This window comes from Dyella thiooxydans (genome assembly GCF_001641285.1).
GTDB classification, from domain to species: domain Bacteria; phylum Pseudomonadota; class Gammaproteobacteria; order Xanthomonadales; family Rhodanobacteraceae; genus Dyella_A; species Dyella_A thiooxydans.
In genome coordinates this window covers 3,711,100-3,823,880 of the sequence record NZ_CP014841.1, presented here as the reverse complement: position 1 = coordinate 3,823,880, position 112,781 = coordinate 3,711,100, and the positions used below count along the sequence as shown (strand labels likewise).

At 67.3% G+C, this 112,781-nt stretch carries 105 protein-coding genes, 2 tRNA genes and 3 rRNA genes (2 of these 110 only partly in view); 37 read left to right on the top strand and 73 right to left on the bottom strand.

Annotation, left to right across the window (positions count from 1 at the left end; all coding sequences use genetic code 11):
• Positions 1-510, bottom strand: partial view of a Vi polysaccharide biosynthesis UDP-N-acetylglucosamine C-6 dehydrogenase TviB gene (tviB, locus tag ATSB10_RS17205; protein WP_063673949.1) — the 5' end (the start) only. The gene continues 768 nt to the left of window position 1, outside the view; 510 of the gene's 1,278 nt are visible here — the first part of the coding sequence; it begins with the start codon at positions 508-510; the stop codon falls past the left edge of the window.
• 186 nt (positions 511-696) lie between these two features.
• Here tviB and ATSB10_RS17200 point away from each other — a divergent pair, with 186 nt between their 5' ends.
• On the top strand, positions 697-1,473 hold the full coding sequence (locus ATSB10_RS17200) for a ferredoxin--NADP reductase (protein ID WP_063673948.1): 777 nt from the start codon (positions 697-699) through the stop codon (positions 1,471-1,473).
• A 107-nt stretch (positions 1,474-1,580) separates the two neighbouring features.
• Entirely contained in the window at positions 1,581-2,027 is a 447-nt protein-coding gene (locus ATSB10_RS17195; RefSeq protein WP_063674556.1) for a DUF456 domain-containing protein, read from the top strand.
• A 3-nt stretch (positions 2,028-2,030) separates the two neighbouring features.
• Here the strand turns inward: ATSB10_RS17195 and trhA are convergent, their stop codons facing one another.
• Positions 2,031-2,702, bottom strand: coding sequence for a PAQR family membrane homeostasis protein TrhA (trhA, locus tag ATSB10_RS17190; RefSeq protein ID WP_063673947.1), 672 nt, complete (start codon positions 2,700-2,702; stop codon positions 2,031-2,033).
• Positions 2,703-2,817: 115 nt separating this feature from the next.
• Positions 2,818-3,252: a hypothetical protein gene (locus ATSB10_RS17185; RefSeq protein WP_083966279.1), complete on the bottom strand. Its 435-nt coding sequence runs from the start codon at positions 3,250-3,252 to the stop codon at positions 2,818-2,820.
• Between the two features lie 288 nt (positions 3,253-3,540).
• On the opposite strand from ATSB10_RS17185, the gene ATSB10_RS17180 reads away from it, so the two are divergent.
• On the top strand, positions 3,541-4,209 hold the full coding sequence (locus ATSB10_RS17180; protein WP_063673946.1) for an energy transducer TonB: 669 nt from the start codon (positions 3,541-3,543) through the stop codon (positions 4,207-4,209).
• Between the two features lie 43 nt (positions 4,210-4,252).
• On the opposite strand, the gene ATSB10_RS17175 is transcribed toward ATSB10_RS17180, so the two are convergent.
• Together ATSB10_RS17175 and ATSB10_RS17170 are read right to left on the bottom strand one after the other, a co-directional pair.
• Positions 4,253-4,543 carry a hypothetical protein gene (locus ATSB10_RS17175; protein ID WP_063673945.1) on the bottom strand — a complete coding sequence of 97 codons (291 nt, stop codon included), beginning with the start codon at positions 4,541-4,543 and terminating at the stop codon, positions 4,253-4,255.
• A gap of 76 nt (positions 4,544-4,619) precedes the next feature.
• Complete coding sequence (locus tag ATSB10_RS17170; RefSeq protein ID WP_063673944.1) at positions 4,620-5,636, bottom strand: zinc-binding alcohol dehydrogenase family protein; 1,017 nt, start codon at positions 5,634-5,636, stop codon at positions 4,620-4,622.
• Positions 5,637-5,919: 283 nt separating this feature from the next.
• On the opposite strand from ATSB10_RS17170, the gene cls reads away from it, so the two are divergent.
• Complete coding sequence (gene cls, locus ATSB10_RS17165) at positions 5,920-7,299, top strand: cardiolipin synthase (RefSeq protein WP_063673943.1); 1,380 nt, start codon at positions 5,920-5,922, stop codon at positions 7,297-7,299.
• Here the strand turns inward: cls and ATSB10_RS17160 are convergent.
• Together ATSB10_RS17160 and ATSB10_RS17155 are read right to left on the bottom strand one after the other, a co-directional pair.
• Positions 7,296-7,682, bottom strand: a complete 387-nt coding sequence (locus tag ATSB10_RS17160) for a hypothetical protein (RefSeq protein ID WP_063673942.1) — start codon at positions 7,680-7,682, stop codon at positions 7,296-7,298. The two genes, cls and ATSB10_RS17160, sit on opposite strands and share 4 nt — an antisense overlap.
• Positions 7,683-7,711: 29 nt before the next feature.
• Entirely contained in the window at positions 7,712-7,900 is a 189-nt protein-coding gene (locus tag ATSB10_RS17155) for a CPXCG motif-containing cysteine-rich protein (RefSeq protein ID WP_063673941.1), read from the bottom strand.
• Positions 7,901-8,049: 149 nt separating this feature from the next.
• On the opposite strand from ATSB10_RS17155, the gene ATSB10_RS17150 reads away from it, so the two are divergent.
• Positions 8,050-8,994 carry a sulfotransferase family protein gene (locus ATSB10_RS17150; protein WP_063673940.1) on the top strand — a complete coding sequence of 315 codons (945 nt, stop codon included), beginning with the start codon at positions 8,050-8,052 and terminating at the stop codon, positions 8,992-8,994.
• Here the strand turns inward: ATSB10_RS17150 and ATSB10_RS17145 are convergent.
• The 3 genes from ATSB10_RS17145 to ATSB10_RS17135 form a co-directional block, all read right to left on the bottom strand.
• The gene (locus ATSB10_RS17145) at positions 8,933-9,418 is read right to left on the bottom strand and encodes a putative toxin-antitoxin system toxin component, PIN family (RefSeq protein WP_063673939.1); all 486 of its coding nucleotides are present in this window, start codon (positions 9,416-9,418) and stop codon (positions 8,933-8,935) included. The genes ATSB10_RS17150 and ATSB10_RS17145 overlap by 62 nt on opposite strands.
• Before the next feature lie 57 nt (positions 9,419-9,475).
• Positions 9,476-9,931, bottom strand: a complete 456-nt coding sequence (locus ATSB10_RS17140; protein WP_063673936.1) for a PA2169 family four-helix-bundle protein — start codon at positions 9,929-9,931, stop codon at positions 9,476-9,478.
• A 122-nt stretch (positions 9,932-10,053) separates the two neighbouring features.
• Complete coding sequence (locus ATSB10_RS17135; RefSeq protein ID WP_063673934.1) at positions 10,054-10,770, bottom strand: HAD family hydrolase; 717 nt, start codon at positions 10,768-10,770, stop codon at positions 10,054-10,056.
• A gap of 147 nt (positions 10,771-10,917) precedes the next feature.
• On the opposite strand from ATSB10_RS17135, the gene pncA reads away from it, so the two are divergent.
• Entirely contained in the window at positions 10,918-11,568 is a 651-nt protein-coding gene (pncA, locus tag ATSB10_RS17130; protein ID WP_063673932.1) for a bifunctional nicotinamidase/pyrazinamidase, read from the top strand.
• A 24-nt stretch (positions 11,569-11,592) separates the two neighbouring features.
• Positions 11,593-12,438 (top strand): endonuclease/exonuclease/phosphatase family protein, encoded by an 846-nt coding sequence (locus tag ATSB10_RS17125; RefSeq protein ID WP_063673929.1) that lies wholly within the window; start codon positions 11,593-11,595, stop codon positions 12,436-12,438.
• Positions 12,439-12,582: 144 nt separating this feature from the next.
• On the opposite strand, the gene ATSB10_RS17120 is transcribed toward ATSB10_RS17125, so the two are convergent.
• The 3 genes from ATSB10_RS17120 to ATSB10_RS17110 form a co-directional block, all read right to left on the bottom strand.
• Positions 12,583-12,957, bottom strand: a complete 375-nt coding sequence (locus tag ATSB10_RS17120; RefSeq protein WP_017460505.1) for a YciI family protein — start codon at positions 12,955-12,957, stop codon at positions 12,583-12,585.
• An 84-nt stretch (positions 12,958-13,041) separates the two neighbouring features.
• Positions 13,042-14,427, bottom strand: a complete 1,386-nt coding sequence (locus ATSB10_RS17115) for a cytochrome C (RefSeq protein ID WP_236886450.1) — start codon at positions 14,425-14,427, stop codon at positions 13,042-13,044.
• 163 nt (positions 14,428-14,590) lie between these two features.
• Positions 14,591-15,925 carry a Xaa-Pro dipeptidase gene (locus ATSB10_RS17110; protein ID WP_063673927.1) on the bottom strand — a complete coding sequence of 445 codons (1,335 nt, stop codon included), beginning with the start codon at positions 15,923-15,925 and terminating at the stop codon, positions 14,591-14,593.
• Between the two features lie 115 nt (positions 15,926-16,040).
• Here ATSB10_RS17110 and ATSB10_RS17105 point away from each other — a divergent pair, with 115 nt between their 5' ends.
• Complete coding sequence (locus ATSB10_RS17105) at positions 16,041-16,313, top strand: hypothetical protein (protein WP_063673925.1); 273 nt, start codon at positions 16,041-16,043, stop codon at positions 16,311-16,313.
• 4 nt (positions 16,314-16,317) lie between these two features.
• On the opposite strand, the gene ATSB10_RS17100 is transcribed toward ATSB10_RS17105, so the two are convergent.
• The 4 genes from ATSB10_RS17100 to ATSB10_RS17085 form a co-directional block, all read right to left on the bottom strand.
• On the bottom strand, positions 16,318-16,824 hold the full coding sequence (locus ATSB10_RS17100; protein ID WP_063673923.1) for a DUF6630 family protein: 507 nt from the start codon (positions 16,822-16,824) through the stop codon (positions 16,318-16,320).
• Positions 16,825-16,897: 73 nt separating this feature from the next.
• The gene (locus ATSB10_RS17095; RefSeq protein WP_063673922.1) at positions 16,898-18,574 is read right to left on the bottom strand and encodes a sensor domain-containing diguanylate cyclase; all 1,677 of its coding nucleotides are present in this window, start codon (positions 18,572-18,574) and stop codon (positions 16,898-16,900) included.
• Between the two features lie 80 nt (positions 18,575-18,654).
• Complete coding sequence (locus ATSB10_RS17090) at positions 18,655-20,289, bottom strand: carboxylesterase/lipase family protein (protein ID WP_063673921.1); 1,635 nt, start codon at positions 20,287-20,289, stop codon at positions 18,655-18,657.
• 108 nt (positions 20,290-20,397) lie between these two features.
• The gene (locus ATSB10_RS17085; protein ID WP_063673920.1) at positions 20,398-21,090 is read right to left on the bottom strand and encodes an aspartate/glutamate racemase family protein; all 693 of its coding nucleotides are present in this window, start codon (positions 21,088-21,090) and stop codon (positions 20,398-20,400) included.
• Between the two features lie 188 nt (positions 21,091-21,278).
• Here ATSB10_RS17085 and ATSB10_RS17080 point away from each other — a divergent pair, with 188 nt between their 5' ends.
• Positions 21,279-23,384, top strand: a complete 2,106-nt coding sequence (locus ATSB10_RS17080) for a hybrid sensor histidine kinase/response regulator (protein WP_063673919.1) — start codon at positions 21,279-21,281, stop codon at positions 23,382-23,384.
• Here ATSB10_RS17080 and ATSB10_RS17075 read toward each other — a convergent pair.
• Positions 23,374-24,138, bottom strand: a complete 765-nt coding sequence (locus tag ATSB10_RS17075; protein ID WP_236886449.1) for a UDP-2,3-diacylglucosamine diphosphatase — start codon at positions 24,136-24,138, stop codon at positions 23,374-23,376. The two genes, ATSB10_RS17080 and ATSB10_RS17075, sit on opposite strands and share 11 nt — an antisense overlap.
• Positions 24,139-24,216: 78 nt before the next feature.
• Entirely contained in the window at positions 24,217-24,396 is a 180-nt protein-coding gene (locus ATSB10_RS17070) for a hypothetical protein (RefSeq protein ID WP_017460495.1), read from the bottom strand.
• 390 nt (positions 24,397-24,786) lie between these two features.
• On the opposite strand from ATSB10_RS17070, the gene ATSB10_RS17065 reads away from it, so the two are divergent.
• Complete coding sequence (locus ATSB10_RS17065; protein WP_063673917.1) at positions 24,787-25,758, top strand: GGDEF domain-containing protein; 972 nt, start codon at positions 24,787-24,789, stop codon at positions 25,756-25,758.
• 11 nt (positions 25,759-25,769) lie between these two features.
• On the opposite strand, the gene ATSB10_RS17060 is transcribed toward ATSB10_RS17065, so the two are convergent.
• The 4 genes from ATSB10_RS17060 to ATSB10_RS17045 all read right to left on the bottom strand — a co-directional run bounded on the left by ATSB10_RS17060 (position 25,770) and on the right by ATSB10_RS17045 (position 28,941).
• Positions 25,770-26,279, bottom strand: coding sequence for a GNAT family N-acetyltransferase (locus ATSB10_RS17060; RefSeq protein ID WP_063673916.1), 510 nt, complete (start codon positions 26,277-26,279; stop codon positions 25,770-25,772).
• Positions 26,280-26,374: 95 nt separating this feature from the next.
• Positions 26,375-26,911, bottom strand: a complete 537-nt coding sequence (locus ATSB10_RS17055) for a DUF924 family protein (protein ID WP_063673915.1) — start codon at positions 26,909-26,911, stop codon at positions 26,375-26,377.
• Positions 26,912-26,959: 48 nt separating this feature from the next.
• A complete protein-coding gene (locus ATSB10_RS17050) occupies positions 26,960-27,856 on the bottom strand; it encodes a c-type cytochrome (RefSeq protein ID WP_083966276.1) in 897 nt (298 codons plus the stop codon).
• A 158-nt stretch (positions 27,857-28,014) separates the two neighbouring features.
• Complete coding sequence (locus tag ATSB10_RS17045; protein ID WP_205631069.1) at positions 28,015-28,941, bottom strand: M14 family metallopeptidase; 927 nt, start codon at positions 28,939-28,941, stop codon at positions 28,015-28,017.
• A gap of 146 nt (positions 28,942-29,087) precedes the next feature.
• Between ATSB10_RS17045 and ATSB10_RS17040 the strand changes: the two genes are divergently transcribed.
• The 3 genes from ATSB10_RS17040 (at position 29,088) to ATSB10_RS17030 (ending at position 31,911) form a co-directional block, all read left to right on the top strand.
• The gene (locus ATSB10_RS17040) at positions 29,088-29,606 is read left to right on the top strand and encodes a DUF4405 domain-containing protein (RefSeq protein WP_236886448.1); all 519 of its coding nucleotides are present in this window, start codon (positions 29,088-29,090) and stop codon (positions 29,604-29,606) included.
• Between the two features lie 68 nt (positions 29,607-29,674).
• Positions 29,675-31,207, top strand: a complete 1,533-nt coding sequence (locus ATSB10_RS17035) for a tryptophan halogenase family protein (protein ID WP_063673913.1) — start codon at positions 29,675-29,677, stop codon at positions 31,205-31,207.
• Entirely contained in the window at positions 31,204-31,911 is a 708-nt protein-coding gene (locus ATSB10_RS17030) for a hypothetical protein (protein WP_063673912.1), read from the top strand. The genes ATSB10_RS17035 and ATSB10_RS17030 overlap by 4 nt, the downstream gene beginning before the upstream one ends.
• A 66-nt stretch (positions 31,912-31,977) precedes the next feature.
• Here the strand turns inward: ATSB10_RS17030 and ATSB10_RS17025 are convergent, their stop codons facing one another.
• The 5 genes from ATSB10_RS17025 to ATSB10_RS17010 form a co-directional block, all read right to left on the bottom strand.
• Positions 31,978-32,580 (bottom strand): OmpH/Skp family outer membrane protein, encoded by a 603-nt coding sequence (locus tag ATSB10_RS17025; protein ID WP_063674551.1) that lies wholly within the window; start codon positions 32,578-32,580, stop codon positions 31,978-31,980.
• Positions 32,581-32,673: 93 nt separating this feature from the next.
• The gene (locus tag ATSB10_RS19100) at positions 32,674-32,949 is read right to left on the bottom strand and encodes a hypothetical protein (protein ID WP_083966275.1); all 276 of its coding nucleotides are present in this window, start codon (positions 32,947-32,949) and stop codon (positions 32,674-32,676) included.
• 105 nt (positions 32,950-33,054) lie between these two features.
• Positions 33,055-34,716, bottom strand: coding sequence for an EAL domain-containing protein (locus ATSB10_RS17020; RefSeq protein WP_063673911.1), 1,662 nt, complete (start codon positions 34,714-34,716; stop codon positions 33,055-33,057).
• Positions 34,713-35,102, bottom strand: coding sequence for a response regulator (locus ATSB10_RS17015; RefSeq protein WP_063673910.1), 390 nt, complete (start codon positions 35,100-35,102; stop codon positions 34,713-34,715). The genes ATSB10_RS17020 and ATSB10_RS17015 overlap by 4 nt, the downstream gene beginning before the upstream one ends.
• On the bottom strand, positions 35,099-38,062 hold the full coding sequence (locus ATSB10_RS17010) for a response regulator (protein ID WP_169816728.1): 2,964 nt from the start codon (positions 38,060-38,062) through the stop codon (positions 35,099-35,101). Before ATSB10_RS17010 ends, ATSB10_RS17015 begins: the two co-directional genes overlap by 4 nt.
• Before the next feature lie 391 nt (positions 38,063-38,453).
• On the opposite strand from ATSB10_RS17010, the gene ATSB10_RS17005 reads away from it, so the two are divergent.
• The gene (locus tag ATSB10_RS17005; RefSeq protein WP_063673908.1) at positions 38,454-39,053 is read left to right on the top strand and encodes an OmpA family protein; all 600 of its coding nucleotides are present in this window, start codon (positions 38,454-38,456) and stop codon (positions 39,051-39,053) included.
• A gap of 114 nt (positions 39,054-39,167) precedes the next feature.
• On the opposite strand, the gene ATSB10_RS17000 is transcribed toward ATSB10_RS17005, so the two are convergent.
• From ATSB10_RS17000 to ATSB10_RS16985, 4 genes are all read right to left on the bottom strand, one after another.
• On the bottom strand, positions 39,168-39,767 hold the full coding sequence (locus tag ATSB10_RS17000) for a transglycosylase SLT domain-containing protein (RefSeq protein WP_063673907.1): 600 nt from the start codon (positions 39,765-39,767) through the stop codon (positions 39,168-39,170).
• A 62-nt stretch (positions 39,768-39,829) separates the two neighbouring features.
• Complete coding sequence (locus tag ATSB10_RS16995) at positions 39,830-41,248, bottom strand: cytochrome-c peroxidase (RefSeq protein ID WP_063673906.1); 1,419 nt, start codon at positions 41,246-41,248, stop codon at positions 39,830-39,832.
• Between the two features lie 123 nt (positions 41,249-41,371).
• The gene (locus ATSB10_RS16990; RefSeq protein ID WP_063673905.1) at positions 41,372-43,111 is read right to left on the bottom strand and encodes a phospholipase C; all 1,740 of its coding nucleotides are present in this window, start codon (positions 43,109-43,111) and stop codon (positions 41,372-41,374) included.
• A gap of 358 nt (positions 43,112-43,469) precedes the next feature.
• On the bottom strand, positions 43,470-44,129 hold the full coding sequence (locus ATSB10_RS16985; protein WP_063674550.1) for a thiopurine S-methyltransferase: 660 nt from the start codon (positions 44,127-44,129) through the stop codon (positions 43,470-43,472).
• A gap of 222 nt (positions 44,130-44,351) precedes the next feature.
• On the opposite strand from ATSB10_RS16985, the gene ATSB10_RS16980 reads away from it, so the two are divergent.
• Positions 44,352-45,041, top strand: coding sequence for a death domain-containing protein (locus tag ATSB10_RS16980; RefSeq protein WP_063673904.1), 690 nt, complete (start codon positions 44,352-44,354; stop codon positions 45,039-45,041).
• Between the two features lie 75 nt (positions 45,042-45,116).
• Here the strand turns inward: ATSB10_RS16980 and ATSB10_RS16975 are convergent, their stop codons facing one another.
• From ATSB10_RS16975 to ATSB10_RS16965, 3 genes are all read right to left on the bottom strand, one after another.
• Positions 45,117-45,305: a CsbD family protein gene (locus tag ATSB10_RS16975; RefSeq protein ID WP_063673903.1), complete on the bottom strand. Its 189-nt coding sequence runs from the start codon at positions 45,303-45,305 to the stop codon at positions 45,117-45,119.
• A gap of 196 nt (positions 45,306-45,501) precedes the next feature.
• On the bottom strand, positions 45,502-45,906 hold the full coding sequence (locus ATSB10_RS16970) for a VOC family protein (RefSeq protein ID WP_063673902.1): 405 nt from the start codon (positions 45,904-45,906) through the stop codon (positions 45,502-45,504).
• 116 nt (positions 45,907-46,022) lie between these two features.
• A complete protein-coding gene (locus ATSB10_RS16965) occupies positions 46,023-46,763 on the bottom strand; it encodes an SDR family oxidoreductase (RefSeq protein WP_063673901.1) in 741 nt (246 codons plus the stop codon).
• A gap of 105 nt (positions 46,764-46,868) precedes the next feature.
• Here ATSB10_RS16965 and ATSB10_RS16960 point away from each other — a divergent pair, with 105 nt between their 5' ends.
• Positions 46,869-47,789 (top strand): AraC family transcriptional regulator, encoded by a 921-nt coding sequence (locus ATSB10_RS16960; protein WP_063673900.1) that lies wholly within the window; start codon positions 46,869-46,871, stop codon positions 47,787-47,789.
• A gap of 20 nt (positions 47,790-47,809) precedes the next feature.
• Here ATSB10_RS16960 and ATSB10_RS16955 read toward each other — a convergent pair whose 3' ends face one another.
• Positions 47,810-49,378: a glycoside hydrolase family 30 protein gene (locus tag ATSB10_RS16955; protein WP_063673899.1), complete on the bottom strand. Its 1,569-nt coding sequence runs from the start codon at positions 49,376-49,378 to the stop codon at positions 47,810-47,812.
• Positions 49,379-49,760: 382 nt separating this feature from the next.
• Between ATSB10_RS16955 and ATSB10_RS16950 the strand changes: the two genes are divergently transcribed.
• Both ATSB10_RS16950 and ATSB10_RS16945 read left to right on the top strand, forming a co-directional pair.
• Positions 49,761-50,273 (top strand): hypothetical protein, encoded by a 513-nt coding sequence (locus ATSB10_RS16950; protein ID WP_157469341.1) that lies wholly within the window; start codon positions 49,761-49,763, stop codon positions 50,271-50,273.
• 89 nt (positions 50,274-50,362) lie between these two features.
• Positions 50,363-51,637 carry a peptidoglycan-binding domain-containing protein gene (locus tag ATSB10_RS16945; protein ID WP_063673897.1) on the top strand — a complete coding sequence of 425 codons (1,275 nt, stop codon included), beginning with the start codon at positions 50,363-50,365 and terminating at the stop codon, positions 51,635-51,637.
• Between the two features lie 61 nt (positions 51,638-51,698).
• Here ATSB10_RS16945 and ATSB10_RS16940 read toward each other — a convergent pair whose 3' ends face one another.
• The 3 genes from ATSB10_RS16940 to ATSB10_RS16930 form a co-directional block, all read right to left on the bottom strand.
• On the bottom strand, positions 51,699-52,217 hold the full coding sequence (locus tag ATSB10_RS16940) for a PH domain-containing protein (protein ID WP_063673896.1): 519 nt from the start codon (positions 52,215-52,217) through the stop codon (positions 51,699-51,701).
• 84 nt (positions 52,218-52,301) lie between these two features.
• Entirely contained in the window at positions 52,302-53,063 is a 762-nt protein-coding gene (locus tag ATSB10_RS16935; RefSeq protein WP_063673895.1) for an ABC transporter permease, read from the bottom strand.
• Positions 53,063-54,019: an ABC transporter ATP-binding protein gene (locus ATSB10_RS16930; protein WP_063673894.1), complete on the bottom strand. Its 957-nt coding sequence runs from the start codon at positions 54,017-54,019 to the stop codon at positions 53,063-53,065. The genes ATSB10_RS16935 and ATSB10_RS16930 overlap by 1 nt, the downstream gene beginning before the upstream one ends.
• Before the next feature lie 116 nt (positions 54,020-54,135).
• On the opposite strand from ATSB10_RS16930, the gene ATSB10_RS16925 reads away from it, so the two are divergent.
• A complete protein-coding gene (locus ATSB10_RS16925) occupies positions 54,136-54,456 on the top strand; it encodes a hypothetical protein (RefSeq protein ID WP_157469339.1) in 321 nt (106 codons plus the stop codon).
• Between the two features lie 73 nt (positions 54,457-54,529).
• Here the strand turns inward: ATSB10_RS16925 and ATSB10_RS16920 are convergent, their stop codons facing one another.
• Entirely contained in the window at positions 54,530-55,429 is a 900-nt protein-coding gene (locus ATSB10_RS16920; protein WP_063673892.1) for an SDR family oxidoreductase, read from the bottom strand.
• Positions 55,430-55,534: 105 nt separating this feature from the next.
• On the opposite strand from ATSB10_RS16920, the gene ATSB10_RS16915 reads away from it, so the two are divergent.
• Both ATSB10_RS16915 and ATSB10_RS16910 read left to right on the top strand, forming a co-directional pair.
• Entirely contained in the window at positions 55,535-56,356 is an 822-nt protein-coding gene (locus tag ATSB10_RS16915; protein ID WP_063673891.1) for a helix-turn-helix transcriptional regulator, read from the top strand.
• A gap of 92 nt (positions 56,357-56,448) precedes the next feature.
• Positions 56,449-57,120 carry a CPBP family intramembrane glutamic endopeptidase gene (locus ATSB10_RS16910; RefSeq protein WP_063673890.1) on the top strand — a complete coding sequence of 224 codons (672 nt, stop codon included), beginning with the start codon at positions 56,449-56,451 and terminating at the stop codon, positions 57,118-57,120.
• 54 nt (positions 57,121-57,174) lie between these two features.
• Here ATSB10_RS16910 and ATSB10_RS16905 read toward each other — a convergent pair whose 3' ends face one another.
• Positions 57,175-57,723: a hypothetical protein gene (locus tag ATSB10_RS16905; protein WP_063673889.1), complete on the bottom strand. Its 549-nt coding sequence runs from the start codon at positions 57,721-57,723 to the stop codon at positions 57,175-57,177.
• A gap of 547 nt (positions 57,724-58,270) precedes the next feature.
• Here ATSB10_RS16905 and ATSB10_RS16900 point away from each other — a divergent pair.
• Positions 58,271-58,654, top strand: coding sequence for a hypothetical protein (locus tag ATSB10_RS16900; RefSeq protein ID WP_063673888.1), 384 nt, complete (start codon positions 58,271-58,273; stop codon positions 58,652-58,654).
• 95 nt (positions 58,655-58,749) lie between these two features.
• Here the strand turns inward: ATSB10_RS16900 and ATSB10_RS19500 are convergent, their stop codons facing one another.
• The 8 genes from ATSB10_RS19500 to ATSB10_RS16860 all read right to left on the bottom strand — a co-directional run bounded on the left by ATSB10_RS19500 (position 58,750) and on the right by ATSB10_RS16860 (position 67,121).
• Positions 58,750-59,064 (bottom strand): hypothetical protein, encoded by a 315-nt coding sequence (locus ATSB10_RS19500; RefSeq protein WP_157469337.1) that lies wholly within the window; start codon positions 59,062-59,064, stop codon positions 58,750-58,752.
• Positions 59,065-59,371: 307 nt separating this feature from the next.
• Positions 59,372-59,857, bottom strand: coding sequence for a hypothetical protein (locus tag ATSB10_RS16890; RefSeq protein WP_063673886.1), 486 nt, complete (start codon positions 59,855-59,857; stop codon positions 59,372-59,374).
• Between the two features lie 81 nt (positions 59,858-59,938).
• Positions 59,939-60,676, bottom strand: a complete 738-nt coding sequence (locus ATSB10_RS16885; protein ID WP_063673885.1) for a hypothetical protein — start codon at positions 60,674-60,676, stop codon at positions 59,939-59,941.
• Positions 60,677-60,742: 66 nt separating this feature from the next.
• Positions 60,743-61,969, bottom strand: a complete 1,227-nt coding sequence (locus tag ATSB10_RS16880; protein ID WP_063670059.1) for an IS256 family transposase — start codon at positions 61,967-61,969, stop codon at positions 60,743-60,745.
• 53 nt (positions 61,970-62,022) lie between these two features.
• Positions 62,023-63,300, bottom strand: coding sequence for an AAA family ATPase (locus ATSB10_RS19095; RefSeq protein WP_083966273.1), 1,278 nt, complete (start codon positions 63,298-63,300; stop codon positions 62,023-62,025).
• Positions 63,301-63,320: 20 nt separating this feature from the next.
• Positions 63,321-64,076, bottom strand: coding sequence for a TSCPD domain-containing protein (locus tag ATSB10_RS16870; RefSeq protein WP_063673883.1), 756 nt, complete (start codon positions 64,074-64,076; stop codon positions 63,321-63,323).
• A 225-nt stretch (positions 64,077-64,301) separates the two neighbouring features.
• The gene (locus tag ATSB10_RS19495; protein ID WP_063673882.1) at positions 64,302-64,871 is read right to left on the bottom strand and encodes a hypothetical protein; all 570 of its coding nucleotides are present in this window, start codon (positions 64,869-64,871) and stop codon (positions 64,302-64,304) included.
• A 102-nt stretch (positions 64,872-64,973) separates the two neighbouring features.
• Positions 64,974-67,121 carry an adenosylcobalamin-dependent ribonucleoside-diphosphate reductase gene (locus ATSB10_RS16860; RefSeq protein ID WP_063673881.1) on the bottom strand — a complete coding sequence of 716 codons (2,148 nt, stop codon included), beginning with the start codon at positions 67,119-67,121 and terminating at the stop codon, positions 64,974-64,976.
• A gap of 486 nt (positions 67,122-67,607) precedes the next feature.
• Between ATSB10_RS16860 and ATSB10_RS16855 the strand changes: the two genes are divergently transcribed.
• The 8 genes from ATSB10_RS16855 (at position 67,608) to ATSB10_RS16820 (ending at position 81,031) form a co-directional block, all read left to right on the top strand.
• Complete coding sequence (locus tag ATSB10_RS16855) at positions 67,608-68,987, top strand: DegQ family serine endoprotease (protein WP_063673880.1); 1,380 nt, start codon at positions 67,608-67,610, stop codon at positions 68,985-68,987.
• A gap of 234 nt (positions 68,988-69,221) precedes the next feature.
• Positions 69,222-70,562 carry a LysM peptidoglycan-binding domain-containing protein gene (locus tag ATSB10_RS16850; RefSeq protein ID WP_063673879.1) on the top strand — a complete coding sequence of 447 codons (1,341 nt, stop codon included), beginning with the start codon at positions 69,222-69,224 and terminating at the stop codon, positions 70,560-70,562.
• An 11-nt stretch (positions 70,563-70,573) separates the two neighbouring features.
• Positions 70,574-71,266, top strand: a complete 693-nt coding sequence (locus ATSB10_RS16845) for an HAD family hydrolase (RefSeq protein WP_083966355.1) — start codon at positions 70,574-70,576, stop codon at positions 71,264-71,266.
• 129 nt (positions 71,267-71,395) lie between these two features.
• Complete coding sequence (locus ATSB10_RS16840) at positions 71,396-72,775, top strand: leucyl aminopeptidase family protein (RefSeq protein WP_063673877.1); 1,380 nt, start codon at positions 71,396-71,398, stop codon at positions 72,773-72,775.
• Positions 72,776-72,822: 47 nt separating this feature from the next.
• A complete protein-coding gene (locus ATSB10_RS16835) occupies positions 72,823-74,145 on the top strand; it encodes an aspartyl/asparaginyl beta-hydroxylase domain-containing protein (protein WP_236886447.1) in 1,323 nt (440 codons plus the stop codon).
• Between the two features lie 193 nt (positions 74,146-74,338).
• Complete coding sequence (locus tag ATSB10_RS16830; RefSeq protein ID WP_063673875.1) at positions 74,339-77,218, top strand: TonB-dependent receptor domain-containing protein; 2,880 nt, start codon at positions 74,339-74,341, stop codon at positions 77,216-77,218.
• Between the two features lie 113 nt (positions 77,219-77,331).
• Positions 77,332-79,182: a tetratricopeptide repeat-containing sulfotransferase family protein gene (locus ATSB10_RS16825; RefSeq protein WP_063673874.1), complete on the top strand. Its 1,851-nt coding sequence runs from the start codon at positions 77,332-77,334 to the stop codon at positions 79,180-79,182.
• 97 nt (positions 79,183-79,279) lie between these two features.
• Complete coding sequence (locus ATSB10_RS16820) at positions 79,280-81,031, top strand: M1 family metallopeptidase (RefSeq protein ID WP_063673873.1); 1,752 nt, start codon at positions 79,280-79,282, stop codon at positions 81,029-81,031.
• 151 nt (positions 81,032-81,182) lie between these two features.
• On the opposite strand, the gene ATSB10_RS16815 is transcribed toward ATSB10_RS16820, so the two are convergent.
• The 12 genes from ATSB10_RS16815 to ATSB10_RS16760 all read right to left on the bottom strand — a co-directional run bounded on the left by ATSB10_RS16815 (position 81,183) and on the right by ATSB10_RS16760 (position 94,694).
• Positions 81,183-83,453 (bottom strand): carboxy terminal-processing peptidase, encoded by a 2,271-nt coding sequence (locus tag ATSB10_RS16815; RefSeq protein ID WP_063673872.1) that lies wholly within the window; start codon positions 83,451-83,453, stop codon positions 81,183-81,185.
• A gap of 10 nt (positions 83,454-83,463) precedes the next feature.
• Complete coding sequence (gene lipA / locus ATSB10_RS16810; protein WP_063673871.1) at positions 83,464-84,471, bottom strand: lipoyl synthase; 1,008 nt, start codon at positions 84,469-84,471, stop codon at positions 83,464-83,466.
• 10 nt (positions 84,472-84,481) lie between these two features.
• The gene (lipB, locus tag ATSB10_RS16805) at positions 84,482-85,150 is read right to left on the bottom strand and encodes a lipoyl(octanoyl) transferase LipB (RefSeq protein ID WP_063673870.1); all 669 of its coding nucleotides are present in this window, start codon (positions 85,148-85,150) and stop codon (positions 84,482-84,484) included.
• A gap of 140 nt (positions 85,151-85,290) precedes the next feature.
• On the bottom strand, positions 85,291-85,581 hold the full coding sequence (locus ATSB10_RS16800; protein WP_017463933.1) for a DUF493 family protein: 291 nt from the start codon (positions 85,579-85,581) through the stop codon (positions 85,291-85,293).
• A complete protein-coding gene (locus ATSB10_RS16795; RefSeq protein WP_063673869.1) occupies positions 85,581-86,819 on the bottom strand; it encodes a D-alanyl-D-alanine carboxypeptidase family protein in 1,239 nt (412 codons plus the stop codon). The genes ATSB10_RS16800 and ATSB10_RS16795 overlap by 1 nt, the downstream gene beginning before the upstream one ends.
• 64 nt (positions 86,820-86,883) lie before the next feature.
• Positions 86,884-87,888: a septal ring lytic transglycosylase RlpA family protein gene (locus ATSB10_RS16790; RefSeq protein ID WP_083966272.1), complete on the bottom strand. Its 1,005-nt coding sequence runs from the start codon at positions 87,886-87,888 to the stop codon at positions 86,884-86,886.
• Positions 87,885-88,895 carry a lytic murein transglycosylase B gene (mltB, locus tag ATSB10_RS16785; RefSeq protein WP_063673868.1) on the bottom strand — a complete coding sequence of 337 codons (1,011 nt, stop codon included), beginning with the start codon at positions 88,893-88,895 and terminating at the stop codon, positions 87,885-87,887. The genes ATSB10_RS16790 and mltB overlap by 4 nt, the downstream gene beginning before the upstream one ends.
• Positions 88,896-88,987: 92 nt before the next feature.
• Entirely contained in the window at positions 88,988-90,103 is a 1,116-nt protein-coding gene (rodA, locus tag ATSB10_RS16780) for a rod shape-determining protein RodA (RefSeq protein ID WP_063673867.1), read from the bottom strand.
• On the bottom strand, positions 90,100-92,073 hold the full coding sequence (mrdA, locus tag ATSB10_RS16775) for a penicillin-binding protein 2 (protein WP_063673866.1): 1,974 nt from the start codon (positions 92,071-92,073) through the stop codon (positions 90,100-90,102). Before mrdA ends, rodA begins: the two co-directional genes overlap by 4 nt.
• Before the next feature lie 11 nt (positions 92,074-92,084).
• Positions 92,085-92,570 carry a rod shape-determining protein MreD gene (mreD, locus tag ATSB10_RS16770; RefSeq protein WP_063673865.1) on the bottom strand — a complete coding sequence of 162 codons (486 nt, stop codon included), beginning with the start codon at positions 92,568-92,570 and terminating at the stop codon, positions 92,085-92,087.
• Positions 92,567-93,520, bottom strand: coding sequence for a rod shape-determining protein MreC (mreC, locus tag ATSB10_RS16765; RefSeq protein ID WP_063673864.1), 954 nt, complete (start codon positions 93,518-93,520; stop codon positions 92,567-92,569). Before mreC ends, mreD begins: the two co-directional genes overlap by 4 nt.
• Before the next feature lie 127 nt (positions 93,521-93,647).
• On the bottom strand, positions 93,648-94,694 hold the full coding sequence (locus tag ATSB10_RS16760) for a rod shape-determining protein (protein ID WP_063673863.1): 1,047 nt from the start codon (positions 94,692-94,694) through the stop codon (positions 93,648-93,650).
• Between the two features lie 275 nt (positions 94,695-94,969).
• On the opposite strand from ATSB10_RS16760, the gene ATSB10_RS16755 reads away from it, so the two are divergent.
• The gene (locus tag ATSB10_RS16755; protein ID WP_063673862.1) at positions 94,970-95,905 is read left to right on the top strand and encodes a carbohydrate kinase family protein; all 936 of its coding nucleotides are present in this window, start codon (positions 94,970-94,972) and stop codon (positions 95,903-95,905) included.
• Between the two features lie 134 nt (positions 95,906-96,039).
• Positions 96,040-97,154, top strand: a protein-coding gene (locus ATSB10_RS19085) for an IS3 family transposase (protein WP_169816727.1) whose coding sequence is annotated in 2 segments (ribosomal slippage) — positions 96,040-96,292 and positions 96,292-97,154 — 1,116 coding nt in all. Because the reading frame shifts where the segments join, the coding sequence is not laid out codon by codon here.
• 387 nt (positions 97,155-97,541) lie between these two features.
• On the opposite strand, the gene rrf is transcribed toward ATSB10_RS19085, so the two are convergent.
• From rrf to ATSB10_RS16710, 7 genes are all read right to left on the bottom strand, one after another.
• Positions 97,542-97,654 (bottom strand): 5S ribosomal RNA (gene rrf, locus ATSB10_RS16740).
• A gap of 117 nt (positions 97,655-97,771) precedes the next feature.
• Positions 97,772-100,650 (bottom strand): 23S ribosomal RNA (locus tag ATSB10_RS16735).
• Between the two features lie 226 nt (positions 100,651-100,876).
• Positions 100,877-100,952 (bottom strand) — tRNA-Ala (locus ATSB10_RS16730).
• Positions 100,953-100,962: 10 nt separating this feature from the next.
• Positions 100,963-101,039: transfer RNA gene (locus ATSB10_RS16725), tRNA-Ile, on the bottom strand.
• Positions 101,040-101,139: 100 nt separating this feature from the next.
• Positions 101,140-102,684, bottom strand: a 16S ribosomal RNA gene (locus tag ATSB10_RS16720).
• The 16S, 23S and 5S rRNA genes sit together here with 2 tRNA genes alongside, the layout of an rRNA operon.
• A gap of 326 nt (positions 102,685-103,010) precedes the next feature.
• On the bottom strand, positions 103,011-103,208 hold the full coding sequence (locus tag ATSB10_RS16715; RefSeq protein ID WP_063673859.1) for a hypothetical protein: 198 nt from the start codon (positions 103,206-103,208) through the stop codon (positions 103,011-103,013).
• A 109-nt stretch (positions 103,209-103,317) separates the two neighbouring features.
• Positions 103,318-103,509 carry a rubredoxin gene (locus ATSB10_RS16710; protein ID WP_063673858.1) on the bottom strand — a complete coding sequence of 64 codons (192 nt, stop codon included), beginning with the start codon at positions 103,507-103,509 and terminating at the stop codon, positions 103,318-103,320.
• A gap of 97 nt (positions 103,510-103,606) precedes the next feature.
• Here ATSB10_RS16710 and thiE point away from each other — a divergent pair, with 97 nt between their 5' ends.
• Genes thiE through ATSB10_RS16695 form a run of 3 tightly spaced genes read left to right on the top strand, consistent with a single transcriptional unit; the run spans position 103,607 to position 106,443 of the window.
• Entirely contained in the window at positions 103,607-104,227 is a 621-nt protein-coding gene (gene thiE, locus ATSB10_RS16705) for a thiamine phosphate synthase (RefSeq protein ID WP_063673857.1), read from the top strand.
• A gap of 12 nt (positions 104,228-104,239) precedes the next feature.
• Positions 104,240-105,523, top strand: a complete 1,284-nt coding sequence (gene hemL, locus ATSB10_RS16700; protein ID WP_063673856.1) for a glutamate-1-semialdehyde 2,1-aminomutase — start codon at positions 104,240-104,242, stop codon at positions 105,521-105,523.
• 17 nt (positions 105,524-105,540) lie between these two features.
• Entirely contained in the window at positions 105,541-106,443 is a 903-nt protein-coding gene (locus tag ATSB10_RS16695) for an ion transporter (RefSeq protein WP_063673855.1), read from the top strand.
• Here the strand turns inward: ATSB10_RS16695 and ATSB10_RS16690 are convergent.
• The 5 genes from ATSB10_RS16690 to ATSB10_RS16670 form a co-directional block, all read right to left on the bottom strand.
• Positions 106,417-106,839, bottom strand: coding sequence for a VOC family protein (locus ATSB10_RS16690; RefSeq protein ID WP_063673854.1), 423 nt, complete (start codon positions 106,837-106,839; stop codon positions 106,417-106,419). The genes ATSB10_RS16695 and ATSB10_RS16690 overlap by 27 nt on opposite strands.
• Entirely contained in the window at positions 106,836-108,077 is a 1,242-nt protein-coding gene (locus ATSB10_RS16685) for an acetylornithine/succinylornithine family transaminase (protein WP_063673853.1), read from the bottom strand. The genes ATSB10_RS16690 and ATSB10_RS16685 overlap by 4 nt, the downstream gene beginning before the upstream one ends.
• Positions 108,078-108,400: 323 nt before the next feature.
• Positions 108,401-109,747, bottom strand: a complete 1,347-nt coding sequence (locus ATSB10_RS16680; RefSeq protein ID WP_063673852.1) for a sigma-54 dependent transcriptional regulator — start codon at positions 109,745-109,747, stop codon at positions 108,401-108,403.
• 217 nt (positions 109,748-109,964) lie between these two features.
• The gene (locus ATSB10_RS16675) at positions 109,965-110,780 is read right to left on the bottom strand and encodes an SDR family oxidoreductase (RefSeq protein WP_063673851.1); all 816 of its coding nucleotides are present in this window, start codon (positions 110,778-110,780) and stop codon (positions 109,965-109,967) included.
• Between the two features lie 48 nt (positions 110,781-110,828).
• A complete protein-coding gene (locus ATSB10_RS16670) occupies positions 110,829-111,431 on the bottom strand; it encodes an LON peptidase substrate-binding domain-containing protein (RefSeq protein WP_063673850.1) in 603 nt (200 codons plus the stop codon).
• A 101-nt stretch (positions 111,432-111,532) separates the two neighbouring features.
• On the opposite strand from ATSB10_RS16670, the gene ATSB10_RS16665 reads away from it, so the two are divergent.
• Entirely contained in the window at positions 111,533-112,462 is a 930-nt protein-coding gene (locus tag ATSB10_RS16665; RefSeq protein WP_063673849.1) for an ABC transporter ATP-binding protein, read from the top strand.
• On the top strand, positions 112,459-112,781 hold the beginning of the coding sequence (locus tag ATSB10_RS16660) for a hypothetical protein (protein ID WP_063673848.1). The gene runs 1,090 nt beyond the window's last position; 323 of the gene's 1,413 nt are visible here — the first part of the coding sequence; it begins with the start codon at positions 112,459-112,461; its stop codon lies beyond the right edge, outside the window. Before ATSB10_RS16665 ends, ATSB10_RS16660 begins: the two co-directional genes overlap by 4 nt.

Here is a 112,781-nt window from a genome sequence, read left to right as displayed (position 1 = left end):
CTTGAGGATGGTGGTGACGCGATGCTGCTTGTCGCCCGGGTTGATCCGCTCCGGGCTGTAGCCGGCGAAGAAGTCCTGGTTGAACTTCAGCCCCGACACCCGCTCCAGGATCGGCACGCAGACCTCTTCCGTGCAGCCCGGGTAGACGGTGGACTCGTACACCACGATGTCGCCGGCCTTGATCACCTTGCCGAGCATCTCGCTGGCTTTGACCAGCGGTGTCAGGTCCGGGCGACGGGCGGCGTCGATCGGTGTCGGCACCGTGACGATGTAGAAGTTGCAGCCCTCCAGGTCGGACAGCTGGGCACTGAAAGCGAGCCGGGTCGCCTGGGCCAGCTCGGCCTCGTCCACCTCGAGGGTGGAGTCGCGACCGGCGCGAAGCTCCTCGATGCGCGAAGCATTGATGTCGAAACCGACGGTGGGATAGTGCCTGCCGAACTCGACCGCAAGCGGCAGGCCGACATAGCCCAACCCCACGATCGCGATCCTTGCCTGGTCGATCTGCCGCATGCCGCCCCCTGAACCCATGAAATTCGCCGAATGATACCGGTCCCTGCCCCACCGCTGTCACCGGGCATCGGACAGTGTGACGCAGGTATCTGACGGTTTTGCGCTGCAATGCGATAATGAGCGGCTGCCTGCGCCGCTTCGGAAGCGCGCCGGCCCCATCTACTGCGACGGACAACGGTACTCCCCATGGTGGCTCTCGCAACCGAGCGCGTCATCGACGTGCACCACTGGAACGATTCGCTCTTCAGCTTCCGCACGACCCGCGACCCGGGCTTCCGCTTCGACAGCGGCCAGTTCGTGATGATCGGCCTGGAGGTGGACGGGCGTCCGCTGATGCGCGCCTATTCGATCGCCAGCGCCAACTGGGAGGAGCACCTGGAGTTCTTCTCGATCAAGGTGCCGAACGGCCCGCTGACCTCGCGCCTGCAGCACCTCAAGCCCGGCGACGAGGTCATCGTCAGCCGCAAGCCCACCGGCACCCTGGTGCTGAACGACCTCAAGCCCGGCAAGCGGCTGTACCTGCTCAGCACCGGCACCGGCCTGGCGCCGTTCATGAGCCTGGTGCGCGATCCGGAGACCTACGAGCGCTTCGACAAGGTGGTGGTCGCCCACGGCGTGCGCGAGATCAGCGACCTGGCCTACGGCGACTACCTGCAGAACGAGCTGCCGCAGCACGAGTACCTGGGCGAGATGGTGCGCGAGAAGCTCATCTACTACCCCAGCGTGTCGCGCGAACCGTTCCGCCACCAGGGCCGCATCACGGACGCCATCGTCGACGGCCGCATGGCCCAGGCGATCGGCCTGCCGCCGCTGGATCCGGCGATGGACCGCGCCATGCTGTGCGGCAGTCAGCACATGCTCGACGACACTGCGGCGATTCTCGACGCGCGCGGCTTCCAGGTCTCTCCGCGCACCCGCGAGCCGGGCGACTACGTGATCGAACGGGCCTTCGTCGAGAAGTGACCTGACGCCAGCCGCCCGCCGCGTTACCGTGGCCAGGCGGCGACTGGCCGCGCCGTCCCGGGCTCGCCGTGTTCGACATCGCCCTGTATGTCTTCGCCGCCCTGCTGATGCTCGGCGGCCTGGCCGGTGCCGTGCTGCCGGCGCTGCCCGGTATCCCGATGATCTTCGCCGGCATCTGGCTGGCCGCTGCGGTGGACGGCTACCGCCACCTCGGCCTGTGGTGGCTCATCGGACTCGGCGTGCTCGGCACCTTCGGCGTAGCCGTGGACTTCATCGCCGGCGCGCTCGGTGCCAGGCGGGTGGGCGCCAGCCGTCAGGCCATATGGGGCGCCACGCTGGGTACGTTCGCCGGCCTGTTCTTCGGTATTCCCGGATTGCTGCTGGGCCCTTTCGCCGGGGCGCTCGCCGGCGAGCTGCTGGCCGGCCAGAGCGTGCTGCGGTCCACCCACGTCGGCGTCGGCACCTGGCTCGGCCTGCTGTTCGGCACCCTGGTCAAGCTGGTGGTGTCGTTCGCGATGCTCGGGCTGTTCGCGCTGGGAATGCTGCTGGGCTGACGCTCAGCCCGCGGCCGGGATCACGTAGAGCAGGATCGCCAGGTAGTGCAGCACGCTGCCGGCCAGGACGAAACAGTGCCACACCGAATGGTGGTACGGGAGCCGCCGCCAGAGGTAGAACGGCACGCCGGCGGTGTAGGCGACGCCGCCGGCGATCAGCAGCGCCATGCCGCCGCCCTGCAGATGCGCCGCCAGCGGCCGGAAGGCGACCATGCCGATCCAGCCCATCGCCACGTAGAGCAGCACCGACAGCTTGCGGTAGCGGCGGAACATGCCGAACTCCAGCACGCTGCCGATCGCCGCCAGCGTCCACACTGCGGCGAACAGGCTCCACCCCCAGCGGCCCGGCAGGGCGATCAGGGTGAAGGGCGTGTAGGTGCCGGCGATCAGCAGGTAGATCGCAATGTGATCGAGCGTACGCAGCACCGGCTTGGCCGATGGCACGGGCACCGCGTGATAGAGCGTGGATGCGGTGTACAGCAGCACCAGGGTCGTGCCGTACACCGCACTGGCGATCACGTCGCGAGCCTCGCCGTAGCGCGAGGACACCACCACCAGCGCCGCCAGGCCGGCGATCGCCAGCAGCACGCCGATGCCATGCACGATGCTGCTGGCCAGCTCGTCGCCAAAGCTGTATCGCGGCACTGCGACGAAGGGTTGTGCGGTCACGACCATCTCTCCACCGGCCGCCTCGCGGCCTCTAGTGCGCCGCACCATAGCGCGGATGACCGCGCCTGCATACGCCTGCGCACGGAAATCGGCGTCAGCGCACGCTGCGCGGTCGCCCGGCTCACTCGATGATGAAGGCACCGAAGGCGATACCCAGGTTCCAGCCCTTGCCCTTGCCGCTGAGCGCCAGCGACACGCTGCCCTTGGTGACCACCTGTGCGTCGGCCGATCGTTCGGCGCCGGCGTGGGCCTCTGCGTTGGCGTAGTGCCCCTTGATGTCGGCGATGCTGTCGACGCCGGTGAACTTGCCGATGCCGTGGTCGATCCGGGTCTTGCCGAAGGTGAGGCCGCCGCCCTTGGCCCGCAGCTTCACATGCATGCTCTGGCCGTTGCTGCAGGTGACGGTGCCGCTGCCGGTGGCGGTCTTGTAGAACACCGACCAGCCGGACAGCTGGAAGGTCATGCTGCAGGAAATATCCCCTGCCCGCGCGAGGGATGGCAGGAATGCCAGCCCGGCCAGCAGGGCCGCGGCAGCCGGGAGGGTTCGCATCGTCATGGGTCTGCTCCGTCGGGTTGGCCGGCGCCTGGCCGGTCGTGCTGCATTGTGGCGCATCGGCCTGAGCGGAAGCGCCTCGTCGTCCCGGCGACGACGAGCAGCCGTTGCTCGCGGCGGCAGTCACGGCCTATCTGGTTGCAGATGAAACGATTGGACGTCCAGACGTCCACTTGCCCGGACCATGACTTCCGGCATAGGCTCGGGTCGCGTCTCCGCGGTCCCCACTGCCATCCCCGGCAGCGCGGCGGCGCCACACAACCCGCATCGATGATCGTCAGGAGGTCGCCCATGTCGTCCGCAAGCCTGGCTGTTGCCCGTCGCTCCCGTCCGGACCAGTTGCGCGTCGCCGCACTGAGTGCCGCCATCGCCCTCAACCTCGCCGTGCTGGTCAACGCCATGCGGCCGCTGGCCCCGCAATTGAGCCCCCCGGCGTCCGAACCGCGCACGCTTACCATCCGCTGGCACGAGCCGCCTCCGCCGATCCCGCCGCAGCCACCGGTGCTGGACGTCAAGCCATTGCCGGTCCCGGTACCACCGGCCCCGGTCACCCGGGTCAAGCCGGCACCCGTGACTCCGCCCGTGGTGGCGCCGATCGAGAGCGGCAATGTGCAGGCTCCGCCGGTCTCCGTGCCGACGCTGTCACCGCCGACCCATGAAGTCACTGCGGCACCCGCACCGATCGAAGCCAGTCTGGCTTATCGGCGCGCGCCGTTGAGCTTCCCCGTTCAGGCGGTGCGCCAGCGCATGCACGGCACTGTGCTGCTGCGCGTGCTGGTGGACGAGCAGGGAAAGCCGATCGACGTGGAGATCGAGCGGAGCAGCGGCTACACGCTGCTCGACCGCAGCGCACGCTCGCAGGTGCTGGGTGGCTGGGCATTCCAGCCCGCCATGGTCGATGGCAAGCCGGTGCGCGCGTGGGCGCGGGTACCGGTGAATTTCGACCTGCGCGGCGAGTAGCGGCAGGCATGAAGCCCCCGGCGACTGCCGGGGGCTTCGCGTATCAGCGACCGGCGTTGACCGGCACCGGCGTCGGACGGCGCGAGGCCCGCACCACCAGCCACACCAGGCCGCCCAGCGCCAGCACCGGCAGCATCACCGGCAACAGCGCCAGCAGCACCACGGGCGCCACCAGCAACAGCGCCAGCGCGCCCACCAGCAGGCCCAGCAGACCGGCCATCAGGCCGATCACGCCGCCCACTACGGCGAACGCCAGCTTGAACACGAACCCGACCAGCGACGCCGCCAGCCACAGGAAACCCACCACCATCACCAGCACGGCCAGGGTGACCATCGTCCTGCTCCTTCGATCGGCGCCGACCGGGCGCCCGCATCCTTCAGATGCGGACGGCGAGGAAAGGGTTGCAGGCTCAGCCGCCAAATCCTTCCAGGACGATCTTGCCGATGGTGCTGCCGCTCTCCAGCTGGGCGTGCGCGCGGCGCAGGTTGGCCGCATTGATGGTGCCGAAGTGCTCGCGCATCGTGCCCCGCAACGCGCCGGCATCGACCAGGTCGGCCACTTCCTGCAGCAACCTGTGCTGGGCCGCCATGTCCGCGGTGTGGAACAGCGAGCGCGTGTACATGAATTCCCAATGCAGCGAGATGCTCTTGCGCTTCATCGCGCGGATGTCGATCGGCGTGGCCGGGTCGTCGATCAGTCCCAGCTTCCCCTGCGGCCTGAGCAGTTCGACCAGCGCCTCGTAGTGCTGCTCGGTGTGGGTCAGGCTCATCACGTAGTCGACGCCCTCCGGCGCCACCGCACGCACCGGTTCAAGCAGGCCATGGCGATGATCGACCACATGATGGGCGCCCAGCTCGCGCACCCAGGCCTGGGTTTCCGGCCGCGACGCCGAGCCGATCACGGTCAGCCCGGTGAGCTTGCGCGCCATCTGCACCGCCATCGAACCCACGCCGCCCGCCGCACCGACCACCAGCAGCGTCCCGCTGGCCTCGCCGCGCGCCACGCCGAGCCGGTCGAACAGCAGCTCCCAGGCGGTCACCGAAGTCAGCGGCAGCGCCGCCGCCTGGGCGAAATCCAGCGAGGACGGCTTGCGTCCGACGATGCGCTCATCGACCCGTTGCAGCTCGGCATTGCTGCCGGCGCGGTCGATGGCGCCGGCGTAGATGACCTCGTCGCCGGGCTTGAACAGCGAGGCCTCGGGACCAACCGCCACCACCACGCCGGCCGCGTCCCAGCCCAGCACCTTGTCGGCACCGGCCGGGTCCACGTTGCGGCGGATCTTGGTATCCACCGGATTGACCGACACCGCATGCACCCGCACCAGCAGATCCCGGCCGGTGGGTGCCGGTGGATCCGGCAGTTCGACGTCGATCAGGCTGCGGACATCGTCGATCGGCAGCGAATGGCGATAGGCAACGGCTTTCATGGCGTTTCTCGAGGGAGGCGGGGGCGCGGGGGACCAAGGCTAACCGCGACCCTGCGACGCGTCATGCCCGACCAAAGCCGGAGGACCGGGGTCCCGGCGGCAGGCAGGGACGCGGGGCCGCTTGCCGCGGGGGCCACCGACTGGCCAGACTGCAGCCGCCCTTCCCGCGAGATCCCGACCCGCATGGACCACGGCACGCGCGCATGGCATCGGCACCGCGCCGGCACCGGACCAGGTGCGGCGATCGGCGCGGCCGTGCTTCCGCGGCGCGGAGGGCGCTGACATGCTCACCGACCTCATCGCCCTGTCGGCACTCTGCCTGCACGTGTTGGGCGCGATCGTGGCGATGCACGCGGTGGTGCATGCGCGCACGCCGCAGGGAGCGATGGCATGGGCACTCGGCCTGGTACTGCTGCCGTACGTGACGCTGGTGCCCTACCTCTACCTCGGCTCGAGCCAGGTGCATGGTTACCTGGAAACGCCGCGGCGACTGCCCGGCGCTCCGCCGGTGGAAGCCGGCACGCATCCGGCCTGCCTGCGCCTGGATGCGCTCGCCACGCTGGCCGGGCGCCCGTTCCGGCGCGGCCACGCGCTCGAGCTGCTGGTGAACGGCGAGGCGGCGTTCGATGCGATGTTCGCCGCGATCGCCTCCGCTCGCCACGAGGTGTTGGCGCAGTTCTTCATCGTCCACGACGACACCCTGGGCAAGCGCTTCGCCCGGGCCCTGCTGGACCGGGCGGCCGCGGGCGTGCGCGTGCACCTGCTGTACGACGGCATCGGCAGCCATGAGCTGCCGGAGTCGTACGTCGACGCGTTGCGTAGCGGCGGCGTCGAGGTACACGCCTTCGCCGGACGGCGCTGGCGCAACCGCTTCCAGCTCAACTTCCGCAACCACCGCAAGCTGCTGGTGATCGACGGAGCGCAGGGCTTCGTCGGCGGGCTCAACGTGGGTGACGAATACCTCGGCGCACGCCCGCCCCTGTCGCCGTGGCGCGACACCCACCTGGGCTTTGCCGGGCCGGCCGTGACCGACCTGCGCCAGGCGTTCGCCGACGACTGGCGCTGGACCACCGGCATGCGGCTCCCCGACGGCACCCCCACGCCACCGCAAGGGGATGCCAGCCTGCTGGTGGTGACCAGCGGCCCCGCCGATCCGCAGGAAACCGGCTCACTCTGCTTCACCGCGCTGATCCATGCCGCACGCGAGCGGCTGTGGCTGAGCACGCCCTATTTCGTGCCCGACGCAGCGGTGATGGCCGCGCTGCAGCTGGCGGTGCTGCGGGGCGTCGACGTGCGCGTGCTGATCCCCTCGCGCCCCGATCACCGCGGCGTGTTTCTCGCCTCCACCCTGCACGCACACGAGGCGGTACAGCGCGGCATCGGCATCTATCGCTACCAGCCGGGCTTCCTGCACCAGAAAGCCCTGCTGGTCGACGGCCACACCGCCGCCATCGGCAGCATGAACCTGGACAGCCGGTCGTTCCGGCTGAACTTCGAGCTGAGCGCGATCGCCGTCGACGATGGCTTCGCGCGCGCGGTGGAAGCCATGCTGCAAAAAGATCTGGCGTTATGCCGTCCGGTCACCGAGGCCGAATACCGCCAGGCCCCCTACCTGCGCCGTGTGGCCATGCACGTGGCGCGGCTGTTCGACCCGATTCTCTAGCGGGCGGGCCCGCGGCCGCGCCGCCTGCGCCAGTCGATCGCCAGCCAGGCCAGCCAGATCCCCACGCCGACCCCGACCAGTTCGCAGAACACCCGCGTGCCCAGGTTGTCCGGGTCGTGCACCTCGGCCAGCTTGGCGCGCAACAGGGCCAGCGACTGCAGCCGGCCGTAGTTGAAATAGAACAGGTTGCCGATGTCCGCACCGGCGCTCAGCACCACGCCGAGCAGGTACGACCAGCCGATCTTCCTCGCCTCGCTCCAGCCACCACGGCGGCCAATGGCGTGGAACAGCGCGAACAGCAGGGCCCCGGCGACGGCACTGATGGCGCCGGCCTCCAGCCCTCCAACGAAGCCGTAACCCATCCAGGACTGGTCATACGGCATGGGGCGCTCCAGGGCAGGCGGAAAGGTACTCAGACATCGTCCTGCGACCCCACGCTCACCGCGATTCCACCCGCAGGATCCACCTGCACCGAGACGTCGATGGGGCGGCAGCACACGTGGCAATCCTCGACGTAGCTGTATGAAGCCTCCGCCGGCTCGATCAGAAGTTCGATCGGCTCGCCGCAGTAAGGACAATCGATGATCACGGCATCCAGCATGCAGGCCTCGGCACTTCGGGGGAGCTGCGATTGAACCATATCGCCTGCGACGCGCCGACCGTCGGGCCGGCCGCCGGATGCGTCAACCCGATCCCCGCGGGAACGTTCGGACAGGGCCGATCCACGCCGCTGCCACACCGGAGCCGCCCATGCGCCGCACCTTCATCGTCGGATGCCCCCGCTCGGGCACGACCATCGTCCAGGCCATGCTGGCGCGCCACCCCGAGGTCGCCACCCTGCCGGAGACGGCGTTCTTCGAGCACCTGTACGGCGAGCTGCACTGGCGCTGGCGGGACCATGGCGTCCCGCACCGGCGGCGGCGCGCGGTCGAGATGGGCTTCGCCCGCAGGCACGGCCGGCACGTGCTGCAGCAGTTGCAGGGACGGCTGGGCGGCGGCGACGTGGCGGTGCCATTGCGGCTGGCCGGATGCATCGAACGCTTCGTCGGGCTGCTCGACGATTACGCCGCGGCGGGCGGGCACTCGATGTGGATCGAGAAGACGCCGAACCACCTGCTGTACATCCCCGAGATCGAGCGGCACGTGCCGGATGCCCGTTTCGTCCATGTGATCCGCGATGGTCTGGACGTGGTCGCGTCGATCGCCGACGCCAACCTCCACTACGACGACAACCATGGCTTCGGCGGCGGCGCGAAGCTGTGGGCGCAACGCTGGAACCGCGCGACCAACCTGCATGGTCGGCAGGTCGGCAAGCCGAATCACCATTTCGTGTTCCTCGACGATTTCGTCGCCGATACCCCGCGCGAATGGCGACGGCTCTGCGAGGCGCTGGCGCTGGATCCCGGTGCCCCGCTGGCCGAGGCCTGCGCCCGGCCGATCGCCGACCTGGCCGACGAGCCGTGGAAGCGCCACGCCATCCAGGGCAACCTGCGCGCCCCGCAGAGCAAGGCGCACACGCTGTTCGGCCCGGGCTTGCTCGACTGGCTGTCGCAGCGGCTGGTGTCGATCGAGCCGCTCCGGCAGCGGTGCCGCGAGGCCGACAACGACGATGCGCCGGCCAGCCCCGGGGGCTTCAGCCCGCCTCGCGCAAAAGCGTCCGTCCGAGCAGCGCCTCGGACCACTGGTCCGGTCTGAGAATCAGGAACTGGCCCGCCTTGCGGGTACGTCGCGCCAGCTTGAGCAGGTGGCGATCCTTGCTGAGCAGCCATTGCGCCCCGCTCGCCAGGGCCAGCTCGAGAAACTTCTGATCGTCGGGGTCGCGACACACCGGCAATGGCCCGAGGCCAGCCGGATCGGGAAGCCCGACGAGCTGCTCCAGCGTGGCATCGAAACGCTCGCGCAGGCCGTCGCGCTGCTCCGGGCGGATCGGCACGCTGGGATACTCCAGCACGCGCAGCCACTCGTCGCGGCAGGCGGCATCGGCCACCGCGCGGACCCGGCCCGCGGTCAGCGCGCCCGCCAGCGGTGCGCAGGCGGGATCCCGGAACAGGAACAGGTCCAGGCAGACGTTGGTATCGAGCACGATGCGCGGCACGGCATCGCGGGACTCGTGGGACATGGCGGATGGGCTGGCATGCGGAGGCGGCCGCACTTTAGCCCAAGCGACCTCGCCGGGTCAGGCGCCGTTCTGCAGCGAGCGATGCAGGTCGCGCATCTGGTCGCCCCCTGTACGCACGGCAACGTAGGCCTTGAGCACGACCATCCGCGCCTGCGGCGACAGCGCATCGTCGTCGAGCGCCGACTCGAACGCTGCCTGCAGCTCCTCATCGTCGCGTCCCGCCATTTCGACCACCCTGGCATCGGCCGGCGCGACACCGCGCCGGGCCTCGAACCTGGGAGCAACCGGGGCGGGGGATGAGATCGACGAAGGCGCCTCCCCGGAGCCGTCCTGCTGGAGGCAGCCCCGCAGATGCGCGGCGACTGCCCGGCGCTCCTGCGCGCGATGCGTCAGCGACGCGGCGACGCGGAATCCCTCCGCGTCGTTCGCCGCCTCGAAGCAGGCGTCGGCATTGGCGCTGGCATAGGCGATCAGGGTGGTCAGTCGATCGACATCGTGCTGGCTGGCTGGCATGGGACGCTCCTCGATGGGCGGGGCAATACGCCCTTTGTCCGCATGCTGGCTGCGATGCCTGCGCTTGCGGGTGAAGCCCGCGCCAGCGGAACCTTCACCTGTGTGCAGGGAGCGTGGCGCGTTCAGCCGCCGGCCAGTTCGCCCAGTGCCCGCACCGCCGCGGGAATACCCGCCGGGGACTCCACCGTGAGCATCCGTTCGTGCGAGTCGCCCAGCCCGTGATCGAGCTCGTGGCTCCAGGTCACGTGGTAGGGCACGTGTACGCCCCAGCCGCCCAGGCGCACCACCGGCTCGATGTCCGAGCGCAGCGAGTTGCCGACCATCGCGAACTGCGCCGGGGTCACGGCGAATTCCTCGAACAGCCGGCGGTAGGTGTCGGCATTCTTTTCCGACACGATCTCGATGCGGCGGAACAGGTCGGCCAGGCCCGACCGGGCGACCTTCTTCTCCTGGTGGAACAGGTCGCCCTTGGTGATCAGCACCAGCGCGTGCTCGTCCGCCACCGCCTCCACTGCCTCGCGGATGCCCGGCAGCAGCTCGACCGGATGCTGCAGCACGCCCTTGCCGATCTCCACCAGCCGGTGGATGTCCTTCGCCGAGATGCGCGCGTCGGTGAGTGCGATCGCGGTCTCGACCATCGACAGCGTCATGCCCTTGGCGCCGTAGCCGAACAGCGCCAGGTTGCGCCGCTCGGTCAGCAGCATGTCGTCGTGCAGGCCGCGGTCGCCCAGGTCCACGTAGTGCCCGAGGATTTCCGAGAAAGCTGCATGGGCGGCCTGGTAATAGCCCTCGCTGTGCCAGAGGGTGTCGTCGCCGTCGAAGCCGACCATCTTGATCATGGATGCGCCTGTCCCTGGGTGTATGGCAGTACTGCCCGCCGCCGGCGGGGACATGGATTGTCGCAGAAGCCTCCGGCGGCGTCGCCGACTCGCCGCCGGGGCCGTTGAACAGGCATCATCGGGGCTGGTCTCTCCCGGGCTGCCGCCATGGCCACCACCCATCTCTCCCGTGCCGCGCTTCTCGTCATCGACCTGCAGCGGGATTTCATGCCCGGCGGCGCGCTGGCCTGCCACGAGGGCGACACGATCGTGCCGGGCATCGACGCGCTGCTGCGCACGCGCTGCTTCGGCCATGTGGTCGCCACCCAGGACTGGCATCCGCCCGGCCACGTCTCGTTCGCCAGTTCGCACCCCGACCGCGCACCGTTCGAGAGCATCGACCTCTACGACCACCCGCAGACGCTGTGGCCGGACCACTGCGTGCAGGGCACGCCGGGGGCGGCGCTGCACCCCGGGGTGGACTGGTCCGGCGTAGGCATGGTGATCCGCAAGGGCAACGACCCGCGCGTGGACTCCTACAGCGCGTTCCGCGAGAACCATGGACCGGGCGGCGCACGTCCCTCGACCGGCCTGGCGGGCTGGCTGCGCGAACGCGGCGTGGACACCGTCTACCTGTGCGGCCTGGCACGCGACGTCTGCGTGCTGTGGAGCGCGCAGGATGCCGCCCGCCTGGGTTTCCGCACGCGGGTATTGTGGGACCTGTGCCGACCGGTGACGCCGGCCGGCGACGAACCCACCCGCGCCGCACTCGCCCGCGACGGCATCGCGGTGGCCGATGCCGCCGCCCTGGCCGGCTGATCCCCCGCTCAGATGGAGCTTCCCATGCATCGTTCCCTCACCTGGTTGCTCGCCGTCCTGCTGCTCGCCCTCGCCGGATCGGCGGGGGCGGCGACCGTCGCACCGCTGCGCGTGATGACCTTCAACGTGCGCACGCCCTCGCCCGACGGGGTGAACGTGTGGGAGAACCGGCGCGATTTGTTCGTACGCACCGTCCGCGACGCCGACCCGGACGTGTTCGGCACGCAGGAGCTGCACAAGGAACAGGGCGACTACGTGGTGGCGAAGCTGCCGCACTACGCCTGGTTCGGCGAGGGTCGTCGCGGCGGCGATGGCGACGAGCACATGGGCGTGTTCTACCGCACCGATCGTCTGGAGGTGCTGAAGTCCGGCAATTTCTGGCTGTCCGACACCCCGGACGTGCCGGGCAGTGTTTCCTGGGGCCACCCGTTCCCGCGCATGGTCACCTGGGCGCTGTTCGAACGGAAAGCCGACGGCCGCCGCTTCTACTTCTTCGATACCCACCTGCCCTACCGCGACGAGGACGAAGCGGCGCGCACCAAGGGCGCGAAGGAGATCCTCGCGCGCATCGAGGCCCTGCCGAAGACCGTGCCGGTGGTGCTGGTGGGCGACTTCAACACCACCCCGACCAGCCAGGCCCACGCCCTGCTCGCCACGATGCTCACCGATGCGCGCGCCACCGCGCCGGAGCACGCCGGCCCGGACAAGACCTTCCATGCCTTCACCGGCCAGCCGACCGAGCAGATCGACTGGATCCTCACCCGCGGCTTCACCGCGCGGAGCGCCGACACGATCACGGCGCATGACGGCAAGGTGTACCCGTCGGACCACTTCCCGGTGGTCGCGGTACTGGACTGGAAACAGCCCTGAGCGCCCGTCGCGGCATCTGAGACACCCGCTCCCGATACTGCGTGGGCCGCTGCGGATCCCCCTCCGGCAACGGCTCCGTCCATGGCAGTGGTCGGTTCAAACCCCTTGGCCGCGCCGGCCGACCCGGCGCGGCCTTTTTTGTGCTCAGGCGCCGACGCGCTGGCGCACGGCATCCATGTCGCGGATCGGCCGCACCTCGATCGCGCCGGTGCGCGACCACGGGAAGCTCTGTGCGATACGCACCGCCTCGTCCATGTCCGCGGCCTCGATCAGGTTGAAGCCGGCCAGGTACTCGCGGGTCTCGGCGAACGGGCCGTCGAACACCGCCGTCTTGCCGTCGCGCACGCGCACCGTACGCGCGGTGACCGGATGCTCGAGCTGCTGCGAGCCGAGCAGGCTGCCCTCGGCCGCCAGCTCGTCGGCGTGACGGAAACACCCCTGCATCATCTGGTCGAACTGGCCCGAGGGCAGTTCGCCGAGCAGCTGGTCGTCGCTGTAGATCATCACCAGGAACTTCATGCCGACCTCACCGTCCGTGCACCGGAAATGGAAAGGGGAACACCTTAGCCGGTGTCCCCCTCGTCCTGCACGCTGCGGTGGCGGTCAGATCGCCAGCCAGACGTACAGGTAGGTCGTGTTGTTGTCGCTGGCGCTGCGGCCAGCGCCATCCACGTTGTGCACGCGCCCGGCGAAGCGGGTGTAGAAGGTGTACTCCAGGCCGACGCGCACATTGGCCCACGGCTGCTCCCACGAGTCGGACTCGCCGAACGGATTCCAGTCGGCCTCGATCGTTCCGCCGCGGGTGTCCGGCTTGCCGGCATCCCCGTAGAGGATCGTGTCGCTGCGGCCGTTGTCGGCGAACAGGTCCAGCGTGGCGCCCCAGGTGTTGCGGTACCAGTAGCTGCCATCGAGGTTGAGCGCGTCCAGACGCCCCTTGAGGTTGCTCGATCCGCCCGAACCGTAGGTGGCGTCGAGCTTCTGGCGCTCGTCGACGTACAGCGCATTGACGGTGATCTGGTGGTTGCTGCCGAAGGCGCGCTGGTAGCTGGCATCGACGCCGAGGTCGTCGAAGCGGTCCGACGGCCCGGCCACGGCCACCGCGTCTCCGGCAGCGTTGGTCCCCGGCAGTCCGCGGCGGGCATGCAGGTAGAAGCCACCCACCTCGAGGTTTCCGGCCGGCAGATTCCAGGTGTAGGCCGCTCGCGCATACGGCGCGGTCGAGGCGAGGCGACCGTCGAAGTCTGCGTTCACGTCACGCAGGAACGAAGGCGACAGCGAACGGTAGGCACCGACCTCGCCGTACCACTTGCCGTCCAGCTGCAGGTAGCCGTTGACGCCGATCACCTGCCCGCCGAGTCCGCCGAACAGCATCGGCATCGCCGGTGCACCGGGAGCCAGGTCGGCGCTCATGTACGGGAACTGCCAGGCCGGCGCGGTGTTGAACACGTCGGTGACGGTCGGGTTGTTGTTGAGCGAGACGCCCCAGATCGCGTTGTGCGCGCCCGAAGTGAAGCTGTTGGCGTAGCGCACGTCCATGTTGTCCCAGCCAAGCAGCCCGCCATTCTCCGAGTAGGTGGCCTGCGCGAACACGCCCACGTGCTGGCTGACGCGCCCGGCCAGGAACACCGAGGCCTGCTGCAGTTCAGCGTTGTTGTTGCGACTGAAGCCGTCGGCCGGCGGGTCGGTCTGCGCCTTCGCGGTATGCGTGAAGGACTCGACCAGCATCGCCGACAGCGGCACGTCGGGGCCGTCGCCGGTCTTCATGGTGTAGCCCATCAGCTTGAACTGGCGACCGAAGCTGGTGAGCTGCGGGCCGAAGCCGCCGATGTGGCAGGCACTGCACGGCAGCTTGGTCTGGCGAGCGAAAGACGGCACTGCATCGACCCGGCTGGCCGCCGTGCCGAACATGGCCACGACCAGTCCGAGCAGCGCGAGGCCGCCACCTGCGCGCAACACGCGCTTGCCCCTTCCGGGAGACACAGCTTTCATTTTGGAATCCTCCAGGCATCACCGCCCCTGTTTGGCGGCCTTGGAGGAAGCATCGGCCTGCGCGACCGGATCCGAATTGACTCGCGTCAACACGCATTCGCGTTCGCACGATAGTGCGTTCCTGGGGCGTGGCGGAACGCCACAGCCCCAGGGACACCCGAGATCAACGTTCGCCGATGTCGCTGCGATCGACCACGCCGCCCTTCATCACGAAGTCGACATGCTCGAGCACGCTGACGTCCTTGAGCGGATCGGCCTTCACCGCGACGAGGTCGGCGTAAAGGCCCGGCTTGATCGCGCCCACGCGGTCGCGCCAGCCGAGCAGGTCGGCGGCATTCCAGGTAGCGGACTGGATCGCCTGCATCGGCGTCATGCCCCACTGCACCATCTTGGCGAACTGCTTGCCATTCCAGCCGTGCGGATACACGCCGGCATCGGTGGCGAAGGCCATCTTCTCGCCGGCCTCAACCGCCTTGCGGAAGTTCTCCCGCTGCACGCGGCCAACCAGCTTCTCCTTGGCGATCTGCGCCGGCGGCGTGCCGAGCTTGGCGTACTCGGCCAGGATGTAGTCGTCGTTGTAGATGTCGAAGTCGAGGTAGGTGCCGCGCGCCTTGGCCATCTTCAGGCCCTCGGCGTCGATGAAGCTGCAGTGCTCGACCGAATCGACGCCGGCGCGGATCGCCATCTTGATCGCCTCGGCGCCGTGCGCGTGCGCCGCCACCTTCTTGCCCCAGCGGTGCGCCTCGTCGACGATCGCGTCCATCTCCGCCTGGGTGTACTGCGGCGCGCCCACCGAGGCCTCGTTGCTGAGTACGCCGGCGCTGGCCATGAACTTGATCACGTCGGCGCCGCGCTTGACGTCCTCGCGCACGCGCGCACGGACCGCGTCCACGCCATCGGCCACGCCGGTGGGGCCTTCGAAACGGATGTCCGGCGAAAAGCCCGTGGTGTCGTCGGCGTGGCCGCCAGTCGAACCCAGCGGCACGGTGGCCACCAGCATGCGCGGGCCGGGGATCAGTCCGCGGTCGATCGCATTGCGCAGCGACACGTCGACGTAGCCCGGCGCGCCGACGTTGCGCACGGTGGTGAAGCCGGCATCGAGCGTGCGCTTGGCCAGCGTCGGCGCGATCACCGCGTCGTCGATCACGTCCAGCGTGAGGGCGTCCTGGTAGTAGTTGCCGGTGCCGGTGGTCGGGTCGGAGGTGAGGTGCACGTGCACGTCGATCAGGCCGGGCAGCAACGTGGCGTCGCCCAGATCGACCAGCTTCGCGCCGGCCGGCACGTCGGTGCCCTCGTTGACCGCGGTGATCCGCCCGCCCTGCACCAGCACCACCACCGGGCCGCGCTCGCGGCCGGATTCGGTATCGATCCAGTGCGCGGCCTTCACCGCGGTGACGGGCGCGGCCGGAACGACATCGCGGGCGAAGCCCGGTCCGGCGAGGACGGCAAGGACGGCGCCGCACAGCAGGCGCGGGACGAAAAGCGGGCGATTGGACATCGAGAATTCCCCTGGGTGGAGTGGCCCGCCGACTCTACCGGCCGCCCGGGCAACTGGGCAGCCCGACGTTCGACGCATGCACCGCTACACTGCCGGCCTGCCAGGAGACCCCACCATGACCGAACGCCGTTTCGACCGCTTCCTCGTCCGCAGCGGCGCCAGCCTGGAAGGCTCGCGCTACACCGCCTGGCTGGCGGTCACCCCGCTGGCCGGCGGCTTTCCGGTCTACTACGCGATCTGCGAGAACCGCAGCTTCCGTGAACAGGACAAGGCCGAAGCCGCGGCCGCCAAGGCCCTGGCCGACCTGGCCGGGCTGGAAGAGGACGGCACCCCGGCGTTCCCCGACGACTACACCGGCTTCGACGACGCCCCGGACGAGGCCGGCTGAACGTTCAGCCGGCGTCGCTGGCCGGGCGCAGGTTCACGCCCAGCGCGGTGGCCACCTCGCGCATCGGCTCGGCGTCCTCGGTCCGGGTGATCCAGCCGGCCCATGTGGCGCCCGGCGATTCGTAGATCCAGGTCGTATAGCCACGCTCGAGCAGGCGGTCGTAGGCGATCGCCAGCAAGTCGGGCACCTCGTGGGCGTCGAGGAAGTCCTCGTCGTCGGGGTCGCCGCCCCAGTCGATCGAGAGGCTCCAGCGCGCGGCCAGTTCGTCCAGCGCCTGCACCAGGGTGGCGGCATCCTCGACGCGGAAGCCGGCGCTCCAGTCGATCACCTCGCCGATCGTCTCCAGCGGATCGGCCAGGTCGCCGGATTCGGCCTGCACATCCTGCCAGGCGGCGAAGTGGCGCAGCGCGCTGTCCTCGTCGCCGGGATTGACCAGCAGCAGCAACTGCCACACGCGCGCTTCCAGCGAATCGTCGGATTCGTCGGCCGGATCGTCGTCGAACTCGTGCATGGCGGTCGTGGTGGCGTTGCGCGCTCGCGCGGGATGCGCATGGTGGCGCGAACCCGCGCGCGGGGAAAGACGCTCAGCCGCCGCGATCCAGCGCCCGCTGTGCGTAGAGGCGCCGATCCGCTTCGGCCAGCCCTTCGTCAAGTGACACCTCGCCACCGAAATTGGCCGCACCGAGGGTGAAGGCAATCGGTGCCGTCGCCCGGTCCTGGTCGATCCGCAGCATCGCCTCGGCGGTCACTCCGTCGTCGGCGTCGCGCAGCAGCATGAGGAATTCGTCGCCGCCCAGCCGCACCACGGCGTCCCCCGCGCGCACATGGCGCTTCAGGAAGCGCGCCATCTCCTGCAGCACCTCGTCGCCGCGCTGGTGGCCGAAGGTGTCGTTGACCTGTTTGAAATGGTCCAGATCCACCGTGATGCAACCCCAGCGGCGCGGCGGACCGGCCTCCAGTTCGGCCAGGTAGCGGCGGTTGTAGCAGCCGGTCAGCGCGTCGTGCACGGACCATTCGCGCAGTTGCTGCTCCATCTCGAAGCGCTCGGTGATGTCCTGCGCATGACCGAGGATGTAAGGCTCGTCCGCCTCGTCGTCGAGCACGTTGTGGTACTGCCACATGAGGTGTCGCCCATCCTTGGACAGCAGCTCCAGTACGCCGCTGTCGCTGCCGGTGGTGATGATCCGCAGCAGGTAGTCACGGAAGGCGGGACGACGCGATTCGGGCATGAAGTCGGACAGCGGCCGGCCCAGCAAGTCGCCCACCGAATAGCCCAGCGCCCGCGCTGCCGCCGGGTTCACCGACAGCAGTACGCCCTCGTGGTCGTGCGTGCAGATCAGCCCCGGGCTGTATTGGAACATCTGCCGAAAGCGGCGCTCGCTGGTCTCCAGCGCGCTCGTCACCTGGCGCCGGATGCTGATGTCCTGGATCGCGCCGACCAGCCGGTATGGTTGGCCATCGTCGAGGTATTCCACCCGCCCCATCGCATGCACCCAGAGCTTGCGTCCGGCCGCCGTCACCAGTGGCAACTCCAGATCCCAGTCACCGCCCTCGCGCCGCGCACGGTCGATCGTCTGCACCAGACGTTGCCGTGCCTCGCACGGATAGAAGGCCAGCGCCTGCTCGAGCGACGGCGCCGCACCAACCGGCAGGTCGTGCAACCGGAAGGTCTGTGGCGACCAGCGCAGCGTGTTGTCGGAGAGATTCAGCGACCAGCCTCCAACCTGCGCCAACCGGCCGGTGCGATCGAGCAACACCTCCCGCTCGAGCGAATCCAGCCGCAGCTGCAAGGCCTCCGATGCCACCCTGGCCAGTGACCGCAGCAGCTCCCGCTGCGCGGCCGTCAGTGTGCGTGCCTCGCGGTCCACGGCACACAGCGCGCCGAGCCGCGAGCCGTCTTCCAGGGTGATCGGCGCGCCGGCGTAAAAGCGGATGCCGCCCTGGCAGGCCACCATGGGATTGTCGGCGAAGCGGGGGTCGCGCCGGGCATCGGGCACCTCGAGCACGGCATCGCCGAGAATCGCGTGCGCACAGAGTGCCTCGCTGCGCGGACGGCTGGCGCCGACCTCCACGCCGATGCCGGCCTTGGTCCACTGGCGATCCGCGTCGATCAGGTTCACCGCGGCGATCGGAGTGCCCAGGGCCGCAGCGGCCGCCTGCGCCAGGCCATCGAAGAGTGCCTCCGGCGCGGTGTCCAGCACTGCCAGCGCCCGCAACCTGGCCAGGCGACGGGCTTCGGTTTCCGGATCGGGAGCAATCATGGACAGACTCCAGCTCAACCGCGGGACATCATGCCTCGCCCTGTATGACCAGGTCGTGAGGCAGCCATGCCCTTACGGATTCAGAGCGGATCGCGATGCGAGGCAAGGAAATCGCGCAGGAACGCCTGTCGCGCCGCACCGCGATCCACCTCGGTGCGGGTATCCACGTCGATCGTCTGCCGCAGCAGGCCACCATGCGATGGAGCCACCGCAGGCCACTGCGGCAGGCCGGCGCCATTGGGATCCCCATGCACGATGAAATTCGCGAAGTAGTCCTGCATGGTGCGCGAGACCGCACGGTCGGCCGGTGTCCAAGCATACACGCGGTTGCCATCCAGGTTGCCCAGCGCGTACTCGATCTCGCCGCTGTGCACGGCACCCGTGTCCGGCTGCTCGCCGGCCTGCGGTTCGCGCTTGGCCGGGCGCGGATGGGTGTAATAGTAGAAGTACACCGGCGCGGCGCTGTGCGCGTGCTGCAGCTCCATCCAGCGCCAGGTGCTGTGCGCGATGAACAGGTCGCCGGCCAGCGCGGTGGCCGAACGCATCACTTCTTCGCGCGTCGCGCCGGGATACAGCCGCAGCGCCTCATCCGCACGATCGCCGAACAGCCGCTGCAGCGCGGCGCGGTAGTTGGCCGGGGTCGGCGGCTCGTTCTTCAGCACCGCGGGGTAGAAACCTTCCTGCGAATTGGAGCCGAGCAGCAGCGGCACCTGCGCCTGCGCGCCACGGGCAAACGTCTCGGCCGGCGGTTCGGTGAGGAACAGGCCATCGACGTCGGGCGCGAACCCGGGTGCCGGCGCGGCCTGGGGACTGCTCGCCTGCAGCAGGGTCTGTGCCGGCATGCCGCGCAGCGCCGCCAGCGACCCGGCGCCGACCTGCTTCATGAACGCCGCGCCCGTGGCTTCCGCCTGTGCGCGCGCCTGCGGCGCGATCGGAGCGATCAGCGCACCGCTCTCGCCGATCGCGCCGACGATCAGGTGCCTGGTCATGGGTGAGGCCATCAGCGCGCTCACCGAGATCGATCCGGCCGACTCGCCGCCGATCGTGATGTGCGAAGGATCGCCGCCGAACTGCGCGATGTTGGCGCGCACCCAGCGCAAGGCGGCCGCCTGGTCGAGCAGCCCGTAATTGCCGGCGGCGTGTTGCGGCGATTCGGCCGCAAGCGACGACGTGGCCAGGAATCCGAACACGCCCAGGCGATAGTTCACCGTGACCGTGACCAGGCCCTTCGCCGCGAGGCTGGCACCGTCGTAGCGCGGCTCCGAGCCGTCGCCGGCGAGAAAGCCGCCACCGTAGAAATACACCAGCACCGGGCGCTTTCCGTTGCCGCGGTCGGCCGGCGCCCAGACGTTCAGGTAGAGGCAGTCTTCGCTCATGCCGCGCGAGCGGAACACCATGTCGCCGAACAGCGGCAACTGCATGCAGCGCGGCCCGAAACCGGTTGCGTCGCGCACGCCCTGCCACGGTAACGACGGCTGCGGCGGCTTCCAGCGCAGCGTTCCGACGGGCGGAGCGGCGTAGGGAATGCCCTGGAATTCCTGCAGCGCCACGCCATCGACGGTGGCCTGTTTGCCCGCCAGGGTGCCGCCTGAAACCCGGGCGTGTGGCGCCGATACAACGGCCGCCTGCACCGCGCCGGCCGGGAGTGTCAGTGCCGCAACGGCGAACAGGAACGACGACCGGCGGCAACGCCGCAGCAGGGACGAACGTGGCATCGGCGGATCTCCATGGAAGACGGACGTCAGGCATCCAAGCCTAGAACAGGCCGCACCGGCCATCCAATGCGCGGAACGGCCGACCGCGCGATGGCTGCCATGCGTCGCTCAACCGCCCAGCGCCGCCTCGACAGCAGCCAGGGCATGCAGGCGTGTGGTGTCGAACAGCGGCACGCTGGCGTCACCCGCATCGACCAGCAGGCCGATCTCGGTGCAGCCGAGGATCACGCCCTGCGCACCGCGCGCCACCAGACCGGCCATGACCTGGCGAAAGCGTGCACGCGAAGACGGTTCGAATCGACCGGCGCACAGCTCCTGGTAGATCACCCGATGCACCTCCTCCCGCTCGGCGGTCGACGGCACCAGCACCTCCAGTCCGTGCGCGGCAAGGCGATCGACATAGAACGCCTGCTCCATCGTGAAGCGCGTGCCGAGCAGCCCCACGCGCACGATGTCCGCCGCACGCACCGCCCGCGCGGTGGCATCTCCCACGTGCAGCAGGGGAATGCCGATCGCCGCCTCCACCGCCGGGGCGACCCGGTGCATGGTGTTGGCGCCGATCAACAGCAGGTCGGCTCCGGCCGTCTCCAGACCCCGCGCTGCGGACGCGAGCTGGCGTCCGGCAGCCTCCCAGTCACCGCTGCGCTGCAACGCTTCGATCTCGGCGAAATCCACACTGTGCAGCAGCAACCTGGCCGAGTGCAGGCCGCCCAGCCGCTGCTTCACGGCCTCGTTGATCAGGCGGTAGTAGGGAACGGTCGATTCCCAGCTCATGCCGCCCAGCAGTCCGATCGTCTTCATGGTTGTCACGGTTGTGTCCCGGATGACGGTAAAAGGCGAAGGTGCAGCGCAGCGCCGTCGGCGCCGCGTAGTGCACGGTTGCCGGACATGATCGGGGCCGGCGCCGGCCCGGTCCAATCCACCGGGCGGACAGCGTGAACACGACGCTGCGAGAATGTCCCTCGATGCCCCTTCGACCACCGGATTCCATGGAACGCCCGACCCTGGCACCTTCGACCTCCCTGCGTCAGATCGCACAACGCCTCGCCAACGAACGGCTCGATCGGGTGGTGGCAGGTTACGGCGAACGGCAGGCAAGCCTGCGCCGCGTCGGCTTCCTGGCGCTGGTCTCTCTGTGGACCGTCTGGTGGGCGCGCTTCGCCGGCCCGCCGAGCCAGGGCAACACCCTGCCGCTGGAGGCCGCGCGGCTGCTGCCCTGGGTTCCCCTGCTGCTGTGGCTGGCCATCGCCTGGGCGATAGGCGTAAGGCGCGGATGGATTCCCGACGGCGACCGGGTCGATACCGCCGGCGCCATCGCCAACGTGCTGGGCATCGGCCTGATGCTGCACCTGGCCTGGAACATTTCGATCTCTATGATCGCGGTGCTGCCATTCACCACCATCCTGGTCGGTGCCCGCCTGGGACGGCGGGCATTCGTCGCCTGCATGGCCAGCACCGTACTGGTGGTGGGCCTGGCCGCACCCCCCGGCTATTGGGCGGTGCGACCGGCATTCATCCCGTTCGCGCTGCTGCTGCTCTGCGGCCTGCCGATGACGGTAAACCGGCTGCTCGCACTGCTGGCCGAAGTATCCCAATCGGCCCTCGCCTCGCGTGACGCCCAGGGCCGCTTCCTGGCCACGATGAGTCATGAGCTGCGCACGCCGCTCAACACGGTGATCCATGCCTCTTCGTTGATCGACCCGGAGCGCCTGTCCGTGGACGATCGCGCGAGCCTGCGCGCGGTGCAGGTCAACGCCCGTTCGCTGCTGCAGAGGGTGAACGATGTGCTGGACGTGGCCGCCCTGAACGCGGGCCGCTTCGGGCTGGCGCGCGAGCCGTTCGATCTACGCCAGGTCGTCCGGCAGGCCTTCGAAATGATGAAGCCGCTGGCCGACCGCAGGGAACTCGCCGTCACGCTGCACGACGACAATCCGGCAGGGCTATTGGCCATCGGCGATGCCGGTCGACTCGAGCAGGTGCTGACCAACCTGCTCGGCAACGCCATCAAGTTCACGCCGGAGGGCGGGCGCGTGTCGCTGCATGCAGCGTGCACCGATCGCCAGATCACGCTCGAGGTCGCCGACAGCGGGCCCGGCATCCCTGCCGCCGACCGGGCACGGATCTTCGATCCCTTCGTGCAGGTCAGCTACGGTCACACGCGCCGCGAGGATGGTGTCGGCCTCGGGTTGCACATCGTGCAAGGCTTCGCACGCCACAGCGGCGGCACCATAAGCGTGCGCGACCGCGAGGGCGGCGGCAGCGTGTTCCGCCTGGAGCTGCCACTGGAACGCGCACCGACGGGCACGCCGCTGCCGGGCGACGCGGACGTGCTCCAACTGCTCGAGGACCACCGCCGCCGCTTTCCGCCGCGCCATTGCCTGGTGGTGGACGACAACGAGGCCAACCGGCAAGTGGTCACCCGACTGCTGGAGCGCGCCGGTCACGTGGTCTCGACCGCCCGTAGCGGCAACGAGGTGATCGCCCGGCTGCAGCATGGCGACACGTTCGACCTGCTGCTGCTCGACGTGCATATGCCAGGCATGTCCGGGCTCGACGTGCTGGCGGCCCTGGCCAAGGCGCAGGCTGGCCCGCGACCGCGACTGGTCATGCTCAGTGCCGACTCGGACGCCGAGGTGGTGCAGCGTGCCCTCGCGACAGGGGCGTCGGGCTACCTGACCAAGCCGATCGCGCTCGACCGGTTGCTGGCGGCGGTCGGCGATGCCGGACCGGCGACCGGGACGACGGCGACGTCCGGGGCCGGAGCCGCGACCGGACGCATCTCGATCGGCCTGCTGCGGACCCTTGCACCCTCCGACGAGGTGCGCAACTACATCCGTCTCGGCCACCGCGAGCTGTCACGGCTGGATCGGGTGCTGGAAGAGAGCGACGGCCGCGGCGACACCGCCGGCCTGCTTCACGAGATGAAGAACGTCTTTCTGGCGATCGGCGACGACGATGGCGAAGCGCTGTGCACCGGCCTGCGCGATGCCATCCGGTCGGGCAAGGGCGAAGCGGCAGCCAGAGCCCGGCTGCAAAAGCATGTCCGCCACGTCCTGGACGACCTCTGGCGACAATGGGAGTCGATCAGCCCCTGAGCGTATGGCGGCGGAAGCTTCCGTCGGACCGCACCTCCAGTACCTCGCCCTCGGAACGCCAGTCGGCCAGCACCACGCGCTCGCCGCTTCCGCCATCGAGTGCCACGCCGTGGACGGCGGGCCGATGCGTGTGGCCATGGATCAGTCGCATCGCACCATGGTCGTGCATGCAGTCACGGACCGCCGCCTCGTTCACATCGGTCAGCACACCATCCTCGGCAAGCCGGCGCTGCTGTCCGTCCATGCTCTCTTGGCGCAGCTGTCGCGCCAGTCCGCGACGGGCGTCGAGCGGCATCGCCAGAATCTGGGCTTGCCAGGCGGGATCGCGCGAGCGGGCCCGGAACGCCTGATAGTCCACGTCGTCGGTGCACAGCGCGTCACCGTGGCACAGCACCGTAGCGACCCCGCCCAGGTCCAGCGCCAGCGACTCCGGCAACAGGATCATCCCGGCACGTGTGGCGAATGCCTCGCCCAGCAGGAAATCGCGGTTGCCGTGCTGGAAAAAGATGCGTACCCCCGCATCGCTGGCACGCCGCAGCGCGTCGACCACCGGCACGAGCCACGGCGCATCGTCATCGTCGCCGATCCAGGCTTCGAAGATGTCGCCGAGGAGAAACAGCTCATCGACACGGCCAGGGCAGTCGGCCAGAAACCGCTGGAGGATCGCTGTCAGTTCCGGCCGACCTGCCTCCAGGTGCAGGTCGGACATGAAGAAAGCTCGGGGGATATTCATTCGGGGCGCGTGGATGACCATCGCGCCATTGTGCCCTGTTGCGGGAGGCCGGCCCGGCTGCGTGGGCGGAAACCGTCGCAGGACGGCCCCGGGGCAGGCTCACCAGGTGGCCGGCACCCGATCCAACGACCAGCGTTGCAACTTGGCGTGCTCTTCGGCGATCACCAGCTCGGCGACGAACGAATCCGCATCGCGCTGCGTGGTGAAGACCATGACCTCTTCGTCCGCATCGCTGTCGTAGACGATGAAGCCGTTCTTGCTGTCGCGCACTTCCAGCATGGCCGTCCGCTCCGCACAGAATAGAAAGGACGCCCGGGGCCGGGCGTCAAGAGAAGGGCAACGGGGGTGGTTGCCCCACCACGAAGAATCGCGCTTGCATCCTGCCCAGGGCTTCCGCATCATCCGCTGTGCTGGCCGCCCGGCCGTCCTGGTCCAGGTAGGTGCTATTCCCGGAGCATGCTACTGCGGAAAGTCTCGGCCAATAGGCCAAAAGGATGAAGCCGTGTAGGCGCAAGCCGACACCCTGCACGCCCTCCCGATCGTCCCGAGTACGACGACTTGCGCCGCGGCGCGCCCGCCGACAGGACCTCCCGATGATCGGGGCCGCCCGGGCAGCGCATGGTCCGGGTTTTGCTTATGATCCGACCTCCATCCGACACGCGCACTCTCATGCCCGACTCCAGCCAACCGCACGACGGCCCCGACCCGACCCTGGCTACCGACCCGGCCGTCTACAAGACCCTGCTGGAGTCGACCCGCGCCATTCCATGGAGGATCGACTGGGCGACAGCGACGTTCAGCTACATCGGCCCGCAGATCGAGGAACTGCTCGGATGGGAACCCTCCAGCTGGAAGACGGTGGAGGACTGGGCCACGCGCATGCACCCGGACGAACGGGCATGGGCAGTGGACTTCTGCGTGGCGCAGTCCAGGGCGGGGGTCGACCACGAGGCGGATTACCGGGCGCTTACCAAGGACGGTCGCTACGTGTGGATCCGGGACGTCGTGCACGTGGTCCGCGACGAGCAGGGTGAAGTCGAGGCGCTGGTCGGATTCATGTTCGACATCAGCGAGCGCAAGAAGACCGAACAGAAGCTGCTGGAGTTGCAACGCGAGCTCGAAAGACTGTCCTTCAAGGACGGCCTGACCGGCGTGGGCAATCGTCGTCATTTCGAGAGCGTGCTCGAGCGCGAGTGGCACCAGGCACGCGAGAGTCGGCGTCCGCTGTCGGTGGTGATGATCGATATCGACTACTTCAAGCAGTACAACGACCGCTACGGCCATGTGGCCGGCGACGATTGCCTGCGTCGCGTCGGCCGCCTGCTGGATACCGCCACCGGCCGACCGCGCGATTTCCTCGGGCGTTTCGGCGGCGAGGAGTTCGTGCTGGTGCTGCCGGATACGGACGCGGATGCGGCGCTGCGGGTCGCCGAATGCTGCCGTGATGCCATCGCCGCCGAGGCGATTCCGCACAGCGCCTCACCGGTGGCCGGGGTGCTTACCGTGAGCATGGGCGTGGGCACCCGCATCCCGGACGACAACGAGCCGCCACTGAGCTTCATCGCCGAAGTGGACCGCTCGCTCTATCTGGCCAAGCAGCAGGGGCGCAACCGGATCGTGGCCGGCAAACGGGCGGACTGAGCCGGACCGACTCAGCCGTGGGACAGGGGCGTGGCCGATCCCACGTCCAGCATCTGCAGCGAGACCTGCTTGCCCCCACCGAGGGTCTGACGACCCACCTCCCGGAATCCCAGACGCGCATGGAAGCGTTCCGAGGCTGGATTGGGCGGAGCGATGTCGAACTCGCAGACCAGCGATGGCACCTGTCCGGCCCGTGCATGTGCATGGGCGTCGCGGTAAAGCAGCTCCCCCAGCCCGGCGCCCCGCGCCTGGGCCGCCACCACGATGCGATCGATGTAGAGGAAGCGGCGGTGGCGTTCGGCGAACCAGCGGTAGTTGGGGCTGTCGTAGTTGGCGTCTTCGCGCATGGCAAGCAGGAAGGCGAGGATATGTCCTTCGCGCTCCAGCACGCGGTATACCGCAGCCTGCCCGGCCAGGTGCTCCAGGCGCTGCCGGTCCAGCGGGCTCAATACCGCCACGAACGACTCGTTGAGGGCAAGGACGGCGGGCGCGTCGTCCGACGTGGCATCACGAAGTTGCATGGCGGCAACCGGCAGCGGCGAAGCTTCCGATTGTGCCTCACGTCCATGCGGCACCGGGTGTCTCACGGCAGGCCGGGCCAGCCGATCCGGCCCGCTCAGAAGCTGGAGCCGGTGGTGTCGAGGAAAGCGAGCTCTTCGGGTGTCGAAGGCCGCCGCAGAATCGCGTTGCGGTGCGGATAGCGACCGAAGCGATCGATGATCGCCTTGTGGCGCAATTCGAACTCGAGGTTGCCCGGCGGGGCATGCTCCCGAAACAGGCGTTCGGCTTCGATATGGATCGCAGGCGACTCGCTGTGCATGTAGGGCATCAGCACGAAGCAGCGCTCGATCGGCGACAGCGCACCCAATGCGTCGGCCGCAACCGCTTCCTGGGCCAGCACCAGTGCCATCGGATCGCACGCGAACGCCGCCGGGGTGCCGCGGTGGATGTTGCGGGAAAACTGGTCCAGCACCAGGATTTCTGCCAGCCGTCCACGCGGCCTGGCCCGCCATGCCCAAAGCTCGCCAAACGATGCCTGCGCCAGCACGCGGCCGAAACGGCTGCGCACCAGTTCGTCGAAGGCAGGGTCGCCGGCCCACCAGGCGCCCTCGCCGGCTTCGACAAACCAGAAATCCAGTATCCGCTCGACCATAGCTTTGCGCTCAGGCTCGGTGACCAGCGACCATTGGCGAGCGGCAGCTCACCGCCCGCCGCGCGCCTTGGCCGGCACGCTTCGGAAGTACGCGTAGAGGGCGGCGATCTCTTCGTCGTCGAGATGCCGGGTTTCGCGCACCGGCATGAAATCGGTCCTCAGCGCGCGGCCATCCCTGGAAACACCCTCACGCAACGCGCGGCGCAGATCGGCCTCGCTCCACCCCGCCAGACCGCTCGGATCGGGTGTCAGGTTGGCCGCATCCGGCCAGTCCGGCGGCGTCCCCGGGATGTGCCCCCCGGACAGTCCGGCTCCGTGGCAGCCCTTGCAGGCCGACGCCAGATAGTCGCCATACGCGGCGGTCGGCCCGGGCTGCGGCTGTGCTGGACGGGTGTCGTGGTCGACCACTTCGGCCGGCAGCAACGGCACCTTGCCCGCAAGGAACAACAGACGCCCGAGCGGTCCTACCCGATTAGGCGGCAGTTGGCGGTCCACCGGTGGCAGGCTGTGCAGGTAGGCCAGCAGGTCGCCCATGTCGGCTTCGCTCAGCGCACTGAACTCCTGCGACGGCATGAACAGCAGCGAGCGGCCGCCTGGTCCCACCCCGTGACGGATCGCACGCACCAGCGCTTCGTCATCCAGCCGTACCCCACCCCTGCCCGGGGTGAGATTGGTGCCGGAAAGCTTCGCCACGGCCGGGCTGTCGACGAAGGTCGCTCCGCCCATGTCGGGTGCATGGCAACCACGGCATCCGCGGATCGTCGCCAGATGCTCGCCGCGACCCACCGCCGCGGTATCGGAAGGCACCGAGGGGACGCTCACCCGGGCCTGCCAGGTGCGGCGCATGCGTGTCTCGCTCATGGCATACACGGTGGCCAGCAAGGCCACGACAAGCAGCAACACGACCGCCGCGACACGGCCGGCCCACTTCAACGTCACACGCATGACCACCCCCGCGGCCCCGAATCCGCAGAATCTTACGATCACTGCGAGGCCCGCCGCCACGTGCCTTTTCGGCTACCCGACCCGGAGGCTTCGCGATCGGGGCCGAGGCCGCCAGCCGGGGACCGGTCGAAGGCAAGCGTGCGAATTGACGCGAACGCTCAGCCCAACGCGAAATCGATCGCCGCGCACACCGCGGCAACCTGGGCATCGTTGCACTGCTTCGGCGTGGCGCGCGGGCTGTCCGGGTACACCTCGGTGGTGGTGGTGTAGCGGGCATTGGTGATGCCTGCGCAAAGTCCGAGCTGCTTCAGCGCGTAATTGATGACACCCGGCGCCACCACCGGCGAGCCGATGATCTCGCCACGCTCGTCGGCCGGCGCGATGTGGGTGACTTTTTCGACCGCCGAGATGATCGCCTGCTGGAAGGCCGGCTGCGGGTTTTCGGTATCGCCCACCAGGTAGAAACCGTCCGGAATCTCGCCCGGCTCGAAGTCCACGCCATCCCGCGCCGCCAACGCGGGCCGGAACTCGGACTCGTCGCTGTCGGTGGTCTCGTGCAGGTCGATGTGCAACAGCGCGCTGTCGCTGTAAGGCGCCAGCAGGCGCCACAGTGCGGCCGACTCGCCGGCCTGACTGTCGGCCCTGAACGAGCGGTTCGGGTCGATCGCGTCCGGGTTCCAGCGATGGATCCGCTCGTACGCCCAAGGACTGACGCACGGCGCGACCAGCAGGTTCGCCCGTCCGGCGTAGCGGGCCGCCTCGCGCTCGAGAAACTGCAGCGCACCATGCACACCGCTGGTCTCGTAGCCGTGCACGCCGCCGGTAACCAGGACGGTCGGCAGGTTGTCGCGCCAGTCCGGGCTGCGCACCGCGAACAGCGTATAGCTGTCCGCAGCGTAGTCGAGCCGCCCGTATTCACTCACGTCGAAACGCTCGCGCAAGCGATCGATCACCCGGAGTACGTCCTCCGCGTAGCTGCGGCGGCGCTGCTGTCCGGCACGCCAGGCGGCTACTTCCGCGGGCCCCCAGGGGGTTCCGGGCGTGCCGATCGGATAGGGGACCTGATGCGTCGTCACGTTCTGCACTCCTGCGTTCGATGCCGTCGGAAAAGGGCGGCCACTCTATCACCCGACCGCTGCCGCGCCGGGCGGACGCATCACCCGCTTGAGCACTTAAATGCGAATAGCTATCATTTGCAAAACATGTCCCCGCGCCCCATCCAAGGAATCCCGTGTTCAGGAACTTCATGCACCGCTACGGCACGCCGCTCACGGTCGGGCTCTTCTTCGTATCCGCGGTCTCCGGCGTGGCACTGTTCTTCCACTGGTCCTCGGCCACTTTCCACAGCATGCACGAATGGCTGAGCATGCTGCTGCTGGCGCCGTTCGCCCTGCACATGATCAAGAACTGGAAGCCGCTGCTGGCCTATGCCAGGCGCCGGACACTGCTGGTTCCACTGGTGCTCTCGCTGGTCGTGGCCGTGCCTTTCGCGCTGTCCGCGGGCAAGGGCCGCGCCGGCAATCCGGCGTTCCAGGCGGTCGCCCTGATGACCCGCGCCTCGCTGGACGACCTCGCACCGATCGTCCGCGTGCCGGCACCCGACCTGCTCCGGCAGCTGCAGGCACGCGGCTACAAGGCGAACTCGACGCGCGACACGCCCAGCGATATCGCCAGCGCTTCGGCTGTGACTGCCAACGAGGTGTTGTTCGCGCTGATACCGGCACGCAAGACGGCGACAGAACGCAAATAGCCGCCACCCTTCCATCCCCGGCTCGCCCTAGAATCGTCACTCCGAACGATGAACCGGGGCGCAGCACTGTGGAACCGACCGATCGCCGCATACGCAGCATCGTCATCGTGGGAGGCGGCACCGCTGGCTGGATGACCGCCGCCGCGCTGGCCCAGGCGCTGCAGGGCAGTTGCCGGATCGAGCTGGTGGAGTCCGAGCAGATCGGCACCATCGGCGTGGGCGAGGCGACCATCCCGCCGATCAAGTTGTTCAACCAGACGCTGGGCATCGACGAGAACACCTTCCTCGCCGCGACCCAGGGCACGTTCAAGCTCGGTATCGAGTTCGTCGGCTGGGGCCGCGCCGGGCACCGCTATTTCCATCCGTTCGGCCAGATCGGCGCCGAGTTCGACAAGGTGCCGCTGCATCACTACTGGCTGCGCGAGCGCTCGCGCGGCGACACGTCCGCGCTGGAGGACCATTCGCTGGCCTGGGTCGCCGCGCGCGACGGCAAGTTCACCCTGCCCTCGACCGACCGCCGCCAGGTGCTCTCCACGCTGGACTACGCCTACCAGTTCGACGCCGGCCTGTATGCGGCCTTCCTGCGCCGCTACGCCGAGGCACGCGGCGTGCGGCGCACCGAGGGCCGCATCGTCGGCACCGATCTGCGTGCGGACGACGGCTTCATCGAACGCGTCCGGCTCGACGGTGGCGCGACGATCGAGGGCGATCTGTTCATCGACTGCTCCGGCTTCCGCGGCCTGCTGATCGAGGAGGCCCTGCACGCCGGCTACGAGGACTGGCGCCATTGGCTGCCTTGCGACCGCGCGGTGGCAGTGGCCTGTGAACACGACGACACGTTCGCGCCCTACACGCGCTCCACTGCCCACGAAGCGGGCTGGCAGTGGCGCATCCCGCTGCAGCACCGGGTCGGCAATGGCCACGTGTACTGCAGCGCTTTCACCGACGACGACACCGCCACCCGCGTGCTGCTGGAAAGCCTCACCGGCAAGCCGCGGGGTACCCCGCGGCCGCTGCGCTTCGCCACCGGACGGCGGCGCCGCTTCTGGCACCGCAACTGCGTGGCGATCGGCCTGTCCGCGGGCTTCCTGGAACCGCTGGAGTCCACCAGCATCCACCTGATCCAGACCGCCATCACCCGCCTGCTGGCGCTGTTCCCGGACCGCGACTTCGACGCGGTGACCACCGCCGAATTCAACCGCCTGACCGGCGCCGAATACGAGCGCATCCGCGACTTCCTGATCCTGCACTACCACGCCAACACCCGCGACGAGCCGATGTGGCGCCACGTGGCGACGATGGAGATCCCCGAGCCGCTCGCCTACAAGCTGGCGCACTTCCGCGGCCACGGGCGGCTGGTGGCCGAGAGCCTGGAACTGTTCCAGAACCCGAACTGGCTGGCGGTGATGGTCGGCCAGGAAGTGTGGCCGGAACGCCACGACCCGCTGGCCGACCTGCGCACCGGAGTCGACGCCGCCAGCCGCCTGGCGAGCCTGCGGCAGGTGATCGCCGAAGTCGCCGCGGCGATGCCGACGCAACGCGAATACATCAATCGCCACTGCCGTGCGCCGTCGGTCGAAGCGGCGGCGATGGCGCGATGAATCCGCGCATCCCGGGCGGCCACATCCTTTTCGCGTTCGTGGCCTGCATGGCGGCCATGATCCTACCCGCCCGCAGCCAGGATGCCCGCGACGGCGACGCCATTCGCGCCATGCAGGCGCGCTGGCACCTGCCCGACAACGACCTCCGCAGCATGCCCGACGACGGTCGCGGACAGGGCATGTTCGGCAGTGGCGAACTGCCCGCCGGGCCGCTCCCCCGGCGCATCGGGATGGCGAACGCGATTCTGCACGATGCCTACTGCCACGCCTCCGAGATACTCGTCGGGCGCGCCCTCGGCCATCGCGGCTTCACTACGCCGTCGTACGGCGCGGTGCTGACCCGCACCACGTTCGCGGTGCAGGAGTGGCTCAAGCCGGGGGCGGGGCGCCCTCCCGGATCCACCGTCCAGGTCTGGCGAATCGGCGGCAGCGTGCAGATCCAGGGGCATAGGCTCTCATATGCCTACGCCGGCCAGCGGCCTTACCTCCCGGGACACGACTACCTGCTGTTTCTTCGAGCACTCGTGCCCGTTGACGGTCTGGATTTCGAGGGCGACGAGGCCGACACGATCGCCATGCGTCAAGGCGTGATCATCCGGGCAGATGCGTTCCGGACAGGCATACGGGCCCCGATGTCCGTGCAGGCGCTGCGGGCGAGGATCGACTCGCTGCTGGACATCGCGCCATGCGTCCGCCCGGGATGACCCGGTAGCGCCGTCGCGCAGTGGCGGATGCCGGGGCACCCGCCACTGCGTGCCTGGCCGACTGACTTACTTGCCGCCCGGCGCCTGCGCCGGCAGCGGCTCGAGGCTGAAGCTCAGGCTGGTGATCTTGGCGTCCAGGCCCTTCACCACGTCCGGGGTCAGGTCGTTGCTGACGTTGCCGCCGAGCACCGCGTCGCGGTTCAGCAGCAGGCCGCAGGCGTGGCTCGTGTAGGTCGATGCCACGATCGGCTCGGCCTGCTGGGCGATGCGCTGCATGATCTTCGAGCGGGTCAGCTGGATGCGCTCGTTGAGCTCGCCGGCCTTCTGCTGGAACTGCTGCATGCGCTGCTGCAGTGCCTCGCCCTGCTGCTTGCGCTGCGCCTCGGCCAGCTTGGGCGCGTCCTGCTGGAACTTCTGGATATCGCTCTGCAGCGGCCCGCGCTCATTGCCGAGCTGACTCTGCGCCTGTCCGGCCAGCTGCTTGAGGCGGTCGCTGGCGGCCTGCCCGACCTTCGACTGGGCGAACACCGCCTCGCGCGAAATCATGCACAGGCCCGGGATGGGCTTGCCACCCAGGGTTTCGTCGGCGTGCGCGACGGAGAGTGGCGCCAGCGTGAGCGTGGCGGCGGTGAACAACGAGGCGAGGAGCAGAGAGCGGTGCAGGGTCATGGTGAGTCCGGAGTTGGAGAGGTAAAGATGCATGGACGCCGGCGGCGGCCGTAGGTTCCCGCGACTGAGGCGGATACCCTGGCTGGCGTGCGGTCAGTCCACCTTTTCGAGTGCCTTGCGGCGCGGATGCCCGGCCTGGCCATCGGGCGGATAGTGATACCAGTCCTGGTGCGGCGATGCCTGCTTGCAGGCCGGGCACTGGGTCCGGGACCAGAAATGCCCGCATCCCGGGCAACATCCGGCGGTCCAGAACGTGTTCCAGCGGGTGCCGCAGCCCGCCCCTGGCTCGGTGGGCGTGCACACCCACCGGGAGTCGACATGCGGCTCCCAGCGGCACAGCGGGCAATGAATGTGGGGTTGCGGTTCCATGGCAGCTCCCGGGGATGGCCGGGTGCGGCAACGTGGCCGCACCCGGTCGCCCATCTTGCCCGGTGACGCTGCCGGCTGCCACCGGTTGCAGCCCGGTGCAGTGGATCAGCCACCCATCCGCGCGAGCAGCTCGCCGGCCGGCATCGGGCGGCCCAGCAGGTAGCCCTGCAGTTGCAGCGGACCGAGTTCCTGCAATACCTGCAGCTCGTCCCCATGCTCGATGCCCTCGGCCACCACGCCGAGTTCCAGAGCCTGCGCCATGCCGATCAGCGAACTCAGCAGGCGCCGGCGCTTGGGGTCTCCCTGCACTCCGGTGACGAAGCTGCGGTCGATCTTCAGCAGGTCGCAGGGCAGCAGGTTGATGTGGCTGAGCGAGGAAAACCCGGTGCCGAAGTCGTCCAGCGCCACCTGGATGCCCAGGGCGCGGATCTGCTGCAGCGCTCCCACGCAGGCGGGCATGTCGACCACGTGCACGCGCTCGGTGAGCTCGAGGGTCAAGTTGCGACGCAACGGCATCGGCACGACCTGCTCGACGTGACCGGGCAAGCGGCCCGACATGATGCCGTGCGCGGTGAGATTCACGTGCAGGCGGAAGTCTTCGGGCAGATACCGCTGCCAGGACGCGAGCGCCTGGCTGGCGGTCGTCACCACCCAGAGGTCGAGGGTTTCCATCAATGGGGAGGCCTCCACCGCGCCTAGAAAGGCTCCGGGCGGCAGCAGGCCACGTACCGGGTGCATCCACCGCAGCAAGGCCTCGGCTCCGACCAGGCGCTGGGCATCACGGTCGAAGATCGGCTGGAAGTACAGCAGCAGCTCGCCCTCGGCCAATGCCCGCTCCACATCCCGCAGCATCGCCAGAGCCTCGCGCGCTTCATTGCGCAGGGCCGAATCGGCAATCAGCACACGTTCGCTGGACTCCGGCGAGACACGCATCGCCTCGCTCATGGCCAGCCTGAGCAGATCACCGGCACCCTCGCCCGCGTCCACCGGGGGACCGGAGGCGATGGCCGCCGTGCAGTCGCTGGCGATGCCGGCGCGACCATGCGCATCGCCGGACAGAACATCCTCCACCGCGCGCAGCAGGACGTGGTCGGGCGAAACGTCGGGCAACAGCCATGCCAGCGTGCCGTCGCCGACCCGGGCAACGATATCGGTGGGCAATGCGCTGGCCTGGATACGATCGTTGAGCACGCGCAGCCCGGCGGTGGCGTCGTCTTCCCCCGAACTGAGCGCGATGCTCCCATGGTTGCGGCAGCTGATCGCGATAAGTGCGAAGCGGCGGCCACCGGCAACCAGCCGCTCGATCCGCTCGATCAGCGCATGGCGGTTGGGCAGTCGGGTATCCGGATCGAAGTGGGTGAGGAACTCCAGCTCGATCTCGCGCAGACGCCGCTTCTCGAGGATCGCCATCACCCTCGCACGCAGCATCGGGGTCTGGATCGGCTTGGTCAGGTAATCCTCGGCACCCAGTTCGATGCAGCGCACGACGATCTCGCTGGTGTCGTGCGCCGAGACCATGATCACCGGCATGTCGCCCATGCGTCCCTCGCGCCGGAGCACCTCCAGCATCTGCACCCCGTCCATGTCCGGCATGATCACGTCCAGCAGCACCAGGTCCGGGCGTGACTCGCGGATCCGCGCGAGCGCGCTGGTCCCGTCATCCGCCTCGGCGATCTGACGGAAGCCCAGCCGGTGCAGATACCGCACCAGCATGAAGCGGTTGTTCTCGTTGTCGTCGACCACCAGCACGTGCACATCCGCGTTCATGCCTGCCCTCCGGACGAGGTTTCGACCGTGACCCAGCGTGACAACACCTCGAGCAGGTGCGGAAAGTCGATCGGCTTCGGCACGAAGGCATCGGCGCCCGCACCCATGGCCCGGGCACGATCCTGCTCGCGTACCGAGGCGGATACCACGATCACCGGCAGGGTGCGCGTGGCCGCGTCGCTGCGCAGGCGGTGCAGCACGGCCAGGCCGTCGATACCGGGCAGATTGATGTCCAGCAATACCGCCGCCGGTGGCTCCCACGCCGCCGCGACCAGCGCCCGCTCCCCATCCTCCACGTGCTGCACGTGAATCCCGTGCCGGCGCAGCCGGTGGGTGAGCATGAACACATTGTTCTCGTCGTCCTCGACGTACAGCACCGTATTCATCCGTGCGTCCCCGCGTCACGGGCCTCGCTCTCCACGCGATCGAGCAGATCGCGTGCCTTGCGCGCAATGCAGTCGAGGCCGACCTCCGCCTTGCTGACCAGCAGCACCGCGCTCTCGTTGAGCTTCTGCACCGTGTGTTGCGGCACATCGGCCGCCGTCACCAGCACGACCTGGACATGGGCGAGCAGCGGATGCCCCTGCATCGCGCCGATCACCTCCAGCCCGTCCATCACCGGCATCACCAGATCCAGCAGCACCAGGTCGGGCGGCTCCTGCTCCATGTGCGCCAGTGCCTGTTGCCCGTTGGCCGCCATGCGCACGCGACAGCCGGCACGACGCAGGACCATGGCAAGCTGCTCGCGATAGTGATCGTCGTCGTCGACCACCAGCACGTTCGACTGCGGGCCGGACCGGACAAAGCGCTTGACCAGTCTGACGAGCTGGTCGCGATCGACCGGCTTGGTCATGTGCTCGACCACGCCGAGCGCGGCAGTACGGTGGTCCGGATCGGTCACCGTGCACAGGATCACCGGCAGGTTGGCGTAGAGCGGATCGGCACGCAGTGCCGCGAGCACGTCCCAGCCGCTCATGTCGCCGAGCAGTATGTCGAGCAGCATCACCGCCGGCCGCTGGCTGCGAACCTGCTGCAGCGCTTCGGCCCCCGAACAGGCCGTGATCACCGGCAAACCGTGACGCTCCAGTGCGCCGATCAGCAACCGTCGGGCATCCTCGTCATCATCGGCCACCAGCACCAGCGAATCGCGCGACGGCCCGTCCGGGACGGCCGGTCCGGGATCCCGCGAGGGCGCTTCGAATGCGCCGACCGGGATCGACACCGTGAACGTGCTCCCCCGCCCCGGCTCGCTCTCCACCGCGATCCAGCCTCCCATCAGCTGGACCAGTTGGCGGCTGATCGCCAGCCCCAGCCCGGATCCGCCGAAGCGGCGCGTGATCGACCGGTCGGCCTGCTCGAACGGGGCGAAAATGCGCTCCATCTGCTCGGGGGTCATGCCGATGCCGGTGTCGCTCACGGCGATGCGCAGGGTGTCCACGTCGCGCTCGAGCCGAAGGGTGATCTCGCCATCGCGGGTGAACTTGATCGCATTGCCGAGCAGGTTGATCAGCACCTGGCGCATGCGCACCGCATCGATCGCGACCACTCCCGGATCCGCAGCCACCACCATCGAGAGCCGGTTGCCGTTGGCCACCGCCAGCGGCTGCAGCGTGCTCAACGCGCTCTCGGCCAGCGTGCTCACCAGGATCGGCTCCAGCACCAGTTCCACCCGACCGGCGTCGATCCGCGAGATGTCCAGGATGTCGTTGATCAGTGTGAGCAGGTGGCGCCCGGCCCCGACTACCCGGTGCAGCGACTCCACCGTCAGCGGATCGTCATCCTCTTCCTCGGCCTGCTCGAGCAGCAGTTCGCCGATCCCGATGATGCTGTTGAGCGGCGTGCGCAACTCGTGGCTCATGTTGGCCAGGAAGGCGGCCTTGGCGGTGTTGGCCGCCTCGGCCTGGTCCTTCGCCACGCGCAGCCACTGCTCCATGCGGATGCGCGAGGTGATGTCCAGCGACATTGCACCCACCCCCACGACACGGCCACCGTCGTCGGTCACCGGGAAACGGGTGGTGAGCAGCGTGAAGCTGCCGCCGAGGTATTCGACCGACTCCTCGTAGGTGGTCACCTCTCTGCTGTCGATCACCTCGCGATCGTGCTGGCGGATGATCGCGGAAGTGGCCTCGGTGGCGACGGCTTCGACGGTCTGTCCGATCAACTGGTCCGGCGGCCGGCCGAGGAGTTCACCGGCCGCGTCGTTGGCGCGCACGATCCGGCCTTGCAGATCCTTCACCTTCATCGACAGTCGCGAATGGTCGAAGATGTCCTTCAGCAGGCGACTGTTGGCCGCCACTTCGGCCTCTACGCCGCTCAGGCGCATACGCAAGTGCGCCAGCCAGGCCGCGAGCAACAGCAGCACCGGCAACGTCAGTGCATAGCCGACCAGATGCGCGCGATCGAGCAGGATCGAAGCAAGCGTCGGATCAGCTGCCAGCGCGACGATGCGCAAGCCGACCGCCGAGTCCTGCTGGACCCGGTCATTGCCGGCCGGTGCGAGCTGATCGAAAGTCAGCAGGCCGAACGCGCCACGCCGCTGCCCCTCGTGCTGCCCCTTGACCACCGCCCAGACTCCGGGCTGATCCGTATCCAGTCCGGCGCGCCGGGCACCTGGCACGGCGAACCGCCAGTCTCGCTCGGGGTCGGGGCCGTGCAGCCAGTTGCCGTCGGCATCGGCCAGCCAGACGCTGCCGTGCGCCTGCCGCGCGTCGGCAACGAAGCGCCGCAACAGGCGACTGCCGTCGACGTTGATCACCACCATGCCCAGGCGCCGCCCGTCGCCGGAGAACACCGGCGTCCCGATGCGCAGGGTCGGTTCGTGCGGCTCGACAACACGCCCGTGCTCGATGTTGAGGTCGAGCCTGGAGACATAGACCTGTCCGGCCTGCAGCCTCGCCACGGCCTGGACATAGGGGCGCTGGCTCTTGTCCTGCAGACGCTCGGGAGGAACGATCTCGATCAGCCCGTCATGGCTGTCCACGCGGATCACTTCACGGCCATCGGCACCGATGAGACGCAGTTGGGCGTAATCGTTCCGTGCATCGGCAAGGGCACGCAGCAGGCGCTCGGCACGCGAGCGCATGGCCGGACCGGCGTCCTGCAGCACCTGCTCGGCGACCAAGGTCTGGGCCAGCGTGGTTGCATCGCCGCGAACGCGGGAAAGATCGTCATCGAGCGTGCGCGCGATGAGCGCGACGACGTTGCCGTTGTCGGCCTGCGCCTGCCGGCGCAGTGCCCGCTGTTCGGTGCCCGCGATCACCAGGTTGATCGCCAGCGAAATGACCACGAGCACCAGCAGTGCCGTGAGGAATGTCCCGCCTCGTCTTGCCGACGCACTCAGCTTCATCCCTGTCCCCGCATCCGCGTGGCGCCCACTCTTGTGGGTGCTGATCGGTCCAGTATGGCACCAAGCCAAGCGCACAATCAGCCCGTCGCCGGTCGGGCATGCTGCAATGCATGACGGCATGGGTCTCCGCACCCGGTCCCTTCCGGCGGCGGCACCGTGGCGCCTCATCGCTGCGTTCGCGGGGCAATCACGTGCACGACACGTGCCATGCGTCACGACCTGGCCGCTCCGTCCCTCCTGGTGCGGATCGGTTCAGTTGGCCGGCGGTGCCTCGGGTTAGCCTCGGGGGCCGGCATCGGCGCGTGCAGGGGGACGACGCAGGTGCGCCGGAGACGGCCTGAAGTATGCGAGCGACCTCTCGCTACGGGCCCGCTGCATGAGGAGACAAGCCATGAGCATCAAGACCGCACGCCTCGCACTCGTTCCGCTTTGCCTGATGGGAATCGCGCTGGGCGGATGTTCCAACTACGTGAAGAAAACGGATTTCGACGCGGCGATCAGCGAGCTTCGCGCCAACGACCAGAAGCAGCAGCAGGAGATCGACGCGCTCACCCAGGACATGCAGCAGCGCTTCGCCAAGTACGATGCGCAGATCACCGCGATGCAGGGCCGCATCAACGTCGACACCGCGGCACACTTCGCCTTCGGCGACTCCACGCTGCGCGACCAGGACAAGCCGCTGCTCGACGACTTCGCCAAGGTCATCACCCAGCACCATCCCGATGCGGTGATCACCGTGGAAGGCTTCACCGACCCGGCCGGCTCGGCCGCTTTCAACAAACGCCTCGGCATGAAGCGCGCCGACGCGGTGCGCGATTACCTGGTGAACACCGGTGGCCTGTCCGCCGACAAGGTGCGTGCCGTCAGCTACGGCGAATCCAGCAACCGCCAGGTGGAGAAGGGGCAGATCCGCGACGCCGGCGCCAACAATCGCCGCGTGACGCTGGTGATCGACTTCGCCGGCAACAACAACAGCACGCCGACCTCCTGACCCATCCCGAGGTTGCCGCCCGGGATCGCCCGCGATCCCGCGACGGCCGGTGGACGAGGCGCCTTTGCGGGCGCCTTTTTCATGCCCGGGCCACCATCTGCTGCAGTACTGGCCTTATCGGCAGCGCCGCAGCTGGGCACCGTACTCGCGCGCGCGCCGGTCCACCTCGTCCGCGGTCTCGAGCAGGTGGCGGTCGCGCTTCCAGTGGCCCGAGCGGTAGCCGCCGATGCCCTCGTGGTAGGCGATGTACAGGTGCTTCGGATCCCACTTGGAGATACCCAGCTCGCGGTGGATGCGATCGGTGTACCAGCCGAGGAAATCCAGCGCGTCCTCCATGTCGGTGCGACGCTTGAACCAGCCGCCGTTCTCCTTGCGGTATTCCTTCCACACCGGATCCTGCGCCTGCGCATAGCCGTACGCGCTGGACCGTCGCGGCAGGGGAATGAACAGGAACCACGGCCGGTCGGGCCGTGCCTTCTGCCGGAAGCCGGACTCGCGCTGCACGAACGCCATCAGCACGTTGGCCGGCGTGCCCCAGCGCTTCTGCGCATCGCGGGCGTCGTGGTACCACCCCGGGTATTGGTCGAACACCTGGCAGAGGTTGCCGGTGTTGCGCGGCGGTGCGGTCGCACAGCCACCGAGGGTAAGCAGGGTCGTCAGGAACAGGGCGAAACGGAGTGGCCGGCGAACGGCGGCGGTGCGTGCTAGGTCCATGCCCTCAGGGTAACCGGCACGGACGCGGGTGGCATCCCGGCCCCGCGCCCGGTGTTGTACGGCTATCGTGCCGATGTCCCCGCGCGGGGCGAAGCGGGCCGCGCCGCGTAGCCGTCATCCAGCATGTGCAGGAACGCGATGAGATCATCGATGTCCCGTTCGCTGAGTGGCGGTTGATCGCCCACGTGGCGGTCGAACGGCGCGTCGGCGGTATCGATGTTGCCGCGATAGGCCACGGGCAGATCGTCGTCGATCGCCACCTGGCCATCCGCGCCGCGCGGATAGATCTTCTGCGGCGCCACCGCGCGCAGGTTGTAGAAATCCAGCACCTGTCTGAGCGTGCGGTACACGCCGTTGTGGAAGAACACCTTGCGGCGGTCCACATTGCGCAGGGTCGGCGTGAGGAACATGCCGCAGTACTGGGTCTGGCTGGCCAGATCGCGACGGAATGGTCCGCACAGGCCCATGTCGAAGAAGCGCGGATCGCGGTTGGCCGGGATCGCCGGATTGCGCGGCACGCCCAGCGCCTCGTACTGGGTGTCGGTGAACAGCGGCGGCAGGCCGTCGCGGCTCGGTCGGCTCAGGTGGCAGGCGGCGCAATTGCCCTTGTGCGGATCGTTGAACAGGGCCAGCCCGCGCGCTTCGGACGGCGTCAGCCGCGCCCGGCCCTCGAGCCAGGCGTCGTACTTGCTGGTGAACGAGTGGAATGACGGGTCCTCGAGTTCGAAGCGGCCGATCGCGAACATCGCCTCGTCCACAAGCTGCGCCGGATCGTCGACGATGCCCGGGCCGAACAGTTGGGCGAAGGTGGCGCGGTAGCGGCTTCGCGCCAGCTTCTTCGCCACCGAGGCCACGTCGCGGTTGGCCATCTCCACCGGATTGAGCATGGGGATGATCGCCTGCCGCTGCAGCGAGTCGGCACGACCGTCCCAGAACAGCCCGCCCTGCGGCACCATCGCCACGCCGGCCGGCCGCGTGCCGGCGGACTTGCGGGCACGCGAGTCATTGCGGACCGACGCAGCGAGCCTGTCCAGATTGACCGGCACGTCGTTGTCCACCGTATCCGGACCGATGCCGAACGGCTGCTGGCGATACAGGTAGGCCAGTGAAGGGGGCGGACGGAACCCGGCCTGCTTCATGTACATGCCGCCGGCCTGCACGACGCGTGCATTGGGCGGGTTGTAGCCGAACGCCGGGCTGTGACAGGAGGCGCACGACTGTCGGCCCGAGCCGCTCAGCATCGGGTCGAAGAACAGCGCCTTGCCCAGTCGTGCGACCGCGCTCAACGGCGCGTCCGGTGGCAGGCGCAGGGTCACCGGATGCAGATTGATGCCGCCGGCGTCGGCGGAGGCGTGGGCGACACGCTGCACCAGCAGGCCGCCGCCAAACAAGCCGAGCAGACCCAGCAGGCCCGGCAGCAACGCGGACACCCCGCGCCGCCGCACCGGGGGGCCGGGAAACTTCTGGGAAATCCTGGTCATGTGCCTATCCGACCACCACACGGATCACGCTCCGTGCTGGAACAGCCCGGACCGCCCGGCATCGCCGGGAGGTCCGGGAAACATCTCAACCCTGCCGGCGGCATGCACCGGCAGGGCGCCGCATCACGAGTGCCACGGACGCGACGGCACCACCACCGTGCCCTGGTCCGGGTCGAGGATCAGCCGCGATGCCCGGTCGTCGCGGTCGCGACGGCCGAAGTCGAACAGGCTCATGATGCTGCCGGCGCTGGCATCGTTCGAACCCTGGCCGATGCGCTCGCCGCGCAACCAGTTGTCCTCGATGAAGCGCACCACCGAGGACTGCGTCAGGCGCACGTCGCTGACGTAGTTCTCGCGCGCGTACGGCGAGATCACCAGGAACGGGATCCGCGTGCCGGGGCCGCAGCGGCCGTTGACGCGACCGCCATTCACGCCGATGCCCTGGCTCGCGCCCGGTGCATTGCACACGCCCGGGCCGTTGACCTGGTCGGCACCGGTCACCGAACCCTCCGGTGTCACGCCGTCGAACGAAGCGGTGGTCGGTGCGGCGTAGCGGTGGTCGTACCAGCCGTCGGAGTCGTCGTAGGTGATGACGATGGCAGTGCTCTTCCAGTCCGGCTGCTGCATCAGGAAGTTCACCACCTTGACGATGTACGCCTGCTCGTCGAGCGGATCGGAGTTGCCCGGATGAGCGTCGCCGATCGCCGGCATCTTCAGGTAGCTCACCGAAGGGTAATTGCCCGCCGACACCGCCGCGAAGAAGTCGTTGAGGTCGTACTCGTGGTGCACCGGGGTATCGGTGGCGTCCTTCGGGTCCGCGTGGCCGATCAGCGCGACCGAGGTCGGACGCTCGTGGGTCGGGTTGGACGTGGAGGCGTAGTACTGGAACCAGTTGTGGTGCGGGATGTAGTCGTTCTTGGTGGCCGCCAGCACGCTCGAATAGGTGCTGCGCTTGCAGCCGGTGGAGCCGTTGTCGTTCGTCGCGGTGAGGTCGAAGCCGCCCATGAAGCCGCCCCAGGTGAGGTGGTGGGCGCTGAGCAGGTCGCCGATGTTCTTCGAACTCATCATCAGCGTGTTGCTGGTCGACGAGCACACGTCGTAGGCCGGGTCGGTGTCGCCGATCAGGCTCAGGCCACCGATCCCGTCAGGGATCGTGGCGCCCTTGCCCAGCACGATCTGCGCGCCGTTGTTGGTACCGGATACCACCGCGATCGCACCCGGCGTCGACGGGCCGTAGGTATCGGTGTAGGTGTTGTCGTCCATCGCGTAGTGCTGGGCGTAGTTCCACAACGCGGTGACGGTGTTGCCGTCGTAGTAGCCCATCACCAGGCCGTGCGTGCCGAAGGTGCCGGTGCTGGAGACGGTGTTGTTTCCGGTGTACAGCGGGAAGAGGTCGGCCTTGCCGTTGTCGTAGGCCAGCTGCTCGGGCGTGTAGCTGTGGTTCTGGCCTTCGGTGTTGGCCTGGGTGCGGTCGAGGCGGAACGGGTTGACCGCGTTCTCGCCGTTGAGCGGGTTGAGCTTGTTCGGGTTCTGCGTCAGCAGCGTGCCCGACAGGCCATCCACCCGGGGCGTCCACGGGCGCGCCCTGAACACCGGCTCGCCGGCCGGGTTGGCCGCCACCGGATAGGTGCCGAAGTAGTGATCGAACGAACGGTTCTCGCCGAAGATCACCACCAGGTGCTTGATCGGCGTGGCGGTCGGGACCTCGTCCTGCGGCGAGTGGCCGTGTCCCGGCCAGGGATGACCCGGATGGCCGAAGCCGTCGTTGTCGGGGCCCGGATGGGCGGATACCGCGAACGCCAGCCCGATGAGGGCGATCGACGCCGGCAGCAGCGCCTTGCGGAGGATGCGAAGACTGAGCACGAGAAGACTCCTGAAAAGAAGACGGCAGCGCAGGCCCATCAACGGGCCCGGTCGTTGGATTCCCCCTTCGTGCCGGTGGCGAAAGGACGTGCGCGTCGCCAGCGGCCTCGTGGTGATTCAAGCAGCCGGATGTGAACCTTCCGGGACAAATCGCGTGCCGATTTGCCTGCAAGAAATTGCGCCATGCAGGAGTCCCGGATGCGCCGCGGCGTGTCCGCAGCGGGCACGGTTCGCCGACGGGGATCGGCGCATCCCCGTGATGACCGCAAGCGCCGGATCCTGACGGAGCGGCATCTCATCCATCCATGCCCGGCGCACCGGTCGGCCATCGATCCGGATCGTGCGGGATGGGCTGCCTTCAGGCGCGACGATCGAGTCGGTAGGCGACCGTTTCCAGCGCCGTGACGCCCTCGGCGACGAAGCCGGGCTGGTCGGCCAGGATGTCCCGGCGAGCCAGCGCGGTAACCTGCCAGTCGCGGTCGAGACGCCCGTGCACCTCGGCTTCGGGCACCGAGAACGGCGGGCCGTGCTTCTGGGCCTGCGGATATTCCAGCGTGATCAGCAAGCCGCGACAGCCGGACGGCAGGCAGGCATACAGCCCGTCCACGTAGCGCTCGCGCAGCGGTGGCGGCAGCGCGATCATCGCGGCACGGTCGTACACCGCTGCGCATCCGGCGAGCACTTCGTCATCCAGCCCGAAGGCATCGCCGCAGATCAGCTCCAGGTTTCCCGCGCGGTAGTGACGGCCGTAACGCGATTCACTCAGCTGCGGCGCCAGCGCGTGCCCGGCGAAGAACTGCTCCACCGCCAGCGGCGACAGCTCCACGCCGAGCACGTGATGCCCCTGCGCGGCCAGCCACACCAGATCCAGCGACTTGCCCGCGAGCGGCACGAACACCTGGCTGCCCGCTGGCAGGCCCAGGCCCGGCCAGTACTCGCGCAGCCAGGGCGTCACCGCGTCCTGGTGAAAGCCGATGCGACCCTCGCGCCAGCGCTGCAGCCAGAATTCGTGATCCACGCAATCGTCCCCGCTGTCCGCGCCGCCCGCCTGCGACGCCAGCGCGGATCCTGCCATGCGGGGGATCGCGGGCCAAAGCGCGCCCACCCATGGCAAGTGCGTCGCGGCGTCTACGGAAACTTGCCGCGTCCCTGCACGGTCCCAACGACGCCCACCCGCCATGGAAGACGGATGTCCCTGCCACGATCCGCGGTTGCCGCAGCGCCCTCTCGCCGGAAGGCGATGACACGTGCACTGGCGCGCGCCGTGCCGCTGGCACTCACCCTGGCGCTGCACCTGGCCGCGTGGCTGGTACTGACCATGCCCGGGGCACCGGGTCGGCAGGAACGTCCGCGCAGCCGCCGGATCGACGACGCGCTTCACCTGCGCTGGATGACCCGCGATCCCGCCACGACATCTGCACCGGCGAACGTCACCCGCGGCTTGCGTCACACCTCCCCGCCGGACGCGGCCAGGCGCCGGCATCGCCGGCCGCGCGTCACCGCCCGCCAGACAGCGGCGAGGGGGCGGATGCCGACACCCGCAGCGTCAACGCTCATTACCTCGCTCCCGGCGGCATCGGTGGAACCGGACTACATCCCCGGAGGAAACCGGCTGCAACCCGCCACGCCACCGGCCGTCCGCCTGCCCGGACAGGCATTCGTGCCGGGCGCGCCGGTATTCCGCATGAGCGATCCACGCTCGCAGGGGATGGGTGGCCTGGTCCGGGCGATCGCCGGGCTGACCGGCGGAGCCGACCCGAAGTGCCTGCAGCTCGCGCAATGGCGCGACCTGTCCCGGCGCGAGCGCGCCGCCCTGGGCATCACCGACGAGGACATGGACCGGGTCGAACGGGAGCACGGCTGCCGCCCCGCGGCCAGTCGCGGGGGACCCGGCAGCAACCCGCTGCTGATCCCGCCTGGCGGACGTTGAGCGCATTCCGGCATCCCCTCAACGAAAGGGCGGTCGGAACCGGCAGGTTCCGACCGCCCGCCCCGCGCAAACGCGTCAGTGATGGCGCTTGTTGTCCTGGCGGATTTCGTCGGCCGCCTTGCCCAGTTCCTTCTGCACCTTGCCGGCGTTCTTCTCGAGCTTGCCGGCCGCTTCCCTGGCATGGTTGCCAGTGACCTTGCCGGCCATTTCCTTCAGCGAGCCCTTGATCTCGCGCTTGGTGCCTTCGGTGCGATTGTGATCCATGACAGTGCCTCGTCTCAGTCGGGGAGGGATGCCGCGACGGCGGCGAGTCCGTTCTAGGCGCGCGCCCGTCGCGCACCCGTGAATCCCTGCTTGCGCGCGCGAAGCCAGTCAGCGCAGATATCGATTGATCAGCGGCGGGTGACGGCACCGCCCCGGCTCCCGCGCGCGCCGGAGCATCATGCCCGCCGGTGCCAGCTCACATCGGCTTGAGGCAATTCACCATCCAGCGCTTGCCGAACCGGTCGGTGAGCGCGCCGAAACGGTGGGCCCAGAACGTCTCATCCAGCGGCATGGTCACCTCGCCGCCTACCGCGAGCGCGGCGAAGATGCGCTCGGCCTCTTCCGGCGTCTCCGGCATGACGTTGACCGTGGTGCTGCCGGCCGCGTGCGGCGACGGACCGTCCGCGCCCATCAGCAGGGCAGCACCGACCTCCACCTGCGAGTGCATGACCTTGTCGCGATCGGCCTCCGACATCTGCTCGCCCATCGGCGACTGGCCGTAGGTGAAGCGCTGGGTGACCTTGCCGCCGAGCGCCTCGGCGTAGAAATCCATCGCTTCGCGCGCGGTACCGGGGAAGTTGAGATAGACGACCAGTTGCATGGGCAGGCTCCTTGGGTGGGTGAAGTCCGGGGGCGCGTCGGCGCCCCCTCACCCTCCCGACGTGCCGGCACGCCGCATATCGACATCCGTGCGCGACGGCATGCCACCCGCCCCGCTCAGCTTGCCCGCGCCCAGGCCAGCGCGTCCTCCCCCGCCGGCAGGCGCATCGGCGAGTCGGGATCGGTGGCGGCACACCACACCGCCTCGGCCACGTCGGCGGCATGGGTGACCGGACGGGAGGCGTCGCGCATGCCGGCAAGCACCTGCTGCACCGTCCCGGCGTAGGCGCCGTGCTCCAGACCCTCGCGACGCGCGTTGTCGCCGAACCGGGTTTCCGGCGAGCGACCGGGCAGCACCAGATGCACGCGGATGCCGAACGGCGCCAGCTCCACCGCCATCGATTCGGTGAAGGCGTTCACCGCCGCCTTGCTCGCGGTGTACATCGCCACCAGCGGCAGCGCCTTCAGGGTGACGCTGGAGGTGACATTGACGATCACGCCTGCCTGGCGCGCCCGGAACTGCGGCAACACCGCCTGGGTCAGCGCCATCGTGCCGAGGGTGTTGGTCTCGAACAGCTCGCGGGCCAGTGCCGGCGAGGTCAGCTCGAAGGGTGCCGCGGCGCCGAAGCCGGCGTTGTTGACCAGCACGTCGACCGGCCCGGCCGCGGCCACCGCGCGGTCGATGCTGGCTGGGTCGGTGACATCCAGCGGCAGTACGCGCAGGCGGGCGGAGACCGGCAGCAGATCCTCGCGCGGCGTGCGCATGGTGGCCGCGACCTGCCAGCCACGGTCCAGGAAGGTGCGGGCGATGGCCAGGCCGAAGCCGGACGAACAGCCGGTGATCAGGACGGTCTTCATGGAAGCTCCTTGGGGTGCAGGGAAAGAGGCAGGAGCGTCACGATAGGTGGCCGAAGCCGTACTATCTACGATTGGTAGTCCGTATTTGTTTTCCAGGAGTCCTGCATGACCGATCCCCTCGCCGAGGTGGTCTCCCTGCTGCAACCCGCCGCCCGGTTCGCCAAGACCGTGGCCGGCGCCGGCCAGTGGCACGTGCAGCGTTCCGACACCGGGCAGCCGTTCTACTGCCTGGTCCTGGAAGGTGGCTGCCGCGTCGCGGTGGACGAGCATGCGCCGATCGCTCTCGAGCCCGGCGACTTCCTGCTGGTGCCGGCGGTCTGGGGCATGACGATGTCCAGCCTGCAGCCGCCGCCGGCCGGCACCCGCAGCGTGCCGGTGGTTCAGGCCGAAGGCGTGTACCGCATCGGCAGCGAAGACGGCCCGACCGATCTGCGCATGCTGGTCGGCCACTGCAGCTTCGACTCGCCCGACGCCGACCTGCTGGTGTCGCTGCTGCCGCAACTGGTGCACGTGCGCGGCGAACACCGGCTCGCGCTGTTGACGAAACTGGTGGGCGAGGAATCGCGCGCGCAGCGGCCGGCGCGCGAGGTGGTGCTGGCCCGCCTGCTCGAGGTGTTGCTGATCGAGGCGCTGCGTTCCACCGCCGGCACGGATGCCTCCCCCGGCCTGGTCCGCGGGCTGGCCGACGAGCGCGTGGCCATGGCGATCCGCGCCATGCATGCGCAGCCCACCCGCGGCTGGACCGTGGCAGAGCTGGCGAAACAGGCCGCGCTGTCGCGCTCGGCCTTCTTCGAGCGCTTCAACCGCACCGTCGGCGTGGCGCCGATGGCCTACCTGCTCGGCTGGCGCATGGCGCTGGCCAAGCAGCTGCTGCGTCGTCGCGAAAACAACGTCGCCGAAGTCGCCGAGCGCGTCGGCTACAGCTCGGCCAGCACCTTCAGCATCGCCTTCAGTCGCCACGTCGGCATGACGCCCTCGCACTACGCACGCGAGCCATCGCACGCCGCATCGCACCGCACGGAATGAGCGATGCCGGGCGCGGCGCTTCAGCCGTGCGGCACCACGGCACGAAGATCGCCCAGCCACCGCTTGAGCCGCTTCGCCCAGCTGCCGACCGGATCCGGCTGCCAGACAAAGGTGGCCACGCTCTGCGCCGGCATGGTGTAACGAAAGCCGACGTCGCCCTGGTCCACCTTCACCGCATAGGCCTCGGTGCGGCTGTTGACCATGACCATGACCAGCGTGCCGTCGTCCGGAATCACGAACGCCACGTTGACCACGTCCTTGTCCGGCTCGCTGGAACCCACCCGCACCGCGCCCGGCGGCACGAAACGGCTGAAATGAGCGAACGCGTAGTACTCGTCATTGCGGATCACCGCACCGGTCTGCGAGTCGATGGTGACCACGCCCTTGCACAGGTCGCAGCCACCGGCATGCGGACCGTGGTTCTCGTCCAGCGCCAGGTTCCAGTAGATGACGCCGCGCGCCCAGTTGCGGATGCCGGCCAGCAGCAGGTCGCGCGCGAACCAAAGCAGCTCGCCGTGCTTCGCCGATGCCCAGTCGCCGCCCGAGCATTCGGTGATGTAGGCATCCTTGTCCGGATGCGCGCGATGCACGTCGGTCTGCACCGAGGGCGTACCGGCGTAGCAGTGCCATGCCACGCCGGACACGTAGGGCGCGGCCAGCGGATCGGCCAGCACGTCCAGCGGCTGGTCCGGCGCGTCCCAGTTGTGGTCCCACGCCAGGATGCGCACCCGGCGCCGGCGGCTGGCCAGCTCCGGGCCGAGGTACTGCCCGATCAGGCTGGTCCGCGTTGCCGCCGGCATCAGCATCCCGGGATAGGTTCCCGGCTCGTAGCCCGGCTCGTTCTGCACGGTGAGCGCGAAGATCGGGATGCCGTAGCCGCGAAACGTGTCGACGTACTTCACCAGATAGTCGGCATAGGCGCTTTCGTACTGCGGCAGCAGCTCGCCGCCGATCAGCTTGCCGCTGGTCTTCATCCACGCCGGCGGGCTCCACGGCGAAGCGACGATCCGCAGTTGCGGGTTGATCGCCAGCGCCTCGCGCACGGTCGGGATCAGGTCGTGCAGATTGGTGCCGACGTTGAAATGCGCCAGGTCCGGATCGACCTGCCCGGCCGGCATGTCGTCGAGGGTGTACGGCGTGGGCGAAAAATCCGAGGCCCCGATGGTCAGGCGCGTCATGGCCATGTTCAGCCCCGGCGGCGGACCGAACATCTCCCGCAGCAGGGCCGCACGCTGCTCGCCGTCCATCCGGTTCTGGATCAGCCACGCCGACGCATCGGTGATGGCGGCACCGAAGCCGGTCATGGTCTGGTAGGTCGCTTTCGGGTCGACCACCACGTCGCCCGGCTGCGCCGTGCCCGGGATCATCCCGATGTCCGGCTGGCGGGCCAGCAGCTCGCGGCGATCGGCCGTGCTCAGCCACACCTGCACGGTGGGCAGGATCGGCTCGTCGGCGGGGCGGGGCGCAGGCGTGGCGGCCTGGGCTACCGGCTCCTGACGCGTCGCATGCAGACCGGCCAACGCAACGCCGGTGATCAGCGCGAAGCCCACCACCGGCAGCCAGCCGGGAATGCCCCGATGCTCATCCATGGCGCACGCACGATCCGTCGGAGACGGCGCAGTTCACTCGTGGATTTCCTCGCTGGCACAGTACTGGCAATCGAAGAGTGCAGCGAAAGCGCGCCGGCGTCGACTGGCCCGCGCGCACATCGTGACGGACCCGGCATCGGGATCGCCACAGGCGTCGCGGAAAGTCTCAAGGGCGCGCCGGGACACCCGCTTTGCGGGGCGACGCGGGCGCAGGCGCGCGCGATCCACCGGGAGACCGGGCAGCCGGCGACAACGGGGTCTGGCTCGCATTTCGCTGCCGGCGGCTGAGGCATGCTCTGCAGCAGCCGCCTGCCGCAGCGTCGACCCGCTGCATGGCGGCAGCACACGGACCGTCGATTCCACCGGCATGGAGCTCGCCACCATGAAACGTTTCATCCCCCTGCTTGGCTTCCCGCTGGCGCTGGCCCTCGGTGCCTGCCAGGCGCACCCGCTGCCGTCCTCCGGCACCCCTGCGCCGGGATCCTCCGCCCCGACCCACGATTCCGCACCGACGAACGTGGCCCAGGGTGCGCTGCGCCCCGGCATGGCCTACGGCAGCTTTCGCAAGCAGATGCTCGACCACGGCTGGCGCCCGCTGCCGGACGCGAAGTGCCTGGCCAACGTGGTCGGCGGCAACGCACAAAAACTGTGTTCGTCCCATCCGGAACTGGCCAGCTGCCGCGCCTGTACCGAGATACCCGAGCTCAGCGCCTGCAGCGGCGACGGCCATTGCCAGATGCAGTTCCGGCACGGCGATGCAGATGACGTGATGCGTGCCAACACCTTCGGCCCGCTGCGCGACTGGAACGCACCCGCCGGCCAGTCGCAGCTGCGCATCACCAGCTGGCAGGTCGAACCGGCGCCGGCCGGCACGTCCGGGACGACGCCGCACTGACGCATACCGGCACCCGCACCGACGATCACCGCACCGGAGATCGTCAGCGCCTCCAGACATCCGCTCACTCGATCCAGGGAAGGACCTCCATGAGCCAGCAACCCCTTCGTGACCTCATCCACCGCGGCGAATCGCAGGCTCGCGGCTATGACGACTACAACGGCGGCACCTACATCGGCCACGACGGCCAGCCGCACATCCGCGGCTCCAGCCGTGCCATCGACTTTTCCAGCATGACGCTCGGCGAGGTGCAGGCGCGCCAGCATCGCGGCGAAATCTTCGCGGTGGGTCTGTACCAGATCATCCCGGACACCATGGACAGCGCGGTGGCCAGCCTGGGCCTGGATCCGGGCCAGCGCTTCACGCCCGAACTGCAGGACCGGATCTTTGCCGAGTACCTGGTGACCGACAAGCGCCCCGAGGTGCACGACTACGTCACCGGCCAACCGCACGCCACGCTGCATGCGGCCGAGGTCGCGATGGCACTGGAGTGGGCCAGCTTCGGCGACCCGGATCGCGGTGGTGCCAGCCACTACGGCGGCGCCAACAGCGCCAGCATCGGCGTCGACGAAACCGCCCGCGCGCTGGAGCAGATGCGCGCGGACTACCAGGCCGGCATCGCCCGCGGCCTGTCCCCGGACGCCTCGTTCCGCGCGGTGGCGATCGGCGATGCGCCGCTGCAGACGACGCACCGCGGCCGTGTCGCCGACGGGGCGGCCCTGCTGCAACCGGGCGACCACGGCGAGCACGTGCGCGATCTCCAGCATGCGCTGGCGGGACAGGGCTACACCGGCACCGGTGGCCGGCCACTGGCGATCGACGGCGTCTTCGGGCCGGCCACGCGGACCGCGATCGAAGCCTTCCAGCGCGACCATCACCTTGCCGTCGACGGGATCGCCGGACCGCAGACCCAGGCCGCGCTGGAGCGGGCCATCAGGGCATCGTCACGGCCCACGGTCGGCGCCGGCCAGGCTGCGCAAGACGGAACCGCCGAGCCGGGCGACCCGCTGTACCGGCAGGCACTCGCCGGGGTGCAGAAAATCGACGCTGACATGGGTCGCCGCTCCGACCAGCTCAGCCGCAACCTCGCCAGCGCATTGGCTGCCGCGGCGAAGACACAGGGCCTCACCCGCATCGACGCGGTGGCGATCAGCGAAGACGGTTCGCGCACCTTCGCCGTGCAGAACGACGCCGGCATCAAACGCTACGCCGACGTCCCCACCGCCCAGGCCGTGCACACGCCGATGGCGCAGAGCGCGGCGAAGCTGTCCGCAGCGACCGCAGCACCGGCTCCGTCCCTGCCGGCGCCGACCACGGCACAGCAGCGCGATATCGCGGCCGCGGAGACGCCACGCATCGCCTGACGCCGATCGGCGACTTCCGCTGCATGCGGGCCGCGCGCGCCAATGGGTCCGGAACCGGTCGCTACATCTGCTCCATCGGCAGCACCCGCCGACGGGCGCGCTCGCGCAGCGAGCATTCGCGCAGGGTGTCGGCCAGCGCTTCCAGACCGGGGATGCCGTAGAGATCGACCACCGGCATCTCGTCGTCGGACGAGTGCAGGGTGACCCGGCACAGGCCGAGCAGGCGCATGCCCAGCGGCTTGAGGATGTCGAAGTGGTCGATGCGGAACAGCTCGACGTTGTCCTGCGCCTTGGACAACAGTCCGCGCTCCACGCGCACCCGCTGGGTGGTGATGGTGAAGGTCAGGCTCAGGCTGCGCAGCCAGTACATCAGCCACGCCAGGCCCAGCGTGCATACCACCAGCACGTACTGGCCGAAGGTGTAGATCACCTTCGGGTGGCCGGAGAACAGGGTCTGCTCCACGCTGGGCGCATGCGCCGCCTCGTAGGCCTCGATGTCGGTGCCGCAATAGCGGCATTTGCGTGCCGCCGCCTGGATCAGCTCGGCACAGGCCGGGCAGCGCTTCATCTCGTCGGTCATGGGTGGGTTCCAGGGCTGCGGTACGGGCGGTGGTGCATGTTAGCTCCGACCGGACCACGCCGAGGGTCGGCAACGACGGAGCGGTCAGCTCTTGAGTTTGTACCCGGTGCGGAAGATCCAGCCGATCGCCAGCAGGCAGGCGATCAGGAACCCGGCGATCGCCGCCAGGCTGATCCCCACGCTGACGTCGGCGAGGTCGTAGAAGCTCCAGCGGAAGCCGCTCACCAGGTACACCACCGGGTTGAGCAGGGTGATCTTCTGCCACAGCGGCGGCAGCATGTGGATGGAGTAGAAACTGCCGCCAAGGAAGGTCAGCGGGGTGATCACCAGCAGCGGGATCACCTGCAGCTTCTCGAAGTTGTCCGCCCAGATGCCGATGATGAAGCCGAACAGGCTGAAGGTGATCGCGGTCAGCAGCAGGAAGCTGGCCATCAGCAGCGGGTGCGCGATGTGGTAGTCCACGAACAATCGCGCGGTGGCCAGGATGATCACGCCCACGATCACCGACTTGGTCGCCGCCGCACCCACGTAGCCGCAGACAATCTCCACGAACGAAATCGGCGCGGAGTGGATCTCGTAGATGGTGCCGGTGAACTTGGGGAAGTAGATGCCGAACGAGGCGTTGGACACGCTCTGGGTCAGCAGCGAGAGCATGATCAGCCCGGGGATGATGAAGGCGCCGTAGGCAACCCCGTCCACCGAGGTGATGCGCGAGCCGATGGCCGAGCCGAACACCACGAAGTACAGCGAGGTGGACAGCACCGGCGAGGCGATCGACTGCATCAGCGTGCGGCGGGTGCGGGACATCTCGAAACGGTAGATGGCGCGGATCGCGTGCCAGTTCATCAGCGGCTCCTCACCAGGTCGACGAAAATCTCTTCCAGCGTGTTCTGCTTGGTGCTCAGATCGCGGAAGCGGATGCCCGCACCGGAGAGCTCGCCGAGCAGGGTGGTGATGCCGGTGCGTTCGGCCTGGGTGTCGTAGGTGTAGGTGAGCTCGGTGCCGTCGGCGGACAGCGCGAGGTGGTAGTCCGACAGCGAGGCGGGAATGGTGGCCAACGGCTGGTGCAGCTGCAGCGTCAGCGCCTTCTTCCCCAGCTTGTGCATCAGCGTGGCGGTTTCCTCCACCAGGATCAGCTCGCCCTTGTTGATCACCCCCACGCGGTCGGCCATCTCCTCGGCCTCCTCGATGTAGTGCGTGGTGAGGATGATGGTGACGCCGTTGTCGCGCAGGCGACGCACCAGGTTCCACATGTCGCGGCGCAGCTCCACGTCGACGCCGGCGGTGGGCTCGTCCAGGAACAGCACGCGCGGCTCGTGCGACAGCGCCTTGGCGATCATCACGCGCCGCTTCATGCCGCCGGACAGGGTGAGGATCCGGTTGTTGCGCTTGTCCCACAGCGACAGGTCCTTCAGCACCTGCTCGATGTGCTCGGGCTTGGGCGGCAGGCCGAACAGGCCGCGGCTGAAGCTCACCGTGTTCCACACCGTCTCGAACGCATCGGTGGTCAGCTCCTGCGGCACCAGGCCGATGCGCGAACGGGTGGCGCGGAAATCGCGCACCACGTCATGGCCATCCACGGAGATCGAGCCGCTGCCGGGATTGACGATGCCGCAGATGATGCTGATCAGCGTGGTCTTGCCCGCCCCGTTGGGGCCGAGCAGGGCGAAGATTTCGCCGCGGCGGATTTCCAGATCGATCGGCTTCAGTGCCCGGAAGCCGGAAGCGTAGGTCTTGTCCAGGCCCCTGATGGCGATGATCGGATCGGTGCCCGCGGGCACTTCAGGCGACAGCCGGGTCATCGGCGGATACCCCGCCGAGTTGCGCAGTGCGTGCTCATGGCGTTCCTGCTGGGATGGGGATGGCGGCATGCAATACGGCGACGCCGCTCCGCATGCTAACGCGATGCGACGCGTCGATGCAGCCGCAGGCCGTTCATGTCATCGGCTTGCAGCCCCGGGAGGGGGCGCGCACCATCAACGGACCGAACAGCATGGGGGGATCGCACATGGCCACCATCCGCAGATTCGATCGCTACACCGAACTCGGCCCCTACGTCGCATGGGTCCGCCAGCTCAACGAAGGGGAGTACACGGTCTCCGTCCAGGTCTGCGAGCATCGTATCGAGCACGATGACGACGACACCTTCGACACCGAAGACCAGGCGCTCAGCGCGGCCGAAGGCCTGGCTCGCAGCCTCCAGCAGCAGACCGGCACCACGACCGCATCCCCGCCTTGAACGCGCGGCGCATGCCTTGCGCCCGTCGCCCGGCTCGCAGCCGGGGCGCCGCGAGCCGCCCCGGCCGCCCGGCTCAGGCCGCGTCGGCCTGAAGCTCCAGTCGCTCGAGGTCATCGAGCAGCCCGGGACCGGCCGTTTGCCAGCCGAGCGTCCGCCGGGTCCACTCGCTCGATGCCGGCAGATCCATGGCGGCAAAGGCGGCCAGCCAGCCGAAATAGTCGGGAGCGTCGGCGGTCGCAATGGAAGTCACCGGCAGCCCCAGCCGCTCGCCGAGCACCCGGGCGATGTCGCGTGCGGCGATCCCCGGCTCGGCGACGGCGTGGTAGCGCGCCCCCGGCGTGCGGTGTTCCAGCGCCAGGCGATAAAGCCGGGCCACGTCCTGCACGTGCGCCGCAGGCCAGCGATTGCGGCCCTCGCCGACATAGGCGCACACGCCCCTGGCACGCGCCATCTGGATCCATGGCGACACCAGCCCCTGCCGCGTCGTGTCGTGCACCTGCGGCAGGCGCACGACCGACACCGCCACACCCGCATCCAGCAGCTCCTGGCCGGCCCGCTCGGACGCCCCGCGCGGGTTGGGATGGTCCAGGTTGAGCACGTCCTCGCGCGCCGGCAGTCCCGCCCCCGGGCTGCCCATGCCGGTGCCCGAGGTGATCAGCAGCGGGCGGTCGGAACCGGCCAACGCCGAGCCGAGCGCGTGGATCGCGCGGTAGTCCTTCTCGCAGTTGGCAGCGAAATGGGCGAAGTCGTGATCGAACGCGGTGTGGATCACCGCATCGGCCTGCGCCGCACCGGCGCGCAGGCTGTCGGGTTGTTCCAGCGACCCTCGATGCGCGGCCGCACCGAGGGCGGCAAGCGACCGCGCCTTATCTTCCGACCGGCACAGGCCGGTCACCTCATGGCCGTGGGCCAGCAACTCCCTGACGACGCGGGTGCCGATGAATCCGGTGGCGCCGGTGACGAAAACTCGCATGGATCGCTCTCCTTGGAAGGGACGGCGATCACTATCCCGGCCGGGTAATATCCGGGTAAAGCCGTGTCTTTATCGTGGTATAGCCGCTAACAGGATGGTGCACGCGTGCCGCAGGAACATCGCCTGGGAACCTATCTTCGGGACCGCCGCGAGCGCGTCGACCCGGCCGCCCTCGGCCTGGGTGGCACGCGCCGGCGCACGCCCGGGCTGCGCCGCGAGGAGGTCGCCCAACGCGCCCACATCAGCACCACCTGGTACACATGGCTCGAGCAGGGACGCGGCGGCGCGCCCTCCGGCGACGTGCTCGAACGGATCGCGCATGCCCTGATGCTGACCGACGCGGAACGGGAGCACCTGTTCCTGCTCGGGCTGGGTCGGCCACCGGAGGCGCGCTACCGCGAGCCCGCCGGCATCACGCCGCGACTGCAGCGCGTGCTCGATGCACTGGAACCCTGCCCCGCGATCATGCGCACGGCCATCTGGGATGTGGTGGCATGGAACCGCGCCGCGACGGTGATGCTGATCGACTATGGCTCGCTGCCGCCCGAGCGGAGGAACATCCTGCGCTACCTCTTCCTCGACGCCCGTGCCAGGGACGTGCAGTACGACTGGCTCAGCGTGGCGCGCTACGTGGTGGGCGCGTTCCGCCTCGATGCCGCCCGCGCCGGCGCCGGCAAGGCGGTCGAGGCGCTGGTGGACGAGTTGTGCCGCGCCAGCCCCGAGTTCAACACGCTGTGGCACGAGCACGACGTGGGAAGCCACGGCGAGGGCATCAAGCACATCCGCCACCCGGAACTGGGGCCGCTGAGCTTCGAGTACTCCGCCTTCGCCGTGGACGGCCGTCCGGATCTGAGCCTGGTGCTCTACAACCCGGTGGATCCGGCCGATGTCGAGCGCATCGCGGCGCGGCTGCGGAAGGGCAGGTGAATCGGGAGCGCCAGGCTCGACCATCATCGTGCCGCCAGGGCAGGCACGCGCTGCGCCGGACCCTTTCCGGCGGGCACCGGGACTGATTACCGATGCGGGTGACGACTCCGCCGCCGCCGCACGCCCGACACCGGCAGGCCGCACTGCTGACGCTCGGCACGGCGGCCGTGCTGCTGGCGCCGCATCTCGGCGTGCCGATGCTGCTCTACCCCGTGTTCGGGCTGGGGCTGTGCGGGGCCATGCTGCGCTGGCAGCGGCTGGACTTTTCCGCAGTCGGCTTTCGCTGGCGTGCGCGCAAAGCGCTGCCGCTGCTGCTCGGTGGCCTGCTCGGCGTGGCGTATGCGGCGCTCAACTACAGCGTCATCGGTCCGCTGTTGGCCCGCCTGCTCGGTGAGTACCCGGACCTGAGCGACTTCGACTTCGTGCGTCGCAGCCCCGGTGGCTATCTGCTGGCGCTGCTGCTGGCGTGGGTGATCGGTGGGTTCTACGAGGAACTGGTGTTCCGCGGCTTCCTGCAGACCATGCTGCTGCGGCATCTGCCGGCGCATCGCACACGCACGGTCGTGGCGGCGGCACTCACCGCGCTGCTGTTCGCGCTCTATCACCTGCAGCTCGGCGCGTTCGGCGTGGCCAACGCGCTGGTCTTCGCGCTGATCGCCGCTGCGCTGCGGCAGCGCCGGCCCGACAACCTCTGGTACCTGATCGGCTTCCACGCCTGTGCCGACATGAGTGCCTTCACGCTGATCCGGCTCGGCTATCTCTAGCCGCCCGTCGCGCTCCACGCCGGGCCGGGTGGTGCACGTCGATCGACCCAGCTCTCAGGCCACCGCGTCGACAAACACTCCGCGCAAGCCGGATATGCCGCTCTCGCCGACGTGGCTCGCCAGCGATTGCAGGAACGTCGGCAGGTGCGGGACGGCCGGATTGGCGGAGCCGGCGCCTTCCGGGCTCGCGCCCAGCGACGTCCAAAGACCCTGCAAGGCCGCGGTCAGCCCGGCGGCGGCCGAAGCACCGGATGCGCTGGCGTCCAGCGCCTGCACCAGGCGCGAGGAGGTCGAGGCGATACTCCGGTACTGCTGCACCTGCTGCGCACCGCGCCGGCTGGCCGTCGATCCATCACCCTGCGCCGATGCGGTGCCCGTGGCGGGGGCCGGTACCTGGCCCGGCGAAACGGCCAGCCCCAGTTGCGCCATGGCCGCCCCGATCGCGGCCGTCCACTGGCTCGCGTCCGCGGCCGGGAGGCGCGAAATGGCCGTCGCGGGGGCAGAAGTCGAGGTGCCGGACGCATTCCCGGGCTGCGCGCGCCGAAGCGCGGCCAGGCCCCCCGGAGAGGGCCGCTGGGTGCCGTAGATGCTCGAAATACCCATGGCAGACAACCCGCTCCGAGGGGAGTCGAGGAGGTGACGCCGCAGCCGGGTGAAGACGGCGGCGGCGGGGAAATATAGGCCAGTGATGCGGGACCGGGAAGTGCACCTGGCGCCGACCTGTCTGGAACGTCCTAAGCGACCAGGCCGAATCGAGCTCTCCCTTGAAGCGGCCTTTCTGCCGCGTCGCCGGGAACCTCCGCCCTCGGCCGCCGGAAAGGATCCGCCAGCCTCCGAACGCTGAATTGGCACCCACCACAGGGCATGGCGCCTGCGACGCGGCCCATCCACCCATCGAGGGGGAGAATCATCAAAAAGCCCCACCCCCGTCATCCATGCGGAACGTAGCCCTACGCGGAGCAGACCCGCGCATTTCGCAACAGCGCGCGCTTTCGGCGCAACGATCCATGATCGTCCGTGCAGGTACGAGCAAACCACTTTCCGGATCGCGGCGACACGCCCCATGTCGGTGTTCCCTTTTTTCCCGCTTGGTAGCACGCTGCCGCCGGGGTGCCGCACAGCTCCGCCGCAGCCATCGACAAGGGAACGCATGAAGGCATCATGGATCGTGATCGCGGCAAATGCCGCCCTCCTCCTCGGCGGCTGCGCCACCGAAGCGAAATACCGGCGACAGCTGGACGGCTGGATCGGTGTCCCGGCGGAAACGCTGGTGCAGCGCTGGGGCTACCCCAACGGCGAGGTCACGGCGCCGGACGGCGACCTCGAATACATCTACACCCGCCGTGGCGGCTTCACGTCGGCACCCACCTCCACCACCAACGCTGCGGTCGGGGGGATGGACTACCTTCCGTCGACGGCCACCACGCGCAACGGCACCTACGTGTTGACCAGTTGCACCACCTACTTCGAACTCTCGCGCGACCGGCACATCGCCAACGCGCGTTTCGAGGGGAGTGGCTGCAAGGCGCGATGAGGGGAGGTCAGGACAGGAGGGCAGGCTTGCTTCCTGCCCGCTTGGGCGTCCGGCTTCCCGGAAACTCGAACCCGCCCCTCTCTTGGCTCGCCCCGCTATTTCCGGCCACCCTGCCGCCTGGGCGGGCGCGGGCAGGTAGCCCGTTGCCAAGCGTCCACATCGGCCAGCGCGGCATTCATGGTGGCGTCGTCCTTCAACGCATCGCCGCCGTGACGACTCACCTCGGCGGTAATGGTCTGGAAGTCGTTCTGCAGACGTTTGGCGTGCAGCTTCCTACGCGCATCGAGGATCGCCCGGGCCGAATCGTCGCGCGTGCTGGCGTCGACGATCCTCGAGTAGTCCAGGGTGAGGGTCATCAGCCCGAAGCCGGATGCCACGCAATCCTCGCGCACATCCGCAGGCAGCTTCATGAAAGCGTCGAGCGCCCTGGTCACCCCCACGACGGATGCGGCCGAGGGTGGCGCGCTCTGCCCCGCCCCCGCGCCAAGAGCCGTTTGCGCAGAGAGCAGCAAGGTCAGGAAACACGCCGGGAAAGCGGACCATGGACGAACGAACCGGGAGACGCCGGGAGTCACGACGGACACAGGAAGATCTCAAGAGGCGCCGGATCCGACCGTGTCGCCACTCGGGGGGCACATCGGGGCCGGCGGTGGAAGATCGAGGGCGACGTCCGCCTCGCAGCGACGCGCGCCCTCCTTGATGGACGAGCCGCCACGTTCAGATGCCGGTGAGCGTCCTGACGTCGAGCAGGTCGTCACCCTTCATCTCGACTACGTATGAGGCTTCGGCGGTCCTTATCGGCGCCGTCGGTTTCGATGTCATCCGATGCAGGTCGATCTGGAGATTTACGTACTGCCCGCTGCAGCTCACAAAACTGGATCGCAACATGGCCGGCCCCGCGAGCACGCCGTTGATCCTGGCCAGCGCGGAGGCCGGCAAGGAACCCCCGTTCACCTCGACGTGAGTGAGCCTGACGTGGAAATAGCCGGTCACCTCGTCGCCCGACTGTTCCCACATGTAGCGCCCTTGCACGCCAGCGCAGGCGAATCGCACCGAGGCCCCGACCCTGACGGGCGACTGGTAGTGCGAGCTCAGGTTGCTCGCGAGCAGCCTCGCCAGGTGCCGATCAGCCGCCGAGGCCGCCCGAGGGACCGCAGACACCACCACCAGGCACGCCAGTATCCGTATCACCTTCACATGCATCTCCATCCGTGGAAAGAACCACCCGGCAAAGAGCAGGAGCCGGAATCGGCTTTACGAAAAGTACACTCCCCTGCTTCGTTCCTATCGGTACGGCCGAGACGAGTCGAAGCGGCCCTCTGTCTCGGCGACCTGCCGCTTGTGGTCAATCAGATGCGCCCGCAGGACGCTGGCGTCAGGAGCCACCCCGCAGGCCGTCACCTCCGCAATCATGCGCGTGCCGGAAAAGCGGCCAGGCACCGAGAACTCCACGCCACACGCAGTTGCTCCCGGTGGAGGCTCCAGCATGGCGTAACGGGCGTCCGGGAAACGTATGTACTGCGGGCGGATGTCCTGTGAGAACGTCTGCGCCAGCTTCGCAAGCTCGGCCACGGTCATGCCGCTTCGGACAGCCTCGTACAACTGCCTTACCCGCTGGTCGTCGCGGGCATGCACCATCCGCGTCAGGACCGTCGTCTCCAGCCGGACCACTACACCGGACACCAGCAAGCCGGCGTAGGTCAGCAGCACCCAGCCGGGCGCAGCCCGACCACCCCAGCTCGCCGACGACCGCCACACCAGCGCGCAGAGCAGTCCGACACCGCCCAGAGCGAGCGCGACATGGGAGAGCGCGGTGCCCAATACCGCGACATTCGGAACCCATGCCGGATAGAACGGCCCGTGCATGACCGTATAGCCGCCCACCCGCGCGCTAAGCCAGGGAAGGCCGAATAGCAGCGTCAGCAGGAACAACACCAGAGCAGGGACCCCGTATTTCCCCGCGCGCTTCTCTCCGATATCAGGTGCGGCGCGGTGGCGCGCCATCAGGGGTTCATCGGCCATGATGAGTTCGCTCCGTGCTGACTGCGGGTCGAGCGTGTGCAGAATTTTGTGTAACCGGGATTCGAGTTACAGCTGAGGGAGTCGTTCCTCGAACTGGATCGTAAAGCGGTTGAGCGCGGCCTTCCAATCACGGATCGGCAGCGTCCATTTCTTGCTGATGTTGCGCAGGGCCAGATAGAACAGCTTCACCAGTGCCTCGTCGCTCGGGAAGGCCCCGCGGTGCTTGGTCAGCTTGCGCAGGCTCATGTTCACCGACTCGATGGCGTTGGTCGTGTAGATCACCTTGCGGATCTCTGGCGGGTAGTCGAAGAACGGGATCAGGCGCGGCCAGTTGCGTCGCCAGGACTGCCCGATCGGCAGGTATTCCTTGTCCCAGCGGGCCTCGAACTCGGCGAGCCGCTGCTCGGCCTCCTCGGCGGTGGCACAGGTGTAGATGCGCTTGAGGTCGGCGGCCACCTCCGGCCGTCGCTTCCACGACACGTAGTTCAGGCTGTGCCGCACCATGTGTACGAGGCACAACTGCACCGTCGTGTGCGGGAATACGGTCTCGATCGCTTCGGGGAAACCCTTCAGGCCGTCGACGCAGGCGATGAAGATGTCCTGCACCCCGCGGTTGCGCAGCTCGGTCACCACCTGCAGCCAGAACTTGGCGCCCTCGGTCTGCGCCAGCCACAGCCCAAGGACCTCCTTCTCGCCGGCCATGGTGATGCCAATGGCCAGGTAGACCGCCTTCACCCGCACCGCGCCCTCGCGCACCTTCACATGGATGCAGTCCAGGTAGACGATCGGATACACCGGATCGAGCGGCCGGCCTTGCCAGGCCTTCACCTCGTCGATCACTGCATCGGTGACCGAGGAGATCAGGCTCGGCGAGACCTCCGTGCCATACATCTCTTCCAGGTGCGCCTGGATCTCGCGCACCGTCATGCCGCGGGCGTAGAGCGACAGGATCTTGTCGTCGAAGCCGCTCCAGCGAGTCTGGTGCTTGGGAATCAGCTTCGGCTCGAAGCTGCCGTGCCGGTCGCGCGGGATCTCGATCGGCAGCTCGCCGAACTCGCCCTTGAGCGTCTTGCGGCTGCGGCCGTTGCGGGTGTTGCCGGCCGGGTTGGCCACCGGCTCGTGCTTATCGTGACCGAGGTGCTCGGTCATCTCCGCATCCAGCGCCTTCTCGACCAGCAGCTTGGTCAGCTGCTTGAGCAGGCCGTTCTCGCCGATCAGGTCTTCGGGCTTCTTGTAGTTCGCCAACAGGCTGCTAAGCAGCTCGTCGGGCACCTCGTGTTTGCGTGGACTCATGGTCTCTCCGGGTCTGGCGGCAGTGTCCTGCCTGGGACCCGGTTACACAAAATCTAGGACACGCCCTGCGCCTCACCCATCGAGAGAAAATCAGCATCTCTGTGGGCAAGAATTTTTACGGCCGGGTGATGGGTTGCGCAAAACGTAGCAAGCAAAGCGATTGAACGAATTTCCGTGCAGCCTTTGAAGCTCATAAATAGGGCACGGCCGTCATCTATTCCAGCGCCCCTAACAAGTAAGCGCAATGGGTGATCCACCTCGGACTCGACATTCTTATCCTCGCCCAAGATAAGCCAGTCCTTGTCTCTGAGACTGAGTACGTCGTACTTGTCTATGGCACCCAAGTCGACCAAGAGCTCAGACATGTCTGGATCGGAGCCAACAAGCGCGCCCGATTTCAAGTGAAAAGATGCAACATCACCCGTTTCACGAACCGCTTGCAATAGGTGCCTTGAGTGCGTTGCCAGAACTATCTGCAAGCCATCTTCGTTAGAAAGGAGATCAAGGGCTTGAACGAGCTTGATTTGATTGTCCGGGTGCAAGTGGGCGTCCGGCTCATCGAGTAGCAATAGCGCCGGCTGATAAAAGCTTACGTAGCCGAGAATTTGAATCGCCTGGAGCGTGCCGGTGCCGACCATATCAATCGGCCTTTGGACTCCGTGCCGGATATAGTCAATTGGAATGTGTTCGTGACGGTTTTCGTCGAATTTGGACGCGATAATTTGCAAGCCAGGAAACAGTTTGCCGAGCCGCTCCTCGAATCTGGCCTTCTTTACTGGATCACGAAAGAGCCTGTAAAGAACGTTGCGCAGGTAAAGATTCGCGTCGCCACGAACCGCGCCGCGGTCGACAACTAGCCGCCCTTGATAAGTTTCGCGACTGGGTATTCCAGCCAGCCCGGGTACATAAACGCTAAACGGACGCTCGGAGCTAGCCAGAGCGGCCCCTAAACCGAATGAGAGATCTCGCGGGCTAACCGTGCTTATTGTGCTATTGCGTCCACGCCTAAGTGTCACATTGAATGATCGCTTGCTACCCGCGTCATCAACGACAAATTCTATAGCGACGGGTGCGCCACCTTCTGACAGCCTTTCTCTATGCTTCAGATCGATAAACAAATCTGTCGGAGCATAACGGAGCTTTTCGGGTGCGAAGTTAGCCGCACCCTCCGCCTTGGCCGTCTGCGCAAGAGCGACTGCCACGTGTATCGCCTGAAGTGCACAGCTCTTACCAGCGTTATTACCGCCAGCCAGCACGTTGATCCGCTTCAGATCCAGCTTAAGCTGATCAATCGCCTTGAATTTTTTTATTGTAATTGATTCGACGCGCATCCCTTCCCTCGGACATCAAATCACCCGCACTTCGAATACCCACAATTCAAACAAGTCTGGCACCCGTCCATCAGCACCAGCGCCTGGGTATTGCACTTGGCGCACATCGTGGCGCCGGGCGGGAAGCCGTTGGCGTTGGTATCGGGCTTGGCGGCGTTATCGTCGCTGGTGTCGCGCACAGGGTGCGCTCCTACGGTGGCCTGCTCGTAGGCGGCGCGCTTCTCGGCGATCAGCCGGCGGGTGGACTCGTCCATCTCCGGATCGACGATCAGGCCGATGTGCTTCATGTGCTGCTCGATCACCGCGCCGATCTCGGCCACGATGGAGGGCATGTAGACGCCGCCGGCCTTGAAGTAGCCGCCGCGCGGGTCGAACACAGCCTTCATCTCCTCGGCCAGGAAGGTCACGTCGCCACCCTTGCGGAACACGGCGGAGATGATGCGGGTGAGCGCCACGATCCACTGGAAGTGGTCCATGTTCTTCGAGTTGATGAAGATCTCGAAGGGGCGGCGCTGCTCGTGCGGGGTGCCGGCGTTGAGCACGATGTCGTTGATGGTGACGTACAGCGCGTGCTCGAACAGCGGCGACTTGATCTTGTAGGTTTCACCGACGAGCTGCTCGGGGCGCTCGACGCTCTCGTGCATCTGGATGACTTCCGCCTTGGGCGCCTCTTTCTTCTCGGGCGCGGCGGGAGCGGAGGCAGCGGCCGGCGCGGCCTTGTCTTCGGGCTTGACGACGGCGTAGCCCTTGATTTTCTTTTCGATCTTCATCGCCATGGTGTGTGCTTCTTGTCTGGATGGTTGGCGGATAAGTCGGCGCGCGGCGCTGGGAGATGCCGGGTGTCCGGCCCCTGAAGACGCTGGATTCCGGCACTTGTCCCCTTCTCGGGATCCGCCGGAATGACGATCAGGAGGCGGCGGGATGGATGGGCGATGCCCAGCCTTCTCTCCCGTGGAGAAAAGACAGCCGGCCCGGCGGACCGGGCCGGCTGCGTTCACGACTTACTTCTTGCGGGCGGCCTTCTTGGCAGCGGGCTTCTTGGCCTTCGCCACCTTCACGCTCGCCTTCTTGCTGGCAGTGGACCTCTTGGCTGCCTTGGGGGCGGCCTTTTTCACGGCGGCCTTCTTGGCCGTCTTCTTGGGAGCGGCTTTCTTCACCGCTTTCTTGCTGCTGACCTTCTTTGCAGCCTTCTTCGGAGCCGCCTTCTTGGCGACCTTCTTGGCCGCCTTCTTCGGGGCGGCCTTCTTCACCGCCTTCTTGGCGGCCTTCTTCGGCGCAGCCTTCTTCACCGCCTTCTTGGCGGTCTTCTTGGCGGCGGCCTTCTTCGGAGCGGCCTTCTTCACCGCCTTCTTGGCGGCTTTCTTGGCAGCGGCTTTCTTCGGTGCAGCCTTCTTGGCGGCGGCCTTCTTGGCTGCCTTCTTCGGAGCCGCCTTCTTGGCGGCGGCCTTCTTGGCGGGCTTCTTCTTGCCCGGAGCCTTCTTCGGCGCCGCAGTCACCACCGGCGCGGCGGCTTCGGCGGCGGGAGCCGCGTCGGCGGCCGGTACGTCTTTCACTTCGGTATCGATGGACATGCTGGGGTTCCCCTCCGACTGTTATTGGTGCTTGCCGTGCGTCCGTGGCGGAAGTCGCCACGGACAAGACTACAACCGGTGCGCCGAGCCTGGTCCGAGCACTCAGAACTTGCCGTAATAGCCTTCCTTCAAGGCATCGAAGAGGTTTGCCGCGGTGTGCATTTCACCGTCGTACTCCACCTGCTCATTGCCTTTCAGTTCGACAACGCTACCGTCTTCCAATTCGAAGCGGTAGAGGGTGTTCTCAAGGTCGGCTTCCTTCACCAGCACGCCCTGGAAAGCGGCCGGGTTGAAGCGGAACGTGGTGCAGCCCTTGAGGCCCTGTTTGTACGCGTAGAAGTAGATGTCCTTGAAGTCTTCGTACGGGTAATCGGTGGGGACGTTGGCGGTCTTGGAAATGGACGAGTCGATCCATTTCTGCGAGGCGGCCTGGATGTCCACGTGCTCCTTCGGGCTGATGTCGTCGGCGGCCACGAAGTAGTCGGGCAGCTTGGCGTCGGCCTCGGTGCTGTAGGGCATGGCCTTGCCGTTGATCAGCTCGCGGTAGGCGAGCAGCTCGTAGCTGAACACCTCCACCTTTTCCTTGGACTTCTTGCCCTCACGGATCACGTTGCGCGAGTAGTGGTGGGCAAAGCTGGGCTCGATGCCGTTGGAGGCATTGTTGGCCAGCGACAGCGAGATCGTGCCGGTGGGCGCGATCGAGGAGTGGTGGGTGAAGCGGGCACCGACCTCGGCCAGCTCCTTCACCAGGTTGGGGGCCACGGTGGCGACGCGCTGCATGTAGCGGCTGTACTTGGCGTGCAGCTTGGCGCCGGTGATGGTGTCGCCGATCTTGTAGCCGTCGGCCGCCATTTCCGGGCGCTTGCGCAGCATGTCGCCGGTGACGGTGAACTCGCGGGCGAGGATCGGGGCCGGGCCTTTCTCACGGGCCAGGTCGAGCGCGACCTCCCAGCCGGCCACGGCCATCTCGCGCGAGACGTCCTCGGTGAAGCTGACCGCGTCGTCCGAGCCGTAGCGCATCTTGAGCATGGTCAGGGTGCTGCCCAGGCCCAGGAAGCCCATGCCGTGGCGGCGCTTGCCCATGATCTCGTCACGCTGCTGCTGCAGCGGCAGGCCGTTGATCTCCACCACGTTGTCGAGCATGCGGGTGAACACCTTCACCACTTCGCGGTATTCGTCCCAGTCGAAGCGGGCCTTGGGGCCGAACGGGTCGCGCACGAAGGTGGTGAGGTTGACCGAGCCGAGCAGGCACGAGCCGTACGGCGGCAGCGGCTGCTCGCCGCACGGGTTGGTGGCGCGGATGTGCTCGCACCACCAGTTGTTGTTCATCTCGTTGACCTTGTCGATCAGGATGAACCCGGGCTCCGCGTAGTCGTACGTGGAGACCATGATCATGTCCCACAGGTGGCGGGCACGGATGGAGCCATAGATCTTGCAGGCGACCAGGCCGTCCTCGCGCTCCACGTAGTTGTCGTGGGTGGGCCACTCGCGCCAGACGACCTTGGACGGGTCGTCCAGGTCGAGGTCGCCCTGCTCCTTGACGTGGATCGGGAACACCAGCGGCCAGTCCTCGTCGTGCTCGACCGCTTCCATGAAGCCGCCGGTGACCAGCAGCGACAGGTTGAACTGGCGCAGGCGGCCATCCTCGCGCTTGGCGCGGATGAACTCCTTCACGTCCGGATGGCTGACGTCGAACGTGCCCATCTGCGCGCCGCGCCGGCCGCCGGCCGAGGACACGGTGAAGCACATCTTGTCGTAGATATCCATGAAGGACAGCGGGCCGGACGTGTAGGCGCCGGCGCCGGACACGTACGCGCCGCGCGGACGCAGCGTGGAGAACTCGTAGCCGATGCCGCAGCCGGCCTTCAGCGTGAGACCGGCCTCGTGCACCTTCTCCAGGATGTCGTCCATGGAGTCGCGGATGGTGCCGGACACGGTGCAGTTGATCGTGCTGGTGGCGGGCTTGTGCTCCAGCGCGCCGGCGTTGGAGGTGATGCGGCCGGCCGGGATCGCGCCCCGGCGCAGCGCCCACACGAAGCGCTCGTACCAGTGCTCGCGCAGTTCCGGCGTGGCTTCCACCTCGGCGAGCGCGCGCGCAACGCGGCGGTAGGTGCCGTCCACGCTGTCGTCGACCGGTTCGCCGGCCTTGTTCTTCAAACGGTACTTCTTGTCCCAGATGTCGTAGGACGCCGGCTGCAGAGGAATCTGCACGGCATCGCGACCCACTGCTGGCGCGCGAGCGGTACTCATCGGTTTACTGACCTCCGGATGCCGCCTCACGACGGCATGTAGTTGCTTATCGACTCGACCGTCCGCAACGACTCGCCGGTGCTGCATCGGGCCCGCCAAGGGGCCATGGGCAGATCGCCTGGCGGCATCGCTCGCTGCAACGGCCGCCCCCTCGAGAGACAACCATTACCACACCAGCTTTGGGGTAAAACCCCAGGACGCGCACACAAGATGTTGTGGTTGCGAACGGATGGAGACCGTACTGCCGAGCGCGCGGGAAGTAAAGAATTTTTTGCGCTTTTCCGCGCGTCGCCGACGGCGCAGCGCAGCATGTCGCGACAGGCATCCGGGCCCAGCCCGCGCGGTTGCGCGGCCCGGCTGGAAATCGCGCGCGCGGTCCACAACATGCGTGATCCGGAACCCTCGCCGCCGTCGGCAGTCGAACCCCGGTTCGCGACGCGCGATGCGCGCCGCCTCCCCTTGAACCACTTCACGAAGGAGGAATGCATGAAGCTCCCGAATCGTCGCCTCGGGCGCGCGCTGGTCCTGTGCTGCACCCTGCTGCTGGGTGCCTTGCCGCTGGCCAGTCGCGCCACCCTGCCCCCGGCGGTCGACGGCCAGCCGCTGCCGTCGCTGGCGCCGATGCTGAAGAAGGTGACGCCGGCGGTGGTGAATATCTCCACCAAGACCCGCGTGCAGGTCAGCGACCCGTATTTCAGCGACCCGCTGTTCCGCCAGTTCTTCGGCCTGCCCGACGTGCCGCGCGAGCGCACCGAGCAGAGCCTGGGCTCGGGCGTGATCGTGGATGCGGACAAGGGCTACATCCTCACCAACAACCACGTGGTCGGCGGCGCCGACGACATCACCGTGACGCTGCAGGATGGCCGCAACTTCAAGGGCACGCTGATCGGCACCGATCCGGACACCGACATCGCGGTGGTGCAGATCCACGCCAGCGGCCTGCAGGCGCTGCCGATGGCCGACTCGGCGAAGCTGCAGGTGGGCGACTTCGTGGTGGCGGTGGGCGACCCGTTCGGGCTGGGCCAGACGGTGACCTCGGGCATCGTCTCGGCGCTGGGCCGCTCGGGCCTGGGCGGCACCAACTACCAGAACTTCATCCAGACCGATGCCTCGATCAACCCGGGCAACTCCGGCGGTGCGCTGGTGAACCTGCGCGGCGAGCTGGTGGGCATCAACTCGATGATCTTCTCGCCGTCCGGCGCCAGCGCGGGCATCGGATTCGCCATCCCGACCAACCTCTCCGGCGAGGTGATGAAGCAGCTGATCGCGCACGGCCGGGTGCAACGCGGCACGCTGGGACTTCAGACGCAGGACATCACCCCGCGCATCGCCCGCCTGCTCGGCGTGTCCGGCACCGAGGGCGCGGTGGTGACACGCGTGGCCGAAGGGTCCACCGCCGATGCGGCCGGCATCGAGCCCGGCGACGTGATCACAGCGCTCAACGGCAAGCCGCTGCACGACAGCAACGAGCTGCGCAACAGCGAGGGCCTGCTGCCGCTGGGCAGCCGGGTGACGCTGGAACTGATGCGCGACGGCAAGGAGCGCGAGGTGGGCGCCACGCTGGCCGCGGAAAAGCTGGCGACCCTGTCCGGGGCGCGGCTGGACCCGCGGCTGGTGGGCGTGGACTTCAGCGATCTCGGCCAGAGCGATCGTTCGCAGGGGCTGGCCGGGGTGCGCGTGACCGAGGTGCGGCCCGGCAGTCTCGCCGCGCGCAGCGGCCTGCAGAAGGGCGACGTGGTGATCGGCGTAGGCAACCGCCGGATCACCAGCGTGCGCGGGCTGCAGGGACTGGCCGGCGTGCACCCGCGCCAGCTCGCGCTGGCGGTGGCCGACGACGACGGTATGCATTACGTGGTGATCGAGTGACCGCAAGGGGCCGCGCGATGGTGTCGCGCGGCCCCTGCCGTAACGACCGGCGCACAAACGCACAGTGAAGCGGCGCACAGCCGCGTCGCTTCCTTAACGCCAGCCTCCGCACGCGCTTGATGTTTGCCGGGGGGACCGATGAAATAGCCTCCTTGCCGCCATGCGACGGACCGCATGTCGCCGCGTCGTGCCACGACGCCTTCCCAAAGCACGTCCTCGAGGTTGTCCATCGCCATGTCCTTCCGTCCCGCCCGCTTGCTGCCGGTCGCCCTCGTCGGCCTCTGCCTCGCCACCTCCGTCGTCGCCAGGACGAAGCACGCCTCCAGCCATCACGGCGCGTCACACGCGGCCGGCCCGGCGCTGATCTGGCGCGGCGACGTCACCGTGGCGCACGGCGTGGTGGACGACATGGCCAAGGCCTGGCAGCGCGCCGGCCACGGCAGCGTGACGGTGCAGCCGTTCAACACCGCCTCGGGCCTGGACGCGGTGCGCCTGGGCTCGGCCGACATCGCCGGTGCCGCGCGCGGCGCCAGCATGGATCCGAACGAGGCCGGCCTGACCTTCACGCCGGTGGCGTGGGACGCCCTGGTGATGGTGACCCACCCGTCCAACCCGGTGAGCAGCCTCACGCTCAAGCAGCTGCACGACATCTACTACGGCAAGATCACCAACTGGAGCCAGGTCGGCGGCCGCAACGAGCCGATCGACGTGAACGCGGTGGCCAGCCCCGCCGACGGCGTGGAGTACAGCCTGCGCACCCTGCTGTTCGGTCGCGGCAACCAGCCGGTGGCCGCGCCGCGCCAGTACCTCAACACCACGTCGCTGCAGCAGGGCATCGCGCTGGACACCAAGGGCCTGGGCGCGACCACGCTGTCCAACGTCGTCGGCAACCCGAAGCTGAAGATGCTGCGCATCGACGGCGTCGCGCCGACCCGCGCCAACGTCGCCAACGGCAGCTACCCGCTATACACCCCGCTCTACCTGATCACCCGTTCGTCCGGCCCGAAGGCCGCGCAGGCGCAGGCCTTCGTCGACTTCGCCAACTCTCCCGCGGGCGCCGAGGTGATCCGTCGCCACGACCTGGTGCCGTACCAGGATGGGGCGATGCTCGCCTCGATGGATGCCTCGCGCCGCGGCAAGATCCTCGCCGAGGTGGGTGCGCGCGCCGTGGCGCAGCCGACCGCCACGCCGATCGCCGCACCGGGCGCGACCTACGCCGCCGGCGCCGCCCGTGCGCCGACCTCCGAGCGCACGCTCGCCGCGCGCCAGGCGCTGGAAGAGCGCCGCGCCCGCGACGCCCAGGCGAAGGCCGACGAAGCCGGTCGTGCCAGCCTGGCCGGCGTGGACGGCCAGGCGACCACGGTGGAGTCCTCGTCCGACCAGCGCTTCGCCAGGGTCGACGCGAGCGCTTCGCAGCCGCAGCTGAAGGGCAAGTCGTACAAGGTGGGGCGTGGCGACACGCTCTCCTCGATCGCCCACAAGCACTCGGTGACGGTGGCCGACCTGCGCCGCTGGAACCACCTGCGCAGCGACAGCGTGAAGCCGGGCCAGGTGCTGGTGGTCAGCCCGCGCTGAACATGCCGGGCGTGACGATCCGCGCGCTGACGCTGGATCTGGACGACACCCTGTGGCCGGTGTGGCCGGCGCTGGAACGCGCCGACCAGGACGTGCACGCGTGGCTGCGCACGCATCATCCGGCGGTGGCCGAGGCCTGGCCGATCCCGGCGATGCGCGAGCTGCGCGCCCGCATCGCCGCCGAGCGCACCGACCTGGCGCACGACTTCACCACCCAGCGCCACCTGACCATGCGCTACGCGTTCGCCGCCTGCGGCATCGACGACGCGCCGGTGGAGGCGCTGTGGGAGGTGTACTTCGCCGCCCGCAACGCAGTGGAGCTTTACGAGGACAGCCTGCCGGCATTGCGCCGCATCGCCGAACGCCTGCCGGTGGCCGCACTCACCAACGGCAATGCCGACCTGGAGCGCGTGGGCATTGCCGCGCATTTCCGGCATCACGTGAGCGCGCGGGAGATCGGCGCGCCGAAGCCGGATCCGGCGATCTTCCGCGCTGCGCTGGAACGGCTGGGTGCAGCCCCGCACGAGGTGCTGCACGTCGGCGACGACCCGGCGCTGGACGTGGCCGGCGCCCGTGCCGCCGGCTTGCGCGTGGCGTGGATCAACCGCCGCGGCGAACCGTGGCCGGCCGGACTCGGCGATCCGCCCGAGCTGGACCTGCCGGACATGACCGCGCTGGCCGACTGGCTGGACGCCCACGCGTAGCCAGCACGGGTACGAAGCGCGCATCATGTCGCGCTGTCCCGCACGTGCCGGCATCGCCGGCGCGCCCCCGAGATGCAGGGACACCGTTTCCGTCAGCGCGCCCTCGCGGCGCGACGCCAAGGAGCCACCATGTCCGTCCTGATCGAACGCAAGCGCAGCGACCGCCGCAGCCTCCCCATCGAAACCGTCACGCCCGCCACCCTGGCCGCCGCGCGCAAGCGCCTGAGCGCCGCGCAGAAGCGCTGGCTGGACGAGTGGGCGTTCGAAGCCGCCCCCGGTGCGCAGGTGCTGCTGGCCGATGCCGGCGGCAAGCTGGCGCGGGTGCTGGTGGGCGTGGATCCGGCCGACCCGCTCGGCGCACTGGCCGGCCTGCCGATGTCGCTGCCGCCCGGCCATTACCACCTGGCCGATGAGGGCGTAGCGCTGGATGCACGACAGGCCGCGCTCGGCTGGGCCCTGGGCGCCTACCAGTTCACCCGCTACCGCAAGCCGCGCCGCACACCGGCCACGCTGGCCGTGCCGGCCGAGGATCTGGAAGCGCTGGCGCCGCTGGTCGAAGCCACCGCGCTGGTGCGCGATCTGGTCAACACGCCGACCGAGGACATGGGGCCCGAGCAACTGGGGGACGCCGTGCACAAGCTCGGCAAGGCGCACAAGGCCAAGGTCCGCGACTGGGTCGGTCAGGAGCTGCTCAAGCACAACTTCCCCACCATCCACGCGGTGGGCCGCGCCAGCCATCGCGAGCCGCGGCTGATCGAGCTGACGTGGGGCAAGCAGAGCCATCCGAAGCTGGTGATCGTCGGCAAGGGCGTGTGCTTCGACACCGGCGGCCTGGACCTCAAGGGCGGCGACGGCATGCGCTGGATGAAGAAGGACATGGGCGGCGCGGCGCACGCCATCGCGCTGGCCGGCCTGGTGATGGACGCGAAGCTGCCGGTGCGCCTGACCCTGCTGGTGCCGGCGGTGGAGAACGCGGTCAGCGGCAACGCGATGCGTCCGGGCGAGGTGATCACCACCCGCGCCGGCATCACCGTGGAAGTGGACAACACCGACGCCGAGGGCCGGCTGATCCTGTGCGACGCGCTGGCCTATGCCAGCGAGCAGAAGCCGGACCTGATCGTCGACTTCGCCACCCTCACCGGTGCCGCCCGCGTGGCGCTGGGCCCGGACCTGCCGGCCCTGTTCGCCAACCGCGACGAGCTGGCCGAGGCGGTACTCGCCGCCGGCAAGCGCACCGCCGATCCGCTGTGGCAACTGCCGCTGTGGCGCCCGTACCGCAAGATGCTCGACTCCTACCTGGCCGACATGGCCAACTCCGGCGCCTCGCGGCATGCCGGTGCGATCACCGCCGCGCTGTACCTGGAGCGCTTCGTGCCCGAATCGCAGGCGTGGATGCACCTGGACACCTACGCCTGGAACGACGGCGACCGCCCGGGTCGCCCGCGCGGCGGCGAGGCGATGGGCCTGCGCGCGTTCTTCGCGTTTCTGCAGGGCCGCTATCCGCACTGAGCTCCGTCAGCCGGCCGGTAACCATGCCGGTCGGATACGCTGCCCCCATGAACACGCCAATGGACCACCAGGCAGAGGACCCCGTCGAGCGCCGTCGAGCACAGGCGCTTGAGGCATTGCAGCGCGGAGACGTCTTACTTGCCGAACAGGCCTTCGCGCGTCTGCTCGAACAGCTTCCGGACGACGCCGAGGCGTTGCAGTTCCTGGCCTCACGCGAACTCGAGCGGGGCCATGTGACGCGTGCGGTCGAACGATTGCGCGCCGCAAGACTGGCGCACCCGCGGGACGCGGCCATCCTCCATCAGCTTGGGGCGGCGCAGGTACTGGCCGGCGACCCTGGTGGCGCCGAGGACAGCTTGCGGGAGGCACTGCGGCTGGCACCAGGCATGTTCGTGGCGCGACTGCGCCTGGGTGTGGTGCTCGAGCAACAGGGACGATCGCGCGAAGCCGCGATGGTTTATCTGGGCGCCATCAACGCCGCGCAGGCGCAGCGGCGCTGGCTCAGCGACGAAACCACCGCCCCCGGCCTGCGCGACGCGGTGAAACATGCCGCCCGACATGTCGCCGCCACGCGCCGAGAGTTGTTCGATGCGGTCATCGAGCCGTTGCGCCAGCGCTACGGACGCGCGGAGCTGGCCCGGGTCGACCAGTGCCTGGCCATCTACCTGCACGAACTGCCGCCCCCTTTGCCCGATCCTCGGCAGCGCCCGTTGTTCCTGTATTTCCCCGGCGTACCCAGCCAGCCGCTCTATCCGCGCGAGCGCTTTCCCGAGCACGCCCGACTGGAGGCAGCGGTCGAGGCCATCCGCGGGGAACTGCGCACCGTGCTGGCAGGCGCCGACGACCCGCTCGAGCCATTCCTCGGCGCGACCACTGCCGAGGCAGAAGCGGCCCGACTGCTCGAGTCCACCGGCGCGCAAGAGGCCGGTTGGGATGCGTTCTTCTTCTACCGGCACGGCGAGCGCTATGACGACAACTGCGCGCGCTGCCCGCGCACCAGCGCATTGCTGGACACCTTGCCGCTGGTGCGGATTCGCGACCATGCCCCGGAAACCCTCTACTCGGTGCTGCGCCCCGGCACCCACATCCTGCCGCACCGTGGCGTGACCAATACCCGGCTGGTCACTCATCTCCCGCTGATCGTGCCGCCGGATTGCGCCTTGCGCGTGGGTGGCCAGACCCATGTGTGGGAAGAAGGCCGCTGTATCACCTTCGACGACACCTTCGAGCACGAAGCGTGGAACCGCAGCGGGCAAACCCGCGTGGTACTGATCATGGACAGCTGGAACCCCGATCTCACCGAAGCGGAGCGCCTGGCGGTGACCGACCTGGTCGCGGCCATCGGGGATTTCAACCGACCCGCGCCCTGACCTAGCCGTCCGCCTGGCGTGCCGACAGCCGGCCCCACACCGTCATGTTCTTGCGCAACGGACACCTGAATGCTCCGCCGCCCTACGCCGGGACAGGCGCCGGGCACTTGTTGGGCGAACAGTTCTTGCTGGCATACTCGGGACGCTTGAAAAAGCAGGGGGATGGCAGGGATTACTTCACCGGGGAGAACACATGAAATACGACTTGAATCGCTTGTCTTCAGCAGTGCGGCTGGCGTTGTGCGCGGGGATCTTCTCGGTGGCTGGAGCGGCGCAGGCACAGGCCACGACGCCGGATAACCCGGAACCCACCGGGCAGACGGCACTACCGTCCAAGAAGGACGCAAAGACATTGCAGTCGGTGGTGGTGACCGGCTCGCTGATCAAGCGCGTCGACGTGGAAACGGCCAGTCCGGTCGTGACGCTGGATCGATCGACCCTCACCAATTCGGGCAAGCCCGTGCTCGGCGACGTGCTGCAGCAGCTGCCGAGCATCTCGGGCAACGCCACCAATCCACAGAACAACAGCAACGGTGGCGGCGTGGCCAGCCCGCTGCTGGAAGCCGGCGATGGCGCCTCACGCGTCTCGCTGCGCGGCCTGGGGATCAATCGCACGCTGGTGCTGGTCGATGGCCAGCGCATGTCCAACCCGGACATCAACCTGATCCCGCCGGACATGATCGAGCGCGTCGATGTGCTGGCCGAGGGTGCGTCCACCGTCTACGGCTCGGACGCGATCGGTGGTGTCGTCAACTTCATCCTGCGCAAGAACTACAAGGGCGCGCAGTTCAGCCTCAATGACGGCATTTCCAGCCACGGCGACGCCAAGCGGCACGGGTTCAACCTGACCGCAGGCACCACGGGCGACCGGTACAGCATTGCCGCCGGTCTGGACTACAACAAGTACGATGAGACGCTGGCCGCGCGGCGCAGGTTCTCCCGGCAGCAGTTGTACCTGTCCAGCGGTGCAGTGGTGCCGGCGGGTTCCAGCTCGATCCCGACCGGCCGCATCCAGGTGCCGGCGTCGATCGCCGCCCAGTACGGCTGCGCCGTCAACTCGTCGGGCACCTCCCAGGTGACCCTGGCGTCGGGCGATGGCTCGGCACTGGGCGACTACCGTTGCCGGCTGGCCTCGGACACCTACAACTATGCGGCGCTCAACTACATCCAGACCGCTCAGAAGCGCACCAACGGTTTCGTGCTGGGCAGCTTCAACATCACCGACAACGTCACCGCGTTCGTCGATGCGTTCTACAACCACACGGTGTCGAGCGGACAGGATGCGCCCTCGCCGGTGGGCACCGGTGATGGCCTGATCATCTCCTCCAGCAACCCGATCAATCCGTTCGGCATCACCTTCAGCCAGAACCCGGTCGCCGGCGACCCGAACAGCGGCTACAACTTCCAGACCCGCCTGACCGGTGCCGGCACGCGCGTGCACAGCTACACCACCAATACCGGACAGGTAAACGCGGGGCTGCGCGGTGCCTTCGGCCAGTCGAGCAGCTGGATCTGGGACGCCTCGATCAACTACAGCCATACCAAGCGCGACCAGCGGGACACCAACGAGGTGGACATCCCGGCGCTGCAGGCGGCGGTCGACGGTGGCGCGAATATCTTCAACCAGGCCGATCCGAGCGTCGGCTCGCTGTTGAGCCAGGGCGTGAAGACGCCGATCTACGTGTTTACCCAGTCGACCAAGCAGGCGCAGGTCGATGCCAGCGGCGAGCTGTGGGACCTGCCGGCCGGCGCGATGCAGCTGTCCGTCGGCGCGCTGTATCGAAAGCAATTCATGAACTACACCGTGAGCGACTTCGCGGTGCTCAACCCGGTCACGACCACCTGCCAGATCCTGCAGGAAGCCTGCGGTTCGCCCGGGCGCGGCAGCTTCGACGTCAAGGAAATCTTCGCCGAGACGCTGATCCCGCTGCTTTCGGACAAGCCCTGGGCCCGCTCGCTGAACATCGACCTGGGCGTGCGCAGCTCCAACTACAGCACCACCGGCACCACCACCAACGGCAAGGTGGCGATCGAATGGCGCCCGACCGACGACCTGCTGGTGCGCGGCACGGTGTCCCAGGTGTTCCGCGCGCCCAATCTCAACGAGCTCTACGATGGCCGCACGCTGGTCCAGCCGAACCTCAACGACCCTTGCGTCGGGCTGAGCGCGGCCGAACTGGCGGCGCATCCCGTGGCCTGCCAGTACGTCCCGGTGAACTGGGCAGGCAACTCGCCGGCGCAGGTCAACACGTTCTATTCCGGTGCGGCCACGGTGGGTGCCAAGCTGAAGCCGGAAAAGGGCAAGTCCATCGACATGGGCCTGGTCTATGACCCCGACTGGTTGCCGGGCCTGTCCACCAGCCTCGACTTCTGGCACATCTACCTGTCCGATACCCTCACGGCCATCCAGGCCGATACGGTGGTCGGCTCGTGCTTCAACAACAGCGCCAGCCCGTATTGCTCGTTCATCCACCGTGAGGACAACACCAGCCGACAACCCGGCCAGGTGTTCCTGATCAACACCCCGGTGGTCAACCTGGGCAACCTGAGCACCAGCGGCATCGACTACACGCTGCGCTACAAGCTGCCGCACTTCAACCTGGGCAGCATCGACCCGGGCAACTTCCGGGCGGCACTGAATACCAGCTACACCTCCACGTACAACGTCAATGCCACCCCTGGGCAGCCGGGTGCCAGGACCATCAACTACGCCGGGACGTTCACCCCGCAGTTCGGCAACATCGCGCGCTGGCGCGGCACGGTCACGCTCAACTGGGACAAGGGCAACTGGAACGCCCAGTGGCAGTCGCGCTACATCAACCACCTGACCGCCCTCAACGCCGATGCCGCCATTTCCGGTGTAAACATCCCGGTGGCTTCGGTGATCTACCACTCGTTCCAGCTGGGCTATGCGGTGCCGTCGATCCACACCCGCTTCGACATCGGCGTGGACAATATCTTCGACAAGCAACCGCCGCTGCTGTACCAGAACGGTTCCAACTACAACGTGGACACCGCCACCTACGACGTGCTCGGACGCTACTACTGGGCCCGCGCGACGGTGAAGTTCTGATGGCGTAGACCGCCAGCAAAGGCGTGAAGCCTTGATGGCACCCGGAGGGGTCGCGGATCACACCGCGACCCCTCTTGCATAATGCAGATCGCCCGATATCGATTGAGAGACGCATGCCGGATCCCGCCGCCAACCTCGCCAGCGCCATGGCCGGCGCCTACAACGCCGGCGACATGGAGCGCGTCATTCTGCTGGCCGCACAAGCCGGCGACGAAGCCGACGAAGGCATCCTGGCGCTGCGTGGGCTTGCCGAGCAGGCCACCGGCCGCTACGACCATGCCGTAGAGACGTTTCGCCAGTTGGCACATCAACAGCCGGAGGTCTCCGCCTACTGGAACAACCTGGGCGTCGCCTGCCGGCTGCGCGGTGATGCGGATGCCGCCGAGCAAGCCCTGTCGACAGCCAGATCGGTCGCCCCGCACGACGCTGAAGTGCTTTACAACCTAGGCTTGGTTTACATCCAGCAGCGACGCTGGCCGCTGGCGCGGGAGATCCTGCTCGACGCAGTGGACTGCTCGCCCGGCTTCGTCGAGGCCCGCCTGCAGGCCGCTTACGCCTGTTACGTCTGCGCGGACAACATCGGTCAGGAAGCCATGCTTGCCGGAGCCGTCAACTGGCCGGCCCAACCAGCAGAGCAGGCATTGATCCTGGCCGCGATGTTGTCGACCCAGGGCGACCTGGACGCGGCCCTGCACACGCTGGCAAGGGCGCGGTTGCCGGCGACCCCGGAAGACGAGCGCCTGCGGCTGCGCATCGCCGCCCAGCGGGCCGTGCTCTACGAGCGAAGCAACCATCTGGACCTTGCACGGCAGGAGCTGAAGCTGTTGCCGCTGGCCGCTCTCGATGCGCTGCCGGACGATGCGAGCCAGGCACGTGCAGAGGGCTGGCGCGCGCATGCTGCACTGGCGATGCGTGCCGGCACCTGGGCCGATGCCGCGGCGCTGTACCGGCGCGTGCTCGCGCTGCGCGTGGATGCCGAAGCGCGTGCCAGTGCCGCCTTCGGCCTGGCCGCCTCCTGCGATCGGCTGGGGCGGCACGGCGACGCGTGGCAGGCTCTCGACGCCGCCCATGCCGCGCAACTGGAGATAGCGCGCGAGGTGGTGCCGGAACTGCTCGCGCCGGACAGCCAGCCGTTACAGGTGGCCGAGGTCGACCGTGCCGCGCATGCCCGCTGGCGGCCGCTCGTCGCCCCTTCGAGCCGGCAGAGTCCTGTCTTCGTGGTCGGCTTCCCCCGCTCGGGCACCACGCTGCTGGAGCAGATGCTCGACGCCCATCCGGAGTTCCGCTCGATGGACGAGCGCGCCTTCATCCACGAACTGACCGAACGCATGGAGCAGGTCGGCCAGCGCTACCCCGACGAGCTGGCGAACCTGGGCGGGACCGAGGTCGAGCAGTTGCGGGCGACGTACTACCGGATGGTAGGACGCGTGCTGCCGGATCTCGGGCAGCACCGACTGGTCGACAAGAACCCGCTCAACATGTTGTGCCTGCCGATGATCATGCGGCTGTTCCCGCAGGCGCGCATCGTCCTGTGTCTGCGCCACCCCTGCGACGTGCTGCTCAGCTGCAGCATGCAGTCGTTCCGCTCGCCCGCCTTCATGGTGCTGTGCTCGTCCCTGCAACGGCTCGCGCGCGGTTACGTTACAGCCTTCGAACAGTGGTTCCGTCAAGTAGAGGTGTTCGCACCCCGGGTACTCGAGTGGCGCTATGAATCGGTCGTGGAAGACCTGGATCGCCACCTCACGGAGCTGGCCGCATTTCTGGAGGTCGCCGATGCATCGCCGATGGCCCGCTTCGCGGACCATGCCCGGACCAAGCGCTTCATCAGCACCCCAAGCTACGCCCAGGTCACCCAGGGCATTCATCCAGGGGCGGTCAACCGCTGGCACGGCTATCGCGAGCAGTTCGAGCCGGTACTGCCCCTGCTGCAACCGATGATCGACCGCCTCGGCTACAGCCGCTGAGCTGACGGTCCAATCCCACGAACCAACGTGACTTCCGGCCTAGTCGCGCCGAGCGCGCACGGGGCATGCTTCCGGATTGGAAAGCCAAGGAGCCCTCATGTATCCACGCCTGCTCTCGCTGGCGCTCGGCGCAGCACTCGGCCTCACCGCCTGCACCAGCGCGACTGCCGCCGAGCCCTCCACGGTCCGGCAGCCTGAACTGACCGCGCTGACGCTCAGCTCGGGCGGCCCGATGCCGGTGGAGCAGACGCGGGTGCATTTCGACCACGCCGACCTGCATTTCACGCTGGACATCCCGCACAAGCGGCTGGCCGGCGACGCGCGGCTGACCTTCACCGCCACCGCACCGACCGACGCGGTCGTGCTGGATCTGGATCGCAACCTGCCGATCTCGCAGATCACGGTGAACGGCAAACCGATGCCGGCCAGCGCCTGGAGCAATCCGGAAGGCCGCCTGCGCATCGCCCTGCCCCACGCGCTGGCCAAGGGCGAGAATGTCACCGTCGGCGTGCGCTACGCTGGCGCGCCCCACGTGGCGAAGAATGCCCCGTGGGACGGCGGCTTCGTCTGGGCCACCGCGCCCGATGGCAAGCCCTGGGTCGCCACCGCGGTGGAAGGCGAGGGCTGCGACCTGTTCTGGCCGTGCATCGACCAGCCCACCGGCAAGCCCGACCTGGTCGACACCTGGGTGACCGTGCCGAAGGACCTCGCCGCGCCCGGCAATGGCGTGCTGATCGGCATCGAGAACCATGGCGCCACGCGCACGTGGCACTGGCGCATCAAGCGCCCGGACACCTATGCGATCACCTTGAACGTGGGGCCGTTCAAGGAGCTCAAGGGCAGCTACGCCAGCCGCTACGGCAACACCATCCCGATGGAGTTCTGGTACCTGCCCGAGCACGAGGCGCAGGCGAAGGAGCTGTTCGCCGGCTTCAAGCCGATGCTGGATTTCTTCGAGCAGGAGATCGGCCCGTACCCGTTCGGGGACGAGAAGATGGGCGTGGTGGAAACCCCGCACAAGGGAATGGAACACCAGACCATCAACGCCTACGGCAACGGTTACAAGATGGACGGCCACGGGTTCGACTGGCTGCTGCAGCATGAATTTGCGCACGAGTGGTTCGGCAACCAGGTCACCAATGTGAACTGGGACGACATGTGGCTTCACGAGGGTTTCGGCACCTATATGCAGCCGCTTTACAGCCAGTACCTGTACGGCGACATGGACTACTTCGACTGGCTGCACCAGTTGCGGCTGATGGCGCGCGACCAGCGGCCCATCGTGTCGGGCGAGCGGCGCACCGAGGACGACGTCTACAACACCCATACCGGCCCGGGCCAGGACATCTACAACAAGGGAGCGCTGCTGCTGCACACGCTGCGCCAGCTGATTGGCGACGATGCGTTCTTCACCAGCATCCGCGAGCTGGTCTACGGCCGACCCGACCCGAAGCCCGGCAATTTCCAGCCGCGCTACGCCACCACGAAGGACTACATCGACATCGTGGACCGGGTCACCGGCAAGGACTACGGCTGGTTCTTCAAGGTGTACCTGTATGACGCCGCGCTGCCGAAGCTGGTCGAGGAGCGCCACGGCGACACGCTGGCGTTCCACTGGCAGACCGAACACGGCGAACCATTCCCGATGCCGCTGGATGTGCAGGTCGGCCACACGGTGCAGACGCTGCCGATGACCGACGGCCACGGCGAGGTGCACGCTCCACCGGGCACGCTGGTGATCGCCGACCCGCATTCGAAGGTGCTGCGCGAGATGCCGCACGTGGAGGCGTTCCAGCGGTGGCTGGAGCAGCAGAAGCAGGCCCGCGCGAAGGCTGGCGCAAAATCCTGACGCTCCCGTAGGAGCCCGCTGGCGGGCGATGCGCTTCTGTTTCGATGTGGATCAGGAGCAGGAGCATCGCCCGCCAGCGGGCTCCTACCGGGGCCAAAAAAAAGCCGGCGCGCAGGCGCCGGCTTTTTTGTAGCCCTCGAGGCAGCGCGCCTCAGGGCTTGGTGCGGGTCTCCGCCGATGCCGCGGCCGGTGTCGGTGCGGCCGCCACCGTGCGCTCGGAGAACTTGCCGCCGTAGGGCAGCACCTCGGCGGCCAGCTTCGGATTGGACTGGATCAGGCCGATCGCGTCGAACAGGATGTGCGCGGTCTCGTCCAGCTCCACGTCCTTGGCGTCCTTGGCCTCCTTTTCCGCCTTCAGCTCGGACTTCAGGCTGCGCTCGTTGGCGTTGAGGCCATCGTCCAGCGTGCTGTCCGGGTTGGACGGCACGGCGTCGCCGTCGATCGCCTTGCGGCGGGCCAGGAAGTCGGCCTGGATCTTGTCCAGCTCCTTGCGCTCGGCCAGACGCTTGTCGTAGTTGAGCGAGATGGTGGTCTTGTCGCGCATCTTCTTGTACTGCGCGAGCTGGTCGAGCATCAGCTTCCACGCCGGCGACTTGGCCACGCGTGCGTCGTGCATCTGCGTGAGCTGGGGCAGGTAGGCCTTCAGGTCCGCCACCGGCTTGTAGTCGGCCGGCGGGATCTGGGTCCAAGGCAGCGCGTTGTCGTAGGTCGACTCGCCGAAATCCTTCTCGTCGCCATTCTTCGGGTACTGGATGTCCGGCGTCACGCCCTTGAGCTGGGTGGAGCCGCCATTGATGCGGAAGAACTCCGCGATGGTCATCTTCAGCTCGCCCATCTGCGGCTTTTCGCTGTCGGTCTGCGCGAAGCGGTCGAGGTCGACCAGGTTCTGCACGGTGCCCTTGCCGAAGGTCGGCTCACCGATCACCAGGCCGCGGCCGTAGTCCTGGATCGCCGCGGAGAAGATCTCCGAGGCCGAGGCAGTGCCACGGTTGACCAGCACGGCCATCGGGCCGCTCCAGGCCAGACCCGGCTGGTCGTCGCCTTCCACCTCGACGTCACCGTCGGCCTTGCGCACCTGCACCACCGGGCCCTTGTCGATGAACAGGCCGGTGAGCTCATTGGCCTCGTCCAGCGAACCGCCGCCGTTGTTGCGCAGGTCGACGATCACGCCCTGCACGCCATCGGCCTTGAGCTTGGTGAGCAGCTTGGCGACGTCGCGGGTGGCGCTCTTGTAGTTCGGGTCGCCCTTGGCGCGGGCGGCGAAATCGGCATAGAACGTGGGCAACTCGATCACGCCGATCTTGCGGCTGACGTCGCCGTCCTTCACGTCGATGACCTTGGACTTGGCGGCCTGCTCCTCCACCACGACCTTCTTGCGCACCAGCGTGACCAGCTCGTGCTTGCCGTCAGGGCCGGAGTCGGCCGGCAGGATCTCCAGCCGCACTGTAGTGTCCTTCTTGCCGCGGATCTTGGCGACCACGTCGTCCAGCCGCCAACCGATCACATCGACCATCGGGCCGTTGTCCTGGCCGATCGCCACGATGCGGTCGCCCACGTGCAGCTTGCCGGACTTGGCCGCCGGGCCGCCCGGGACGATCTCGCGGATCTGGGTGTATTCGTCGCGCGCCTGCAGCACCGCGCCGATGCCCTCCAGCGAGAGCTTCATCGAGATATCGAAGTTCTCCGCCAGGCGCGGGCCGAGGTAGTCGGTGTGCGGGTCGGTGGTCTCCGCGTACGCGGTCATGAAGCTCTGGAACGCGTCCTCGCCGTCGAGCTGCTTGATGCGGTCGAGCAGCGTGTTGTAGCGCTTGGTGAGCGTCTTGCGGATGTCCGCGTCGTCCTTGCCGGCGAGCTTCAGGCGCAGCCAGTCGTTCTTCACCCGCTCGCGCCACAGGTTGTCCAGCTCGGCCTGGTTCTTCGGCCAGTCGGCCTTCTCTCGGTCGACGACGTAGCTTTCGTCCTTGGTGAAGTCGAAGCCCTTGGGCAGCAGGCCCAGCGCGTAGTGCATGCGCTCCTTGGCGCGCTGCACGTAGAGATTGAAGATCGAGAACGGGCCGCTGAGGTCCTTGTTCCAGATCGCGTCGTCCAGCCTGGTCTTCAGCGGCGCGAACTTGGCCAGGTCCTCCTGGGTGAAGAACACTTTCTCGCCGTCGAGCTGGTCGAGATACTTCTTGTAGATACGCGCCGACATCGCGTCGTCGAGCGGCTGCGCGTCGTAGTGGAAGCGGGTGAGGAAGCGCGCGGAAAGCTGGGCGGCGTCCGCCTCGGTGGCGGTCGGCTCCAGCGGCAACGTGGCGTACTTCGGCGCCGGTGCCGTGGTGGCGGCGCCGGCGGGCGCCGCGCTGTCCTGGGCATGCGCGCCCGGGACGCTGCCGGCAAAGGTCAGGGCGATCAGCAGGGCGAGCGCGGGGCGGAGGGTCATGCAGGTCCCTTTAGGCAAGTTCGGTGACGCCCGCGGCATGTGCCTGCAGGTCGGCGTGGTAGGAGGAACGCACCAGCGGGCCGGACGCGACGTGGTGGAAACCCATCGCCTCGCCTTCCCGACGCAGCGCGTCGAATTCGTCCGGCGTCCAGTAGCGCACCACCGGGTGATGGTGGGGCGTCGGCTGCAGGTACTGGCCGATGGTGATCATTTCCACGTCATGGGCGCGTAGATCCCGCAGGGTCTCGATCACCTGCTCGTACGTCTCCCCCAGGCCCAGCATGATGCCGGACTTGGTCGGCACGTCCGGATGCTGCGCCTTGAAACGCTTGAGCAGGTCGAGCGACCACTGGTAGTCGGCGCCCGGGCGCACCTCGCGATAAAGGTGCGGGACGGTTTCCAGGTTGTGGTTGAACACGTCCGGCGGGAAATCCTTCATCACCTCCAGCGCCCGCTCCATGCGGCCCTTGCCGCGGAAGTCGGGGGTGAGGATCTCGATCTTGATGCCGGGGGCGGCATGGCGCACCGCGCGGATACAGCTGGCGAAGTGCTCGGCACCGCCGTCGCGCAGGTCGTCGCGGTCGACCGAGGTGATCACCACGTACTTCAGGCGCATGTCGGCGATGGTCTCGGCCAGGCGCGCCGGCTCCAGCGGATCGGGCGGCGCCGGGCGGCCGTGGGCCACGTCGCAGAACGAGCAGCGGCGGGTGCACACCTCGCCGAGGATCATGAAGGTGGCGGTGCCCTTGGAGAAGCACTCGTGGATGTTCGGGCAGGAGGCCTCCTCGCACACCGTCACCAGCGCGTTCCGGCGCAGGCGCGACTTCAGCTCCTGCACCGCATTGCCCTGCGGCAGGCGCACGCGGATCCAGCCCGGCTTGCGCAGGGTCGGCGTCTCGGTGTCGAAGCCGGCGCGGTTGCGCGCGATCTTGTCGTTGCCGAGCTGCTTTTCGACCACCGGCGCGGACAGCGTCTGGATCGGAATGGTCTTGCTGGGAGTGGCGGAGGATTCGCTCATGTGCTCGGGCCTAGACCGCGGCGCGCGCGGGGAGTTCGGGGAGTTGGGGGGCGGCCGGCTCGGCGTCGAAGCCAAATTGGCGACAGAACTCGCCGATCAGCACGTCTTCGACGTCCGCCAGGCGCGACGGACCGCCCAAGTCTAGCACTTGAGTCACCGCCAAACCCTTGTAGCCGCAAGGATTGATGCGCTGGTAGGGCTCCAGGTCCATGTCCACGTTGAAGGCCAGGCCATGGAAACTGCAGCCGCGCCGCACGCGAAGGCCCAGCGCCGCCACCTTGGCCCCGGCCACGTAGACGCCAGGGGCACCTTCCAGCCGCGCGGCGCCGATGTTCCAGTGCGCCAGCGTATCGATAATGGACTGCTCGATCCGGTGCACCAGCTCGCGCACGCCCACGCCCACCCGGCGCAGGTCGATCAGCGGGTAGCCGACGATCTGGCCCGGGCCGTGGTAGGTCACCTGGCCGCCCCGGTCCACCTGCACCACCGGGATATTGCCCGGCGCCAGCACGTGCTCGGCCTTGCCGGCCTGGCCTTGGGTGAATACCGGGTCGTGCTCGAGCAGCCACAGCTCGTCGGGCGTATCGGCGGTGCGACGGTCGGTGAACTCGCTCATCGCCTTCCAGGTCGCCTCGTAGGGCTGGCGGCCGAGACGGCGGACTTTCAGGGGCAGGGACATGGGGTGAAGCCTGGGGTGGATCGGGGGAAATGTCGTTGAGATCAGGGGGGCGTCCGGACGATTCAAGGGCGCCGGCCACCAAAACAAACGGGGAACGCGCCAGGCGCGTTCCCCGTGATGACCGGCTCAGCCGCTGCCGCTCACAGCGTGTAACGGATGTCCGGATCGGCCCGCAGCACCGTATGGGCCGAGTCGTACTGCTCCCGCGTCTGGGCGCGGAAGCTGACCGTCACCGAGACGTAGTTGCCGCCGGCCGAGTGCTTGTAGCGCACCGTCTCGTGCAGCACGTGCAGGCCGGCGCCCTCGAGCAGCCGCGGCACATGTACCGGCAGGTCGGCGCCGGCGTTGCCCATGGCGGTGATCTCGAACTCGCCGGGAAACTGGAAGCCCTTGCCGTCCTTCTTCGCCTGGGTGAAGTCGATCTCTTGCATTACTTGGCGTCCGCGTCGGCCTTCTTGCCGCTGCCATGGAACCACAGCAGGATCGAATCCCAAAGCCGCGAGAAGAACCCGCCCTGCGGCGCATCGGCCAGTGCCACCAGGGGCACGCTCTGCACCGGCTCGCCGTCGAGCGCGATGCGCAGCGTTCCGACCTGCTGGCCCTTCTTGAACGGGGCGATCAGGGTGGCCGGGATGTCCATGGTGGCCTTGAGCTTGTCGTACTGCCCGGTCTTCACCGTCACCAGCACGTCGTCGGACACGCCGATCGGCAGCTGGTCGGCCGCGCCCTTCCACAACCGCGGCGTGGCGAGCGCCTTGCCGGCCTCGTACAGCTTGTGGGTTTCATAGAAGCGGAAACCGTAGTTGAGCAGGGCCATCGCCGCGTCGGCGCGCCCCTTGTCGCTGCTGGAACCCATCACCACCGCGATCATGCGCTCGTCGCCGTGCACGGCCGAGGCGTCGAGGCAGAACCCCGCTGCGGCAGTGTGGCCGGTCTTGATGCCGTCCACCGCGGGATCGCGCCACAGCAGCGCATTGCGGTTCTGCTGCTTGATGCCGTTCCACTCGAACTCCTTGATCTTGGAGATCGCGTAGTCCTCGGGGAAGTTGTGGATCAGCGCCCGAGACAGGATCGCAATGTCGCGCGCGGTCGAATAGTGGTCGTCCACCGGGTAGCCGGAAGCGTTGGAGTAATGCGTGTTGACCATGCCCAGCTGCTTGGCGTACGCATTCATGAGGTTGGCGAACGCGTCCTCGGAACCGGCCGCATGCTCGGCCAGCGCGATCGCTGCGTCGTTGCCGGACTGCACGATCATGCCCTTGAGCAGATCCTCCAGCTTCACCTGGCTGCCCAGCTTGAGGAAGCTGGTGGAGCCGTCGGTGCCGCCGCCACCGGCACGCCAGGCGTGCTCGCTGATGGTCACCGTGTCCTCGGGATGGATGCGACCGGCGCCGATCTCGGCGGAGATCACGTAGTCGGTCATCACCTTGGTCAGCGAGGCCGGGGCGCGGCGCTCGTCGGGATTCTTGGAGGCGAGGATCTGCCCGGTGGCGTAATCCATCAGCACCCAGCTCTGCGCATCCACGTCCGGCGGCGGCGGCACGGGCACCACGGGCGCCACCGGCCGCGGCACGGCGGTGGGGTGCGGCGGAGCCTGCTGGGCCATGGCGGCGCTGGCCACGAGGGCGGTGGCCGCGAGCGAAACCAGGGTACGGCGGAAAAAGCTCATCGTTGTGTTCAATCCCGTCTGGCTGGGGACGGCGGACATGGCGCCGTCGCATGAGAAATACCGTTCAGTCTACCGCGACCTGAGGATGCGGCAGGCCCAGGGCCTCGATCTGGCGTGCGATGGCGTCGGCCTGTTCAGCATCTGGCAGAGGTCCGACGCGCACGCGGCGGATGGTTCGTCCGTCGCTCTGCGCCTGAATCACCTGTACGGTGCCGAGATTCGCCGCACGCAGCCGTTCGGCCAGGCGCTCGGCGTTCGACGCGTCGGAAAAAGCCCCCACCTGCAGGTAGATCGACGGCTTGCTTCCGAGCACAGGGACCGGTGCACCGGTCGCAGGTTCCCCATGCGCGGTGGGCGCCGCGGCCTTGACCTGCCCGTTCACCACTGCGGCTGGAGGCGGCGTACGTTCGGGATGGGCCGGGTCGATCGCGCGCACCTCGACCAGCCCGGTGCCCTTCGGCCAGATACCGATCTTCACTGCGGCGGCGTAGGAAAGGTCGATCAACCGGTTGTCGTGGAACGGGCCACGATCGTTGATCCGCACGATCACGCTCTTGCCGTTGGCCAGGTTGGTGACCCGCGCGTAGCTGGGAAGCGGCAGCGTCTTGTGGGCGGCCGAAAACTTGTACATGTCGTAGTTTTCGAGGTTCGACGTCTTGTAGCCGTGGAACTTGTTGCCGTAGAACGAGGCGATACCGCGCTCGTCGTAACCCTTGGCGCTCGACAGCACGCGGTAGGTGTGGCCAAGCACGGTGTACGGCGACCGGTTGCCGTAGGTCGAACGCGGCTCCCAGTGCGGCACCGGCTCGGGTAGTTTGTCCACGTCCGGCGGCGGACCCGACGGCACGCTGTCGGCCTGCTCGCGGTAGCGATCGGCCTGGTCGCGCCTGATGTCGTCGTGGAAGCGATCATCACCGGAGGGTGCCCCCGGCGGGGTGCCCGCTTCCGGCCTGGCGGCTGCGGCATCACGCGATCCCTGGTGCGCCAACGGACGGGTACGATGGCCCGCGCATCCGGCCAGCAGCAGTGCCGCCATGACCGGGAGCAGCAGTGCGCCGGCCCGCCTCACGGCTGGTGATCCGCCGCCTGCACGCCTGCATCGATCGCCTGCGCCAGCTGATAGACGGCCATGGCGTACAGCGGACTGCGGTTGTAGGTGGTGATCACGTAGAAATTCTGGAAAGTGAACCAGTACTCCGGGCCATTCGGCCCCTCCAGCGTCTGCAGTCCGGTCGACTCGCCGGGATTGGCCGCCTGCAAGGGCGCGTAGCCCCACGCCTCCAGTTGCTCCAGCGGCCAATGCGGCTTGGTGTCAGTGGCACTGATCGCCTTCGCCGCCGCATCGGGCTGGGCGCGCATCGCGACCGGACCGCCGCGAACCCAGCCATGCCCGGCAAAGTAGTTGGCGACGCTGGACACGATGTCCGGCAGTGAATCGACCAGGTTGATGTGGCCGTCGCCATCGGCGTCCACCGCGAAGTCGCGGATGCTCGACGGCATGAACTGGCCCCAGCCCTGCGCGCCGGCGTACGAACCCATCAGGGTGTCGAGCGGACCGGCCAGGTGGTTGTCCGGCAGCTCCAGCAGCACCTTCAGCTGCTCGCGGAAGAATTTCGCACGTGGCGGGTAGTACAGGCCCAGCGTGACCAATGCGTCGAGCACCTTGTACTTGCCGGTGAGCCGTCCGTAGTTGGTCTCCACGCCGAGGATCGCCACGATGTATTCCGGGGCGACGCCGTACTGCCGGCCCACCTGTTCGAGCAACGCGCGGTGATCGCGGTAGAACGCCACGCCGTCGGCGATGCGCTGCGGGGTCAGGAAGATCGGCCGGTAGTCCCGCCACGGCTTGGCTTCGGCCGGCCGGCTGATCGCATCGAGGATGCTTTGCTGCTTGCTCGCGCCGTCGAGCAGGCGGTTCAGTGCGGCCGGATCCTTGCCGGTATCGCGAGCCACCTCGCGTACCAGCGCGGCCTGGCCCGGATGGGTCTCGGCGTGCAGCGGGATGAGTGCCGGGGCGACGAGCAGACCCCACGCGATGACCAGGCGGAGGACACGGGTCGCGTTGCGGACAGTCATCAGGGCAAAGCTCGCATGGCAGGGGGGCGCGGAGAGCCTAGCACGCGTGTCGCGGCCAGCCCGGGAGGCTGCGGCGCATGCGTGCGGGCTGGTCACTGGTGCATCTTGCGGTTGGCGTGGATCGACATCAGCACGCCGAAACCGGTGAGCAGCGACACCGCCGAGGTACCGCCGTAGCTGACCAGCGGCATCGGCACGCCGACCACCGGCAGCATGCCGGCGACCATGCCGCCGTTGACCAGCACGTAGACGAAGAAGCTCATGCCGATCGCGCCGGCGAGCAGCCGCGAGTAGGTGTCGCGCGCCTCCATCGCGATCCACAGGCAGCGGCCGATGATGAAGGCATACAGCAGCAGGATGCCAACGACGCCGACCAGGCCGAACTCCTCGGAGAACACCGCGAAGATAAAGTCGGTGGTGTGCTCGGGCAGGAAATCCAGACGCGACTGGGTACTGTGCAGCCAGCCCTTGCCGAACACGCCGCCGGAACCCACCGCGATCTGCGACTGGATGATGTGCCAGCCGTTGCCGAGCGGATCGGACTCGGGGTTCAGCAGGGTCATCACGCGATCGCGCTGGTACTGGTGCATGAAGTGCCAGCCCACCGGCACCATGGCGGCCGCGCCGGCCAGCAGCATGCCGATGCGCCACCATGCCATGCCGGAGAGGAACAGTGCGAATGCGCCGGCGGCCGCCACCAGCAGCGCGGTACCGAGGTCCGGCTGCTCGGCGATCAGGCCGGCAGGGAGGACGATCAGCAGGCCGACCACGGCAATGTCCTTCCAGCTCGGCGGCAGCTGGCGCGGGTGCAGGTACCACGCCACCATCATCGGCATCGTGAGCTTCAGCAGCTCCGATGGCTGGAACCGCATCACGCCCAGGTCGAGCCAGCGGTACGCACCACGTCCCTCGCCCAGCGCCGCCACCACCACCAGCAGCGCGGTACTGCCTGCGTAGAGCCAGGGTGTCCAGGTGCGCAGGGTTGACGGCGGTATGCGCGAGACCAGCAGCAGCAGCACGCCACCCAGCACGAAACGGGCGGCCTGCCCGCCTACCAGCGACAGACTGCGGTCGCCGGCGCTGTAGAGCGTCATCAGCCCCACGCAGGCGAGCACGAACAGGCCGAAGGCCAGCGGCAGGTCGATCCGCGGCCGGGTCATCAGACGCCGGATGAAACGGCGCATGCGCATGTAGTAGGGACGGATCATGGCGTGTCTCCGTCGGGGGGGGCGACCGGCAGGTCTTCCGGTGGCAGCGGCGGCACGTCGCCAAGCGAGGGATCGCTGTAGGGCGTGAACGGCGGTGCCTTGCTGCCCTTCGTCGCCAGCCACGCGTCGAGGATGTGCCGCGCGATCGGGCCGGCCGAGGACGAACCCCAGGCACCGGCTTCAAGCACCACGGCCACCGCGATCTGCGGATCGTCGGCCGGCGCATACATCTCGAACCAAGCACGGTTGCGGCTGGCAAGGTAGGCCAGGTTGCTGCGGTCGTCGTAGCTGTTGCCCGTGCGCGAGTAGCGCTGGGCCGTCCCGCTCTTGCCGGCGATACGGTAGGGAAAGCCGACGGTCAGGCTACGGCCGGTGCCCTTGTCGCCGTACATCACCATCTCCATGCCCTTGTCGATCGCTTCCCAGTTGGCCTTCGAGCTGATCAGCGAAGGGCCTTCCGGCGGGTTCGGCAACGGCACGGCCTTTGCGTCCACGCCATCCTGGGTGGCCATCACCAGGCGTGGCTTGTAGGGCACGCCGCCGCCGGCAAAGGTGGCGATGGCATGGGCGAGCTGCAGTGGCGTGACCGCCCAGTAGCCCTGGCCGATGCCGGCGATCATCGTCTCGCCCGGGAACCACGGCATCTTCGAATGCGCCGCCTTCCACTCGCGCGAGGGCAACACGCCGTCCGATTCGCCGACCAGGTCGATGCCGGTCGCATGGCCGAAGCCGAACTGGCTCATGTAGTGGCTCAGGCGATCGATGCCCAGATCCAGCGCGAGCTTGTAGAAATAGGTATTGACCGATTGCTCGATCGCCTCGGCCAGGTCCACCCGCCCGGCGCCTCCGCGCTGATCGTCGCGCCGGCAGAAGGTGGTGCCGGGAATGCAGTACTGGCCGGTGGAGACCACCGTGTCGTCCGGCGTACGCAGGCCGGATTCCAGGCCGGCAAGACCGATCAGCGGCTTGACCGTGGAGCCGGGCGGATACACCCCGCGCAGGGCACGGTTGTAGAGGGGCTTCTTCGGGTCGGTGGTCAGCGCCTTGTAGTCGGCCGAGCTGATGCCGTTGACGAACAGGTTGGGATCGAAACTGGGCACGCTGACCATGGCCAGCACCTGGCCGTTGCGCGGATCGATCGCGACCGCCGCGCCAGGACGTCCGGCGAAGGCATCCTCGGCCGCCTTCTGGATGCGGGCATCGATGCTCAGGTACAGGTTCTTGCCGGGGATCGGCGGATGGGTCTCCAGCACGCGCTGGGTACGCCCATCGGCGTTCACCTCCACCAGCTCGTAACCGGGCGTGCCGTGCAGCAGATCCTCGTAGGAGCGCTCGATACCGCTTCGTCCCACATGCGTGGCGCCCTTGTACCTGACCGGATCGAGCCGCTTCAGGTCGTTGTCGTCGATGCGGTTGACGTAGCCGATCACATGCGCAAAACGGGGGCCGAAGGTGTAGCGTCGGGTCAGATACGGCACCACGTCCACACCGGGAAAGCGCCAGCGATTGACCGAGAAGCGGGCGATGTCGTCCTCGGAAAGATGCATCTTCAGCGGAATACTGTCGAAGCGACGGCTCTGCGCGAGCTGCTTCTTGAATGCATCGATGTCGTCGTCGCCAAGCGGCACCACGGAACCGATCTGCGCCAGCATCGCCTTCATGTCGGGCACCTGCTCGGGCACCACCTCGAGCCGGAAGGCAGGAACGTTGTCGGCCAGCAGCACGCCGTTGCGGTCGTAGATCAGTCCGCGCGCCGGCTGCAACGCGCGGGGTTTGATCCGGTTCGCATCCGAGCGGGTGGCGAACTCGTCGTGGTGCAGCACCTGCAGGAAGGCATAGCGTCCGACCAAGGCCAGCAGGCCGAGCAGGATCAGTGCAAAACCCGCCACGGCGCGACCGCGGAACAGCGCACTTTCACCCCGCGGGTCCTTGATGGCGCGACGCGGACGATGGATGCGGCGCTTGCTCACCGGCGGCCCGATCAGGCGATACGCAGCCGGATGCGCAGGTCATCCAGCAGCAGAAACAGGAACGGCCAGAGCGCGGCGCCGACGAATGGCGAGAACCACCAACTCAGGGTCGGCGAGACCTCGCCTGCGAAGGTGCGCACGATCAGCAGCAGTATCCGGTCATTGAGCAGCAGTGCCAGCACTGCCAGGGTCTGTTGCCACATCGGGAAAAAGCGCAGCCGCGAGCGGAAGCGCAGCGCAATGAACATCAGCGCAGTCAGTCGCAACGCCTGCTCACCCAGCAACACGCCATCGAGCAGGTCGGCGAACAGACCCACCGCAAAGGCCAGTCCCAGGCTCACCCGATCGCCGGACTCCAGCGCCCAGTAGAGCAGGACCAGCGCCGGCCAGTACGGCTTGAACGGCTGCAGTACCGCCGGCAGCGGCACCAGCATGGCGATCAGCGACACCGCGACGGTCGCGCTGAACCAGAACAGGGCGACACGCTGACGGTTCATCGTTTCGCGCCCGTATTCGTCGTGGATGCCGAGGAGGTTGCCGAAGCCGGCAGCGCCAGGTCTTGCGGCGGCCCCACCGACGTCGCCGGTGCCGGCGGGCCGGCGGGCTCGGCCAGATCGTGGAGGAGCAACACGTCCTCGCTGCGGTCCAGGTCGGCGGCCGGCTTCGCGCTCGCCTGCAGAAACATGCCGGTCGGCGCCGGCTGCACCTTGTCGACCGTCCCCACCGGGAACCCCGGCGGGAACCGCCCGCCAATGCCAGAGGTGAGCAGACGGTCGCCGGCACGGACGTCGGCCGCCATCGGGATGTCCGGCAAGAGCAGTCCGTTGCCGTCGCGGGTGCCGTAGGCGATCGTGCGCAGCCCCGTGCGCTCCACCGTCACCGGAATGGCGTGCGCCGGGTCGGTCACCAGCATCACCACCGAGGTGCTGGGCAGCACATGCACCACCTGGCCCATCACTCCCCGGGCGTCGATCACCGGCTGGCCCACGTGGATGCCGCTGTTGGCACCGACGCCGAGCATGATGCGGTCCTCTCCCGGACCGAGATCGACGCCGATGACCCGGGCGAGCTGCACATTCAGCTCGAGGCTTCGCTGGGTGTCGAGCAGTTCCTTCAGGCGCTGGTTCTGTTCGGCCACTGCAGCCATGCGGTTGAGCTTGGCATTGGCCAGCAGCAGATCCTCACGCAGGCGCTGGTTTTCCTCGGTGAGGGTCTTGCGCTCCGCGAACGCGACGGCAAGGGAGTGCAATCCGGCACTGGGCGCACCGGCGAGGCGGTAGAGCGGCTCGACGACCACGGCAGCGGCGTAGCGTACCCGCCACGTCCAGCCATTACGGTGATCCAGCACCATCAGCACCATCGCCAGAGCGAGGTAGGTGAGCAGACGCAGCGTGCCGGCGACCGTGCCGGCGAACAGCGGTGAGGGTTCCTCACGAGTCAGCGGCATGGCGCCTGTCCGTCATGGATGCTGCTGCGCTGTTTCAACGACAGGACTCCTCGGGCTGCCTCGCACCGGCCCGGGCGGTGATGATTGCGGGATCCAACGGATGCCGGACGCACGGTCCGGCCCCGGATTACTCGGGAGCGAAGAAGTCGCTGCCGTGCTGGTCGATCAGTTCCAGCGCCTTGCCGCCGCCCCGGGCCACACAGGTCAGCGGGTCATCGGCGACTTGCACGTGGAGGCCGGTTTCTTCGGAAATCAGACGATCCAGGTCACGCAGCAGCGCACCACCGCCGGTGAGCACGATGCCACGCTCAGCCACGTCGGAGCACAGCTCCGGCGGCGTCTGCTCCAGCGCCGACTTCACCGCGGCGACGATGCCGGCCAGCGGCTCATGCAGCGCCTCGAGAATCTCGTTGGAGTTGATGGTGAACATGCGCGGCACGCCCTCGGCGAGGTTGCGGCCGGAGATCTCGATCTCCTTGACCGTACCCTGCGGGAACGCGCAGCCGATCTCCAGCTTGATCCGCTCGGCGGTGGATTCGCCGATCAGCGTGCCGTGGTTGCGGCGCACGTAGTTGATGATCGCTTCGTCGAAGCGGTCCCCGCCCACGCGTACCGAAGCGGAGTAGACGATGCCGTTGAGCGAGATCACCGCCACCTCGGAGGTACCGCCGCCGATATCGAGCACCATCGAGCCACGCGCCTCATGCACCGGAATGCCGGCGCCGATTGCGGCAGCCATCGGCTCCTCGATCAGGAACACGTCGCGGGCACCGGCGCCTTCGGCGGATTCCTTGATCGCACGGCGCTCGACCTGGGTCGAACCGCACGGCACACACACCAGCACGCGGGGGCTGGGACGAAGCATGCGCGACTTGTGCACCTGCTTGATGAAGTGCTGCAGCATCGCCTCGGTCATAGTGAAGTCGGCGATCACGCCGTCCTTCATCGGGCGCACGGTGGCGATGTTGCCCGGCGTACGGCCCAGCATGCGCTTGGCCTCGCCGCCGACCGCCGCCACCGCGCGGGGACCACCCGGACCGCGATCCTGGCGGATGGCGACCACCGAAGGCTCGTTCAACACGATGCCCTGGCCACGCACGTAAATCAGCGTGTTGGCGGTGCCGAGATCGATGGAGATGTCGTTGGAGAAGATCCCGCGAAACTTCTTGAACATGGGCAGCGCCGCGCTTCCGACTGGCTAAAAAGTAAGCGCGCCAGTCTAGTCAGCGCTGCCATGGGGCGCAAGGACTGTAACGTTAAGAAATCCTTGCAGGACGGGATGATATCGACAGTTTCTTGAGTGTCCACGCAGCATCAGCGGACGGCAGAAAGTCGCCAAGCAGGGGCGTTCGAGGTACGATTCGCAACTTTGCCGGGCCCTTCGGTCGCGGCTGTCTGCGTGGCCGCCGACCGGGCGGTCCGAACATCTTGCCGAGGCACCCAAGCATCATGTCAGCCGTCATCTGCGGATCGTTGGCCTACGACACCATCATGGTGTTCCAGGACCAGTTCAAGAACCACATCCTGCCGGACCAGGTGCACATCCTGAACGTCTCGTTCCTGGTGCCCAGGATGCGGCGCGAGTTCGGCGGTTGCGCCGGCAACATCGCCTACAACCTCAAGCTGCTCGGCGCCGATCCGCTGCCGGTCGCGGCCGTCGGCCAGGACTTCGCGCCGTACCGACAGCATCTGGTGGAGTGCGGCATCCGGCTGGACCACGTGCGGGAGTACGGTGACCAGTTCACCCCGCAGTGCTTCATCACGACCGACCTGGACAACAACCAGATCACCGCCTTCCACCCGGGCGCGATGGCCAGCGCGCACGAGAACCACGTCAAGGACATTCCGGAGATCAGCTTTGCGATCGTCGCGCCGGACAGTCGCGAGGCGATGCTGCAGCACGTGGACGAATTCGCGGCGCGCGGCGTGCCTTTCATCTTCGACCCGGGACAGGCGATGCCGCTATTCGACGGCGCCGAGTTCCGCTCGATGATCGAGAAGGCGACCTACGTCATCGTGAACGACTATGAATCGCAGCTGCTGCAGACGCGGACGGGTTGGTCGGCGGAGGAAATCGCCTCCCGGGTGAAGGCCTACATCGTCACGCAGGGTCCGCGCGGCTCGATCATCCACGCCGAAGGCACGACGTACATGATTCCGCCCGCAAGGGAGCGGCGCATCGTGGATCCGACCGGCTGCGGCGACGCCTACCGTGCAGGTCTGATCTTCGGAATCATGCAGAGCCGCGACTGGCCGACGGTCGGGCGGATGGCCTCTCTGATGGGCGCGTTGAAGGTCGAGCACCCAGGCACCCAGAACCAGCGTTTCGACTACGGGCAGTTCCATGCCGAGTTCCAGGAACAGTTCGGATACGCGCTGGACTGACGGTTCAGACCGACAGCGCCAGAGGAAAAAGCGGGGGTTTTCCCCGCTTTTTTTTGTGCCTGCGTAAGCTCCCCCGCTAGGCAGACATCTCGAAAGTAGAACTTTCTGGCATCGTTCCCGAGCCAGGAGGTTCCATGAAGAAGTCGAAATTCACCGAGACGCAGATCGTCTCGATCCTCAAGCAGGCCGACGCCGGGGTGCCCATCAAGGACATCTGTCGCCAGGCCGGCATCAGCGTGCCGACCTACTACCAGTGGAAGAGCAAGTACGGCGGCATGGAGGCCTCCGACCTCAAGCGCGTCAAGGAGCTGGAGGCCGAGAATGCCCGGCTGAAGCGGATGTACGCCGAGCTGGCGCTGGACAACGCCGCGATGAAGGACCTGATCGCAAAAAAACTGTAGGGCCGGCGAGCAAGCGCGAGGCGGTGCGGTACCTGGTCGAGGTGCACGCACGGCCGCTACGCCGGTCCTGCGCCTGTGTGGGTTTGTCGCGTGCCGCGTACTACTGCCCGCCGCTGGATTGGACGGTGCGCGATGCCGAGCTCATCGCTGCCTTGGCCCGCCTGGTTGAGGATCGGCCGAGCCGCGGCTTCTGGAAGTGCTGTGCCCAGCTGCGCAAGGTCCGGCCGGACTGGAACCCCAAACGGATCTATCGGGTGTACAAGGCCATGAAGCTCAACCTCCGTCGGGCCGCTCGGCGCCGCCTGCCCAAGCGTGAACGCGTGGCGCTGTACGTGCCACGACTGCCCGATACCGTGTGGTCGATCGATTTCATGAGCGATGCGCTCGCTTGCGGGCGCCGCTTTCGCACGTTCAACGTAGTCGATGACTTCAACCGCGAGGCACTGCACATCGAGATCGACACGTCGATCACCTCGGCGCGGCTGGTGCGCATCTTCGAACAGATCAAACGCGACCACGGCTTGCCGCAAGTGCTGCGCTCGGACAATGGGCCGGAGTTCCTGGGCGAGGCATTTACCCAATGGGCCAAGACCAGCGGCGTGGCCATCCAGTACATCCAGCCCGGCAAGCCCAACCAGAATGCCTACATCGAACGCTTCAACCGCACCTTCCGAGAGGAGGTGCTCGACCAACACCTGTTCGCCCGCTTGGAGGATGTGCGTGAAGCCGCTTACTGGTGGATGCTCGACTACAACGAGCAACGCCCCCACGAATCACTCGGCGACCTGACACCCGCCGAATACCGTCAACAAGCCGCCAGTGGTTCTACTTTTGAAGTGTCTGCTTGACGGGGGAGCTTACGCCTGCGCCAAGGGCAAGAGGCGCGTGGCAAGCGGTCGGTGGACGATCAGACCGAACCTTTTGGCGAATCAGCACGGAAACTGCGCGATCTTGGGAGCTGGGGGTCTGGTCGGGATCCGGGGTGCTCACGGCTGGCAGGTAGCTTGCCCGTTCGGGACCATCCAGTGTCAGGTCAGCGCGGATCCCGGAGTGAATGATCCGGCATGCGATCAGGGCAACGTGCCGCTCGTACGGTGCAATCCCGTGGGCCATTCCTGGTCGTCGCGGCGAGAGGAAGAGCCAAGGGTGTGGGACGTGCGCTGCGCCGGGACAAATGCGATTCCAGTAACGAAAAAAAAGCCCCCTCCTGACGGAGGGGGCTTTTTGAAAAAGGTCCCTGGCAGTGACCTACTCTTGCATGCGGATGCACACTACCATCGGCGCGGCTGCGTTTCACTTCCGAGTTCGGGATGGGATCGGGTGGGGCCACAGCGCTATAGCCGCCAGGGAAGGGGTGCGGTCAGCGCTTGGAGCGCCGGACCGGCTAAAGGGGTAAACGAGTGACAAGCGATTTGGAACCGATCGGGATGTTTCGCTGAAGAGAAGCGAAGCGTCTTGGGGTTATATGGTCAAGCCGCACGGCTCATTAGTACGCGTAAGCTCAATGCATTGCTGCACTTCCACACCGCGCCTATCAACCACCTAGTCTAGATGGGGCCTTAAGGAGAGTCGAGCTCTCGGGAGATCTCATCTTGGGGCGCGCTTCCCGCTTAGATGCTTTCAGCGGTTATCGCTTCCGTTCATAGCTACCGGGCAATGCCATTGGCATGACAACCCGAACACCAGCGGAACGTCCACTCCGGTCCTCTCGTACTAGGAGCAGCCCCCCTCAAATCTCCAACGCCCACGACAGATAGGGACCGAACTGTCTCACGACGTTCTGAACCCAGCTCGCGTACCACTTTAAATGGCGAACAGCCATACCCTTGGGACCGACTACAGCCCCAGGATGTGATGAGCCGACATCGAGGTGCCAAACACCGCCGTCGATATGAACTCTTGGGCGGTATCAGCCTGTTATCCCCGGAGTACCTTTTATCCGTTGAGCGATGGCCCTTCCATACAGAACCACCGGATCACTAAGACCTACTTTCGTACCTGCTTGATCCGTCGATCTCGCAGTCAAGCACGCTTATGCCTTTGCACACAGTGCGCGATGTCCGACCGCGCTGAGCGTACCTTCGTGCTCCTCCGTTACTCTTTGGGAGGAGACCGCCCCAGTCAAACTACCCACCATACACGGTCCCTGACCCGGATTACGGGCCTAGGTTAGAACGTCAAGCACTTCAGGGTGGTATTTCAAGGATGGCTCCACCAAGACTGGCGTCCTGGTTTCATAGCCTCCCACCTATCCTACACAGAAGAACTCAACGTTCAGTGTAAAGCTATAGTAAAGGTTCACGGGGTCTTTCCGTCTTGCCGCGGGAACGCTGCATCTTCACAGCGATTTCAATTTCACTGAGTCTCGGGTGGAGACAGCGCCGCTGTCGTTACGCCATTCGTGCAGGTCGGAACTTACCCGACAAGGAATTTCGCTACCTTAGGACCGTTATAGTTACGGCCGCCGTTTACTGGGGCTTCGATCAAGAGCTTCGCCTTGCGGCTGACCCCATCAATTAACCTTCCAGCACCGGGCAGGCGTCACACCCTATACGTCCACTTTCGTGTTTGCAGAGTGCTGTGTTTTTGATAAACAGTCGCAGCGGCCAGGTTACTGCGACCCTCTAGTGCTCAGTCACGCACGTGACCACACCGGAGGGCGCACCTTCTCCCGAAGTTACGGTGCCATTTTGCCTAGTTCCTTCACCCGAGTTCTCTCAAGCGCCTTGGGATTCTCACCCTGCCTACCAGTGTCGGTTTACGGTACGGTTTTTCTTAAGCTGAAGCTTAGTGGCTTTTCCTGGAAGCGTAGTATCAGTCACTTCGTCCAATAGGACTCGTCTCGGTGCTCGGCATAAAGGATCCCGGATTTGCCTAAGATCCATGCCTACCGCCTTTCCCCGGGACAACCAACGCCCGGTAGACCTAACTTTCTCCGTCCCCACATCGCACTTAAGAAAAGTGCTGGAATATTAACCAGCTTCCCATCGACTACGCATTTCTGCCTCGCCTTAGGGGCCGACTCACCCTGCGCCGATGAACGTTGCGCGAGGAAACCTTGGGCTTTCGGCGTGCGGGCTTTTCACCCGCATTATCGTTACTCATGTCAGCATTCGCACTTCCGATACCTCCAGCAAGCTTCTCAACTCACCTTCACAGGCTTACGGAACGCTCCTCTACCGCGCATCTTGCGATGCACCCCGAGCTTCGGTGTAGTGCTTAGCCCCGTTAAATCTTCCGCGCAGACCGACTCGACCAGTGAGCTATTACGCTTTCTTTAAAGGGTGGCTGCTTCTAAGCCAACCTCCTGGCTGTCTATGCCTTTCCACATCGTTTTCCACTTAGCACTAACTTTGGGACCTTAGCTGCGGGTCTGGGTTGTTTCCCTTTTCACGACGGACGTTAGCACCCGCCGTGTGTCTCCCGGATAGTCTGTCCTGGTATTCGGAGTTTGCCATGGTTTGCTAAGTCGCGATGACCCGCTAGCCATAACAGTGCTCTACCCCCAGGAAGATTCGTCCGAGGCGCTACCTAAATAGCTTTCGAGGAGAACCAGCTATCTCCGAGTTTGTTTAGCCTTTCACTCCTATCCTCAGCTCATCCCCATCTATTGCAACAGATGTGGGTTCGGTCCTCCAGTGCGTGTTACCGCACCTTCAACCTGGCCAAGGATAGATCACTCGGTTTCGGGTCTACTGCCAGAGACTATGCGCCCTATTCAGACTCGGTTTCCCTTCGCCTCCCCTATACGGTTAAGCTCGCCACTGACAGTAAGTCGCTGACCCATTATACAAAAGGTACGCAGTCACCCTTGCGGGCTTCCACTGCTTGTACGTATACGGTTTCAGGGTCTATTTCACTCCCCTCTCCGGGGTTCTTTTCGCCTTTCCCTCACGGTACTAGTTCGCTATCGGTCAGTCAGGAGTATTTAGCCTTGGAGGATGGTCCCCCCATGTTCAGACAGGGTTTCTCGTGCCCCGCCTTACTCAATTTCACGCACGGTGCCCTTTCGTCTACCGGGCTATCACCGTCTACGGCAGGCCTTTCCAGACCTTTCGACTAAAACACTGTGCGCTTTTGGGCTGCTCCCCGTTCGCTCGTCGCTACTGAGGGAATCTCGGTTGATTTCTTTTCCTCCGGGTACTTAGATATTTCAGTTCCCCGGGTTCGCCCTGCATGGCTATGTATTCACCATGCAGTACTCCTTGCGGAGTGGGTTTCCCCATTCGGACATTGCCGGATCAAAGCTTGTTGCCAGCTCCCCGACACTTTTCGCAGGCTGCCACGTCCTTCATCGCCTCTGACTGCCAAGGCATCCACCGTATACGCTTAGTTCGCTTGACCATATAACCCCAAGTCGCCTCGGGGCATACTCCCTTTCCTCCTCAGGAACGGGATTCCGCCAAACAACACGTCGCTACATTTGCCTCAACGACACATCTCGGTTCGGTTTGAACCAAAACGCTTGTCACTCGTTTACATTTTCAAAGAACACCGTGCCGGCCTCAACGCCGGTCGGTTTCAAATCTTTTGTGTGCGCTACACATCCGTCAGAAGCTCGTTTCAAAACTGGTGGAGCCAGTCGGGATCGAACCGACGACCCCCTGCTTGCAAAGCAGGTGCTCTCCCAGCTGAGCTATGGCCCCAGGTGCTTGGTGGTGGGTCTGGGAGGACTCGAACCACCGGCCTCACCCTTATCAGGGGTGCGCTCTAACCACCTGAGCTACAGACCCATAAAGCTTCCGGTCGAAATGACCATGCACGCCCTGTGGCGTGCGGATGTGCAGGTGTCTTGTGTGGACGTCTTGCAGCAGATAAGTGCTGCCTTTCTCGAAAGGAGGTGATCCAGCCGCACCTTCCGATACGGCTACCTTGTTACGACTTCACCCCAGTCATGAACCACTCCGTGGTCGTCGTCCCCCTTGCGGTTAGACTAACGGCTTCTGGAGCAACTCACTCCCATGGTGTGACGGGCGGTGTGTACAAGGCCCGGGAACGTATTCACCGCAGCATAGCTGATCTGCGATTACTAGCGATTCCGACTTCATGGAGTCGAGTTGCAGACTCCAATCCGGACTGGGATCGGCTTTCTGGGATTGGCTCCACCTCGCGGTATTGCAACCCTCTGTACCGACCATTGTAGTACGTGTGTAGCCCTGGCCGTAAGGGCCATGATGACTTGACGTCATCCCCACCTTCCTCCGGTTTGTCACCGGCAGTCTCCTTAGAGTTCCCACCATTACGTGCTGGCAACTAAGGACAAGGGTTGCGCTCGTTGCGGGACTTAACCCAACATCTCACGACACGAGCTGACGACAGCCATGCAGCACCTGTGTTCCGATTCCCGAAGGCACTCCCGCATCTCTGCAGGATTCCGGACATGTCAAGGCCAGGTAAGGTTCTTCGCGTTGCATCGAATTAAACCACATACTCCACCGCTTGTGCGGGCCCCCGTCAATTCCTTTGAGTTTCAGTCTTGCGACCGTACTCCCCAGGCGGCGAACTTAACGCGTTAGCTTCGACACTGATCTCCGAGTTGAGACCAACATCCAGTTCGCATCGTTTAGGGCGTGGACTACCAGGGTATCTAATCCTGTTTGCTCCCCACGCTTTCGTGCCTCAGCGTCAGTGTTGTCCCAGGTGGCCGCCTTCGCCACTGATGTTCCTCCCGATCTCTACGCATTTCACCGCTACACCGGGAATTCCACCACCCTCTGACACACTCTAGCTTGCCAGTATCCACTGCCATTCCCAGGTTGAGCCCGGGGATTTCACAGCAGACTTAACAAACCGCCTACGCACGCTTTACGCCCAGTAATTCCGATTAACGCTTGCACCCTTCGTATTACCGCGGCTGCTGGCACGAAGTTAGCCGGTGCTTATTCCTCAGGTACCGTCAGTCCCGCCGGGTATTAGCCGACAGTGTTTCGCTCCTGATAAAAGTGCTTTACAACCCGAAGGCCTTCTTCACACACGCGGCATTGCTGGATCAGGCTTGCGCCCATTGTCCAATATTCCCCACTGCTGCCTCCCGTAGGAGTCTGGGCCGTGTCTCAGTCCCAGTGTGGCTGATCATCCTCTCAGACCAGCTATCGATCGTCGCCTTGGTGAGCCATTACCTCACCAACAAGCTAATCGAACATCGGTCCGTCCAACCGCGCAAGGCCCGAAGGTCCCCTGCTTTCTCCCGTAGGACGTATGCGGTATTAGCGTAAGTTTCCCTACGTTATCCCCCACGTCTGGGTAGGTCCCGATGCATTACTCACCCGTCCGCCACTCGCCACCCACAGAGCAAGCTCTGCTGTGCTGCCGTTCGACTTGCATGTGTTAAGCATGCCGCCAGCGTTCAATCTGAGCCAGGATCAAACTCTTCACTTAAGTTTTCGATCAACCGAAGTCGATCTATCTTTCTGAAGGGTGATCCCAACATAAAACGTCATTGCTGACTTGTATGTTGGACCCTTGCATTGCTTGGACAGTCATCCCGTCCACTGCAAGGCGCCCACACAAGTCACCTGCGCACACTGTCAAAGATCAATCACTTGCGATCCGTTTCTCGAATCGCCCCGAAGCGTTTCGCCTCAGGTGAGCCGCTCATTCTACATCGATTTCAATGCCCGTCAACACCTTCGCGAAAAACTTTTTCGCATTGCCGCGGGGTGGAAATCCCCTCGACAGAGCGGCTGCTCGTCAAGGGGCGAGAATCATAGCGCTGCGCCGAGGGGCTGTGAAGGGGGCGCGAGATATTTTTTCTCCGCACACCCTTTGATGCGATCGCCGCCAGATGGGCGGATGCCCGCCTCATGTACGCAGGGCATGCCGGGCTGGTAGGGCACAAGGCGCTGGCCAAGAAACGCCTCGATCAGCGTCCAGTCGTCCTCAAGCGGAATGAACTCTTTCATGGCGATGCTCCCTAGTCATGCGCGCGAATCAGCGCGGGAACATCACACCATCCGTCAGAGGCCCGCCGAGGACAGCAAAGGACAAATTTCGGGCACGGACGGGCGCAGATCAGTCGACCTCGATCATCTCGAAGTCGTCCTTGGTCGCACCGCAGTCTGGGCACGTCCAGGTATCGGGCACGTCCTCCCAGCGCGTACCAGGCGCGATGTCCTCTTCCGGCACGCCGAGCGCCTCGTCATAGATGAAGCCGCAAACCACGCACATCCACTTGCGCGAGGCGGGAGCGGTGCTGTCTGTCATTGCATGTTCCGTCGTATGGGTGGATGGCCATTCTCGCAACTCGCCCGCGCCCGCGAAAGGCGGGCGGGCGGCACGGATTGCGGCATCATGGGGACTTATGAATACCCCACTTCCCAGCCGCGGCATCTATGTCATCACGGATGGCCGCCCCACCGGCCTGGTGGAACGAGTGGCCGAGGCGCTCACCGGCGGCGCTGCCTTGATCCAGTACCGCGACCTCACCCGCGACGACGCACGCCGTGCGGACGAAGCGCGAGCCCTGGCCAAGCTGTGCCAGGGTCACGGCGTGCCGCTGGTCATCGACCACGACGTCGCGCTCGCCGCGGCCGTCGGCGCCGACGGCGTGCACCTGAGCCAGGCCGACGGATCACCCGCCCGGGTCCGCGCGACGCTCGGGCCGGGCGCCATTGTCGGTGTCTCCTGTTACGCCTCCGCCGCACTCGCATCGGCTGCGGCGACCGCTGGAGCCAGCTACGTGTCGTTTGGCGCGTTCTACCCCTCCCCAACCAAGCCCGGCGCCGGACGCGCATCGATCGAGCTCTTGCACGAAACGCGCCACCTCGGCATTCCCCGGGTGGCGATCGGGGGGATCAGCCTCGACAATGGCGGGCTGCTGGTGGCCGCCGGGGCGGAGTTTCTCGCCACGGTATCGGCCGTGTTCGGCACCGACGATCCGCGCGCCGCGACCTCGCAGCTGGCCTCCCTCCTCCAAGCCTGACCCGGAATACGCATGACGAACCACGAACTCTTCCAGCGCGCGCGCCAGTTGATGCCCGGCGGCGTGAATTCTCCCGTGCGGGCCTTCAAGTCGGTCGGCGGCGAACCGTTCTTCACCGCGCGCGCCGACGGCGCCTACCTGTGGGACGTCGAGGGCAAGCGGTACATCGACTATGTCGGTTCGTGGGGACCGATGATCGCCGGCCACAACCATCCGGCAGTGCGCGAGGCCGTGGAGCGGGCGGTTCGCGACGGCCTCTCGTTCGGCACGCCCTGCCCGGCGGAAGTGACCATGGCCGAAACGATCGCGCGGCTGGTGCCCTCGATGGAGATGGTGCGGATGGTCAACTCCGGCACCGAGGCCACGATGTCGGCGATCCGGCTGGCCCGCGGCGCCACCGGCCGCAGCCGTATCGTGAAGTTCGAGGGCTGTTACCACGGCCATGGCGACAGCTTCCTGGTGAAGGCCGGCTCGGGTGCGCTCACCTTCGGTGTGCCCACCTCGCCGGGCGTGCCCAAGCAGAACGCCGACCTCACCCTCACCCTGCCCTACAACGACATCGACGCGGCGCGCGCGCTGTTCGCCGAGCACGGTCAGGACATCGCAGCGCTGATCATCGAGCCGGTCGCCGGCAACATGAACTGCATCCTCCCGCGCGAGGGTTATCTTCAGGGCCTGCGCACCCTGTGCGACGAGCATGGCGCCCTGCTGATCTTCGACGAGGTGATGACCGGCTTCCGCGTGGCGCTCGGCGGTGCCCAGGCGCACTACGGCGTGAAACCCGACCTGACCACCTTCGGCAAGGTGATCGGCGGCGGCATGCCGGTCGGCGCCTACGGTGGCCGCCGCGACCTGATGGAGCAGGTGGCACCGGCCGGGCCGATCTACCAGGCGGGCACGCTGAGCGGCAATCCGGTGGCGATGGCCGCTGGCCTGGCCATGCTCGGGCTGGTCCAGGCCCCGGGCTTCCACGACGCGCTCGCGGCCCGGACACGCCTGCTGTGCGACGGTCTGCAGGCGGTGGCGGACGGCGCAGGCGTGGCGTTCAGCACGAACTGCGTCGGCGGCATGTTCGGCCTGTTCTTCATCCGCGAGAAGGTCGAGAGCTTCACCCAGGCCACCGCCGCCGACACCACGCGGTTCAACCGCTTCTTCCACGGCATGCTCGAGCGCGGTGTCTACCTGGCACCGAGCGCGTTCGAGGCGGGCTTCATGTCCTCGGCGCACAGCGAAGAAGACATCGCCGCCACGCTGGAAGCGGCGCGCCAGGTCATGACGACCCTGACGCGGGACTGATCCGGGGGTTGCCGGGGATGAGCGGGAAACAGGCACCACAACGCCCCGGCGAACCGCTCCCGGCCACGGGGGCGGCCTGGCGCGAGCGCTGGTTCCACGTGATCTTCGGCCACCACGATCGCGCCGGCCGCCTGTTCGATGTGGCACTCATCGTGGCGATCCTCGCCAGCATCCTGGTGACCATGCTGGACTCGGTGCAGTCCCTGCATCAGCGCTTCGGCGAGCTGCTCTATCTCCTCGAATGGCTGTTCACCGTGATCTTCACCGCCGAGTACCTGGTCCGGCTCTACGTGGTACGGCGTCCTTGGCGCTATGCGCGCAGCTTCTTCGGCGTCGTCGATCTGCTGTCGGTGCTGCCGACCTACCTGAGCCTGGTGCTGACCGGCAGCCAGTATCTGCTGGTCATCCGGGCGCTGCGCATCCTGCGCATTTTCCGCGTACTCAAACTCACGCGTTACGTGGGCGAGGCAACCCTGCTTTGGTCGGCGCTGATCCGCAGCCGGAGGAAGATCCTGGTCTTCGTCAGCACCTTCCTGACCCTGGTGCTCATCTTCGGCGCGGCGATGTACCTGATCGAGGGCCCGGAGCACGGCTTCACCTCGATCCCGCAATCGATGTACTGGGCGGTGGTGACGATGACGACGGTGGGGTTCGGCGACATCACGCCGAAGACGCCGCTGGGCCAGATGTTCACTTCGCTGATCATCCTGGTCGGCTACAGCATCATCGTGGTGCCGACCGGCATCTTCACCGCCGAGCTGGCCAACGGCATGCGCCAGGCGCGCGAAGCGCGGCGCTGCGAAGGATGCGGACTGGCCGGCCACGAGGCGGATGCCCGGTTCTGCCGCCACTGCGGCGAGAAGCTGCCCCGGTCGGAAACGCCGGGGGCGGATTCACCAGCTGCCGGTGTTCGGCATTGATGACCACGGCTCGGCCGGCGGCAGCGCGTCGCCGGCCTGCAGCAGTTCCACCGAAATCAGGTCCGGCGAGCGGACAAAGGCCATGTGCCCGTCGCGCGGCGGACGATGGATGGTGTAGCCCATCGCCTGCAAGTGCGCGCAGGTGGCGTAGATGTCGTCCACGCGGAACGCCAGGTGGCCGAAGTTGCGGGCCGACCCGTAATCCTCGCTGGAGTCCCAGTTCCAGGTGAGCTCGATCTCCGCGTCCGGGCTCTCCGGTGCGGCCAGGAACACCAGCGTGAACTTGCCGGCCGGCACGTCGTGCCGGCGCACCTCGCGCAGGCCCAGACCCTCGCAGTAGAAGCGCAGCGAGGCGTCGAGATCGCGCACGCGGACCATGGTGTGGAGGTACTTCACGCCGCCGCTCCCGCCGCCGCGACGAAATCCGCCAGGGCCGCGCGCAGGCGCTGCAGGCCCTCGGCGACGTCCGCGTCGGTGAGCACCAGGGGCGGCACGAAGCGCAGCACGTCCGGGCCGGCCTGCAGCAGCAGCAGGCCGTGGGCTGCGGCGTGGTCGAGCACTTCGCCTGCGCGCCCCTTCCACGGCCCGGCCAGCACCGCACCCAGCATCAGGCCGCGGCCGCGTACCTGCTCGAACAGCCCCAGCTCCGCATTGATTTCCGCCAGCCCCTCGCGCAGATCGTGCGCCTGGCGCTCCACATTCAGCAGCACCTCCGGCGAACCGAGCCTGGCCAACGCCACCCGGGCCACCGCCGCGCCCATCGGGTTGCCGCCGAAGGTGGTGCCGTGCGCGCCGTACTGCATCACTTGGGCCACCTTCGGCCCGGCCAGCATCGCGCCGATCGGGAAGCCGCAACCGAGCGCCTTGGCCAGGGTGACGATGTCCGGCGTGACGTGGTCCTGCACGTGGGCGAACAGGGTGCCGGTGCGGCCCATGCCACACTGGATCTCATCGAGCACCAGCAGCGCGCCGTGCTGGTCGCACAGCGCACGCACGCGCTGAAGGAAGCCCGGTGCCGCCGGCAGCACGCCGCCCTCACCCTGCACCGGCTCGAGCATCACGGCGGCGACGTCGTCCGGGGCGAACGCGGCCTCCAGCGCGGCCACGTCGTTTAAATCGATGTAGCGGAAGCCGGCCGGCAGCGGCTCGTAGCCTTCCTGGTACTTCGGCTGCGCGGTCGCGGTGACGGTGGCCAGCGTGCGGCCGTGGAACGAGCCGCGGAAGGTGACGATGGTGCGACGCTCGGGCGGCCGGCCCTGCGCGGCGGCCCACTTGCGTACCAGCTTGATCGCGGCTTCGTTGGCTTCCGCGCCCGAGTTGCAGAAGAACACGCGCTCGGCAAAGCCGGACGCCTGCACCAGTTCCTCGGCCAGTCGCAGCGGCGGCTCCGTGTAGAACACGTTCGAGCTGTGCCACAGCTTGCCGGCCTGCGCGGTGAGCGCGGCGAGCAGCTCCGGATCGGCATGGCCCAGCGCGTTCACCGCGATGCCCGCGCCGAAATCGATGTACTCGCGCCCCTCGGTATCCCACACCCGCGCACCCTTGCCGTGGTCGAGCACTAGGTCGCGGGGTTTGTACACCGGCAGCCAGTAGCGTTTGCCAAGCTCTATGAGACGGCCATTCTTCGATTGCATCGCCGATCCAACGGGCGCCGGGCAACGGACGCCACCAAGGGTGAAGGGGGCGCCATCGTAGAACCTCACCAAGGTCTTTGCACGGAGCGCAAGCGGCAGAATCAAGAGCCCTCACGATTCGGGCACCCCCTCCGCAACACCCTTTCGCTCGCTGCTCCGGAAGCGGACCCGTGGCCGCCAAATACCGTCCGAAGTGACTGCTGTCGCGGCAGACAATGCGAGGGTGACGTCACCGCCTGCGGGTCGCACGGGCTCAGGTGCCACGTGATGGGACGTCCGACGCCGGCGCCGGGCGCTGCCCATGCTTCCCGCGACCATCCGGCTCAGCGCAGCTCGTCGAGCGCCAGGTGGTGCTTCTTGCACAACCGGTACACGGTGACCCGCGAGATACTGAGGCGACGCGCGCATTCGCTGATATTGAAGCGGCTCTCGCGCAGGCAGGCGAGGATGGCTTCCCGCTCTGCCCGGACCCGGGTGGCGTCCAACGAGGCAACGCCGTCGCCCTGCCCCACGGCACCGGACAGGTCCAGATCCGTGGCCCCGATCACCGCATCGTCCGCGACCACCGCTGCGCGCTGCACACGGTTGATCAACTCGCGCACGTTGCCGGGCCACGCATACCTTCGCATCGCCGTACGCGCCGCCGCGCCGAAAGTCCGGGCGCGGCAGGAATGATGTTCGCGGAAGCGATCGAGCACGTGCTGGGCAATCAGCTCGACATCGCCGCCTCGCTCGCGCAGCGGCGGCACCGCAAGTCGCAGTACGTTGAGCCGGTAGAACAGATCCTCGCGAAACCGGCCAGCCGCTACTGCGCGCTCCAGGTCCACGTGGGTTGCCGCCACCACGCGTGCGTCGGCACGGATCGGCTGGCTGCTGCCGAGCCGCTCGATCGTGCCTTCCTGCAGGAAACGCAGCAGGCTGGTCTGCGCATCCAGCGGCAGGTCGCCGATCTCATCGAGGAATACGGTGCCGCCCGCCGCGCTCTCGATGTGGCCGATCCGCCGGGCCGTCGCACCGGTGAATGCACCTCGCTCATGGCCGAACAGTTCGGACTGCACCAGATGCACCGGCAAGGCACCGCAGTTGATGGGCACGAAGGGGCGGTCACGCCGCCGTGACAACCGATGCAGGGCCTGAGCGGCCCCTTCCTTGCCGGTGCCGGTCTCGCCCGTGATCAGTACCGGCAAGTCCACCGGAGCGAACTTGCGCAGGTGCGAGCACATGCTGCGGACGATATCGCTCTGCCCGACGATATCCGGGAAGTCTTCCCCCTCCGCTGCCGGCGTGCCCTGTGCGATCGAGGACAACACCCTGGCCAGCCGCGCGATATCCAACGGCACCGTAAAATATTCGGCGCTGTCCCGAAGTATGCGCTGCACCGCCGGGGACCCGGTCGTGGTGCCTGCTCCCAGCAAGGCCAGCCAGGTCAGGTTGGGTGATCCCTCTAGCTGGCGGGCAATCGCCGACTGCATCTGCGCATCGCAGCCGCGCAGGTCGGCCAGTGCGACCATCGGGTCGCCCTCGCGCTGCTGCAGCCTGCCGACATCGACCGCATCGACCACCCTGATCGACCAGCCCTCGCTCGCCAACGCCCGGACCTCCTCGCCAGTGGGCTTGCCGAGCCAAATCACGCAGCGTTGCGCTGCGACCACCTCCAACTGCATGGCCATCTCCCCAGCCGATGGTCCCCCTGTGGCCCCTCACGTAGTGCTGTCTCGCTGTCGAACGCCCTTGCCGCGACACAACAGCGCAACATGCTACGCCTCGTCCATGACAGAAGCACGTAAACAGGGCAGGGGCCAGCTGCGGAATTTCGCCAATATTTATCTAATATTCATGGACTTAGCATTCATGAATCGCCGGTCCCGTCCGCCAGCGCCCAGTTGTCTAGAGGAACAGGTCCGGCAGCAGCGATGCACCGGGCTGTACGGCATATCGATCGAAATCGGTCACGCCGGTCCCGGCCAGCACTTCGTCATCGATGGCGAATCGCCCGGTCATCTCGCGCGACGATCGCACCAGCATCGCGTGTGCTGCGTCGGCAACGATCTCCGGGGTACGGCAGTTTTCCGGCCTCACGCCATCGATCATCGCGATCGCCGCCGTGGCAATCACCGTGCGTGGCCACAGCGCATTGACAGCGATGCCGAGCGGCCGGAACTCTTCCGCCATGCCGAGCACGCACAGGCTCATGCCCATCTTGGCGATTGTGTAGGCGGTATGCGGCGCGTACCACTTCGGGTCGAGCGTGGGCGGCGGCGACAGCATCAGCACGTGCGGATTGGCGGCGCGCTTGAGGTAGGGAAGACAGGCCTGGGTGGTCACGAACGTACCGCGAGTGTTGACCTGGCTCATCAGGTCGAAGCGCTTCATCGGCGTGCCTTCGACACCCGCCAGCCAGATCGCGCTGGCATTGTTGACCAGGATGTCGATGCCCCCGAAGTGCTCGGCCGCCTGTGCGGCGGCGTCGACCACCTGGGTCTCGTCACGGATGTCGACCTTGAGCGCCAGCGCGCGGCCACCGGCCTCCTCGACCGCGGCTGCCGCGGCATGGATCGTTCCGGGCAGCTTGGGATTGGCCACACCACTCTTCGCCGCGATCACCACGTTGGCTCCATCACGCGCCGCGCGCAGCGCAATCGCCAGGCCGATGCCGCGCGATGCGCCAGTGATGAACAAGGTCTTGCCGGCCAGGGTGGTCATGCTCGTGCTCCACGCGTCGTCTCGGAAGCGGGAGTGTAGCGCCCGTTGTCAGGGCTTCTGGAAGCGAGGCAGGATGTCGCGCAGCTCGGCCAGGCGTTCCACCGGGTCGGTCAGTTCGAGCAGTTGCTGGCGTTCCGGATTGGCCAGCGGCAGCAACTCGGCCAAACGGAAGCCGAGCCAGCTGGCATCGTCGTAGTCGGTCTGGGGAGCGTCGCGCCAATGTGGGCCGAGCGTCTCCACCAGCCGCTCCAGAATGACCTGCAGCAACGCGAATTCCACGGGAACCTGCACCCGGGGCTCATCCGGCCACAACGCCACGTCGCCGCGCAGCAGGCCATCGCCGCCGGACCGCGTTCGCTCGACGCGGAAACGCGCACCGCCGTGCGCCACGATGCCCAGCAGGCCCTCGGCGGTGGTATGGAAATCGGTGATGGTCGCCACCGTGCCGACCGCCGCGGGCAGGGCCGGCTCACCGACCTCGTAGCCGTCCATGATCAGGCAGACGCCGAAACCTCCACCGGTCCGCGCGCACTCGCGCACCATGTCCAGATAACGCGGCTCGAAGATGCGCAGCTGCAACGGTGCCCCGGGGTAGAGCACCGTCGCGAGCGGAAACAGCGGCAGATCGACCAGAGGTGTCGGGGCGTCCATGCCCCGAAGTGTACCGGCCGATGGTTGCCGCAGCCCGCCGCTCCGATGGACGATGCACGGATCGTCGTCCTCGACGGCTTCCCCATCCCCCAGGAGCACGGATGTCCCTCTTCGACCTCTCGACAACGGCCACCCCCCCGCCAAATCCGCCGGCCCCGTCGCCTGCGGTGGTGACGGTGCAGCGACTGGAGAAATCCTTCGCCAAGCGCGAGGTGCTGCGCGCGCTGGACTGGAGTGTGCCGGCCGGTCGGGTGATCGGCCTGCTTGGACGCAACGGCGCCGGCAAGACCACCCTGCTGCGCTGCCTGCTCGGCTTGTCGCCGATCGACGGCGGCGAGATCTCGCTGTTCGGCGTACCGATGACCGAACCGGGTGGTGAGCGCATGCACCGCATCGGCTTCGTTCCGCAGACCTTCGACCTTTTCCCCTGGATGAAGGTGCGCGCCTATCTCGACTTCACCGCTGCGTTCTACGCGCGCTGGAACCGGTCGCTGACCGACCGCCTGCTCGGCGACTGGCAACTGGATCCGAAGCAGAAGATCGGCCAGCTATCGCAGGGGCAGCGTCAGAAGCTGGCGATCGTCCGTGCCATTGCGCCGGAACCGGATCTGCTGGTGCTCGACGAGCCGGTCGCCAGCCTCGATCCGCAGGCCCGCCGCGCCTTCATGGCCGAACTGCTGGAGCTGATGCGCGGGCCAGACAAGACGGTGATCTTCTCCACCCACATCACGGCCGACCTGGAACGCGCCGAGGCGGACATCGCCCTGCTGCGCGACGGACGGATCCAGTTCACCCGGCCGCTGGCCGAACTGCGCGCACGCCTGCGCCGCGTGGTGTTCATGCGGGAGAGCGGCTGGTCGCAGGCGCCGGTGGTGGCCGGCCTGCTCAAGGCCGGCATCAAGGGCCCACGCGCCGAGCTGCTGGTGGAAGACCCGATGCCGGAGAGCCTGCAGGCGCTGGCCGCCCGCGAGGGTGCGACCGTGCAGATCGAGACGCCGACGCTGGAAGACCTTTTCGTGGAGCTGGCATGAGGGCGGTGTGGCAACTGTCGCTGCAGTTGTGGCGGCAGATGGCGGTGCTGGCGGTGCTGGCCGGCGCGCTGTGGCTATGCGGCCTGGGACTGCTGGTGTGGTCGACGCGCGCGGACGCCTCCCTGGCCGGCACCGGACTGGGCCTGGTCGCCTTCGGCGGCTGGTTCTGGCACATCGGCCAGGGGCAGATGCTGCGCGGCCTGTGCCGGCCGGAAATCCACCTGCTGCCGCGTTTCCGCGCCCGGCTGGCCGGCGCCGGCGCGCTGGATCTGATGCTTTGGGTCGCGTTGCCGGCGATCGTCGCCGCGTTGTGTGGCAT

Bases quoted from the DNA above. Each gene is read 5' to 3' on its own strand.
- ATSB10_RS17160 (WP_063673942.1), bottom strand. From the start codon at position 7,682: ATGCCGTATGACCAGTCCTGGATGGGTTACGGCTTCGTTGGAGGGCTG.
- ATSB10_RS16960 (WP_063673900.1), top strand. From the start codon at position 46,869: ATGACCGATCCCCTCGCCGAGGTGGTCTCCCTGCTGCAACCCGCCGCC.
- ATSB10_RS17120 (WP_017460505.1), bottom strand. From the start codon at position 12,957: ATGAAGTTCCTGGTGATGATCTACAGCGACGACCAGCTGCTCGGCGAA.
- ATSB10_RS16975 (WP_063673903.1), bottom strand. From the start codon at position 45,305: ATGGATCACAATCGCACCGAAGGCACCAAGCGCGAGATCAAGGGCTCG.
- trhA (WP_063673947.1), bottom strand. From the start codon at position 2,702: ATGGTCGTGACCGCACAACCCTTCGTCGCAGTGCCGCGATACAGCTTT.
- ATSB10_RS17145 (WP_063673939.1), bottom strand. From the start codon at position 9,418: ATGTCCCACGAGTCCCGCGATGCCGTGCCGCGCATCGTGCTCGATACC.
- ATSB10_RS17090 (WP_063673921.1), bottom strand. From the start codon at position 20,289: ATGCCACGTTCGTCCCTGCTGCGGCGTTGCCGCCGGTCGTCGTTCCTG.
- ATSB10_RS17020 (WP_063673911.1), bottom strand. From the start codon at position 34,716: ATGAACGCGGATGTGCACGTGCTGGTGGTCGACGACAACGAGAACAAC.
- mltB (WP_063673868.1), bottom strand. From the start codon at position 88,895: ATGACTGTCCGCAACGCGACCCGTGTCCTCCGCCTGGTCATCGCGTGG.
- ATSB10_RS17010 (WP_169816728.1), bottom strand. From the start codon at position 38,062: ATGAAGCTGAGTGCGTCGGCAAGACGAGGCGGGACATTCCTCACGGCA.
- ATSB10_RS16830 (WP_063673875.1), top strand. From the start codon at position 74,339: ATGAAATACGACTTGAATCGCTTGTCTTCAGCAGTGCGGCTGGCGTTG.
- ATSB10_RS16710 (WP_063673858.1), bottom strand. From the start codon at position 103,509: ATGACAGACAGCACCGCTCCCGCCTCGCGCAAGTGGATGTGCGTGGTT.
- ATSB10_RS16850 (WP_063673879.1), top strand. From the start codon at position 69,222: ATGTCCTTCCGTCCCGCCCGCTTGCTGCCGGTCGCCCTCGTCGGCCTC.
- ATSB10_RS16930 (WP_063673894.1), bottom strand. From the start codon at position 54,019: ATGACCCGGCTGTCGCCTGAAGTGCCCGCGGGCACCGATCCGATCATC.
- mreD (WP_063673865.1), bottom strand. From the start codon at position 92,570: ATGAACCGTCAGCGTGTCGCCCTGTTCTGGTTCAGCGCGACCGTCGCG.
- ATSB10_RS16715 (WP_063673859.1), bottom strand. From the start codon at position 103,208: ATGAAAGAGTTCATTCCGCTTGAGGACGACTGGACGCTGATCGAGGCG.
- ATSB10_RS16920 (WP_063673892.1), bottom strand. From the start codon at position 55,429: ATGCGAGTTTTCGTCACCGGCGCCACCGGATTCATCGGCACCCGCGTC.
- ATSB10_RS17005 (WP_063673908.1), top strand. From the start codon at position 38,454: ATGAGCATCAAGACCGCACGCCTCGCACTCGTTCCGCTTTGCCTGATG.
- thiE (WP_063673857.1), top strand. From the start codon at position 103,607: ATGAATACCCCACTTCCCAGCCGCGGCATCTATGTCATCACGGATGGC.
- ATSB10_RS16825 (WP_063673874.1), top strand. From the start codon at position 77,332: ATGCCGGATCCCGCCGCCAACCTCGCCAGCGCCATGGCCGGCGCCTAC.
- ATSB10_RS16935 (WP_063673895.1), bottom strand. From the start codon at position 53,063: ATGAACTGGCACGCGATCCGCGCCATCTACCGTTTCGAGATGTCCCGC.
- ATSB10_RS16795 (WP_063673869.1), bottom strand. From the start codon at position 86,819: ATGAGCTTTTTCCGCCGTACCCTGGTTTCGCTCGCGGCCACCGCCCTC.
- ATSB10_RS17095 (WP_063673922.1), bottom strand. From the start codon at position 18,574: ATGATTGCTCCCGATCCGGAAACCGAAGCCCGTCGCCTGGCCAGGTTG.
- ATSB10_RS16980 (WP_063673904.1), top strand. From the start codon at position 44,352: ATGACACGTGCACTGGCGCGCGCCGTGCCGCTGGCACTCACCCTGGCG.
- ATSB10_RS17115 (WP_236886450.1), bottom strand. From the start codon at position 14,427: ATGAAAGCTGTGTCTCCCGGAAGGGGCAAGCGCGTGTTGCGCGCAGGT.
- ATSB10_RS19495 (WP_063673882.1), bottom strand. From the start codon at position 64,871: ATGTCCATCGATACCGAAGTGAAAGACGTACCGGCCGCCGACGCGGCT.
- ATSB10_RS16890 (WP_063673886.1), bottom strand. From the start codon at position 59,857: ATGCATGTGAAGGTGATACGGATACTGGCGTGCCTGGTGGTGGTGTCT.
- ATSB10_RS16670 (WP_063673850.1), bottom strand. From the start codon at position 111,431: ATGGACGCCCCGACACCTCTGGTCGATCTGCCGCTGTTTCCGCTCGCG.
- ATSB10_RS16940 (WP_063673896.1), bottom strand. From the start codon at position 52,217: ATGACCGACGAGATGAAGCGCTGCCCGGCCTGTGCCGAGCTGATCCAG.
- ATSB10_RS17135 (WP_063673934.1), bottom strand. From the start codon at position 10,770: ATGATCAAGATGGTCGGCTTCGACGGCGACGACACCCTCTGGCACAGC.
- ATSB10_RS16905 (WP_063673889.1), bottom strand. From the start codon at position 57,723: ATGGGTATTTCGAGCATCTACGGCACCCAGCGGCCCTCTCCGGGGGGC.
- ATSB10_RS16835 (WP_236886447.1), top strand. From the start codon at position 72,823: ATGAACACGCCAATGGACCACCAGGCAGAGGACCCCGTCGAGCGCCGT.
- ATSB10_RS17055 (WP_063673915.1), bottom strand. From the start codon at position 26,911: ATGGTCGAGCGGATACTGGATTTCTGGTTTGTCGAAGCCGGCGAGGGC.
- ATSB10_RS17170 (WP_063673944.1), bottom strand. From the start codon at position 5,636: ATGAAAGCCGTTGCCTATCGCCATTCGCTGCCGATCGACGATGTCCGC.
- ATSB10_RS16815 (WP_063673872.1), bottom strand. From the start codon at position 83,453: ATGACCCTCCGCCCCGCGCTCGCCCTGCTGATCGCCCTGACCTTTGCC.
- ATSB10_RS17100 (WP_063673923.1), bottom strand. From the start codon at position 16,824: ATGCACGAGTTCGACGACGATCCGGCCGACGAATCCGACGATTCGCTG.
- ATSB10_RS17085 (WP_063673920.1), bottom strand. From the start codon at position 21,090: ATGAAGACGATCGGACTGCTGGGCGGCATGAGCTGGGAATCGACCGTT.
- ATSB10_RS19095 (WP_083966273.1), bottom strand. From the start codon at position 63,300: ATGCGCGTCGAATCAATTACAATAAAAAAATTCAAGGCGATTGATCAG.
- ATSB10_RS17200 (WP_063673948.1), top strand. From the start codon at position 697: ATGGTGGCTCTCGCAACCGAGCGCGTCATCGACGTGCACCACTGGAAC.
- ATSB10_RS17185 (WP_083966279.1), bottom strand. From the start codon at position 3,252: ATGACGATGCGAACCCTCCCGGCTGCCGCGGCCCTGCTGGCCGGGCTG.
- ATSB10_RS17150 (WP_063673940.1), top strand. From the start codon at position 8,050: ATGCGCCGCACCTTCATCGTCGGATGCCCCCGCTCGGGCACGACCATC.
- ATSB10_RS17070 (WP_017460495.1), bottom strand. From the start codon at position 24,396: ATGCTGGAAGTGCGCGACAGCAAGAACGGCTTCATCGTCTACGACAGC.
- pncA (WP_063673932.1), top strand. From the start codon at position 10,918: ATGGCCACCACCCATCTCTCCCGTGCCGCGCTTCTCGTCATCGACCTG.
- ATSB10_RS17050 (WP_083966276.1), bottom strand. From the start codon at position 27,856: ATGCGTGTGACGTTGAAGTGGGCCGGCCGTGTCGCGGCGGTCGTGTTG.
- ATSB10_RS16685 (WP_063673853.1), bottom strand. From the start codon at position 108,077: ATGCAATCGAAGAATGGCCGTCTCATAGAGCTTGGCAAACGCTACTGG.
- cls (WP_063673943.1), top strand. From the start codon at position 5,920: ATGCTCACCGACCTCATCGCCCTGTCGGCACTCTGCCTGCACGTGTTG.
- rodA (WP_063673867.1), bottom strand. From the start codon at position 90,103: ATGATCCGTCCCTACTACATGCGCATGCGCCGTTTCATCCGGCGTCTG.
- ATSB10_RS17025 (WP_063674551.1), bottom strand. From the start codon at position 32,580: ATGACCCTGCACCGCTCTCTGCTCCTCGCCTCGTTGTTCACCGCCGCC.
- ATSB10_RS16925 (WP_157469339.1), top strand. From the start codon at position 54,136: ATGCAGCCGCAGGCCGTTCATGTCATCGGCTTGCAGCCCCGGGAGGGG.
- ATSB10_RS16995 (WP_063673906.1), bottom strand. From the start codon at position 41,248: ATGACCAGGATTTCCCAGAAGTTTCCCGGCCCCCCGGTGCGGCGGCGC.
- ATSB10_RS16900 (WP_063673888.1), top strand. From the start codon at position 58,271: ATGAAGGCATCATGGATCGTGATCGCGGCAAATGCCGCCCTCCTCCTC.
- hemL (WP_063673856.1), top strand. From the start codon at position 104,240: ATGACGAACCACGAACTCTTCCAGCGCGCGCGCCAGTTGATGCCCGGC.
- ATSB10_RS17155 (WP_063673941.1), bottom strand. From the start codon at position 7,900: ATGCTGGATGCCGTGATCATCGATTGTCCTTACTGCGGCGAGCCGATC.
- ATSB10_RS16945 (WP_063673897.1), top strand. From the start codon at position 50,363: ATGAGCCAGCAACCCCTTCGTGACCTCATCCACCGCGGCGAATCGCAG.
- ATSB10_RS17105 (WP_063673925.1), top strand. From the start codon at position 16,041: ATGACCGAACGCCGTTTCGACCGCTTCCTCGTCCGCAGCGGCGCCAGC.
- ATSB10_RS16755 (WP_063673862.1), top strand. From the start codon at position 94,970: ATGTCAGCCGTCATCTGCGGATCGTTGGCCTACGACACCATCATGGTG.
- lipB (WP_063673870.1), bottom strand. From the start codon at position 85,150: ATGTCCCTGCCCCTGAAAGTCCGCCGTCTCGGCCGCCAGCCCTACGAG.
- ATSB10_RS17075 (WP_236886449.1), bottom strand. From the start codon at position 24,138: ATGGTCATCCACGCGCCCCGAATGAATATCCCCCGAGCTTTCTTCATG.
- ATSB10_RS16820 (WP_063673873.1), top strand. From the start codon at position 79,280: ATGTATCCACGCCTGCTCTCGCTGGCGCTCGGCGCAGCACTCGGCCTC.
- ATSB10_RS17125 (WP_063673929.1), top strand. From the start codon at position 11,593: ATGCATCGTTCCCTCACCTGGTTGCTCGCCGTCCTGCTGCTCGCCCTC.
- mreC (WP_063673864.1), bottom strand. From the start codon at position 93,520: ATGCCGCTGACTCGTGAGGAACCCTCACCGCTGTTCGCCGGCACGGTC.
- ATSB10_RS16910 (WP_063673890.1), top strand. From the start codon at position 56,449: ATGCGGGTGACGACTCCGCCGCCGCCGCACGCCCGACACCGGCAGGCC.
- ATSB10_RS16680 (WP_063673852.1), bottom strand. From the start codon at position 109,747: ATGGCCATGCAGTTGGAGGTGGTCGCAGCGCAACGCTGCGTGATTTGG.
- ATSB10_RS16800 (WP_017463933.1), bottom strand. From the start codon at position 85,581: ATGCAAGAGATCGACTTCACCCAGGCGAAGAAGGACGGCAAGGGCTTC.
- ATSB10_RS17060 (WP_063673916.1), bottom strand. From the start codon at position 26,279: ATGCAACTTCGTGATGCCACGTCGGACGACGCGCCCGCCGTCCTTGCC.
- ATSB10_RS16970 (WP_063673902.1), bottom strand. From the start codon at position 45,906: ATGCAACTGGTCGTCTATCTCAACTTCCCCGGTACCGCGCGCGAAGCG.
- ATSB10_RS16855 (WP_063673880.1), top strand. From the start codon at position 67,608: ATGAAGCTCCCGAATCGTCGCCTCGGGCGCGCGCTGGTCCTGTGCTGC.
- lipA (WP_063673871.1), bottom strand. From the start codon at position 84,471: ATGAGCGAATCCTCCGCCACTCCCAGCAAGACCATTCCGATCCAGACG.
- ATSB10_RS16870 (WP_063673883.1), bottom strand. From the start codon at position 64,076: ATGGCGATGAAGATCGAAAAGAAAATCAAGGGCTACGCCGTCGTCAAG.
- ATSB10_RS17195 (WP_063674556.1), top strand. From the start codon at position 1,581: ATGCTCGGCGGCCTGGCCGGTGCCGTGCTGCCGGCGCTGCCCGGTATC.
- ATSB10_RS16950 (WP_157469341.1), top strand. From the start codon at position 49,761: ATGAAACGTTTCATCCCCCTGCTTGGCTTCCCGCTGGCGCTGGCCCTC.
- ATSB10_RS17015 (WP_063673910.1), bottom strand. From the start codon at position 35,102: ATGAATACGGTGCTGTACGTCGAGGACGACGAGAACAATGTGTTCATG.
- ATSB10_RS16840 (WP_063673877.1), top strand. From the start codon at position 71,396: ATGTCCGTCCTGATCGAACGCAAGCGCAGCGACCGCCGCAGCCTCCCC.
- ATSB10_RS16760 (WP_063673863.1), bottom strand. From the start codon at position 94,694: ATGTTCAAGAAGTTTCGCGGGATCTTCTCCAACGACATCTCCATCGAT.
- ATSB10_RS16880 (WP_063670059.1), bottom strand. From the start codon at position 61,969: ATGAGTCCACGCAAACACGAGGTGCCCGACGAGCTGCTTAGCAGCCTG.
- ATSB10_RS17080 (WP_063673919.1), top strand. From the start codon at position 21,279: ATGGAACGCCCGACCCTGGCACCTTCGACCTCCCTGCGTCAGATCGCA.
- ATSB10_RS19100 (WP_083966275.1), bottom strand. From the start codon at position 32,949: ATGGAACCGCAACCCCACATTCATTGCCCGCTGTGCCGCTGGGAGCCG.
- ATSB10_RS19500 (WP_157469337.1), bottom strand. From the start codon at position 59,064: ATGAAGCTGCCTGCGGATGTGCGCGAGGATTGCGTGGCATCCGGCTTC.
- ATSB10_RS17180 (WP_063673946.1), top strand. From the start codon at position 3,541: ATGTCGTCCGCAAGCCTGGCTGTTGCCCGTCGCTCCCGTCCGGACCAG.
- ATSB10_RS16885 (WP_063673885.1), bottom strand. From the start codon at position 60,676: ATGGCCGATGAACCCCTGATGGCGCGCCACCGCGCCGCACCTGATATC.
- ATSB10_RS17175 (WP_063673945.1), bottom strand. From the start codon at position 4,543: ATGGTCACCCTGGCCGTGCTGGTGATGGTGGTGGGTTTCCTGTGGCTG.
- ATSB10_RS16860 (WP_063673881.1), bottom strand. From the start codon at position 67,121: ATGAGTACCGCTCGCGCGCCAGCAGTGGGTCGCGATGCCGTGCAGATT.
- ATSB10_RS16695 (WP_063673855.1), top strand. From the start codon at position 105,541: ATGAGCGGGAAACAGGCACCACAACGCCCCGGCGAACCGCTCCCGGCC.
- ATSB10_RS17065 (WP_063673917.1), top strand. From the start codon at position 24,787: ATGCCCGACTCCAGCCAACCGCACGACGGCCCCGACCCGACCCTGGCT.
- ATSB10_RS16955 (WP_063673899.1), bottom strand. From the start codon at position 49,378: ATGGATGAGCATCGGGGCATTCCCGGCTGGCTGCCGGTGGTGGGCTTC.
- ATSB10_RS16665 (WP_063673849.1), top strand. From the start codon at position 111,533: ATGTCCCTCTTCGACCTCTCGACAACGGCCACCCCCCCGCCAAATCCG.
- ATSB10_RS17110 (WP_063673927.1), bottom strand. From the start codon at position 15,925: ATGTCCAATCGCCCGCTTTTCGTCCCGCGCCTGCTGTGCGGCGCCGTC.
- ATSB10_RS17140 (WP_063673936.1), bottom strand. From the start codon at position 9,931: ATGCCAGCCAGCCAGCACGATGTCGATCGACTGACCACCCTGATCGCC.
- ATSB10_RS16965 (WP_063673901.1), bottom strand. From the start codon at position 46,763: ATGAAGACCGTCCTGATCACCGGCTGTTCGTCCGGCTTCGGCCTGGCC.
- ATSB10_RS16675 (WP_063673851.1), bottom strand. From the start codon at position 110,780: ATGACCACCCTGGCCGGCAAGACCTTGTTCATCACTGGCGCATCGCGC.
- ATSB10_RS17000 (WP_063673907.1), bottom strand. From the start codon at position 39,767: ATGGACCTAGCACGCACCGCCGCCGTTCGCCGGCCACTCCGTTTCGCC.
- ATSB10_RS17030 (WP_063673912.1), top strand. From the start codon at position 31,204: ATGAATCCGCGCATCCCGGGCGGCCACATCCTTTTCGCGTTCGTGGCC.